Below are 111018 nucleotides of genomic sequence, written 5' to 3' on the forward strand. Positions count from 1 at the left end.
GCGTTTGGGAGAAGACGGGGCGGAGCAGTTCCTGCGCGATTGCGCCCGCGCGCCCGAGGCGATGGAGCAGCTGCCGAGCGGTATCGCCGCCTGGGTGCGGAGCGCACTCGACCTGCCTCTCGAAGACATCGAGGCGCATATCGCAGATCAGTGCGGCGACGCGCTGTTCGATCTGGCGAGCCTCGAACAGGTCGCCGCGCATAATCGCGACTGGGGCACGGCAAAGGGGCTGGACCGCGCGGGGGTCATCGGCCGTTGGCGCGGCTTGTCGCCCGGCGAACGTGCGCTTGCACTTGAGGAGCTGCACTTTGTCTGGGCCACGGCCAAGGGCGATCCGCGCTCCTTCGGCAAGGGGCAGGCGCCGCCGGTCAGCGACTATGCGGCGCTCGCCTCCCGACTGCACGGACGATGCAAGGAGCTGATCGAACTGCGCGTGCGGGCGCGGCTCGCCGACCTGTTCGCCGCCGCGCTGGAGGCCGGACGCGCCTATGCCCGCGCCTATTCCGACGCCAAGCGCGCTGCGGGGGTGGTCGATTTCGACGACCTGATTCGCGCCACCCTCCGCCTCCTAACCACGCCGGGCATGGGCGACTGGATCCGCTACAAGCTCGACCAGGCGACCGATCACGTGCTGATCGACGAAGCGCAGGACACAAACCCCGAACAATGGGCGATCGTACGAGCTTTGGCCGATGAGTTCTTCAGTGGCGAAGGCGCCAAGGGCTCCAGGGTCCGCACGATCTTCTCGGTCGGCGACTACAAGCAGGCGATCTTCGGCTTTCAGGGCACGGACCCGCTCAACTTCGAAGCGGCCAAGCTGCATTTCGGCCGTCAGGCAGAGGCGCTCGGAACCAGTCTGCGCGACCTGTCACTCAGCCGATCCTTCCGTTCCACACCGCCGGTGCTTGAAGCCGTGGATGCGACCGTCGCAGCCCTGCCAGAAAGCGCATTGGGGCAGGGCGTCAGGATCGAGCCGCATGTGAGCGCAGTGCCGGGGCCCGGTCTCGTTGCGCTCTGGAAGCCGGTCAGCGGTGACAGTGCCGAGGACGACGAAGGGGAGGAAAGCTGGATCGGCGATGCGCCGCGCCGCTTCGCCACCGATCTCGCACGGACGATCAAGGGCTGGCTTGCCCAGCCGCTGATGCTGAAGGACGGACCGATCCGCCCGCAGGACATCATGATCCTGGTGCGCAAGCGGGGCGAACTCGCCTCGCTCATCGTTGCGCGCCTCTATGCGGAGGGGGTGCCCGTCGCTGGCCTAGACCGCTTGCGGCTGAACGCGCCGCTCGCCGTGCGCGACCTGCTCGCCGCGGCGCGCTTCGCGCTCCAGCCTGAGGATGATCTGTCGCTCGCCAGCCTGCTCGTCTCGCCGCTGCTCGGCTGGACGCAGGAGGAACTACTCGCCCATGCCATCCCGCGGAAGGGAAGCTTGTGGCGGCATCTGCGGGAGCAGGCGAAAGAAGCTCCGTTCGTTTCGAGCGAAGTCGAGAAACGTTCACGCACGGAGCCTGGGCTTCTCGACTCCGCTCGAAGCGAACGGTTGGAGGGTGCTGTCCTGGCCCTCACCACCCTCCTCAACACCGCCGACTTCACCACCCCCTACCAGTTCTTCGAATCCATCCTCTCCGGCCCGCTCGACGGCCGGCGCAAGTTGCTCGGCCGGCTGGGCGAGGAAGCACGCGATCCGGTCGAGGAACTGCTCTCCGCGGCACTCGCCTTCGAACGTCAGGCGACGCCATCGCTGCAGCGCTTTCTGGACTGGTTCGACCGCGGCGATGTCGACATCGTCCGCGACCCGTCGCAGCCGCTGGACGCCGTGCGGGTGATGACTGCGCACGCGGCCAAGGGGCTGCAAGCGCCGGTGGTGATCCTCGCCGACGCGACCACCGACCCCGGGGCCAATCGTCGTAATCGCCTGGATTGGCGCGCGCCCGGGCTGGACCGGCCCCTACCGCTGTTCCGCCCGCGCAAGGACGAGCTCGCCGGCTCGCTCGCGGACGATCTCGCCGAGGCGGAGCGCAAGGATCGCGAGGAGCATTGGCGGCTCCTGTATGTCGCGATGACGAGGGCGGAGGAGCAGCTTTATCTCGGCGGCGCGCTAGGTCCGCGGGCGAAGGGTGTGGCGCCGGAGGACAGCTGGTATGCCGCCGTGGCGCGGGGTCTTGCTGAGCTCGGGGCGGAGCCGGAGGAGGATGGCCGACTTGAGTGGGCCGGGCGCCAGCCTCAGCTTGCCACCGCCGCCAAGGCTCGTGTCGCCAAAGCGCCAGAGCGGCCCGTGGAACTGCCAAACTGGGGCCGCTCTCCGGCACCCGCCGAAGCGCGCCCACCACGCCCGCTCGCGCCCTCGGCCATCGGGGCGGACGAGGCCGCCGACCCGCCGCCCGGCCCAGCCATGCGCGCCGCTGCCGAGCGTGGACGCCTGCTCCATGCGCTGTTCGAGCGATTGCCAGCGATCGCGCCTGAACGTCGCCGGGCCGCAGCCGACCATTGGCTCGCCGGCAGTGGCGGGATGGCCGATGCGGCGGTCCGGCAGGAGCTCGTGGATCAGGTCTGCGCCGTCATCGCCGAGCCCAGCTTCGCAGAAATCTTCTCGTCGGAAGCGCTGGCCGAGGTGCCGATCGCGGCTGTGGTGGAGGGGCAGGTGATCGCCGGCAAGGTCGACCGGCTGCACGTCAGCGAGGAACGGGTGTTGGTGGTCGACTTCAAGACCAACCGCCGTGCGCCCACCGACCTCGCACAGGCACCCGAGTCGCACCTCCGTCAGATGGGCGCCTATTCGGCCGCGCTGAGAGCGATCTTTCCGGGGCGCAGAATCGAGGCGGCGCTGCTCTATTCGTCCGGCCCGATGCTGCTGCCCCTGAACCCGGCAACCCTGGAGCGGTTCAAGCCCGGCTTTGCGGTCACGTAACAAAGTTTGGGCGCCTTGTCGGTTGAGCCGGCCAGCGCACCTTCCTAGATAATGAGCCAAAGGAGTTAAGCAGCATGGCCACCAAGCAGATCACCGACGCGAGCTTCGATCAGGACGTCATTCAGGCGGACAAGCCCGTCCTGGTCGATTTCTGGGCGGAATGGTGCGGCCCCTGCAAGCAGATCGGCCCGGCGCTTGAGGAAATCTCCGATGAACTCGGCGAGCGGGTGACGATCGCAAAGCTGAACATCGACGATCATCCTGACGCGCCGGTCCGCTACGGCGTGCGTGGCATTCCGACCATGATTCTGTTCAAGGGCGGCGTGCCCGCCGCGACCAAGGTCGGTGCGGCGCCCAAGAGCCACATCAAGGGCTGGCTTGAAAACGAGCTCTGATCGGCCTTTCATTCAAGAACGAGAGAGCGCTGGCCAGCTGGCCGGCGCTCTTTTCGTTTAAGGGAGCCGTTCCGGCACCATATTTTCGTCGGCGATCAGCGCTTCCATCTGTGCGCTGGAGTCGGTGCCGTCGGTCTGGTGCGCCGCCAAGCCGAGGTCCTGAACGGCCTCGCCTGAGGTCCGGCGACGCTTGGCAAGGGTGAACAACGTGGCGGCCACGCCGCCCAGGATGGCGGCAGCCGCCCAAGGCCGCATCTGCGCTTCCAGCGCAAGGCTCTGCTTTCTCACATACATCTCCCGGTTCGAGTGGGTTTCGCCGTCGCGGCGCGGCTTGAAGAGATTGTCGTTGGTGCCGGATCGGGGCGGCCTGGCCGTGGTCTGCGAGCCAAAGCCGATCATCTCCATCACCTTGTCGGTCATGCCGGGCGCCAGATTGCCCATCTTGCTGACCAGATAACCGCCGCCGCCGACCGTCAGCTCGCGCTTACGGTTCTCAGCCGCGAACAGGATCGCGCGCGCGACCAGCTCCGGATCATAGGCGATCGGCGGAATGCGCGCCGGCTCGCCAAGCTTGTTGCGCGCGTGTTCGGGATAGGGCGTGTCGATGCCGTTCGGCTTGATCAGCGTGACCGAAACCGGCGCGCCCTCTGCTTCCAGCTCCATCCTGAGCGCATCGGTGAAGCCGCGCACCGCATGCTTCATCGCCGAATAGACGCCCTGGTAGATCATCGCCCGTTCCGCCAGCACCGAGCCGATGTTGATCAGCGCACCGCCATGCTGTCTCAGCTGCTGGGCCGCGTAGATGGAGGCGGCGGCCAGACCGAAATAGCCGACGTCGAACACGCGGCGATGCTCTTCCATGCTCGTCTCGTCGACGCGGCCGTAGAGCGCGACCGCGGCATCGTTCACCCAGGTGTCGAACATGCCGAAGCTATCGATGCAGAACGCGCCGATTTTCGCGGCTGCGCCCGGCTCGGCGACGTCGATCGCCAGCGCAGCGGCCTTGCCGCCGCGCAGCCGGATCTGCTCGGCGGCTTCGTCCAGCGCCTGCTTGTTGCGCGCGACAAGGACCACTCGCGCGCCTGCCTCCGCGGCACGGCGCGCCGTCGCGAGCCCGATCCCGCTCGAGGCGCCGGTGATGACGATGGTCTGTTCGGCTACCGGCTTCAATCGGCCAGGCATAGACTCTCCTCCGGCTGTATGGCCGGGGGAACGCCCGAAGCCCCGTTCTTTTCCCGTCAGCGGAACGGCGGTTCGTTGAACGCGCGCAGCTTGCGGCTGTGGAGCTTGGGCCCTTCGCGGCGAAGTTCGGCGCAGGCTTCGATGCCGATCCGCATATGTTCGTTGATCGCGCGCTCGTAGAAGCGGTTGGCTTGGCCCGGCAGCTTCAGTTCGCCGTGAAGTGGTTTGTCGGACACGCAGAGCAAGGTGCCGTAGGGCACACGGAAGCGATAGCCCTGCGCGGCGATCGTCGCCGATTCCATGTCCACCCCCACGGCGCGGGAGAGGGAAAAGCGGAGGGCGGACTGGCTGTAGCGCAGCTCCCAATTGCGGTCGTCGGTGGTAACGATCGTGCCGGTGCGCAGGCGGCGCTTGAGCACGTCACCGCTCTCGCCGGAGACCGTCTCGGCCGCCCGCTGGAGCGCCTGCTGCACCTCGGCGATTGCCGGTACCGGGATCTCCGGCGGCAGCACGTCGTCGAGCACATGGTCGTCGCGCAGATAGGCATGGGCGAGCACATAATCGCCGATGCGCTGGCTCGGACGGAGGCCGCCGCAATGGCCGATCATCAGCCAGGCTTCGGGCCGCAGCACTGCGAGATGGTCGGTGATCGTCTTCGCGTTGGACGGGCCCACGCCGATATTGACCAGGCTGATGCCGGTGCGATCCGGCGCCATCAGGTGCCAGGCCGGCATCTGGTGCCGGCGCCAGGCAAAGTCGGCGACAGCCTTTTCCGGATCGACCGTGTCCGGCGTCATGAACAGCCCGCCCGGCCCAGACAGCGCCGTGAAGCGGTCGTCCTCGGCCAAAGTCGCGGCGGCCCACTGCACGAACTCGTCCACATAGCGGTGGTAGTTGGTGAACAGCACGTAGCGCTGCACATGCTCCGGCGGCGTGCCGGTATAGTGGCGCAGGCGTGCCAGCGAAAAATCGGTCCTGAGACCATCGAACAACGCCAAGGGCCGTGGCAGGTCGCCATCCGCGGCGGGAATGCCGTCGGCGATCTCGTCGCCGATATGGGCGAGTTCGGTGGCCGGGAACCAGCGCGCCAGTTCGGCCGGCGAAACGCCTTCCAGCGTCAGGTCGTGACCCGGATCGAGCACATAGGGGAAAGGGATTTCCTGCCGGCTGCGCGTGACCTCGACAGTGACGCCATAGCCCTGAATCAACAGGTCGAGCTGCTCCGCCAGATATTCGGCAAAGATGCGCGGCCGGGTGACCGTCGTTGCGTAGGTGCCGGGCGCCACCAGGCGGCCGAACGAGCGCAGCGGAGCAGGAGTGGGGCCGCCGCCGCGATAGCGGACGCGCAGCTCCGGATAGCAGAACAGGCCTTCCCGGCGGTCCTTGCGATCGGGCTTGATGCCGTCGACCACGAAGGCCGAGATGGCGGACTGGAGAGCCTCGACGGCCTCGTCATAGTGGCGGGCGAGTTCGTCGATCAGCGCGCCCGATGTTTGTTCGATCTTCTTGTCTGTCATGGCAGGCCGTTAACGGCCCGCCATGACATCGACAAGTCAGGCGTTCTCTTCGGTCTTGGCCGAGCCGGTCACCTTGTCGCGCAGATTGCCGGCGGTTTCGATCACCTTGTCGCGGTTCACATAGGCAGCGGCGGCTGCGGCGACGCTGCCCAGCACGGCAGCGGCAGTGCCGGGATTGTTCTTCACCGCATCGATGCCGCCTTGGAACAGGGCCGTGGCCCGCTCAGCCAGCGACTCGTTGCTCTCATTCGATTTGCCGTCCTGATTGTTCGCCATCTTAACCTCCATCAGAGAGTGCGGGCGTAACAACCTTCAGGAGCGGTCTCGCGTTCCGTTCAGGCGAGCTGGGAGAGCATATGCTCGGCCGAGCTGACGTTGAACTCGCCCGGCTGTTCGACGTTCAACTCCTTGACCACACCATCCTCTACGATCATCGAGAAGCGCTGGCCGCGGGTGCCCATGCCGAAGCGGCTGGAGTCCATGTCGAGGCCGATCGCCTTCACGAACGCGCCATTGCCATCTGAGAGCATCGTCACCTTGCCCTCGGCGCCGGAATGCTTGGCCCAAGCCGCCATCACGAACGCGTCGTTGACGGCCGTGCAGGCGACTTCGTCGACGCCCTTCGCTTTGAACTCGTCGATCTTGTCGACGAAGCCCGGCAGGTGGCGGGCTGAGCAGGTCGGCGTGAACGCACCCGGCACGGAAAAGAGCGCCACCTTGCGGCCGCGGAAGAAGTCGTCGGACTGGACCGCGTCCGGGCCGTTTTCGGTCGCCTTGATGAAGGTTACGCTGGGCAGCCGGTCGCCAACCTGGATCGTCATCGTCCTGTCTCCTGCAAAGTCCCTGAGTCGGGCGTCGGCATGCCTCGTGTCCGCGCCGGGCGTGGGCGTCAAGGCATTGGGCTTTGCCGTGCCCGCGCCTATAGGTTTGAAATGGATGCACCATTCCTCACCGGCCAGCTGCTGCTTGCGATGCCGGGTATCGGCGATCCGCGGTTCGAACGCGCCGTCATCGCGGTCTGCATGCATGACGAACGCGGTGCGCTGGGGATCGGCATCGGCCGCCTGGCTCCGCGCCTCGGGCTCCACACCCTGCTGGAGCAATTCGAGATCCCGACGGGCGACGCACCCGACACGCCCGTGCATCTCGGCGGGCCGGTCGAACCGCAGCGCGGCTTCGTCCTCCACTCGCTCGATTGGGGTGGGCAGGACACGATGGAAGTGGATGGCCGCTTCGCCCTGACCAACACCGTCGACGTGCTGCGCGCCATCGCGGAAGGGAAGGGGCCAAGAAAATGGCTCGCCGCGCTCGGCTATGCCGGCTGGGGTGAAGGACAGCTCGACGAGGAGATGACTCGCCATGGCTGGTTCAGCACGCAGGCGACCGAGGCGCTCCTGTTCGACACGCCGGTCGAGGAACGCTGGGCGCAAGCGTTCAAAAGCGCGGGCGTCGATCCGCGCCTGCTGAGCGCGAGTGCCGGCCAGGCTTAACGAAACAGGAACAGCAACGCGACGCCTACGCCGATAGCGACCACGAGGGTGCGGAGCGCCTTCGGGCTTATGATGCTCGCCAGCCGTCCGCCCGCCGCACCGCCTAGAAGGGCGGCGACGGCCATCACTGCGGCAGCGCTCCACACCAGCCTGTCGGACGCAAGAAACAGGCTTGCGGCGGAGAGGTTGGCGCCTAGGGCGAGCGCCTGCTTCAGCCCGTTCAGGCGCGTCAGGCTGTCGTCGATGGTGAGCCCGAGCACCGCCAGGAAGATGACGCTGAGGCCGGCGCCGAAATAGCCCCCGTAAACGGCGGCGAGCAGGACCGGTACCAGCGCCCAGCCGAGCCCCAGCGCTCCGGACCGGCGCTGCAGCATCGCACGCAGCCGATCCTGAACCGCGAGGAGAGCGCAGCCGCCGAGCAGCAGCCAAGGGACAAGCGCTTCGAACAGCTTTTCGCTGCTCGCGAGGATCAGCAAGCCTCCAGCCAGGCCGCCGACGAGGGCCGCCGGGATCAGGACGACCAGGCGCCGGGCCTGGCCCTTCAGGTCGCGCCTCTGCCCGATCACACCACCGACATAGCCGGGGAACAGCGCGACGGTGTTGGTCACATTGGCGGAGAGCGGCGGAAGGCCCGCCGCGATCAGGGCGGGAAAGGTCAGAATCGAGCCGCCTCCGGCCAGCGCGTTGATCGCACCGGCGCCGGCTGCGGCGAGGAACAGGAGCGCAAGTTGGCCTGCGCTCACCGGCGCAATGGCGGTCAGGCGGCCCGTTTCAGTTCGAGCCGCCCGAAGATCTCGACCAGTGCGTCGGTGAGTTCCTGCATCATCGCGGCCGTGTGGCTCGGGCCGGGCGTGAAGCGGAGCCGTTCGGTGCCGCGCGGCACGGTCGGGTAATTGATCGGCTGCACATAGACGCCGTACTCGGCGAGCAGGATGTCGCTGATCCGCTTGGCCTTGACCGGATCGCCGATCATCAGCGGCACGATGTGGGTGGTCGACGGCATCACCGGCAGGCCGGCGTCTGCGAACATGCGCTTGAGGCTCGCGGCCGCCGCCTGCTGACCGTCACGCTCGGTGCTCGATGCCTTCAGGTGCCGCACGCTTGCGAGCACGCCCGCGACCAGCACCGGCGACAGGCTGGTCGTGAAGATGAAGCCGGGTGCATAGGAGCGGATCACGTCCACGATCACCTGGTCGGCCGCGATATAGCCGCCCATCACGCCGAATGCCTTGCCGAGCGTCCCTTCGATGATGGTCAGCCGGTGCGCGACCTCGTCCCGCTCGGAGATGCCGCCGCCGCGCGCGCCGTACATGCCGACCGCATGCACTTCGTCGAGATAGGTGAGCGCGCCGTATTTGTCGGCCAGGTCGCAGATCTGGGCGATCGGCGCCACGTCGCCGTCCATCGAATAGACGCTCTCGAACGCGATCAGCTTGGGCGTATCCGGGTCTTCGGCGGCGAGCAGCTCTTCCAGATGCGCGACATCATTGTGCCGCCACACCCGCTTCTCGCACCCTGAGTTGCGGATGCCGGCGATCATCGAGGCGTGGTTGAGTTCGTCGGAAAAGATCACGCAGCCGGGCAGGATCTTGGCGAGCGTCGACAGCGTCGCCTCGTTCGAGACATAGCCCGAGGTGAACAGCAAGGCCGCCTCCTTGCCGTGCAGGTCGGCAAGCTCGGCCTCCAGATCGACATGATAATGGGTGTTGCCGCCGATGTTGCGCGTGCCGCCGGAGCCCGCGCCGACATCGTGCAGCGCCTCCTCCATCGCCGCGATCACCTTCGGATGCTGGCCCATCGCCAGATAGTCGTTCGAGCACCAGACCGTGATCGGCTTCGGACCATTATGCCCGGCAAAGCAGCGCGCGTTGGGGAACATCCCCTTGTTGCGCAAAATGTCGATGAACACCCGGTACCGACCCTCGGCATGCAACCGGTCGATCGCCTGGGTGAAGATGCGATTATAGTCCAAAGTCCGAACTCGAAGCTGCCCGTCCGCTTCGGCGCATTTACCGTCCTGTGAACGGGCAAGCCAGTGAGAACCGCTCGCAATAAGCGCCGCTTACAAGGTGACGATCCGGCTCAGGCCGAATTTGGAGAGCGCCGGAGCGAGGTGCTGCACCTGTTCGTCGACCCGCGTGAACACCGCCAGGCCGTCGACAGCTTCGCTTGGCCATTCCTGTCCCTCGGTCAGAAAGGCGATGCGCCGCGCAATGCCGTCGGCGCCGTCGACATAGGCGATCGGTAAAGCGGCGCGCAGTTCCGGTTCGACAAGGCGGAAATGAGTGCAGGCGAGGACGACCGTGTCGAGCCGATCACCGCCCGGCTGATCGGTCAGCCCCCGCAGGATGTCGGCATAAGCGGCAGGATCGGTCGCTTCGCCGCGCAGCTTCGCCTCGGCCAGGTCGACCAGCGCCGCCGATCCGTGCCGCAGCACCAGGCAGTCGCTGGCGAACTCGGCCGCGAGTCGATCGACATAGGGTTGGCGGATCGTCGCCTCGGTGCCGAGCACGCCGATGACCCGCGACTTGGACTGGAGCGCCGCCGGCTTGATCGCCGGCACTGTGCCGACGACCGGCAGGTCGAGCGCGCTGCGGACATGGGCGAGGGCGATCGTCGAAGCGGTGTTGCAGGCGATCACCACGAGCCGCGGATGATAGCGCTCTACGAGGCGCCCGAGCAGCGCCGGCACGCGCGACGCGATCTCGGCTTCCGATTTGGTGCCATAAGGATAGCCGGCGCTGTCGGCGGCATAGACGATCGGCGCCTGCGGCAGCAGCGCGCAGGTGGCGGCAAGCACCGACAGCCCGCCGACGCCGGAATCGAAGAAGAGGAGCGGGCGGCTGTCCATGCCGTTCCTTAGGCGCGGCGATTGCCCTTTGTCAGCAGCCGCCGCGCCGCTATGCTGCAGCCACGATGGGGGCGCAAACCACCGACATCCTCTGGGAAATGCCGGCGCTGGCACTGGCGCTCGGATACCTGCTTGGCTCCATCCCGTTCGGCTTGCTGCTCACGCGATTGGGTGGCGCCGGGGACCTCCGCATGATCGGCTCGGGCAATATCGGCGCGACGAACGTGCTGCGGACCGGGCGCAAGGGCCTTGCCGCAGCGACCCTGTTGCTAGACGCGCTGAAGGGGGCCGCCGCCGTGTGGATCGGCGAACGGCTGGTGCCAGGCGGTGCACTGCTCGGCGGAGCGGGTGCCTTTTTCGGCCATTGCTATCCCGTGTGGCTGCGCTTTCGCGGCGGCAAGGGGGTGGCGACGCTGGGCGGCATTGCCTTCGGCATCGCCTGGGCGATCGGCCTCATCTATCTGATCGTTTGGATCGGTGTGCTGGCGGCAACCCGCTACTCGTCGGTCGGTGGGCTGGCCGCCGCCGTTGCGGCCCCGGTCGCCGCCTTTGCTACAGGGCGCGCGGAAGCCGGCATCCTGCTGCTCGCTCTCGGCCTGATCGTGTTCTGGAAGCATCGAGAGAATGTCGCCCGCCTTCGCGCGGGCACGGAGCCGAAGCTCGGCCACGCGCATGGCTGATGTGGAGCCGAACCGGGATCTCGCCCGACTCCGCCTGCTGCGCACACCGAACATCGGCCCAGTCAGCTATCGCCAGCTGATCGCTCGTTTCGGCAGCGCGGAAGCGGCGCTCGACGCCTTGCCGATGCTCGCGGCTCGCGGTGGCCGGCGCGACTTTCGCGTGGCCGATTCGCGACGTGTCGAGCAGGAACTGCAGGCCATCCGCCGGCTGGGCGCCCGGGCGCTGTTCGCCGACGATAGTGACTATCCGGCGCTGCTGCGAGCGACCGAGACCGCGCCGCCGCTGCTGATCGTCCGGGGCGACCTGGCGCTGCTGGCGCGGCCGGCGATCGCGATCGTCGGCGCCCGCAACGCCTCCGCTGCGGCCTGCCGCTTTGCCCGCGGACTGGCGCGCGAACTGGCGCTGGAGGGCGCGGTGATCGTGTCGGGGCTGGCGCGCGGCATCGACACGGCGGCGCATGTCGGCGCGCTCGGCAACGGCACGGTCGGCGTGATCGCGAGCGGTATCGACATCAGCTATCCGCCGGAAAATGCGGAGCTTCAGGAACGGATCGCCACCGACGAGCTGCTGATCGCCGAGCAGCCGCCGGGCACCGAGCCGCTCGCGCGCCACTTCCCTTCGCGCAACCGGATCATCGCCGGCTTGGCGCTCGGCACTGTGGTGATCGAGGCGGCGCCAAAGTCCGGGTCGCTGATCACCGCGCGCATCGCCGCGGAACTCGGCCGCGAAGTGATGGCCGTGCCCGGCTCCCCGCTCGACCCGCGCGCGCAGGGCTGCAACCTGCTGATCCGTGACGGTGCGACGCTGATCCAGAACGCCGCCGATGTGCTGGAGCAAGTGCGCCCCATCGACCCGCGCGCCGTCGCTCAGCCGCGCGACCGCTTCGATGCGACGCCGACCGCAGACGCGTCCGATCCGGAGCGCAACACAGTCATCGGCCTGCTCGGCCACACGCCGGTTGCGGTCGACGAAGTGATCCGCCTTTCGGGCCTGCCCAGCGCGATCGTGCAGACGGCGCTTCTCGAACTCGAACTCGCCGGCCGCCTCGAGCGCCACGCCGGCGGCAAGGTGAGCCTCGGCGGCTGAAGCCTTGCAGACGAAGCGCCGTCTCAGCCCAGTTTACCATTCTCGATAAGGTTAAGCTCATCCGCAGCCAGCATCTGTCCTGAGCAAGCGACGCCGGTCGCACGGTTCATCTCAGGAGACGCAAATTGGCGATTTACGATGTCAAAACTGCCGCCGAGCTCACAACCGCTCTGGGCCGGACCGTAGGGGGCGACACGATCCGGTTGGCCTCGGGCAATTATGGCCTCGTGAACCTGGCGAACCGGGTTTACGCGTCGACCGTGACCATCACGTCGGCATCGGCGACCGCGCCGGCCCATTTCGACGGGCTGACCGTCTCCGGCTCCAAGAATCTCGCGTTCAGCGCGCTGGACCTGGGTCGCGGCCTCGGCGCGACGGAGCCGGAATATACCAAGCTGAACACCGTTCAGATGAGCGAGAATGTCAGCTTCAGCAACGTCTCGATCCACGGGTCACTCGATGGTGACGTGACCAATGACGGCATCGGCCTCTACGTCACGGACTCGAAGAATGTCGCCGTCACCGGCGCCACCTTCACGGAGAATTTCCGGGGGCTGTTGGTCCAGCGAGCGGACGGCTTCACGATCGGAGAGAGCCGCTTTGACAAGATCAGGAGCGATGGCGCGAACTTCGCTGCCAGTGATCGTGTGACGGTGCGCGCCAACACTTTCACCGACTTCAATCGCTACGGCACCGATCATGCAGATGCCATTCAGTTCTGGAATACCGGGCAAACCAAGGGGGCGACCGACATTCTCATTCAGAACAACGTGTTTATCCAGACGGCGGCCGGAAAGGGCGCGCAGGGCATCTTCATGTATGACCTGACCGACTATAAGTTCACCAATGTGGTGATCGAAAACAACCTCATGTACGGTAATGACGATTGGAATGGCATCGTCGTCAACAACGGTCAGAATGTCCGCATCGCTAACAATACGGTGCTGTCATCGCTGCTCGATCCGAAGCAGTTCTGGATCAGCGTGGAGAAAAGCGATTCGGTAATCGTGGAGAAGAATGTCACCGACAACTTCCAGATCTCCGCCGACGTCACGAACCTGAGCTTCGCGGACAATATCAGCCTTGCCGCTACGCCGCTCTTCAGGTCCCAGTTCACCAATCTTGAGACTCCGTCTGCTCCGAGTGACCTGATGGTGTCGGACTGGGGCTTCCAGGGTTTGTCGGCGATCCTGCCCGCGCCTGCGCCGGCACCTGCGCCGACCGGTCCCACCCTCATCCAGGGAACCGCAGGCAGCGACACGCTCCAGGGCACGACGTTCTCCGACAAAATGATTGGCGTCGCCGCGACGGAAATGGACCTCGGCAAGGGCACCGCCGACAAGATGTGGGGCAAGTCCGGCACCGACATCTTCGTGTTGGGCGATCAGCGCGGCACCTTTTACAATGACGGCGCCAACCGGAGCGCGGGCAAGTCCGATTATGCCCAGATCATGGATTTCGGCACCGGCGACAAGATCCAGCTGCACGGCTCGCTCGACCAATATCTCTTCGTCAACGGCCAGGTGAACAAGCAGGCCGGTGTCCAGATATTTCTGGATACGAACGGCAATCACCTGTTCGACAGCCGCGACGAACTGATCGGCCATGTCGTCGGGGTTCAAAGCCTGGGACCGGATTCGTTCACGTTTGGATGAGGAGAATAGTGGCGGAGGTGACGTCACTGCGCCCTAGCGGAGGCGTTTGCTCGAGAGTGGCGGAGCGGGAGGGATTCGAACCCTCGATACGGTTTTGCCGTATACTCACTTTCCAGGCGAGCGCCTTCGACCACTCGGCCACCGCTCCGCATGCACTGGAAGCGCTGCCCCCTATCCTGTGCGCCCGGCGCGTGCAATGCTTTGTGCCATGCTGACTTTTGCCCTGTTGCTCCAGGCTGCCGCGCCCGCGCCGGCTACCGCACCCAAGTCTCCCGGCGAGATCGTGGCGGCCGCACCCGCCTCCGATTGGATCGATATCGCGCCCGACGACCTGCTGGTGATGCAGCTTGCGCCGGACGGGCAGGGGCGGGCGCGCCGGGTGGTCATCCAGCTGATGCCGCCGCCTTTCTCGCAAAGCTGGATCGCCAACATCCGCACCCTGGCCAAAGCGCAGTGGTGGGACGGCACCAGCGTCAACCGCGTGCAGGACAATTACGTCGTGCAATGGGGGGACGCGACGGAGAAGAAGCCGCTGCCCGCTGGATTGGTGAAAACTGAGGAGCGGGAGTATTCGGTCAAGTTGCCTGAGAAGCTTGTTCGCCAGTTGTATGCGGAAACAGTCCAGCAGGCTAATTCGGCAGTTCGAGGTGCAGGTGCCATGCCCTATGGAACGGACAAGGACAGTTACGCCAAGTTCGTGATGTTCTTGAAGGGAGTGCCGGTTGGGCTCACAGAAGATGGAGAGGCTTGGCCCCTCCACTGCTATGGCATGGTGGGCGTCGGGCGGAACTTGTCGCCGGACGCGGGCAACGGCGCAGAGCTTTACACCGTGATCGGCCATGCGCCGCGCCACCTGGACCGCAACATCGCGTTAGTCGGGCGCGTCGTAGAGGGGGTCGAGAATCTCTCCAGTCTGCCGCGCGGCACTGGTCAGTTGGGCTTCTACGAAAAGCCGGAGGAGCGGGTCGGGATCGTGTCGGTTCGGCTCGCTTCGGAACTGCCGGCCGCCGAGCGCCCGCGCATGCAGTACCTCTCGACGGAAAGCGCGACCTTCGCCGCCTACGCCGAGGCGCGCGCGAACCGGAAGGACGCGTTCTTCAACGTGCCGGCAGGCGGCGCCGACATCTGCAACGTCCCCGTGCCGATCCGCCGCAAACCCTAGGGTCCGTACCCAATCACCAGATCGAGCGTGATCGCCTCTCCGGGCGACCCCTCCGGGGCGGGGCGCCTTTTGGCCTGTGGAGGGCGTCGCTCGATCGGTCACGATGTGGAACATCGCTCCCTCCTCGCTCCTACCCACAGGCCAAAACTCGCCCCGTCACGCCGACCTGGCGATTGAGTACGGACCCTAGACGTTGAAGCGGAACAGCATCACGTCGCCGTCCTGGACGACATAGTCCTTGCCTTCCTGGCGCAGCTTGCCGGCTTCGCGCGCGCCGCTTTCGCCGCCGAACGTCACATAATCGTCGAAGGCGATCGTCTCGGCGCGGATGAACCCGCGTTCGAAGTCGGAGTGGATTTCGCCGGCGGCTTGCGGGGCCTTGGCGCCCTTGTGCGTCGTCCAGGCGCGCGCTTCCTTGGGACCGGCGGTGAAGAAGGTGATCAGGTCGAGCAGCGCGTAGCCGGCGCGGATCACGCGGGCGAGGCCGGTTTCCGACAGGCCGAGATCGGCGAGGAATGCGGTGCGCTCTTCCGGGTCGAGCGTGGCGATTTCCGCCTCGATCGCGGCGGAGACGACCACGGCCTCCGCGCCCTCGGCTTTCGCCTTCTCGAACACCCGAGCCGAGAGTGCATTGCCCTCGGCCGCATCGCCTTCATCGACGTTGCAGACATAGAGCACGGGTTTGGAGGTCAGCAGCTGCGCCTGCTCGAAATGGCGGCGCTCTTCCTCGTCCTTGGGCTGGGTGAGTCGGGCAGGCTTGCCGTCGCGCAGCAGCTCCAGCGCCTGGCCGAGCACGGAAGCGGCGACCTTCGCTTCCTTGTCGCCCTGCTGCCCCTTTTTGATCAGGTTCGGCACGCGCTTCTCGAGGCTTTCGAGGTCAGCGAGCATCAGCTCGGTTTCGACCGTCTCCGCATCGGCGATCGGATCGACCTTGCCTTCGACATGGGTCACGTCACCATTTTCGAAACAGCGCAGCACATGCACCACCGCATCGACTTCGCGGATATTGCCAAGGAACTGGTTGCCCAAGCCCTCACCCTTGGACGCGCCGCGCACCAGGCCCGCAATGTCGACGAATGCCAACTGCGTCTCGATCTTCTTGGCCGAGCCGGCAATCTCCGCCAGCTTGTCGAGCCGCGGATCGGGTACCGCAACCTGGCCGACATTGGGCTCGATCGTGCAGAACGGATAATTGGCCGCCTGTGCCGCCGCCGTCTCGGTCAGCGCATTGAATAATGTGGACTTGCCGACATTCGGCAGCCCGACGATCCCGCAACGAAAACCCATTTCTTCTCCGGAGAATCTTAGCTGTTCTCCGACAAAAGCCGGAGTCATCGAGCGGCGGAGCTGGGCTCCGGCCTTCGCCGGAGCACATAGAGTTGGCGGCGGCTTGAGTCACCACCTGTAGTTGAAGCTGATGCTCACCCGCTCTGTCCTGGCGCTGCTGGGGAGCACTTCGTGGCGGAGCCAGCTTTCCCAGAGCAGGATGGTGCCGGGCTCCGGTGCGATGGTGACGAAAGTGCGGCGCTCCTCAGGTGCGTCTTCATTGCGCGGTGGTGCGGCCATCAGCAGGGGGAGGCGCGGATCCTCGAACCGAATGGCGCCGGCGCCCGGCGGCGTCTCGACATAGAGCGTGCCGGAGACGACGCTGTGCGGGTGGATATGGCCGCTGTGCGCGCCGCCGGGTTTCAGCACATTGACCCAGAGGCTGTCGAGCTTGAGCCTGCGCCCGGCGAGGTCGAACGCGCAGGCCCTGGCAAAGGCGGCGACATGCTTGTCGAGCAGGCGGGCGAGGTCGGCAAAGCGTGGGTCGCGGCGCGGCAGGTCGTTCAGCGAAGCGTAGGACGTGTAGCCGCGATAACCCTTCTCTTTCGACCACATGCGGCCGGCGCGGTCCTCGCTTGCCAGGTCGCGAACGGCGTCGCGGAGTTGCGTAAGCAGGGCGGGGTTGCCGAGGTCTGCCTGATATAGGGGAGTGGTGAAGAGCGAGCGGATGGTCACACTCCTCCTTATCCGTTCGCTTCGAGCGAAGTCGAGAAGCGGTGTCTCGACTTCGCTCGACACGAACGGCTTCTAAGGGAATTGCTGCAGCCTCAGCGCCACGTCGTTCATGAAGCGCGCGTCGTCGCCCTTGGCGAGCCATTCGGCCTCGGCCGCGATTGCGCCCAGCAGGTCGGAGAGCGGCTCGATCTCCGCCTTGGCGAAGTTGCCGAGAACATGGCCGGTGACCCGGTCCTTGTGGCCCGGATGGCCGATGCCGATCCGTACCCGCCGGAATTCATTGCCGAGATGCGCGTCCAACGAGCGGATGCCGTTATGGCCGGCCGTGCCGCCGCCGACCCGCACTTTCACCTTGAATGGAGCAAGGTCGAGCTCGTCGTAAAAGGCGGTTACGTCGCCCGGTGCCAGCTTGTAGAAGCGCATCGCCTCGCCGGCGGCGCGGCCGCTTTCGTTCATGAAGGTCGCGGGCTTCAGGAGAAGGATCTTCTCGGATCCGATCCGCCCTTCCTGCGCCCAGCCCTGAAAGGCGCGTTTGGGCGGTGAAAAGCCGTGAACCTCGGCGATGGCGTCGACGGCCATGAAGCCGACATTGTGCCGGTGCATCGCATATTGCGCGCCCGGATTGCCGAGACCAACCCAAATTTGCATCGAAGAGCGGGTAAACAAAACCGCTCATCCTGAGGAGCCGTTGAGCTTGGCGAAACGGCGTCTCGAAGGATCCTTCGAGATGGGCCTTCGCCAGGCTCAGTCCCTCCTCAGGATGAGCGGGATTGTCAGCCTTCGACCGCCGGCGTTTCGTTGTCGCCTTCCGAGCTCTTCAGGCCCGAGGGCGCGACGATCGTCGCGATGGTGAAGTCGCGATCGGTGATCGCCGACTGGGCACCCTGCGGCAGCGTTACATGGCTAAGGTGGATCGAGTCGCCGACATCGAAGCCCTTCAGGTCGATGACGATTTCGTCCGGGATCTCGGCCGCGTCGCAGACCAGTTCCAGCTCGTGGCGGACGATGTTGAGCACGCCGCCGCGCTTCAGGCCAGGCGAGGCTTCTTCATTCTCGAAGCGCACCGGCACTTCGACATGGACGCTCGAATGTTCGCCGATGCGCAGGAAGTCGACATGGAGCGGGCGATCGGTGACGGGGTGGAACTGCACGTCCTTGGGCAGGGTACGGGTGCCGTTGATCATCACGACCGAGTTCATGAAGTGGCCGGTCATCAGCGCCTTCATCAGCTCGCGTTCTTCGAGGTGAATGCCCTGTGGGGCTTCGTTGTTTCCGTAAATGACGGCGGGTACGCGGCCTTGACGGCGGATAGCACGGGAGGCTCCCTTGCCAGCCCGTTCGCGCACCTCGGCCGACAGCGTCAGCGTCTCGCTCATCGCATGTCTCCAAGTAGCATGTCAGGTTCAGTTGCTCCGCCACGCCTCCAGGGATGACCATGACGGAAGCGCGGGCGCATAGCGGGGGAGGGCGCCGATTGCAACTATTGCACGCGCCGCACCTTGAAACCTTGCCGCTGGAGCAGGTCGATCACCGAGCCCTTGCCCGCAAGATGCCCGGCACCGACCGCGACCAGCACGGTGCCCGGTGTGTCGAGGCGGTGCTTCAGCCACTGCACCCAGTTTGCATTGCGCTCGTCGATCAGCAGCTTGGCGATTTCGGGCGCCTTCTTCAGCTCGTCGTCGAAAGTGCGGGCGATCTGGCCGGTGTCGCCGCTGCTCCACGCCGCGACCATCTTCTGGAAATCGGCCTTGGCGGTCGTCGCATCGTCCAACATGCTGACCAGCAGCTTGCGCTGGGTCTCCTCCGGCATCTGGTCGAAATAGCCGAGTTGCTGCGGCGTCGTCTCCAAGCCCAGGATCGGCTTGCCTGCAAAGCTCGAGCGCAGCGTGTTCTCGACCCCGGTTTCGACCTTGGCATCCATGTCGGCGTACATCGATGCGCCCAGGGTGATTGCCACTGCCCAGGTTTCCATCGCATTGAGCGCTACCAAAGGCAGGCCGCGCTTCTTGATCAGCGCTTCGAGCCGCTCCCGTCTATCCGCGGGCACCCGATCCAGCACCGGCGGAAGATTGGGCGATTGCGCCAGTCGCCGGTAGGTTTCGGCGGTGGCGGTCTTGTCGTCCTGGTCGTTGATTTCCAGCACCAGCTCGTCAGCGCTTGCCAGCGTCTGGTCGAAGCGCTTGGTGCGCCATTTCAGGTCCGACGGCAGGACGTGCACCGTGCCAAACAGATAGATGGTCGTGTCCGGGTCCGACACTTTCCACATCGCCGGCTTCGCAGGCCGGGCCGGCGCGGCGCTGCCGCAGGCGGTGAGGGCAAAGGTTAGGGCGAGAGTGAGAAGCTTACGCATGGCGGCGGCTTATCGCCGCAACCATGAACGAAGGGCAACCGTCAGCGGCTGATTGCGCCCTTACAGCCCTCGACGTCGCGGCGCGCCACATAGGCTGGGGCGACGTGGAGGTGCAAACGCGACGCACAGCTTTCGGCGAGCTTGATGAGTTCGGGGCGAAGGCCGGCCGGAAGCCCTGGCTGCCGCGCCAACTGCCGGTACAGAGCCTCGCGCCACTCGGTCTCGTTCATGCCCACCCTCCAGTGGCACTCAGAACGAACGGTCGACGAAAGGGATGCCATCGTTTCGGCCGCGGTCGAAAAAATCCTTTGTGCCGCGGCTAGTTGGTGCGGCGCGCGGTCACGATAACGACTGGCTGGGCGAGATATTGGCCCTTCATCACACCCTCGCCCTTGTTCGGATCGGTTGGCGCGGCAAGGATCGTCTTCACCAGATCCATGCCTTCGACGACATGGCCGAATGCCGCGAAGCCGGGATCGCCGCCGGGCTGGGCGTCCAGCGAAGGCGTGTCGCCGACCAGGATGAAGAAATCTCCGGCGCCGGTGCCGGGTGCGCCCCGCGCGAGCGAGATGGTGCCGCTCCTGTGGCTGAGCCCCGTCTGGCTGGTCGGCTCGTGCGCGACGGGCGGCAGCGTGCGCTTCGGATCGTTGCGCGTGCCGAACTGGACCAGGCCATAGTCCGGCACGTTGGGCGCCTTTGCCGCACGATAGAAGGCGGCGCCATCCAGCCGCTTCTGGTCGACATAGCGCAGGAAGTTGGCCGTGGTGAGCGGCGCCCGCCCTTTCTCCAGCTCCAGTACCACCGGTCCCTGGCTGGTCGTGAGCGTCACCTTGACCGTCTCGGGCGCAGGAGCCTCTGGCGGCGGCGGAGCCCCTTGCGCAAGAGCAACGGCGGCGAGGAGAGCGAAGATCTTCATATCACGGGCATATAGCGCGCCGGTGGCCGCGGCGCGACCTTCTTGAACCCGGCCATCGCGCCCTCATATTCGCCGTGTCCGGCAATGGCCGTCCACAGCTTCGATGGTTAAGCCGGGAACAGCCCGGCACATTCGGCATTGTGGTTTCAGGAGCGGTGGCTAACATGGCCGCCGCTAGCATGTGCCCGCCGTTGCGGGCCAAAGGATGATGGAATGACGAAATTGAGCGGCGGGGACTCCAAGAGCACGCTCTACTGCTCCTTCTGCGGCAAGTCGCAGCATGAGGTGCGCAAGCTTATCGCCGGCCCGACCGTGTTCATCTGCGATGAATGCGTCGAGCTGTGCAACGACATCATCCGTGAAGAGACCAAGTCTGCACTCGTCTCCAAGAAGGACGGGGGCGTGCCGACGCCCCAGGAGATTTGCGACGTTCTCGACGACTATGTGATCGGGCAGAAGCAGGCGAAGCGCGTGCTCTCGGTTGCCGTCCACAATCACTATAAGCGCCTGGCGCACGGACAGAAGGGCGCGGACGTCGAGCTCGCCAAGTCGAACATCCTGCTGGTCGGCCCGACCGGCTGCGGCAAGACGCTGCTGGCGCAGACGCTGGCGCGCATCCTCGACGTTCCCTTCACCATGGCCGACGCGACGACGCTCACCGAAGCCGGCTATGTCGGCGAGGATGTCGAGAACATCATTCTGAAGCTGCTTCAGGCCTCCGACTACAACGTCGAGCGGGCGCAGCGCGGCATCGTCTATATCGACGAGATTGACAAGATCAGCCGCAAGGCCGAAAACCCTTCCATCACGCGCGATGTGTCGGGCGAAGGCGTGCAGCAGGCGCTGCTGAAGCTGATGGAAGGCACCACCGCCTCCGTGCCGCCGCAGGGCGGGCGCAAGCATCCGCAGCAGGAGTTCCTGCAGGTCGACACGACGAACATCCTGTTCATCTGCGGCGGCGCCTTTTCGGGTCTCGAAAAGATCATCGGCGACCGCCTGCAGGGCAAGTCGATCGGCTTCGGCGCCTATGTCGCGGCGCCCGAGGAGCGGCGCACCGGCGAAGTGCTGCGCCAGTGCGAACCGGAGGATCTGCTGAAGTTCGGCCTGATCCCGGAGTTCGTCGGCCGTCTGCCGGTGATCGCGACGCTCGAGGACCTCGATGTCGAGGCGCTGGTCAAGATCCTCGCCGAGCCGAAGAACGCGCTCGTCAAACAATATCAGAAGCTGTTCGACATGGAGGATGTGCGCCTGTCCTTCCAGGAAGACGCGCTGACCACCATCGCGAAGAAGGCGATTGCCCGGAAGACCGGCGCGCGCGGCCTGCGCTCCATCCTCGAGGCGATCCTGCTCGACACCATGTTCGACCTGCCGTCGATGGACGGCGTCGACGAAGTGATGATCGACAAGGATGTGGTCGAGGGCCGCAAGGACCCGGTACGCGTCTACGCGAAGAAGAAGGAAAGCGGCGCCGCCTAGGCGCCCGCCCCTTCGAAATAGGCGTCGATAAAGGGCTGGAGGTGGCGGCGATAAGGCTCGGCCACGTTCAGCCCTTTCCTGTTGATCGGCTCGCGCACCTGCAGAGAGCTGGCGGTCGCGACGGCGCGCTCGGTCCGGTGCGGGGCAAAGGCTCCGGCTTCTTCGGCAAGCCCGCAATGTTTGAGGATGCGTGACGTCCAGTCGGTCGGCTCGTCCACCAGCTGCGCATAGGGCACGACCAGCAGCCGCTCGCCGAGCCGATCCTGCCAAAAATCGACCAGCCGGTCCTCGAGTCGGAAATGGTGGGCGATGTCGGTCAGGTCGTAGCTCCAGGCGACGCCATGAATGAAGAAAGTGCGGAAGCACGACCAGGCGGAGTCGAGCGGATCGCGGCGCATCCAGATCAGCGGCGCGTCCGGCAGCAAAGATGCGGCCAGTCCGAGGAAGCGGCTGGCGTCCACCGTCTTGTCGACGACCCTTCCCGCCGGCCCGAATCGCTCCGCCATCAGATGGAGATAGAGGCCGCCGAGCTTCTCGACCGACGCTCCGGACGCCAGGGACTGGCCCAGCGCCTCGCCCGATGCGCCACCGGCAGCCACCGCCACGTGCTGGAGGATGTTCAACTCGGCGCCGTCCGCCACGTCCGAATGGCTGGCCAGGATATGCTCGACGAGGGTGGTGCCGGACCGCGGCAGCCCCGTGACGAAGATCGGGCGCCTAGTGTCGATCGTCTGCCTGGCGTTCAGCTGTTCGATGAAGCCGGGCGGAAATCCGGTCATCGCCGCTTGAGCCGCCTTCTCGTTGCCGGCGCGGCTGTAGGGCGTGAGCTTGCGCAGCAGCGCCGCACCTTTTGCAAAGGCGGCAAAGGCCGCATCATGGTCGCCGCGATCGGCGTGAAGCTTGCCGACCGCATACCAATAGCGCGCGAAATCGCCTTCCTGCTGGCGCTCCGCCGCTCCCCGCTCGGCCAGCATCTGCTCGCCGATCGGATCGTCGCGCAGAGAGCGGCTGGAAGAGAGCGTCAGCCAGGCCGGCCCCCAACCGGGTCGGTGCTTGACCGCGGTCAGCAGATAGGATCGCGCCTCCTCGACGCGGCCAAGGGTGAGCGCTGTATTGCCAAGCAGATAGGCGCGGCCGGCCGGGTCGGGGATGTGCGCCGGCAGGGTGAGCGCAAGCTCATGCGCCTCCTTCAACTTTCCGGCCTGGGTCAGCAGCACGACCTTTGAATAGCGCGCCTGTGGTGTGTCGCCGGCGGCCGCGACGAAGGCGTCCACCGCGCGCAGGGCAAGCGTCAGCTCCCCGCTGACCCGCATCAACTCGGCAATCTGCCGCCATTGCTGGCCCAGCGGCGCTTTCGCGTCGAGCAAGGCTGCCACCGAATGATTGGCTCGGTCGCGATCGTGGGCGGCAAGTCCCTGCTTCAGCGCCTCGATATGGTTCGACCAGGCAGGTGCGTTCATAGCGTCCTCTTCGCACTCGCAAAGCGCTTCGCCAAGCCGCGGGCCCTGTGCAGCTTTGGGACATTTGCGATGTGCAAGCACCTAAAAAGTCTTAATAAACTGTTGACCATATCGGGCCCGGCCGTCACACGAGTTACTTCTCCCGGGCGTTTTCGGGAGAATGGGGAAGGGGTTCTCTATGTCTGTAAAGAGCTTGCTGTGCTGCGGCATTGCCGCAGCCTCGATGGTTGCTTCCAACGCGGAGGCCGGCACCAAGATCAACCTAATCGACCTGGAAGGCGTCACTGGGTCGCCAGCCGAGCAGGGCTTCAAAATCGCTGCCTCGTTTTGGGAATCGGTGTTCACCAATGATGTGACGATCAACCTAGGCGTGCGCTTCGCGCCCCTCGCGCAGAACGTGATCGGTTCGACCGGCAGCACCCGTCGCGACACCAACGTGAGTGCCTGGAAGACGGGCGTGCTTAACACCCGTTCGAACTCGACGCTCGACCAGACGGCCGTGCTGCCGACGCTGAACGCGGCCGGCGGCTTTAGCTTCATCGGCAACGGCACCCGCCCGTCGCCGACCCAGGCCGACCCGAACGCCGTATGGCAGGACACGACCAGCAAGGTGTTCATCGACGGTGATTCGGTCAGCAGCAAGGTGCTCTATCTGAACACCTCGGTGCAGAAGGCGGTCGGCATCTATAGCGGCTCGGCCACTGCTCGCGATGGCAACGTGACGTTCAGCACGAACTTCACCTTCGACTTCGATCCGACCGACGGCATCGCTGCCGACAAGATGGATTTCATCGGCGTCGCCATTCACGAAATCGGCCACGCGCTGGGCTTCGTTTCGGGCGTCGATATCTACGACGCCAATGGTTATCCGAACGGCGGCAACCTCGGTTACGACCTGAACTCGACTTCGCTCTTCTCGGCGCTGGACATGTTCCGCTACAGCAGCGATCCGACGGACGTTGCTCCGGGTGCGGGGCCCTCGCGTGATCTGACGGTCGGCGGTGCGACCTATTTCTCGATCGACGGCGGCTTGACCCAGGTGGGCGGCAACTCGCTCTTCTCGACCGGTCGCTTCAACGGCGATGGCCGTCAGGCTTCGCACTTCAAGGACACGCCGAGCAACCAGGGCGGCTGCAACGGCTATAACCAGCTGGGCATCCTCGACCCCACTTTCTGCCTCGGCGAAATGGGTGTCGTGAAGGGTCTGGACCTCGCCGCCTACGACGCGATGGGCTGGAACATCAACTTCGATGTGCTCAACAACCTCGCCTACAACCGCAACACTGCGCAGATCTATGTGCAGGCGCTGGGTGTGCCTGAGCCGGCGAGCTGGGCGCTGATGATCGGCGGCTTCGGCCTGATGGGCGCAGCGATGCGCCGCCGGGTCCGCACCTCGGTCAGCTTCGCCTAACCGGGCGAACGCGCAAGATCAGGCCCCGTCCGGTTCGTCCGGGCGGGGCCTTTTCTTTGTCAGCCGGCGCTGAACGCCTCCATGCGCAGCTCGAAATAGGGCTTGCCGTTCTGCTCGATGAAAATGGTGCGCGGCCAGAGGATGCCGTTAGCCATGCGATGACCCGAGAAGCGGAAAACTTGGCGGATCGGCTTGCCGTTCTCCGCCCCCGGCACTTCATTCTCGGCGCCGATCAGCGTGGCTCGACGGTCGAAGCGCAGCAGCGTCGTGGGCGCCGCCGGATGGCGGACGCGGAGCATGTCACCGTCCTGCGTGACGATAACCCCGGGCCGATCCAGATCGACCAGGCGCATCAGCCCGTAAATGGCATATTGCTGTCGCTCATGCTCCCGCATGCCATCGGGCATCGGCAGGCGCGCGCCTTTCCGCTCCAGCCAGGCGTCGCCGGACTCGAACACGATCGAGCGGGTGGCGCTCGGCCCCTGTTCCAGCAGCCAGGAATTCGAGCGCACGCGGACGAAGGGCTCCACCCGCGTGTCGACGCCGATGCGAATGGTCCTGTCGCCGTCGTAGATCGCCGCCGTTCCGGTCCAGTGCAGCGTGCGCGCTTGCTTCAGGGCAGCGCGTCCGCCCGCTCGCGCAATGGCTCGCGCCAGCAGCGGTGGAGTGCCTGGCGCCCTCAAAGCCAGCATCAGCGGCAGGCCGAGCACCAGCGTCCGGCGATCGACCAATTCCAGGCGCGAGGATTTGGAAAGATGCATAAGCTAGGCTCCGCCTGAGTCGAGGGCGATTGATGCGTGTGCCGACGGCCCCATATAGAAGGAAAGCGCGCGTCCTCGCGCAACCGGAGTTTGCATGAGCCAGAGTTTCCCCGTTCTCCCGCTGCGGGACATCGTCGTTTTCCCGCACATGATCGTGCCGTTGTTCGTCGGCCGCGACAAATCGGTCGCCGCGCTCGAACAGGCGATGGCCGGCGATAAGCAGATATTCCTCGTCGCTCAGCTCGATCCCGCCAATGACGATCCCGATCGCGACGACCTTTACGATCTTGGCGTGATCGCGACCGTGCTGCAGCTGCTGAAGCTGCCGGACGGCACCGTGCGCGTGCTGGTCGAAGGCAAGCAGCGCGCGGCGCTCGACTCGCTCGAGCGTGATGGCGAGCATTTGGCCGCGACCGTCACCCTGATCGAGGAAGACACGAGCGAGAGCGTCGAATCGAAGGCGCTGATGCGCTCGGTGGTCGAGCAGTTCGAGAATTATGCGAAGCTCAATCGCAAGCTGCCGGCCGAGACCGCCGTGCAACTCGCGGAGATCGAGGAGCCGTCGCGGCTCGCCGACGCGGTTGCCGCCAACATTTCGGTCAAGGTTGCGGATAAGCAGTCGCTGCTGGTGGAGCTCGATCCCGCGCGCCGGCTGGAGATGGTCTTCGCCTTCATGGAGGGCGAACTGGGCGTCCTCCAGGTCGAGAAGAAGATCCGCAGCCGCGTGAAGCGGCAGATGGAGAAGACCCAGCGCGAATATTATCTGAACGAGCAGCTGAAGGCGATCCAGCGCGAGCTGGGCAATGAAGCGGAAGAGGATGGCGATGAGATCGCCGAACTCACCGCCAAGATCGCCAAGCTGAAGCTGTCGAAGGAAGCCCGCGCCAAGGCGACTGCCGAGCTGAAGAAGCTCAAGACGATGGCGCCGATGTCCGCCGAAGCGACGGTCGTGCGCAACTATCTGGACGTGTTGCTGGGCCTGCCTTGGGGCAAGAAGTCGAAGCTGAAGCGCGACATTCCCGAGGCCGAGCGGATCCTCGACGAGGACCATTATGGCCTTGAGAAGGTCAAGGACCGCATCGTCGAATATCTCGCCGTGCAGGCGCGCACGAACAAGCTGAAGGGTCCGATCCTCTGCCTCGTCGGGCCGCCCGGCGTCGGCAAGACGTCGCTCGGCAAGTCGATCGCGCGGGCGACGGGCCGCGAGTTCGTGCGCCAGTCGCTGGGCGGCGTCCGCGACGAGGCCGAAATTCGTGGCCATCGGCGGACCTATATCGGCTCACTGCCAGGCAAGATCGTCACCAACTTGCGCAAGGCGGGCACGGCCAATCCGCTCTTCCTCCTCGACGAGATCGACAAGCTTGGCCAGGATTTCCGGGGCGATCCGGCTTCGGCCCTGCTCGAAGTCCTCGACCCGGAGCAGAACAACAAGTTCAACGACCATTATCTGGAGATCGACGTCGATCTATCGGACGTGATGTTCGTCACCACGGCCAACTCGCTGAACCTGCCGCAACCCTTGCTCGACCGTATGGAGATCATCCGGCTCGAAGGCTATACCGAGGACGAGAAGGTCGAGATCGCCAAGCGGCACCTGATCGACAAGCAGATCGAGGCGCACGGGCTGAAAGCGGGCGAGTTCGTGCTGACCGAAGACGGCCTGCGCGACCTGATCCGCTATTACACGCGTGAAGCCGGCGTGCGTACGCTGGAGCGCGAGATCGCCAAGCTCGCCCGCAAGGCGCTGCGCCGCATTCTCGAAGGCAAGATCGAGAAGGCGGAAATCACGCCCGAGAACCTTTCCGACTATGCCGGCGTGCGGAAATTCCGCCACGGCGTCGGCGAGGAAGAGCATGGCATCGGCGCGGTCACGGGGCTCGCCTGGACCGAAGTCGGCGGCGAGCTGCTGACGATCGAAAGCGTGACGGTGCCGGGCAAGGGCAATGTGAAGACCACCGGAAAGCTCGGCGAAGTGATGCAGGAGTCGGTGCAGGCCGCCTTCAGCTTCGTGCGGGCGCGGGCGCCTGCCTATGGCATCAAGCCCAGCCTGTTCGGGCGCAAGGACATCCATATCCACTTGCCTGAAGGCGCCGTGCCGAAGGATGGGCCATCGGCCGGCATCGGCATGGTTACCTCGATCGTCTCGACGCTGACCGGCGTGCCGGTGCGCAAGGATGTAGCGATGACCGGTGAGGTCACGCTGCGTGGGCGCGTCTTGCCGATCGGGGGTCTCAAGGAGAAGCTGCTCGCGGCGCTGCGCGGCGGGATCAAGACGGTCTTCATTCCGCAGGAGAATGAAAAGGACTTGGCCGAGATCCCGGCGAACATCCGCGAAGGGCTCGAGATCATCCCGGTGTCGCATGTGGACCAGGTGCTCGCGGGCGCTTTGACCCAGCCGCTGACGGCGATCGAGTGGACGGAAGCGGACGAACTCGCCGCGCAGCCGCCGGCAGCCCTGCCGCCAGTACGGCCGGAGGGCGAGGCGGCGGTCCGCCACTGATCCGAAACGGAACGAAGGCGCGCCGGCTAGGGTTCGTACTCAATCACCAGATCGAGCGTGATCGCCCGGAGTGGCGCGCTGGCGAGGAGCGCAGCGCAGTCGCGTAGCTGACGCTACGCGCAAGCAAGCGACGTGGCCAGCGCGCCCCTCCGGGCGACCCCTCCGGGGCGGGGCGTCTTTTGGCCTGTGGAGGGCGTCGCTCGATCGGTCACGATGTGGAACATCGCTCCCTCCTCACTCCTACCCACAGGCCAAAACTCGCCCCGTCACGCCGACCTGGTGATTGAGTACGAACCCTTAGGCATTGACGGCGCGCCGACGCTCCGCCTTACTGCGCCGCAGATTCACAAACCGAGTCCGTAGGGGAAGGGGTCGGCAAAAGGGGCCAGGTGAAGATGAACAAGCAGGAACTGATCGGGGTCGTCGCGGACAATGCCGGCCTCAGCCGCGGCGACGCGGCCAAGGCGGTTGAAGCGGTGTTCGATACGATCTCCTCGGCGCTTAAGCGGGGCGACGAGGTGCGGCTGGTTGGGTTCGGCACCTTTGCCGTCAGCCGCCGCAAGGCCTCGACGGGGCGCAATCCGCGGACCGGCGAACCGATGTCGATCAAGGAGTCGAGTCAGCCCAAGTTCAAGGCTGGCAAGGGCCTGAAGGACGCCTGCAACGTCTGATCTGTTGATGCTGGACAGGCCCGCGCCGCTCCCTTAAGGGCGGCGCTTCCCGAGGTTCGGGCGCGTAGCTCAGTGGTAGAGCACACCCTTCACACGGGTGGGGTCGTAGGTTCAATCCCTACCGCGCCCACCATGGCTTCAGCCATGGCTTCACTCGCTTTCTTGTCCGGTCAGGCCTTTCACCAGCAGGCTGCGGTGCGCGAATGCAGTGCGGTCCAGCGGCAGCTTGTAGATTGCGCGAAGGAACTGCGTGTCGAGCGGCGTCAGCTGCTTGGGTCCCTCTGCCGCAAACAGGCTGAGGATCGAGTTGCCCGGCAGCGAGGGGCTCGGCTGAACCTCGGCGAGGCCGACCAGCGCGGCGAACTCGGTTACGCTGTCGAGTGTCTGCCCCTCCGCCCGGTCGACATCGATGATCACCGTCGCGACCTGCAGCGCGCGGACGACCTGCGTGCTGGCGAGACTCGATCGATACTGAAGGTGGATGTCGCCGCCGAGCGGTACGCCGCCCGGAGCGGCGCTCTGCACGAAGGCGGGAACGTCATTGCCCATGTCGCGCATGCCGTCCCCGGTGCGGGTGCGGATCGCGTGCCACCAGCGTATGGGGGCGGTGCCGCCATAGAGAGTGGCGCGGTGCTGCGCGTCGACATCCTTGAACTGGTGCGGGGCCTTGGCGGCGATGCGGCGCACCACGGCGTCACCACCTTTCACGAAGGCGATCAGAAGATTGCTCCGGCACTTCGGCTTGGCAACCTTCGCACCCACGCGCTCGGCGACGGCGCGGACCTGGCGCTCCACGCGCTCGGTAAGCTTGGGGGCGATGCCGAGGACTTTGGGACAGACCGGGTCGATCCAACGCGCGACCGGCTGCTGCGCGACGCCGGTCGCCTTCACATAGAGCTGCGCTTCGCGCCGAACCTCCTCGGCCGGGCGTGCGGTGACCGTGATCGTGTCCGAACCCTGCGGCGGTGGGGCGCCTGCGGCCAACAGAATGGAGAATGAGAGCATCGGTGCCGACTCTAGGCGCAAGCAGCCGGCTGTGAAGCCTTAGTCCATCCAGTCGCGCATGTCGGGCGTGTCCACGACCTTGTACGGAATGCCGCGCGGACCCAAGAAAAGCTTCTCCATTTCGGCGCGGGTGAAGGGACGGGCGCCCAGCCGACCGAAGACCGCGATCTGCCCGCCTTGCTCGTCGACCGCGCGGTCGCGATCCAGACCCTTGCTGAGCGCCATTGCGGGGGAGGGGGTGCGTGCCCAGGCGATCAGCTCCGGCATCGGCGCCGGGCTGAAGCCGTAGAAATTCGGCTGACTGCCCGGGCTGGTAAGCTGCACGACCTTGAGGCCGTTGCGGCCATCGGCGACGTAGCCGATCAGCGACGCGTTGGTGGTGCCGACGATCACGTCCTCGGCATCGTTCAGCTGCCCGCCGAACGTCTCCTTGCGGTAGACGACCGGCGCCGCCGGCTTGGTGACGTTGACGATCGCGAGACCATCGCCCTTTGCCGCGACGTAGAGATAGGTGCGCGCGATATACATCTTGCGTGCGTTGGCGAGCGGGATGGTGCCCGCGGGGACGGGCGTGGGCGCGCGCATGTTGGTTACGTCGAACAGCTTCACGCCGTCACGGTCACTGACCCACAGATAACGGAACTGGATCGTGGAGGCGCGCGCGTCCTGCAGCGGCACTTCGGCCGCAAGCTTCGGATGCCTGGGATCGTCGAGATCGACGACCGCGAGGCCGCGAGCCGTGGTCACATAGGCGATATGACCGGCCAAAGTGATGTGCCGCGCGCCGTTGAGCGCCCCGCCCGGGTTCCAGGTGACGCTCCGCTTCAGGAAGTTGTTGCGGAACTCGCCATCGGCCATCGTGGTCACGTCGACCAGGATCAGACCCTCTTCGGCATCGGTGATCACCGCATAGTTGTAGATGGGGTGGAACGCCTGCTCCTCGTTCATCTTCCGCATGTCGGCCGTGTTGCGCAGCGGATTGATCGCCTGCATCGTCGGCAGTGCCATGCAGGTAGCGTTGCGGGTCGCGACATGCGTGTCGTGGCCGAGGCCGGAGAAGGGACCGGTCACGATCGGCTCGGAGAAGCCCTTGTTGCCAATCGACGCCACGTCATAGACGCGGAAGCCGCCACGGCCTTCGGCGACATACATATATTCGCCGCGCAGCTGCAGGCAGCCGACCGCACCGCCGGTGTTCTGCACGACGTTGCGGAAGATCTCAGGGGCGTTGGTCTCGCCGGACAGGTCGCCGTCGAACCGGGCACCGCGCGTCCACTCCTTCAGCTCGCGGCCATTCTGCTCGACATGGAGCTTGTAGAAATCGGGATAGGCATAGCGGTGCAGATAGGATCCGATCACCGCCTGCGGCTCGTCCCATTCGGTGACGCGGACTGCTTCGAACCCGCCTTCGAGACCGGTCCACGCATTCATGCCCACGAAGTTCACGAAGTTGGTGCCGAGCAGCAGCAGCTGCGACATGATCGCATTGTTGTCGTCATTCGCCGACAGGTGGCAATCCGAACAGGTCTTGGTCTCCGCCTTCCGCACCGTATGCGGGAAGTGCGGCGCGAATGCCTGTGACGAGAAGCCCGCGGCCGAAACCGGCGGCTGCTGCACATAGATGCGTTCGCGATTGAGGTTCGTCGAACTCAGCACCAGCGCCGATGATGACCGCACCGGCGCGATGATCGCCCCCTTGGTGGTCTGGTGACGGCCCAGCTGGAACATGTCATCGCGCGCCACCTGCGGGTTGTAGGTCGCGAAGTTGCGCGTCTCTTCGCCCTCATATTTGTGGCTGTTGGTCTTCCAGTTCGCCTCGATCGGCAGGTGGCAGCCGCCGCATGAAGTGGTCCAGGACAGATGGCAGGTGTAGCAGGCCATCTTGTCGTCGCCATGGGCGCGGTCGCCCATCTTCACGCCCGCGCCGAAGCTGAACTTGCCGTCTTCCGCCCCGCGCCGCGACATCAGCTTGGCGCGCGCCGCCTTGGCATTGAAATGGGTCGACGAGCGATCGACCGAATCCTTGACCAGGCTGACTCGCCATTCGAGCTTCGGATCGACGATCGAGCGTTGGATCAGCACGCGCTGACCGTGGTCGTCGGTGCCCCATTCGAAGCGGCGCTGGCCATCGGCATTGCGCAGCAGGGCAAGGTTGTTGCCGCTCGGCGGCGCCGCCGGGCCGGAGGTCAGCAAAGTCGGATAGGCGTCGGCGGTGCCGTGGCAATCCTTGCAGCCGATCTCGATCGCGTTGGCGACTTCGCCATAGATCAGGCCATTGCCGTGATTGTCCTGCGCGAAGTGGCAGTCGGCGCACTGCATCCCCTTTTCCGCATGGATGTCCATCATGTGGACGGTCTTGCCGGGATTGGTGCCGGGCTCGACGAACTTGCCTTCGCCCTGCTTGCGCCATTTCTCGGGGTCGTTCGGATCGACCTTGTTGTTGTCGGCGTCGAGCAGATTGCCTTCGCGGTCACGCTTCAGGATCGCGCGGAAGTTCCAGCCATGGCCGTGATAATCGGCGAACTGCGTGTCCTTCAGTAGCGGGTTGATGTCGTAGACGTTGCGCAGGATCTCGAGATCGCCCCACAGGCCCCGCGCGGCGGCTGCTTCGGGGTTGCGGTCGTTGATTGTGCGCACCTCGGCCGCCGTCGGCCGGCGCTGCGTCTTGAACTTCTTCGCATAGTCGGCGTCCGACATGCCGGCCGGACGCGGGAATTTGTTCTCGGGTCCAGGCCACAGGAAAGGCGCGTCGGACTCGTAATCCCACATGGTGTAGCCGAGATACGAGTTCAGGAAGATGTTCGGCTGGTGCATGTGGCAGTTCATGCACTGGGCGGTCGGGATCGCGCGCGTGAAGGCGTGCTGGATCGGGTGGCCCTTCTCCTTCGTCGCTTCCGCAGGCGCCGCACCATGGGAGTCGCCGCCCTTCAAGGCGCCGTGCTTGGCAGCCCAGCCATGGCTCGCCGACTGCATCTTGCCCGAAATGGTGGGATCGACGGTCGCGGTCTGCCCGTCGCGCCCGAACTTCGCATAGGTCAGGCTGTGCCGCGGCTCGCGGTCGTTCGCGTAGACGACATGGCAGCCCGCACAGCCGGACTGGCGATAATCGCCCGGCTGGTCGTTCGTGCCCATGAACCACATGAACGGGTCGTTCAGGCGCGTCTTATGGATGTTGAGCGCGGGGATGGCGACGCGCAGACCGGTGCCGGGGCCGCGGTTCGACTGTTTCAGGTCCGGCCGACCCGGTTCGTCCAGGCGCTGGATCGAGCCGGTCGAGTTGGGCAGGCCAATTTCGGCGAAGTTCGAGTTGATCGTGCGGCCGCCGCGTTCGAACACGCGGAAGATGTCGGCCGGCGGAATAACCGTCCAGGCAGGGAGGGGATAGAGGACGGGCAGGGCGCCGCGCCTTTTCTGCGCATCGCTCACCGTACCGTGCGGGCTGCCGGGCGACATGATCTTCGCCGGCTCGCCGGTGCGGGTATAAGCCTCGCCCAGCACGTAATTCTTGAAGGGCACGATGCCGTTATTATAGGCCGCGCCACCCCACAGCATCGCACCGGACGCCATGATCGAACGCTCGGCTGCCTCGATCACTTCCATGTGGCAGGCGCCGCAGGACTCGCGGGCGACCCGATAGTCCGATGGGTTCACGAAGCGGATATATTCCGGCGCTTCCTTGTTGAGCAGCGTATAGCCGCGCTCCGGATTGGCGGATGACGGCCAGTGCCAGCTCTCAGGATATTTTGGCAGCACATGCGCCTTGTTGCGCAGCGCGACATAGCGCGGATCGTCATGTTTCCAGGCCGGATCGACGGCTTCCTTGAGCGGCGTGCCGCCATGGCAGTCGACGCAGGAGATCGCGACCGCGGGCGACACGTGCATCGTGGGCGCGTCGGACGCGGTGTGGCAGCCCAGACAGCCTTCATTCTGCGCCGTCATGTCCTCGGGCGTTCGGTCGCGCGGCGCCGGCGGGAAGAAGGGATAGCTGCGCGCCACCGGCTTCTCGGCGGAGGAGGCGACCAACTGCGGGCCGATCAGCGCCGCGATCAGCAGAACGAGAGAGCCGAGCAGGGCGTGAATGGCGCGCATCAGTAGGTCAGGATCGCGTTGAAGAGGACGGAATAGAAGCGGTGGTCGCGCGGGCGGCTGCCGAACAGGTCCTTGAAGCCGTCGCCCGGCTGCAGCAGCGCGCCTGACAAACGGAAGACGATGTTCTGGTTGGCCTTGGGCCGCCAGATCGCCGCCGCCGACAGGTCGAAGCCGATGTCCTTCGGAATGGAGCCTTCGACCCGCAGCGCCTTCAGCGTCGCGGTGTTCGCAAACCAGAGATGGTTCGCGTTCAAGGTGAAGCGCGTGGTCGGCGTCAGGTCGAAATCGGCGCCTGCTCCGACCAGCACCGTGCCCGGATTGTTGAAGTTCGACTGGCCCTGCTCCTTGGAGGAGCGGAGCGTGTTCAGGATCCCGTTGCGGCCATTGAGCGCGACCGCGCGGCCGCCGCCGGCGAACGGGATCGTCTGGCGGATCCAGTAGCTGGTATCGGCGCCGGCGAAGATTGGATTCTCAAAGATCGCGTCGAACCCGGTTTCCTTGTTGTCGTACGGGTTCTTGTCGCCGCTGGCATAGAGTGCGGCGCCGCGCAGCCGGATCCAGTCGAAGTCGATCGAGGGCTCGGCTGCGAAGAAATAGCTTTGGATCTTGGCGGATTTGGACGTGAAGAAGCTGTTCCGGTCTTCACCGAACGCACCATAGGCGGAGACGGTCAGGTTGATCCGGCCGAAATGCCCGTCGCCATTAAAACCGACATAAACGACGTCATATTCGCGGCCGCGCAGGTCGCCCAGCAGGGCGGGCCGGGCGGGGAAGCCATTGTCGTCGATCTCGATCCGGTTCTGCTCCCGGTTCATATTGTAGACGACGGTTGCCTGGCTGGTGAAGCTCGGGACGGGGAAGTCCTGCAGATAAGCATTGGCGACGAACACCCAGTCGCGCCGCGGCGCCTGCACCACCGAGTTCAGGCCCGAATTGGTGTCCTTTTCCAGCCGCCAGAAGGCCGCGAGATTATATTGGAAGCGGTTGTTGTCGCGATTGCCGAACAGGCGGATGCCGAGCTGCAGGTCGTTGAACAGGAAGCCCCGGAAATCGCTCTGGAACGGCTGGATGCCGACCCGGATGGAGTCGAAGTCATAGCGGTCCGACGTGTTGCGGATGTGATAGTCGATGAAGGCTTCCTGCACGCCGAGGAAGTGGTCGAGCCGCTTGGTGCCCTTGGACGGCTCGACGAAGAGCACGCGCCGCTCCGGCACGGTCACATAGTTGATGTTGTAGGCGAGGCTGACCCGATACTCGATCTCGGGCGGCTTGAACGCGGTATAGCCCTTCACCAGCGACGCGCCGAAGATGAAGGTCTGCGAGAACACGTTCGAATAGGGCTTGCCGAATACGTCGTTGCTGTCCGGCCGCGTCGTGGTCTGGTTGCCGACGGGGATCGGGAAGCTGCGCGGCTCGACGACCGTGTCGGACGCGGCATTGATCGAGAAGAACCAGTCGTCGCCGTCCAGTCCCAGGAATTTGGGCGTGCGGCATTTGGGCAGGCCTTCGCGACGCCGGCGCTCCTGCTCCTCATCGGTCGGGATGCAGAGCGGACGGTCGCCCTTGTAGGTGTTCTGGTGATAGGGATCGAGGAACCGCTCCTTCGCCAGACCGAGCGACTGGATCAGGCGCCAGCGGTCGGGCACCGGGAATTCGCTGGTCGGGAAGGCTTCGGGCGGCGGCGCACGGACCGCGCCCGGATTGTCCTGCTCCACCTTGTCCGGCAGCTCGCGCTGGGTGACGCCCGGGCGGCGGCGACCGTCGATCAGCCCCGAATCCGGTGCCTCCAGGTCCTGCGGCTCCGGATTGGCTCCCGGCATCGCCACGGGTGGCGGCACGGCCTCAGGCGCAGCAGCGCCTTCCTGTCCGGCAAACGCGAGCGCGAGGAGAGAGGCGGACCAGAGCATCAGATCCCCTGGCAAACATTCTGGTCGTTGGAATCGAGGAACGGCGCGAAGGGGCAGTTGACGTAGCGCAGCCGCACCTCCCGGCTGTCGGGCAGGCGCACGACCACGCGATCGGCGCGCATCTCCGGCGGCGCATGGCCGATCGTGCCGACGCGCTTGCCGCCATTGGCCAGTCCCAGGAAGCTGATCATGTCGTCCTGGTCGATACCGTCGCCCGAAATGCCGATGCCGCCGACCAAAGTGGTGCCGCGATAGATCGGGACCGAACCGGGGAAGATCTGGATGCCGTTCGCCAGCCGGTTGTGCATCGGCGTGATGTCGAGCAGCTTGGTGCAGCGCGGCGGCGTGTCGATCGGCACGTCGAGCTTCAGATAGGCGACATGCTCATCCACATTCGGCTTGATCAGCGCCGTCTGCAGGCCGGTCGAGAAGGGGTTGAACTGACTGATCGGGCGGCTGAGCGGACCGTTCGGCCGGCCGACTTCGCCGTCCGGAAAATACGGGCGCGACAGGTTGCCGTTCGCCCTGTCGCTGAACGCGACCTTGCCGGTCAGCGCGGTCGGGTCGCCGAGAAAGTCGCGCAGCCGCTGCACGAACTGGCCGACTTCCGGCTGAATCGCCGCGCCCAGTTCCTGTGCCGCGAGCGGATTGGAGAAGAAGGTCGCGGTCCGCGCCTTTTGCAGGCTCACGTCGATGCCAAAGATCGGCGCGTCGGGCGCCCGCACGATGCCCAGCACATTGCCATAGGTGTCGACAACGGAGATCGAGACCTGGGCGCGGCTGTCGAGCGGCTGGCGGATTTGTCCACGCGCCCGGCTCATGATCTTGAACGCTTCCTCGAGCACGGCGCGGACTTCGGCCTCGGTCAGCGGCTGCGCTACCGCGCCGCCATCGGTGCCGCCGCGAATCGGATAGCGGTTCCGCCCAAGGCCGTCGGTCAGGATGAAGGCGTCGGGATTGTTGAACTCGGCACTGGTGGCGCGGCGGATGCCGGACTGCTCCGTCCCATAGGCGACGCCTGCCCGCAGCGAGAGATCGACATAATCGCGCACCGGCGCCAGCGAGCCTTCGACACCGATGATCGTCGAATAGGCCGGAGCGTTGGCGGGATTGCTCTTCAGCTGGGCGGGGACGGCATCGCTATAGCGGAGCGAGGTGCCATCGACCGTGATCCGGTTGGCGCGGATCGACTCCGGCGCCTCGAAGCCGAACGTCGCGGCGAGCGCGATATATTCTTCGTCCAGCCCTTCGAAGTCGGTGATGTCGGGATCGAAGTCGTAGACGCCGTCAGCCATCACGCCGACGCCCCCGACCAGGACACCATTTTTATAGAGCGGAAAGCCACCGGCATCCGCCGACAGTCCGAGCGGCGAGCGCTTCGGCCCGATCAACGCGGTCGGCCCACCATTGGCGAGGAACCGCGCGGCAAGGTCGGAGCAGGGCAGCTGGCTGAACTGCACGCCGAACAATGGACCGCTCTCCAGCCCGGCCGCATTCGGCGCCGGCGGGAAATGCTGCTGGACGATCTGGCTGGCGGTGCGGCTCGAAAAGGCGTTGCCGCCCGATGACAAATAGGCGCCGGTGATGGCCTTGGCGATCGCGCCGCCTTCGGCCGGAATGACCATGCCCTGGATATCGCGCTTGCTGCCGTCGGGGGCGGACGCGACCGTCAAATTCTGCGGCGACCCGGTCATGCGGAAGATTCCGAGCACGTTGCCGACCCGGTCGACCACGGCGATCACCGCCGGCCGCTGACTCGCCTTCGCTTCGGCTACGCCTTGCGCCATGATCCGCTGGACATCGGCGAGGGTCAGGGCTTCCTGCGCCGGCGCCGTGTAGACCGTGGTAGGCGTGGGGGAAGGCGGAGGCGTGGCAGCGGGGGAAGGCGAACTGCCGCCGCCCCCACACGACGCGAGCAGCAGCGAGGCTACGGCAATCGCCGCGGCCGTTCGATGCGCGGCCGTGCCGCAACTGGAATACAGAACGCCTTTACGCATTACCTGAGGGTCCGGATCGTTCGGGCGGCGCCGCCAAGGGCGCGGCGGAATTCGAGGGGCTTGTAGCTGTTAGGCTCACGCACGGCGGCATAGGCGCGGTTGATCTCGGCCCGGATCGCCGTCGCTGCGTTGCCATTGACGCCGCCGCCGTTGACGAGCGCGTTGAGCAGGGTGTCTAGCGCCATCACCGCCTGCACGCTGCCTTCATAATCGGTGAAGCGCGGGCTGATCGCCTCGCTCGCGATTGCGTCGATGATGGCGAAGGTTTCGGGGCGGCCGAAGCTTCGGCGCGAGAATGCGTCGGCCATCGCGCCAGCCGTCTCGCGCAACCGTGCCGCCGCCGCCACCGCACTGGCGCGATCCCGGGCCAGCGCCGCGTGAAAGGCGCGCGCATCGGCGTCGAAGCGGCGTGCGAGATCGGGCGCCACGACGCGCGCCGCGGCCGCCAGCATGATCATGTTCTCGTCGTTGAACGCCGGCATGCCGTCGGGGATCGGACGCCCCGGATTGGCGATGTTGGTCGGCCGCGCGCCCGGCTCGTCGGAGATCCGACGGTGGCAGGTGTGGCAGTCGAAGAAGTAGAATTCCGGGAATACGCCTTCCTGGCCCAGTCGCGGCGTCGAGTAGAGGGATAGCGCCCGTTCCAGCGCCATCGCCTGACCGGTCGCCCACATGCGCACATTGTCGGTGCGGCCCTTGCGCGCGGCATAGTCCGCATCCTCGTTGTGATGCTGCTGCAGCGTCGAGAACAGGTCCATCTCGAACGAGATGCGCGGATGCCCGGCGGCCATGATCCGGTGGTTGACGAACTGCCCCGGATCGGCGCTGCCGAAATGGCAATCCAGGCACACGCCGGCGCGCACTTTCGGGTTTTCCAGCGGGACCATGCCCTGGGCGACATTGCGGGCATGGCTGGCGCCGACAGTGTAGTGGGACTGTAGCCAGTTCTGCGCCCCGCCATGGCAGGCTTCGCAGCCGATCGCGTCGCTCTTCTGGAACCGCGCACCGCGCGCCGGGGCGGGATCGGCATGGCAGCCGAGGCACATCTGCGCGGACGTCGGGTCGCCGATGCCCAGCCGAGCCGCTATGGCCTGGCCGCGCGCGCCGGAAATCAGTCGCAGCGACCGGCTGTGCGTGCCGCCCGCGGTCGATTCTTCCTGCCAGAGCTTGATCTCATCCTGGCGAACGATCTTGCCGTCGCCTTCCTGGCGACCATGGCAGGTCGATCCTGAGCAGCTCGCCACGCCCAGATGCGCGGCAGCGGGACGCGCGGATTGCGCAGTCGACGGTGAAGCGGCGAATGCGATCACGAGAGCGATCGCGACTAGGCCCAGGCACAAGCAAATCGCCAGGCTGGCCGCGGCGCGCGCCCGCAGGCTCGCTAATACCCCACTCATACTCGCGCTGGCCCCCCAAGTTTGACCTGATCCGGCGTACGCGACCCGCCGCTTATCCTTTGTCGCCGTTATGCTGGCATGCGCGGCGGCTGGCAAGCGGGGCCGCGCGAAAAGCTGGTGGATATTGCTGGCAAATCCATCATGATCGATCAAGGCGCGGAGCTGGGGAGGCGAATATGGAAGGGGATACGAGCTCGGGCCTCGCCTGGGCGATGGGCCATCTGCAATATCTGCTGCTCGTCGCGGCGATGCTGCCGGCGCGGCTGGTCCGGGTGCGGATCGGCGTGGTAGCCTCGGCCATTGCCGGTATCCTGGCGAGCGGACTGTTCAGCTTCCAGCCCGCGCTGCTGTTCTGGAACGTCGCGCTGCTGCTCGTGAACCTCGTCCTGCTGCTGCAGTTCATGCGGAGCAATGCAGCGGTTCGCTTCACGTCAGAAGAGGAGCCGATGCTGCAGGCGCTGCTCGCCGGCCTGCCGCGGGCGCGCGCCCGGCACTTCCTGGATCAGGGGCTGTGGCTGACCGGCAAGGCCGGTGAAACTTTGATCCGCGAAGGTGAAGCCGTGACGCACCTCTTCTATATCGCCGAGGGCGACGCCGAAGTGAGCAGCGGCGGCAAGGCGGTCGGCCGCGTCGGCGCGGGCGATCTCGTTGGCGAAGTCACGGTTCTGTCGGGAGAGACGGCGAGCGCTACGGTGACGCTACAATCGGCCGCCCGCCTGTGGTGCGCGCCGGCCAAGAGCCTCCGGCTCTACCTCGACGCCCATCATGACGTACGGCACGCGGTCGAGGTCAGCTTCGCCGCCGCGCTCCGTCACAAACTGCAGGAAATGAACAAGGCCGTCGCACAAGCCGGGGGAATCCGTTAGCCCCGGCGCTGCTGGTTCAGCACTTCATAGGCCATGACGGCGGTCGCGACGGCGGCGTTCAGGCTGTCGGCCTTGCCCCGCATCGGCATCTTCACCAGCAGGTCGCATTCCTGCTCATAGGCCTGTGGCAGGCCCTGCGCCTCGTTCCCGACCAGGATGAAGGTCGGCGCCGCATAGCTCGGCGCCTGATAGTCGATGTCGGTGCGCAGGCTGGTGCCGACCAACTGGCCCGGACCGTCTCGCAGCCAGGCAACGAACTCGGCCCAACGCGCGGTCGTGATGGCCTGGGTGAAGAGTGCGCCCATGCTGGCGCGCACCGCCTCGACCGAGAAGGGGTCGACGCAATCGTCGACCAGGATCAACCCGCCGCCACCGACCGCATCGGAGGTGCGCAGGATGGTGCCGAGGTTGCCGGGGTCGCGAAGGGCCTGCGCGACGATCCAGATATCCGCGCTGCCCCGGTCCAGTTCGCTGAGCGGCGTGAGGCGGTCCCGATAGGCAGCCACCAGGGTCTGCGCATTCTCCTTGCCCGAAAGCTTGGACAGGATGTCGGGTGTCGTCTCGATGACCTCGCCGCCCGCGGCCTCGGTCTCGGCGATCAGCCTTTGAGCGAGCGGGTGATCGCCGCCTTGGGGCGCGAAGAACAGTATATCCGGCAAGGCGCCCGCATCCCGCGCCTCAGTGAGGATGCGCAGGCCCTCGGCTAGGAACAGCCCCTCGCGCTTGCGGTGCTTCTTGTCGCGCAAGCTGCGCACGCGCTTGACGAGTTCATTGGAAAAGCCGGTAATCTGGCGCAGGGCGCTATTCCTCGCCGAACTTGCTTTCGACCAGCACCGCCAGTTGCTTGACGGCCTCTTCGGCGCCGTCGCCCGAGGCGCTGATCTCGATCGTATCACCCATCGCCGCGCCCAGCATCATCAGCCCCATGATCGAGGTGCCGGTCACGCTCGCCCCATCCTTGCGCACCGCCACCTTGGCGGGAAGGCCGCTCGCCAGAGTGACAAATTTAGCGCTGGCGCGGGCGTGGAGGCCACGCTTGTTGGTGATCTGGACGATGCGCGAAATCTGGCTCATGCGGCCTCGCCGAGCACTTCCGAAGCGACCGAGATATATTTGCGGCCGGCTTCACGCGCCGCCGCGACCGCGTCCTTGACGTTCATCGTCCGGCGTGCCCCTTCCAGCCGGATCAGCATGGGCAGGTTGATGCCGGCGATCACTTCGACCTTGCCCGGCTGCATCAGCGAGATGGCGAGGTTGGACGGGGTGCCGCCGAACAGGTCGGTCAGCACGATCACGCCGCGTCCGCCTTCGACCGCGCGGATCGCGTTGGCGATGTCGGCCCGGCGCAGCTCCATATCGTCATCCGGGCCGATGCAGATCGACTCGACCGCGGATTGCGGGCCCACGACATGCTCCATCGCCACGACGAATTCCGCGGCGAGCCGTCCATGGGTCACCAGCACAAGTCCGATCATTTCGTCTCAAAATCCTTCAGCGAGCCCCTGGGCTCTTCCACCGCATCCCTGGGCAGGGAGGCGAGGTCGCGATGCGCGACCGTGGGCGAAAATCCCGCGTCGCGCAACCGGCGAGCAACCCGTTCCGCGACGTGGACGGAGCGGTGTCTCCCTCCGGTACAGCCGAACGCGACGGTGACATAGGCTTTGCCTTCCGCCTGATAGCGGGGGAGGAGGGTGAGCAGCAGCTCCTCCATCTGCCCGACGGCCGCCTCATAAGCGGGATCCTGGGCGATATAGTCGCCCACCGCCGGGTCGAGGCCGGTCATCGGCTTCAGCACCCGGTCCCAATGCGGATTGCGCAAGAAACGCAGATCGAACACCAGATCTGCATTGCGCGGCAGCCCACGCGAAAAGCCGAACGAGATGACCGAGAGAACCATTTCGGGCCCATGTTCGTGGCCGAACCGCGCCCGGACTTCCTGCTGCAGGCCGGATCGGCTGAGGTCGGTCGTGTCGACGAGGTGATCCGCGGCCTGGCGGAGCGGGGCCAGCAGCTCCCGCTCCCGTGCGATGCCGTCGCTTGCGGGCCGATCGAGTGCCAGCGGGTGGGGGCGACGGGTCTCGTCATAGCGGCGCTCGAGCTCGGCGCCTGCGCAGTCGAGAAACAGCGTCGAGACGTCGAACATCGCCTTCTGACGCAGCCGCGACAGGCGGCGAACCATCGCTTCAGCGTCGAAGCCCCGCGTCCGCGAATCGACGCCGATCGCGAGCGGCCTGCTGTCCTTCGGCCCGGTGCCCGAGGGCGGCGTGTCGAGCAGCCGGTCGAGCAGCGTCAGCGGCAGATTGTCGACGACCTCCCAGCCGAGATCCTCCAGCGTGTCGAGCGCGGTCGACTTGCCGGCGCCCGACATGCCGGTGACGAGCAGCAGGCGCTCCGGATCGCTCATGGCCGCAGCCCCCAATGTTCCAGTGCCAGTTCTACCTTGATCGGCGCGCTTTGCTCGAACGGGTCGATCAGCGCCTTTGGTATGGCGACTTCCAGCAATGCTTCGCGCGCCGGCTCCGGCATGCGCTGGGTCCGGCCGAGCTCGACCAGCAGCGCCACCGGCACGCCGGCGCGATGATCGAAGGAGAGGATGCCGAGCCCGCGCACCTCCATCTTGCCGGCGATCCGCTCGGGCGGAGAGGCCTCCAGCGTGCCGTCCTTCACCGTCAGGAGCACCTGATCATCGCTGATCAGCGTGGCGCCCCGGTCGATCAGACGCAGCGCCAGGTCCGACTTGCCGGCCCCGGATGCGCCGGTGATCAGCACGGCGCGGTCGCCGATCGCAACGGCGGTAGCGTGGATCAGGTCGCTCATTGCTCGTCGAGCGCCGGCAGGCGCAGGATGAAGGCGGCCCCGGACGGCCGCTGGTCGCGGGTCTCGACCTCGAGCTTGCCGTCATGGCCATCGGCGATCGCGCGGGCGATAGCGAGGCCAAGGCCCGAATGGCTCTCCGCCCGATCGCCTTCGGGCCGCACGCTGGTGAAGCGGCGGAAGATCGAGTCGCGCAGCTCGGGCGGAACGCCGGGCCCCTGATCCTCCACCTTGACGATCACTTCGTCGCCGGTCCGGGTGGTGGTGAGCTGCACCAGGCCGTTATCGGGTGAAAACGAGATCGCATTGTCGAGTAGGTTTTCGATGATCCGCACCAGCCGGAACTCGTCGCCGCGCACCACCGCCGTGCCGATCCGCGGCCGCGCAAAGGCGATCTCGACGCCACGCGGATTAGGGCCGCGGAGCTCGCGCGCCTTCAGCATCGACTCGATCACATGGCCGAGGTCGATCCGCTGCAGCCGAGCGCGGGACAGCTCGGCATCGAGGCGCGACGCCTCGGCAATGTCGGTGATCAGCCGGTCGAGCCGCCGCACGTCATCCTGAACGATCGCCAGCAATTGCTCGCGTTGGGTCTCGTCCTGAACCTTGGGCAGCGCGTCGATTGCGGAGCGGAGCGAGGCCAGCGGGTTCTTCAGCTCGTGCGTCACGTCGGCCGCGAAGGCGTCGGTCGCGTCGATCCGCTGCCGGAGCGCCTGCGACATGTCGGCCAGGGCCTGGGCGAGTGAGCCGATTTCGTCGCGGCGGCCGTGCAGCCGCGGCACGGTGACTTCGCGCGCCCGGCCCAGCCGCACCCGCACTGCGGCGCGCGCCAGCTTGCGAAGCGGCTTCACGATGGTGCGTGCCAGGAACATCGACAGCCATACCGACAGGATCGACACGCCCAGGAGCATCAGCCCCAGCCGCCACCGCTCACGGCGGACGATGCGGGTTACGTCGCGGGCGTTGGTGGTCATCAGCAGCGCGCCGTCCCGGTAGGGCGCGGCCGCCGTGATCATGAAGGTGCGGTCGGGCGCGAAGCTCTCCTCGGCGAAGCCCATCTGTTCGGCCCGCGCCTTGCGGATTTCCGGCCAGGCCTCGGCGCGGTCGGGGCGCGGTTCTTCGTAACTGTGCGGCCGCCTCGCCCGCGTCACGAAGTCGATCGCCCGGTCGAGAAAGCGCGCGACATGGCGCTGCCAGGCTTCCTCGGCGGGGTCACGCAGCGCGTAATTCGGCTTGGCGATCGCCCAAGTATCGTAGCGGACCGCACCCGAGGCGTCATAGACGCGCAACCGGCTCTTGGTCCGCTGCGCCATCCGCACCAGCAGAGGCGGCACCTGCGCTGGCGGCGTCGTCTGCAGCGCGTCGTGGATCAGGCCGAGTTCGCGGACTGCCCGATCCGCGCGAAAGTCGATCAGCCGCGAGCGGTAGCTCTGCAGGTAGAAGAACGCTCCAGCGAGCAGCGCCAGCGCGAACACGTTGACCGCCAGGATGCGCGTCGTGAGCGAGACCCGCCCCGACCAGCGCAGCGGCGGCTCGCTCGCCTCAGGACTCGGCGAACCGATATCCGGCGCCATAAAGGGTCTCGATGCCGTCGAACTCAGGGTCGGCCTGGCGGAATTTGCGGCGCAGGCGCTTGATATGGCTGTCGATCGTGCGATCGTCGACATAGACATCGTCCTGATAGGCGGCGTCCATCAACTGGTTGCGGGATTTGACGACGCCGGGCCGCTGCGCGAGCGACTCAAGGATCAGGAATTCGGTGACGGTCAGGGTCACGTCCTTGCCTTTCCAGGTGACGCGATGGCGGGCGGGGTCCATCTGCAGCTCGCCACGCACCAGCGGTTCGGCAGCGGGTTCGGCATTCTCCGCCTGCGGCTTGCTCAGTTCGACCCGCCGCAGGATCGCGCGGATTCGGGCGATCAGCAGCCGCTGCGAGAAAGGCTTGGCGATATAGTCGTCGGCGCCGAGCGCCAGGCCGAGCGCCTCGTCCAGCTCGTCGGTCTTCGACGTCAGGAAGATGACGGGCAGGGTGCTTTTCTCGCGCAGCCGACGCAGCAGCTCCAGCCCGTCCATGCGCGGCATCTTGATGTCACAGACCGCAATGTCGGGCGGATTGTCGAGCAGCGCCTTCAGCGCCGCCTCGCCGTCCGAATAGAGGCGTGTCGCAAAGCCCTCCGACTGCAGCGCGATGGACAGCGATGTCAGGATGTTCCGGTCGTCGTCGACCAGGGCGATCGTGGCGGCCATCAGGACTCGCTAATCGAACCCGCCCGGTCCGGCAATGTCGAGGGTTGGCGCACCACCAGCGCGCCGTCCTCGACGCCGATCACGCGCAGGCAGCTGCCGGCCGGCGCGTCCGGGCCGCGCACATTCCATTCGCTGTCGCCCACCCGCGCACGGCCGCGGCCATTGACGATCGCACTGGTGATCTCGACCGTCTCGCCCACCAGTCGCGCCGCGCGGTCGTTGAGCAGCGGGTCGGCGGACGGTACCGGATGGCGGACATACCATCTCTTGCCGCCCCAGGTGGCGATCAGCGCCAGCCCGGCGAAGATCGTGAATTGCAGCGCGACCGGCGGCCCGGCGATGAGAGTCACCAGCGCAGTGATTGCCGCGGCGGCCGCGACCCAGATCAGGAACACGCCCGGCACGATGATCTCGGCGACGCCGAGCACCACCGCGACGATCATCCAGTACCAATAGGCGTCGAAGTCGAGGGTCACTGAGGCTGACCTTCAAAGGGCCCGGGCCGGCGCGGGCGTTCTGCGGAGGCGGCCGGTGCCTTGTCGCCGCTCAAGGCGTCGCGCGCGAGTTCCCCGATTCCCCCCAGCGTGCTGATCAGCTGGGTGGCCTCGACCGGGAAGAGGATGGTCTTGGCGTTCGGCGAGGTGGCGAACTGGCTGACCGCCTCGACATATTTCTGCGCGACGAAATAGTTGATCGCCTGGGCGCTGCCGGACTCGATCGCCTGGCTGACGGCGCGCGTGGCGTTCGCTTCCGCTTCGGCCGAACGTTCACGCGCTTCCGCATCGCGGAACGCGGCTTCCTTGCGGCCCTCGGCCTGCAGGATCTGCGCCTGCTTCTCGCCTTCGGCGCGCAGGATCTCGGAGGCGCGCAGGCCTTCGGACTCCAGGATCGCGGCGCGCTTCTCGCGCTCGGCCTTCATCTGCCGCGCCATAGCGTTGGAGATGTCGGCGGGCGGGCGGATATCCTTGATCTCGACGCGCGTGATTTTGACCCCCCAGGGGCTGGTCGCGTGATCGACGACGGACAGGAGCCGCGCGTTGATCTCGTCGCGCTTCGACAGCAGCTCGTCCAGGTCCATCGAGCCCATGACGGTGCGCAGGTTGGTCGTCGTCAGCTGCATGATCGCGATGTAGAGATCGGAGACCTCGTAGGCGGCCTTGGCGGGGTCGAGCACCTGGAAGAAGACGACGCCGTCGACCGCGACCATCGCATTGTCCTTGGTGATGATCTCCTGCCCGGGGATGTCGAGCACCTGCTCCATCATGTTCACCTTGCGGCCGACACGGTAGAAGAATGCGGGATAGAAATTGAAGCCGGGCTTCGCGACCGTTACGAATCGCCCGAAATATTCGATCGTATATTCAAAGCCCTGGCGGACAACCTTCACGCTCGCTGCCAGGTAGATGATGACGAGGACCAGGATGAAGAAAGTGGCTGTCTCTGCCATGTGGCGCTCCCCCCAGAGGTGATCCGGTTATGCGGCTAGCGCGGCGGCCAAGCAATGGTTACATGGCCCGCCAATCTTCGACTCAAGGGCATTGGCGCGCATGGACATCGAACTCGGTCTCACTTTCGACGATGTCCTGCTGAAACCCGCCGAATCCGAAGTCCTGCCCAGCCAAGCCGATACCCGCACCCGCCTGACGCGCGACATTTCGCTCAACATCCCGATCCTTTCTTCGGCGATGGACACGGTGACCGAGGCCGAAATGGCGATCGTCATGGCGCAGCTGGGGGGCATCGGCGTCCTTCATCGCAATCTGACGGTCGAGGAACAGGCGGCGGCGGTGCGCCAGGTGAAGCGGTTCGAAAGCGGCATGGTTGTCAACCCGATCACCATCGCGCCGACGGCGACGCTCGCCCAGGCGCAGGCGCTGATGGCCGAGAACCGGATTTCAGGCATCCCGGTGGTCGAGGCGTCGGGGCGGCTGTGCGGCATCCTCACCAACCGCGACGTGCGCTTTGCCGGCAACCCGAACCAGCCTGTATCCGAGTTGATGACCCGTGACGATCTGGCGACCGTCAGCACTGATGTCAGCCAAGACGAAGCGCGGCGCATCTTACACCATCGCCGCATCGAGAAGCTGCTGGTCGTTGACCAGGAGTATCGCTGCGTCGGCCTGATCACGGTCAAGGACATCGAAAAGGCCGTGCTGCATCCGAACGCGACCAAGGATGCGAGCGGACGCCTGCGTGTTGCCGCCGCTACGACGGTGGGTGACAAGGGTTTCGAGCGGACCGAAGCGCTGCTCGATGCCGAATGCGACCTGATCGTGATCGACACCGCCCATGGCCATTCGAAAATGGTGGCGGAATCGGTGGCGCGCGTACGCAAGATCTCCAACTCGGTGCAGATCGTGGCCGGCAATGTGGCGACGGGTGAAGCGACGCGCGCGCTGATCGATGCGGGGGCCGACGCGGTGAAGGTCGGCATCGGTCCGGGGTCGATCTGCACGACAAGGGTGGTCGCCGGTGTCGGCGTGCCGCAGCTGACTGCGATCATGGATTCGGCGCGCGAGGCGGCGAAGTCCGGCACGCCGGTGATCGCCGATGGCGGCCTGCGCACTTCGGGCGACATCGCCAAGGCGCTGGCGGCGGGCGCGTCCTGCGTGATGGTCGGCTCGCTGCTCGCCGGCACCGAGGAAGCGCCGGGCGAGACGTTCCTGTACCAGGGCCGCGCCTATAAATCCTATCGCGGCATGGGATCGGTCGGGGCGATGGCCCGCGGCTCGGCCGACCGCTATTTCCAGCAGGACATCAAGGACCAGCTGAAGCTCGTTCCCGAAGGGATCGAAGGCCAGGTGCCGTATAAGGGTCCGGCCAAGGACGTGATCCACCAGCTGGTCGGCGGTGTGAAGGCGGCGATGGGCTATACCGGGGCGCGCACGATCGACGAGCTCCAGAGCCGGGCGCGCTTTGTCCGCATCACCAATGCCGGCCTGCGCGAAAGCCATGTCCACGACGTGTCGATCACGCGCGAGGCACCGAATTATCCGACCCGCTAGCTCAGTGCCGCGCAGCGTTGCTCTTGGCGCGGGTCGCGGCGAAGTCCGTATCGGGGTTCCAGTTCGGCCAGCGCGCGCTGTCGGCAATCTCGCGGCCCAGTGCATAGGCGACATTCGCTTCCTGCGCAGCGCCGTTCAGCGTCCAGCGAGAGTCGAACTCGTCGCAGGTCTGGTGGTAGCAGCGGGTGTTGTAGACGTTCGTGATTGCCTCGCCGCGCTTCAGTCCGCCCTCGGCCAGGTCCTTGCCGGCGCGGAAATACACGGTCGGCACGCCCTTTTCGGCGAACGGATAGTGATCGGAGCGGAAATACCAGCCGGCCTCGCTGTTCTTTTCGGGATCGAGCCTCAGCCCCTGCGACTTGGCGACGCGCGCCAGATCGCCTTCGAGCGGCGTCCGGCCCGGCCCGATCAGATCGATATTGAGGGCTCGATCGAGCGCGAGATGGGGGTCGAGGTTCAGCGCGACCGCCGTGGTCTCGAGTGGCCGCAGCGGATGCCCCGCGTACCAGGTCGCACCCAGCAGGCCCTTTTCTTCCGCCGTCCAGGCAGCGAACAGGACCGAGCGGAGGGGCCGCGGAGCCCTGCCATAGGCCTTGGCGACCTCGATCAGTTCGGACGTGCCGATGCCGTTGTCTATCGCGCCGTTACGGATGCGGTCGGCGGGCGGGTCGGACGCGTTCTCACCATTGGCATCCCAATGTGCGCCATAGAGGACCGTTTCCTGCTCCCGATCGGTGCCCTTGAACAGCCCGACGACGTTGTGACTGACGACGCGCGTCGCGGTGGCACTGACGGACGCGGTCAGGCGCGCATTGCCGATCGGGACCGAGCGGAAGCCCTTGTCCTGCGCCCGCCGCTTCAGCGCGTCGAAGTCGAGGCCGGCGCGGCGGAACAGATCGCGGGCGACATCGCCGCGCATGTTGATCCGCGCTTCGCCGGCTTGAGGGACGGCGCCACCCTGATCGAGCACGAAGCTGGGCAGGCGGTCGCCATTGGCGATCTGCGACCAGGGATAACTCGCCGGGAAGTCCTCGTGCACGGTGACGATGCCGGCGGCACCTCGCGCGCGCAACGGTGCGAATTTGGAGCCCGTTCGTCCCGCCAGCGTCGCCGCGCGCCCGCCGAAGCCGAGGTCGCGCCCGGCCTCCACGTCCGGATCGCCCCACAACACGACGACGACCTTGCCGCGCACATCGACGCCGTCGAACGGATCGAAGCCTTGGCCGATCACGCCATAGCCGCCGAACACCATTGGCACGTCGGCAAGGGCGGCGGTGCCTTCGCCCGACGGGGCTGCGGTGATCTCCTGGCCCGGCGTAAGGGCAATGCTGCGACCGGCGACGGTCATGCTCGCGCTGGCCGAGCTGCGGTCGAAGCGGATCAGCGGCACGTCCTGCAGCCAGGAACCGTTGGGGCCAGCCGGCTCCAGTCCCGCCGCCGCGAATTGCTTCGAAATATAGTCGAGCGTCGGCTGCTCGCCGGCCTGGGTCGGCCCCCGGCCGTGGAAAGCATCGGCCGACAGGATCCGCACATGTGCCTTGATCGCTTCCCCGCGGATCGGGCCCCCCGTCTGGGCGGAGGCCGTGCCGGAGAGCAGAAGAGCAAGCAGGATCGCGCGCATTCTCAAATCCTTGTGCAGAGTCCTGCCATGCCGTGGCAGATCGCTACGGCTGCGCCAAGCGGCTTGCGGTCATGACGCCAGCCGCCCGCGTCCAGTCCGCGATCGAGCTGCTCGACCTCGTCATTGCCGCGGCGCGCGACGCTGGAGCCGCCGCCGACACGCTGATCGCCAGTTACTTCAAGACCCGCCGCTATGCCGGCTCGAAGGACCGGCGCGCAGTCCGTGAACTGGTCTATCAGGCGATCCGACGTGCCGGAGAGCGACCGGTGAGCGGACGCGCCGCCATGCTCGGCCTGGCACAGGACCGGCCCGAGTTGCGCGACCTGTTCGACGGCTCGGCACATGGTCCGGCGCCACTGACGGCAGACGAACCGGTCGCTCCAGCGTCGCCCCTGCCGCTGTGGCTCGCGCCTCGGCTCGGCCATGTCGATGCCGCGGCGCTGCTCGAGCGTGCACCGCTCGATCTGCGGGTGAACCGTTTCAAGACAAATCGCGAGCAGGTGCTGACTGAACTCCCCGGTGCCCAGCCCACGCGCCTCGCGCCCGAAGGCGTCCGGCTCGCGGAGCCGATCATCGTGGAGCAGCATCCGCTCTGGCTAAACGGCAGCATCGAAGTGCAGGACGAGGGCAGCCAGCTCATCGCGATCGCATGCCGCGTTCAGCCGGGTGAAACGGTCGTCGATCTCTGCGCCGGCGCGGGCGGCAAGACCCTGGCGCTCGCCGCCGAGATGGGGGGCGAGGGGAAACTGATCGCCTCCGACGCCGACCGCGCGCGCCTGTCCCGCCTCCCACCGCGGGCCATGAGGGCGGGCGCCGCCAACATTGAGACTCGCTTGCTCGATCCGGGGCGGGAGCTGGAGGCGCTGGGCGATCTCGTCGGCGTAGCGGACGCCGTGCTGATCGACGCGCCCTGTTCCGGCACCGGCACGTGGCGGCGCAATCCCGAAGCGCGCTGGCGGCTCACGCCAGAGCGCCTGGCGCGGCTGACCGGTCTGCAGGCGCGGCTGTTGGAGCTTGGCGCCCGCTTGGTTCGTCCGCGCGGGCGGCTTATCTATGCGGTCTGCTCGCTGCTCGACGAGGAAGGGGCGGATCAGGCCGCGCGCTTCCTTGAGGCGCAGCCCGACTGGTGCCCGGTCCGACCGTTCGCGGATGCGGGAACCGGACGCGGCGCCGGGGTCTTGCTGTCTCCGGGTGCAGACGGCACCGACGGGTTTTTCGTCGCGCGGTTGGAGCGACCATGCTAGGAAGCCGCCGGACGAAGTTGGAGAGGTCTATGCGTTTGGTTCCTGTTGCACTTGCGGCCATGCTCGGCGTCGCTGCCATCACGACGGCGGTGCAGGGGCAAAAGCCGGATGCGCAGGTGGACCCGCGCTCCCTCGCTCTGTCGGATCAGGCACGCGCAGCCCGCGCGTCCGGCAATCTCGAACAGGCCAATGATTTGCTCGAAAGCGCGCTGGTCGTCGATCCGAAGAACCGCCGCGCCTTCGTCGACCTGGCCGAGATCGCCAAGGCGCAGGGTCTGCCTGGCAAGGCGATCCGCTTCTACCGCGAGGCGCTGGAGCTCGAGCCGAACGACGTGGCGGCGCTCGCGGGACAGGGCGATGCGCTCGTCCAGAAGGGCGCGGTAATCAAGGCGCGCGAGAATCTCGCCAAGGTCAAGCGCCTGTGCGGCGGCAACTGCCCCGAGGAGTCGCGGCTCGCCGCGCTGATCGAGAAGGGGCCGCCGCCCGCCGTGCTCTCGGCCCAGGCCTCGGCCAAAGTGCCCGCGCCGGGCGCCGAAGAGCAGACCCGCAAACCGCAATAAGGTCCCTCGAACAGTCATGGCGACGCGTGCTGCCCCGGCCTTGCTGAGCAACGGCCGCTCGGGAACGGGCGGCACCGCGATGCTGTCGGCGGCGATCGCGGTCGCGGCGCTTGGCACGGGACTGCTCGTCTTCCTGCTTCTCGGCGACTGGCGCGTCGCAACGGGCTTTCTGGTGACGGCTGCCGCCCTGGTCGCTGCGGCCATGGCGACGCGGGAGCGCGCCGTGCCGCAGGCCGCCATCGTCGCGGCCGGCCATGACTGGACCCTGATCCGCGCGGCCATCGAAAATGATGCGGTGGCGATGGCGGTCACCGACCGCGAAGGACGCCTCGTCTGCGCTAATGGCAGCTATGCCGCCTGGTTCGAGGGCTATTCGCCGCCGACCGCGCTCCCGCTCGCCGATACCGGAGCGGGACGGTTGCGCGAGGCCGAGCATGTCGCGTGGCGCGAGGGCCGGGCCTCGGCCGATGGGCTGCGTCGCGATGGCGACACGCTCGCGGTCGAGCTGACGCGCGTCGGCTCTGCCGAAGATCATCTGCTCTGGCGCTTCAGGCCGGTCGCCAGCATGGACCTGCTCAACGAAGCGCGCCGCATGATCGGCTCGGAAGCCGGCGAGCGGCTGGGCGAAGCCGGGATCATGGGTGTGCTGATCGGCAGCGACGCGCGCATCCGCGCCGCCAACCGCGTCTTCGCGCTGCGGGCGACGGGCTCGGCCGACGCCGCGATCGGCGGACGCGATCTCGGCACCTTGCTCACCATCGACAAGCGCGGGCTGATCCGGTTCGAGCGCGAGGGCCCGACCGGCGGCCCCGTGCGGCTGCTGCAGGTGCCGCTCGACCCCAATGACCGCAACGGCGCCACCTTGATCTTCCTGATCGACGACGATGGCGCGCCGCGGCTGGGCGAGGGCAGCGCCTCCAGCCATATTCAGACGTTGCTGGCGATGCTGCCGCTCGGCTTCGCGCTCGCCGACCGCGACGGGCGCTTCCTCTTCCTCAACGAGGCCTTTGCGCGGGTGGCCGGCATCGATGCCGATGCCAAGCCGGTCTACCCCAGCGACCTGGTCGTGCGCGAGGACAAGGCGGCGGTGGCCGATACGGTACGCCGCTTCGCCTCCGGTCCGCCCATGTCCGGCGACATCGCCATTCGGCTCCAGTCGCGCCCGGACGACCCGGTGGCACTGTCGATCGCCGGCGCGCGCGGGCTGGGGGAGGCGACGGTGCTCCTATCCTTGAAGGACAATGCCGAGGAATCGCGGCTGAAGCGGCAGGTCGCCCAGGCGACCAAGATGCAGGCGGTCGGTCAGCTCGCCGGTGGCGTCGCGCACGATTTCAACAACATTCTGACCGCGATCATCGGCCATTGCGACCTTATGCTGATGCGCCACACGCCGGGCGACAGCGATTATGACGATATCCAGCAGATCAGGGCGAACTCGAACCGCGCCGCCAGCCTGACTCGCCAGCTGCTCGCCTTTTCCCGGCAGCAGACGCTTCGTCCCCAGGTCCTGCAGCTGCCGGACGTCGTCTCCGACGTGTTCAACCTGCTGAAGCGGCTGCTCGGCGAGACGGTGACGCTGAACGTCAAGCATGGCCGTAATCTGGGTTCGGTCCGTGCCGATCCGGGCCAGCTGGAGCAGGTGATCGTCAATCTGGCCGTCAACGCCCGCGACGCCATGCCGGAAGGCGGCACGCTCACCCTGCAGACCTTCGCCGTCTCCGCCGCCGATGTGCGCCGGATGAAGAGCGACATCATGCCGACCGTGGACTATACCGCGATCAGCATAACCGACACCGGCACTGGCATCCCGCCCGACATCCTGCCCAAGATCTTCGAGCCCTTCTTCACGACCAAGGAAGTCGGCAAGGGCACGGGCCTTGGCCTGTCCACCGTCTACGGCATCGTCAAACAGTCGAACGGCTTCATCTTCGCCGACTCCGCGCTGGGGCAGGGGACGAGCTTCGTCATCTATCTGCCGGTCCACAAGGCTGAGGCACTGCCCGAGCCGGCCGCGCCGCAGCCCAAGGAACGGCCGGCCGAGCTCTGGGGCACCGGCACGATCCTGCTGGTCGAGGACGAGGCGATGGTCCGCGCGGTCGCGGAGCGCGCACTCACCCGCCAGGGTTATAAGGTGGTCACCGCCGGCAATGGCGAGGAAGCGCTCGAATGCCTCGAAGCCGGCGAAAGCTTCGACCTGCTCATCTCCGACGTAGTCATGCCGACGATGGACGGACCCACCCTGGTACGCCACGCGCGGGCCAAATATCCCGAGCTGCCGATCCTCTTCATGTCCGGCTATGCCGAGGAGCAATTGCGCAAGTCGATCGACATCGAGAATGTCGCGTTCCTGCCCAAACCCTTTTCGGTCCAGCAACTTGCCGAGGCCGCGCGGGCGGCGCTGCCGGCCAAGTAACTTTCCTTTGCGTTGAACCTTTTGGTTCAGTATCGCCCGCGCAATGACCGACGCGCCCGCGATCCTGATCGTCGAAGACGAACCATTGATTTCGATGATGCTGGAGGATTTCCTGGACGCGCTGGGCTACCGCCTTGCCGGCTGCGTCGACCGCGTCGACGATGCGCTCGCCCATGTCGAGCGCGGCGGTTTTTCCGCGGCGCTGCTCGACGTCAATCTGCGCGATGGCGAGACCTCATGGCCCGTGGCCGATGCGCTGAGCGATCGTGGCCAGCCGTTCGTACTGGCGACGGGCGGCGGCAATGACGCGGTGCCGGCGCGCCACGCCCGGGTGCCGGTGCTGAGCAAGCCTTATACGCTGGACGGCGTTCGGGACGCGTTCACCGCATTGTTGAAGCAATAGTCGTTCCCCTCTTGTTCTGATGGAACGGATGCGGTACATCGCCGTCCATCGAACGCTTTGGAGGGCTTGGACATGGCAGCGCAGCTGAAGGTCGTGGATTCCGACAAGTTGGGGAATATGGACAGGCAAAAGGCTCTCGAAGCGGCGCTGGCGCAGATCGATCGTGCGTTCGGCAAGGGCTCGGCGATGAAGTTGGGCTCGAAGGAGGCGATGCAGGTCGAAGCGATCTCGACCGGGTCGCTGGGGCTCGACATCGCGCTCGGCGTCGGCGGCCTGCCGCGCGGCCGCGTGATCGAGGTCTATGGGCCTGAATCCTCAGGCAAGACCACGCTCGCGCTGCACGTCATCGCCGAGGCGCAGCGCAACGGCGGCACCGCGGCGTTCGTGGACGCCGAACATGCGCTCGATCCCGTTTATGCCAAGAAGCTTGGCGTCGACATCGACGAGCTGATCGTCTCGCAGCCGGATACGGGCGAGCAGGCGCTGGAGATCACGGACACGCTGGTGCGCTCCAATGCAATCGATGTGCTGGTGGTCGATTCGGTCGCCGCACTGGTGCCGCGCGCCGAGATCGAGGGCGAGATGGGCGACAGCCATGTCGGTTTGCAGGCCCGGCTGATGTCGCAATCGCTCCGCAAGCTGACCGGCTCGATCAGCCGCTCGCGCTGCATGGTCATCTTCATCAACCAGCTGCGCATGAAGATCGGCGTGATGTACGGCAATCCGGAGACGACGACCGGCGGCAACGCGCTCAAATTCTACGCGTCCGTCCGCCTCGACATCCGCCGCACCGGGCAGATCAAGGATCGCGACGATATCGTCGGCAACACGACGCGCGTGAAGGTGGTGAAGAACAAGGTCGCGCCGCCGTTCAAGCAGGTCGAGTTCGACATCATGTATGGCGAGGGCATCTCCAAGATCGGGGAGATCCTCGATCTTGGCGTCAAGGCCGGCCTCGTCGAAAAGTCCGGCGCCTGGTTCAGCTACGACTCGATCCGCATCGGCCAGGGCCGCGAGAACGCCAAGAATTATCTCCGCGAGAACCCGGAGCTGGCGGCGCGCCTCGAAAAGGCGATCCGCGGCAAGACCGACGACGTCGCCGAAGCGCTGATGGTCGACCCGGGCGCCGAAGACCTGGACGAGATGTAAGTGACGAGCCCTCTCCGTAGTGGGAGAGGGTGTCCGCCCGCATTTTGCGGCAGATATATACGTCGAAGAGCGCTTGTGCTTCGTTCGCGAGAATGCAACCCGGTTCGCCAGCGGGATATCGGCTAACGACCCTTCTCAGACCTTCGCTGACCTACTCAGCTGGCGACATCAACGTGGGCAGCGGTTCCGGGCGTTCGCCCCTGTGATCGCGGAGTCGATACCGACTTGCGTATTCGCGACGTTGCTTCGTGACTTCGTAGAGAACGATGCCGGAGCTGGTCGCCAAGTTCAGACTCTCGATCATACCGAACATTGGAATGCTGATGCAGGCTTCGCTTCGATCAACCGCCAGATCAGATAGTCCTCTCGCCTCGTTACCGAACCAGATGGCCAGTTTGGCGTGTTCTGTGAAGTCTACTTCATGAAGATACTTGTTGGTCTTACCCTTCACGTGTGGTGACGTGGCGACGGACACAAAATGGTTCTTCCGGAGATGAGAAGTACACTCTTCTGTGCTGTCGAACCTCTTCACGAACGTCCACTTGATCGCCGACACCGACAGCTTCGATAGCTTTGGCTCGGCGCGGAGTTCCTGCCAGTCATCCGCTAAGACCCCGCGCGGGTCCACGACATAGACCTTTTCCGCACCGAGGGCATTCACGTTTCGGATGACAGTGCCGATGTTGCGAGGGTTCTCCGGCTCCTCAAGGACGACGATTAGGTTCTTGCAGCGGAACGCCTTGATCTCATTCGCCCGTTTCCTAGCGGACCTTTTCGCCTCAGTTTTCTCCTCGTCAGCCAACTCAGACTCTCCTCTGAGCAGGTCGGATAGCGAAAGATTGCGGCTTGAGTCACGCGGCATCGGACGTCCGCGATCACCCTTAGCAGACATTTAGCCACGGCGCCGCGGAGGGGTGGAAACAGCCCACTGCTGCCACTAGTTCAATGCATCTGCTGCTTTATGAACTTGCGCCATCGACGTTCCAGACCATCTGCCGTGATTGGTGACTCCCGCTTTCCTTGGTCGAATGATTGCATCCACCTGTCGATGGCGAGAGACTTATCGAACGCTTTGCCGTGTTCTGTGAGTTGAGAATGCCAAATTACGAGGCCGGGGCGGCGGGAAACGTCCTGACTTTCTACGATCAATGACTTGGCCGCGAGAAACTCTGCAAGAACGTAATGCATCTCGGACACGATACGGTGCCACTCGCCATCGTCCGAGGTTTCCATTCCGTTCGCGTTGTAGCTTCGAACGACGCGTTCGGACACAGACGGTAAATCGACCACTTTCCAATCAGGCATTCGGAAAGAGTGCCACAAAGGTGCCTGTTCGCCAATGACCGCAAACGACCCATTACTGACGTTCAGTCTCACTCCGGCGCTAGCCGACCAAAGCGCCTCATTACTGAGTGCGGGGGGCGTGTCTTGAACTGACGCAGCTCCGCAGCGGCATCGGGGTCAAGCCTTGCAGCTGACGCCAGGGCAGTGCGATAGTCGAACAGGTTGCCACGGTTTCGGTGTGTGATCGCGAGGTTATAGGCTGATGTTGCGTCACCTCGTCTCGCTTGACGCTGCAAGAGCCGGATAGCCTCAGCGTCCGACACAAAGTCGCTAAGGACATTCACCGCCGGTGCAAAGCCGCGCCGTGCAAGTCTGCGGATAATCGGCAGAGCGTGACCATTTGCCTGGCCGTCAAGGATATCCAGCGCACGAGCGTAAAGCTTTTCGTCGGAATCGGCGTGCCTCTCCATGGCCAGCGAATAGTCCTGAGCGCCGCAACAAAGGAAGCCGTCTTCTCCTCACAGGCGCGCTAGGCTAGCGTCACGCGATGGACAGTTTGGAATGGTCGGGCCGGGTCGGCGATCTTTGGGCCGAGGAATGGCGCCGTACGGATCGCAGCTTCGTGCCGGTCGATGCCGTCCTCGTCGAAACCGCGGCCGCTCGCGTCACCGGGCTGCCGAGCCCCCGCATCCTCGATGTCGGCTGCGGCGCCGGTACGACCAGCTTCTCGCTCGCCGCACGACTGCGGAACGCCCGGATCACTGGCGTCGATCTCTCCTCGGGGCTGATCGACGTCGCCCGGTCACGCGCGAACGCCGTCGCGAGTTGCCGCTTCGAGCAGGGCGACGCGACCCGCTGGGCCGGCGCCCGGGACTTCGACCTGCTTGTTTCGCGCCACGGCGTCATGTTCTTCGACGATCCCGTCAGCGCCTTCACTCACTTGCGCAGCCTCGCTCGCCCCGGCGCGGGCCTCGTCTTTTCCTGCTTCCAGTCGCCCGCTGCCAATCGCTGGGTCTCCGGCCTGGCGCATCTGCTGCCGCCCTTGGCCGATCCACACGCGCCCGGTCCGTTCGCCTTTGCCGATGAGACGCACGTCTCCACCATTCTCAAGCGCGCCGGCTGGTCTGGAGCGGAGGCGCAGCCGCTACCCTTCGAATATGTCGCGGGCAGCGGTGAGGACCCGGTTGCCGACGCGATCGACTATTTCCGCCGCATCGGCCCCGCCGCGCGGGCGATCCGCGACGCCGAGGGCGCGCAGCGCGAGCGCCTGATTGCCGGGCTGGAAGCGCTGGTCCGCGAGCATCTTAACGGTGACCGCGTCGTCTTTCCCGCCGCTGCCTGGATATGGAGCGCCACCGCATGACGATCATCGTCCACCATCTCGAAAACAGCCGCTCCCAGCGCATTCTCTGGATGCTCGAGGAGCTGGGCCTTCCCTATGAGGTCAAGCGCTACGAGCGGAACAAGAAGACGATGCTCGCCCCGCCCGAGCTCAGGCAAGTGCACCCGCTGGGCAAGTCGCCCGTGATCCAGGACGGCGACACCGTCGTGGCGGAAACCGGCGCGATCATCGAATATCTGGTCGAGAAGGCGGACGGCAGGCTCGGTCCGCCCGCGCACCGCGACGCCATCCTTCGCTATCGCTTCTTCCTTCACTATGCCGAAGGCTCGCTGATGCCGCCGCTGCTGGTGCTGCTGGTGCTCGGCCGCGTCCCCATTTTCGGCAAGCGCGCCCAGGCCCGCATCATGCCGATGATCACCAACCATCTCGATTATCTCGAGCGCGAGCTAGCTGGCCGCGAGTGGTTCGTCGGCTCCGAGCTGAGCGCGGCCGACATCATGATGAGCTTCCCGCTCGAAGCCGCCCGGCAGCGGGTCGGGCTGGACGGCGCCTATCCGAACATCACCGCCTGGCTCGACCGCATCCACGCCCGGCCGAGCTATCGACGTGCGCTGGAGCGAGGCGGTCCCTACGCCTACGCCTGACCTGTCGGACCTGCTCGGCCGCTGGCTGCACGCCCGGTCGATCGCGCGCGGCGTGCCGGCGCCGGTCGCGGACGCAGGCGGCTGGCGGGTCGACACCGGCACGCCCGAGGAGCGCCGCCGCTATGTCTTCGCGACGCCTTCCCCTGCCATCACCGCACTCGCGGCCGCGGTCACCGACCCGCTGGTCCCGATCAAGCTGTGCGGCACCGAAGCCATGTTCCGCTCGCTCCTGCCGGCGCACTGGGAGCTTGAGGCGCCGGCCTATCTGATGGTCGCCGACGGCACGATGACGGGCCAGAGACCGCTCGCCTCAGGCTACCGGCTGGAGATTTCGCGGGAAGCCAGGGTTCATCTCTGCCAGCTCCTCGCGGGCGACGGCAGCTGCGCCGCCATCGCACGCGGCGTCGAGGCAAATGGCGCCTTTATCTTCGACCGCGTCCGCACCGAACCGGCTCACCAGCGCCGGGGACTGGGGCGAGCGATGATGCACGCGCTGGCGGCCCTCCGGCGCGATGAGCGCAGCCGCTTCGTGCTGGCCGCCACCGAGGCGGGCAGGGGGCTGTACGAGCAGATCGGCTGGCGCGTCGTCAGTCCTTATTTGACCGCGCGCTTCACCGGCTAACCCGTCGGGCCTGCCGCCTCGCGCGCCTCCAGTTCGCCGACACCGGCCGCCCGCAGCTCGCCCTCCCAGCGCGCGACGACGGTGCTCGCCACCGCATTACCGAGCACGTTGGTCGCCGATCGCCCCATGTCGAGGAAGTGATCGACCGCCAGGATCAGCAGTAGCCCGGCTTCGGGGATGTTGAACTGGGCGAGCGTCGCCGCAACCACCACCAGGCTCGCGCGCGGCACGCCGGCAATGCCCTTCGACGTGATCATCAGCGTCAGCAGCATCGCGACCTGCGTGCCGATGCTCAGGTCCATGCCATAGGCCTGGGCGATGAACAGCGACGCAAAGGTCATGTACATCATCGAGCCGTCGAGATTGAACGAATAGCCGAGCGGCAGCACGAAGCTCGCGATGCGGTTGGGCACGCCCGCTCGCTCCAGCCCCTCCAGCGTGCGCGGGAAAGCCGCTTCCGAGGAGGCGGTCGAAAAGGCCAGGATGATCGGCTCGCGGATATGGCGGAGGAGCTGGCCCATGCGCCCGCCCACGATCAGGAAGCCGAGGCCGATCAGCAGCAGCCACAGCAACGCCAGGCCGATATAGACGCACAGCATGAAATAGCCGAGCTGCCCGATCACGCGCGGTCCTTGTTCCGCCAGCGCCCGTGCGACTGCGGCGAACACTGCGATCGGGGCGAAGCGCATGACGAAGTCGGTGACCTTGAGCGTCACGGTGGCGAGTGCTTCGGCCGCCCGCACCAGCGGCTGGGCCGGTGCGCCGATCTTGGCGATGGCGACGCCGAAGAAGATGGCGAAGACGACGATCGGCAAGATCTCGTTCGTCGCGAGCGCCTCGAAGATCGATTGCGGCACGATATGGGTGATGAGCTTGGCCAGGTCGAAGCCGGTTCGGTCGACGCCGCTCTCCGCCGTCGCCGGCGGCGGCACCAGCCCCAGATTGAGGCCCGGTTCCAGCAGGTTGACCAGCACCATGCCGAGCGTCAGCGACAACAGGCTGGCGGTCACGAACCAGCCGAGCGCCTTCAGCCCCACACGGCCCAGCGCGCTGCCGTCCCCCATATGCGCGATGCCGACGATCAGCGTCGAGAGCACCAGCGGCGCGATGATCATCTTGATCAACCGCAGGAAGATGGTGGTGACGATTCCCAGATAGTCGGCGATCGTCTTGAGCCGCGCCGTCGCTTCCGGACTGCCGTCGTCGATGCTCGCATTGAGCACCCAGCCCACGATCAGGCCGAGCACCAGCCCGGCAAGGATGTAATAGGTTAGGCGTTTGGCCACGTGCGAGCTCTCCCTTTGCCCCGCAACAAGGCGATATCGGCGCACCCGTCAAGCGGTGGGGAGGAGTGTTCAGCGCCCTCGACTTCCTTCTTCGTGCGACTAAGCTTTGCACATGAACCGTCGTCAGCTCATTCAATCGGCCGGCCTGATCGGCGTGTCGGCCCTGCTCCCCAACCTGGCTTTCGCCGCCGAGATCGACACCTCCGACCTGCAGTCGATCACCGGCGCTGTCGTGCCGATCGGGCGGGAAGAGCGGGCGGGGCGGCTGGCGAAAGCGCAGGAGCTGATGCGGCGGCACGGGATCGCGGCGGTGCTGATCGAGCCGGGATCGTCGCTCATCTATTTCACCGGCGTGCGCTGGAGCCGCAGCGAGCGACTGACCGCCGCCGTGCTGCCGGTCAAGGGCGAGCCGCTGGTCGTCACGCCGTTCTTCGAAAAGCCTTCCGTGGAGGAGTCGCTCGGCATCCCGGCCGAACTGCGCGTCTGGCAGGAGGATGAGAGCCCGATCGCGCTGATCGCCGCTTGGCTCAAGGAACGGCGGCTCGATCGCGGCACGATCGGCATCGAGGAAACCGTGCGCTTCTTCGCGAGCGACGGGCTGGCGCGTGCGCTCCCCGGCGCCCGCATCGTCTCGGCCAATCCGGTCGTGCGCGGCTGCCGGATGGTCAAGACGCCCACCGAAATCGCGCTGATGCAGAAGGCGGCGGACGTGACCGTGGCCGCCTATCGCTGGACGGTGCCGCGCATCCGTGAAGGCATGACGCCGCAGGAGATCGGCGCGATGATGAATGCCGCGACGACGAAACTCGGCGGCCGTCCGGAGTTCGCACTGGTCCTGCTCGGCGAGGCCGCTGCCTATCCCCACGGGACGGGCAAGCCGCAGCGGGTCCGCGAAGGCGAGGTCGTGCTGATGGACTGCGGCTGCACCGTCGAAGGCTATCAGTCGGATATCAGCCGCACCTTCGTGCCCGGCCGCGCCAGCCCCGACGTATGGCGCATCTGGAGCCTCGTCGCCGAAGGGCAGCGGATCGCGCTGCGTACCGCGCGGATCGGCACGCCCGCCGGCGCCGTCGATGATGCCGTCCGCGCCTTTTACGAGCGAGAAGGCCTCGGCCCGCGCTACAAGCTCCCGGGCCTCTCCCACCGCACCGGTCATGGCATCGGCATGGACGGGCACGAGCCGGTCAACCTCGTCCATGGCGAGACGACACCGCTCGCTCCCGGCATGTGCTTCTCGAACGAACCCGGCATCTATCTGCCCGGCCGCTTCGGCGTGCGGCTGGAGGACTGCTTCCACATGACGGCCGAGGGACCGCGCTGGTTCTCCGAACCGCCGGCCAGCCTCGATCGGCCGGTCTGATCGCTGCATCTGCAAGGGAGTGGAGGCCCGAGCCGGAATCGAACCGGCGTGCAAGGATTTGCAGTCCTCTGCGTAACCACTCCGCCATCGGGCCATCCGATTGAGATCACGAAACAATTCTGGAAAATCTCCAAAAAAGTTCGCAGTCCAAAGCAAGAACAAACCGGGAAAGTTCGCAATCGCCGCGGAAGCGCATCTCCTTAGCGCCTGAACCGGGCTTGGCAAGGGTGTAGGTGGAAGTCTTCACGCGCGGCTGGACACGAGCCTGATGCGAGGACGCGTGGTTGCCTCCACCTTTGAGATCGCCGCCCGGGCCCGTACACGCTGCGACGCATATTTCATTGCCATTCGCGAACCTGCAGCGTAACGCAGTCCGTGAAACGAGCGGTTCTTCGGCATATCGGGAATAGCCTGGATCGCGCGGTAGATGGCGGTTGCAAGATTGTTCGCGTTGAATGGCCGACCGCGCGCCGTCAGGCAGATTGTTCCCTTAAGGTTGGCCCCGGCTTCTCGAAGCGCTTCAAGATGGGTGCGCAATAGGCGGTGACAGGCGATGTCGAGCAATGCGCCCGTCTTGCCCTGGCGCACTCGGATGACCTCACCCTGCCATTGTGACCAGCGCATGCTCGCGACATCGCTGGCGCGTTGCCCCGTATAGAGCGCGATCATTGCGGCAGTGCAGACATGTGCCGGCGCGCTTGTCAAAAACAGCTCAATCTCGTGGGTCGACCAGACGACATATTCCTTTTCGCCGCCCTTGCGTTTCAGCCTCTTGATGCGGGCGGCGGGATTGAAGCCTTCAGGAACAAGGTCATTCTCCTCGGCCCAACTGTACAGGCGACTGACCATTTGCTTGATCTTGTGCGCCTTGCGCGGATGATGGGCGTGACTGTCGCGCACGGCCTTGATCATGGAGCGAGTGGCCAGGCCGAAGGGCTCATCGCCGAGCTCTGCCTCGATCACGTCGAGGGTTCGGTTATAGTCGATCTGGGTTGCGTCGGTGAGCGCGCGAAATTCTTCGCTTGGACGCTGGCCATCACCGCCACGGTATTGCCGTATGAGCCAGCGAAAGCTCGTCCTGTCAGGGCTCCTCAGGACGACCTCGCTCCTTTCGACACGGGCGAGAAGTTCAGCGTATTTCTGGATGAATTCAGCCCGTTTTGGCTGATCTTCCACCGGCAAGCTCTTCATACGCGGCAACGCGATGTCGCCGGTCGCTGGATGTCTGAACCGCCAATATTTTCCCTTAGCGAGATAGGTATATAGAAGCTCAATGTCGGCCACGGCGTCTCTCCAGAAAGCGACGTTCGATTTCTTTCGCTTCCTCTTCTCTCTGAGTGGGAGAGAGCGGCTGCCCCCCTAATCTGTCGGCCCATCGATCGAGATCGACTCGGTCATAAAGCACGCTGCGGCCGTCCCTTTTGGGAGAAGGTCCGCGTTCTCGGATCGTCGAAACGCTGCGCGACAGATAGGCTGCCGCCATCTCGATCGTCATGAGCCGCGGCCAATCTGGCAGCGATGCACGCTCGCCACGGGCTTTGCGGACAATGGGGCTTTCGGGCGCTGCTTCTTCTAACTCATTGGGCACGGCGAAAGCCTCGGTTCGCTCAGGTTGCCCTCCTCCTCGCTTTGCTCCGCTACCTCAGGGGGTGATCACGAAGCCGCAGCGCGAGCACGCGGTTCGAACTCGCCCAGTTTGGCCTCTCGCTCGATCAGCTCATCGATGTGATGAGCGATACGCTGGGCGACAAAGCGGGCGGCGTGTTGTCCCCACCTCGGATTTACCCGGTCGAGTTCTTCACCGAGTTCCTGCGTAAGCGCTTCGGGCAGTGCCTCGATCAATAGTTCGAGAAACCGCGACATGCCGGATTGAGACCAGTCGATTGCCAACTCATGTCGATCAAACAGCGCTAACGTGATCGCTCCGCGTGCGGGCATGTCAGCAGCTCTGAGGAGCGTCATCGCTTCTTCCACTTTAAGTGGGCGTGTCCCGAGGCAGGTTCGGCTCACCTGGTCCTTGCTCAGGCCGGTCCGGGAGACCAGCTCGCGCTGGGGCAAACCCGAGCGCTGGATGAGCTGCGACACCAAAGCGCCCAGTGCGAGCCGTTGAGCGGCGCTCGCTTCCAAACCGTTCACCATCCTTGCGACTCCTGATGTTCGCGACTCGTGCGTAGGAAAACAAAACAGGAACATCCTATGCGGCGCATGCCGGTCGGACGAGCCGAATCATTTCCAAAATGGGGAGAATGCCCGAGCTGCGAGGGTTTTCGCGGGCTGCGCGACGTCCGGCCTGAACTTGGCCAGGGCAGTCGCAATCGAAAGGAAAGTTCCTCGCCCAACCGCGACATCACGCGCGCGGCAGCGGCAAACGAGGCGATTGCGTTCTGCGTTCGTTCTTTTTGATTGAGCGCAGCCGGAGCGGCACTCCAAGTCTGTCTGGCGGCCGGTTGATCGGTCGCGATGACAAGCTCGGAGACGACCCCAATGAAGCGACTGAACAAGCTCCGCGGCGCGCTCAATAGCCGCGCGGCCGATTATGTGATTGCCGGTGCCGCGGCGCTGGTGCTGGCCTCCGCCGCCCATGCCGGCGCCGACGCCACTTTCGCCCCGGCGCTCGCGAAGTTCACCGACTTCCTCGAAGGCTCGGGCGGCAAGATCATCGCCGTGCTGAGCCTCGCCGGCGGCATCATCGGCATGGCATCCGGGCGCTTCAGCCTCGGCCAAGTCGCGCTCCCGGTTGGCGTCGGGATCGGCGTTGGCACCGGTGTGCCGATCGTCACCTCGACCGTCACCGCGCTCATCTGAGCGCGGGTGAGGGCGGAGCGGCGCTAATGTCGGACAAGTATTTCGTGCCCCGGCGGCTCGACGATCCCGAGCTCATCGGCCTTTGGACCCTGGATGAATTCCTGGGGCTGGCGATCCCGTTCGCCTGGGGCATTCTTTCCCAGCATATCCTCCTGGGCGTCCCTCTCTCCTTCGGGGCGTGGTGGGTCCTGCGCAAGGCAAAGGCAGGTCGTGCCAGCTCGTGGGTGGTGCATGCCGCCTATTGGTATCTGGGTGAGAGCTTTGTCCGGCTGAAAGCCACTCCGCCCTCCCATTGCCGGCTGCTGGCCGGCTGAGGGGAGGGACCATGCTCGCCGATATCGCGCATCAGCGCACGCAAGGCCTGCTTCGGCAGCGTAAAGTTCTGCTGGTCAGTCTGGCCGCGTCCTTTCTGGTCAATGTCGGGCTCGGACAAGCGCTGTCCTCGAAAGATCGGGAAGTGGTCCTGCAGCCGGTCTCGCCGCGGCCGCTTTCGATCAGCTCGTCGGGCGTCACCGCCGATTACCTTGAGTTCGTGACGCGCGACGTCGCGCTGATGCTGCTCAATCGGTCGCCCGCCGGGCTCGATTACTGGATGGAGCAAATCCTGAAGCTTGCCCATCCGGCCGCGTATGGCCGGCTGAAGGCCGAGCTTGTGAAGATCGTCACCGAGCAGCGCGGCTCCGACCTTGCCCAGGCTTTCGTGATCACCGGCATGACCGTCGATCCCAAGGGGCTCACATCCGAGGTGGAGGGCGAGCTGAAGACCTTTGTCGGCGGGCAGGTGATCGCCAGCGAGAAGAAGCGGTTCCGCTTTGGCTGGGACTACACCGGGCTGCGCCTGAGCCTGACCAGTTTCGCGCTCGTGAGCGCGCCCAAGGAGTATTTACAATGATCACGCCCGCCTGCCTGGTGGGGCTCGGCGCGACCTCGATCGCAGCCGGCAGCACCCGCACGCACGACATCGTGCTGAAACCTCTTGGCTTCGCGCTGATCGCGGCCGCCATCGCGATGGCGGCCGGTCCGGCCTTGGCCGACGAGTTCGTCCAGGCCGTCGATAACGGCCAGGTCGCCTGCACGCTCTCATCGCGGGAGCTGACTCGCATTTCGCTCATCGGCGATGCTTTTGCCAACGTCAGCAAGATTACGTCCGGTTCGCCGCTCGAGGACTTCACCGTCACCAACGAGCCGATCCGGGGCGACATCTATCTCTCGGTGCCGCTCGGGTTCGCCGGAACACGCGTAAGCTTCTTCGCGACGTCCAAGAAGGGCTTCGTCTATAAGTTCGCCTGCGGGCTTGGCGGCGCCGAGGCCACGCAGGTGTTCGTCACCAACCCGGCGGTCGCGACCGAAAAGTCGAGCGACGCTCAGACGAAGCTCAGCCGACGCGACCAAGCGGTGCGGCTGATCCAGGCAATGGCGTCGTCGGCGACGCCTGACGGATACCAAGTCCGGCAGCCGGCTGCAGCGTCCGTGCGCATCGGCGAGCTGACGCTCCGGCTCGTCTCCGAATATCGGGGCGCCGGCCTCGTCGGCAAAACCTTCCGGATCGACAATCGCGGCACCAAGCCGGTCACCGTCGCGGCTGAGCAGATCGCACCCTCGGGCACGCTCGCCGCCAGCATTACCGTTCCGGAGCTGAAAACCGGTGAAGCCACGACGGCCTATGTCGTCGGCCAGGTGGGAGAGGGGGCATGGTGAGCTTCCTCGGCCGCAAGAGCGAGGCGGCAAGGCGGGCGGAGGCTGCCGCGGCAGCACCGGACAGCGCCCTCGGCGCGCTCAACGCAAAGACCGCGAAACGGCAGCGCATGGTGCTGCTGGGCGGCGGCGGCAGCCTCGCGGTCGCGGCGCTCTGGCTGGTCTTTGGCGGGAGCTCGGGCTCCGAGCACGCCGACCCTGACGCGCCACAGCGGATCGAGACCGACGGCCTCGTCAACCGCGACCTCAGCCAGCGCGAGTTCGTCGCGATCTACGGCAATCGTCTCGACGCACAAGCCCGCCAGCTGAAGTCGCTTGAGGAGGGCCAGGCCAAAGCCCAAGATCTGCAGGCCAAGGTCGACGCGCTCGCAGCCGAGAACCAGGCGCTGAAAGCCGATGGCACCAAAACCATCGATGCGCTTGCCCAAGAGAACCAGGCGCTGCGCGCACAGGCGAGCCAGGCGGCACAGGTTCAGAACGCGCTGCCGCCACCCGCCTATGGTCCGGCAGGGAGTTATGGCCAGCAGTCGCCGTCCACACCGTCGGGCGACACCGCGGAGCTGGCGGTGCCCGCGCGCGGCGTCAAGACACTGAGTTTCGTCACGTCGGACAGCGGCGCGGGCAAAGGCGGGCTGAAGACGACGCGGCCACAAGCGCCTGCGATCGAGATCGAGGACAGCCCCGACTATCTGCCGCCCAATTCCTATGCGCCGGCCCGAGTTATTGTCGGTGTGGACGCATCGGCAGGGGTGTCCAGCCAGACCGACCCGCTGCCGGTAGTGCTCCGGATCACCGGGCCGGCGCGCTCGGTCATCCAGAACGGCAAGCTCTTGGAGACCAACATCAGGGGCTGTGTCGTCAACGGCGCCGCGCGCGGCGATCTCTCGGCCGAGAAGGTTTACGTAAAGCTGCAGAAGATGACCTGTGACCAGCCCGGCGGGCGCGTCGCGGTCAGCGAAGTGAAGGGCTTTATCAGCTTCGCCGGCAAGACCGGCGTGCGCGGCCGCGTCGTCAGCCGCGAAGGAAGCCTCATCGGCCAGGCTTTGCTCGCCGGCGTTGTCGGCGGGTTCGGGCGCGGCTTCTCCGCCAACGCTAACAGCGTCTTTCAGGGGCTGACTGCCGGCGCCGACGGCAAGCGCAAATCCCTCTCCCCGCAGGAGGTCGTCGAGGGCGGGTTCGGGCAGGGGGTCGGCGAGGCCGCCGACACCGTCTCCAAATATCTGATTGAACGAGCCGAACAGTACCAGCCCGTCATCGAGATGCCGACCGGCATCGATGTCGAGATCGTGTTCCTGGACGGCGTTTTTGTGAGGAACTCCCAATGAACGAGACCAGCTTCTTCGCGCGTCAGCGCGCACTCTTCGCGCGCGCTCACGGCCCGCTCTTCTGGGCGACCTTGGCGCTCGGCTCGCTAGGCGTCGGCATGGGCGCAGGTGCGATCAGCAACAGATTTTCGTCGCATCAAGTCATCGCCAAGACGGCTCAGCCCGAGCTGGTGCTGGCGGCGCTCAAGGCGCGGCTGCCGCGTACGACGATCAGCAGCATCGGCTGTGCAGGGCTTGGCGGGCTCTGCGAAGTCGTCGCCGGAACCACGCTTTTCTATGTCGACCGGACCGCGCGCTTCCTCGTCATCGGGCGCGTCTATGACATGGAGACGCGGTCCGACCTGACGGCGGCCAAACTCCTCGCAATGAACCCCGATATGCTCGCGGCGGGCGGCGCTCGCCGGCAGGCAGCCTCGGCCGACCAGGCGAGCGAGAGTGCTCGGCCGGTCCGCACGATGCGCGTCAATCTGAGCGAGTTGCCCGAAGGCGGGGCAATCCGCTGGGGGCCGGGAACGGGCCCCAAGCTCATCGTGCTCAGCGACTTTTCGTGCGGTTATTGCCGGCGCCTGTCGACGGAGCTGAAGGCCATTGGCGCGCGCGTCGAGGAGCGGCCGATCTCGATCTTCGGGCCAGCCAGCCGTGCTGCTGCCGAGCGGGTGCTCTGCGCACCCGATCCGGAAAAGGCGCTGCACGCGGCATACGAGCAAAACGAGATCGCGGCGCCCCGCAAATGCGACACGTCCGGGCTGGACGCGAACGAGGCGTTCGCAAAGCGGCATGGTTTCGGCGGCACGCCGGTGATCATCCGCCCCGATGGTGCCGTGCTCGAAGGCTATCGCCCCGCCTCCGTGCTGAAAGCGTTCGCGCTCGGCGGTGCGGCATGATCGCGCGCCTGAGCCTTCTCAGCGCGACGGCGCTGGTCGCTGGTTGCACGACACTGGGCGGCAACATCAAAGGGGCGTTCACGTGCCGGGCGCCGGCTGGGACTTGCGCGCCGACCTCGACGATCGACGCCAAGGCAGTCGATCATGACGCCGCCGACGATGTTCCTGCCAGCGCCACCGGCCGATCCCATCCGCTCGTCGCCGGCACGATCGCGGGTACAGCGGTGCGCAGCGCCGAGCGCACCATCGCGATCGTGTTCCCTCCCTACGTCGACGAGGCTGGCGTGCTGCATGACCAGGCCGTCGCCCATGCAGTGGTCGAGCCGCCGCACTGGGCTGCTTCGCCCGCCGACCCGCATTCCTTCTCGCGCAGTCCCGCCCCTTCCTCCCTGCGCGAGGTTGTCGCCGGAGCTTCGGCTTCGGCGGCAGAGGGGCTTGAGCCGTCCCCCTCTCAAGCCCCTCACCAAATCGACAGCTTCTCCTCGCGCAGTCTCGCTCCTCTGCTGCGCGGGACCGTCACCGGCGCTTCGGCTCCGGTGGCAGAGGGGCTTGAGCCGCTCCCCACACAAGCCCCTCACTCCATTGCTGACGGCACCGGCGCGCCGACCGTGGAGGCGATTGCAGCCGCCCGCGCTGGGCATCGGATCGAACGGCCAGATCCATCCGTGGCTAGGCCTCCGCGGGCCGTGGTCGCGCCGGGGCTGAAACGGGCTCTAGAACAAACTCGGGCCCCGGCGGCCGCCGAGGAGAAGGTGCGCAAAGCGCTCGCGCCCTTAATGACGAAGGCAAACCCGGAGCCGGTGTTGGACGATCCGTTCCGGCCCGCCCAGACGCCGGGAGGCGGGAAATGACCCTGTCGCTCCGCACCCTCTATCAGACGATCGCGAACGGCCTGCTCGGCGACGCGGAAGCCGCGGAGCAGGCGCGTCCGGTGCTCGGTCTCGATATGCTGTCGCGGTTCCTGCCGTACCGGATCTACGAGCCGGCGGCGCGGCTCTATCTGAACGCGCGCTCGACCGGGTTCATCCTGAACGTGGCGCCGCTGGTTGGCGCCGACGAGAAGACGGGCGAGCTGATCGGCCAATTCTTCTCGGAAGGCCTGCCGTCCGGCGCGTGCGTGCAGATCGTGCATTGGGCGAGCCCCAGGATCGGCCGCAACATCGCGCCCTGGTTCGCGCCACGCTATGCCCGCGGTGGCGTCTATGAAGCAATCGCGCGCAAGCGCACCGACGCCTTCTACGACCTGGTCTGGTCGAGCGGCTCGGCGACGGCGCCGTTCCACGCCCGCCATCATCAACTGCTTGTCTCCGTCGGCGTGCCCGCCTCGGGCGGCGTTTCTCGCGAGGAATTGATCGCGGTCCGCGAGAACCTGACCGGCGTGCTCCGCTCGCTCGATGTGCCGACCGCCGATGTGGACCCGGTCGAGCTGATCGCGTTCCTGGACGACCTGACCGCCCCGACCACGGCGAGCGGCGACGACCGCATCGACTATAACCCGCTCGACCCGATCGCCGACCAGGCGATCCGCCGCGACATCGAGCTACATGTCGAAGAGAATCGGCTCTCGTTGCGCACCGAGCGTTTCCGGCCGACCGGCCGGATCGAGGACGGCGCACCCGAGATCGGCGAGATCTACCCGGACAGGTTCGACATCCGCCATTTCGGCGTGCGCAACATGCCGCAGCGCTGGGCGCCCTGGGACACAGCGCGGCTGATCGGCGACCTGTTCACCGACAAACTGCGCTTCCCGTGCCCGGCCGCGACCTATCTGTGCCTGGTCTATCCGGATCAGGAATCGGCGTCGGCGCGTGCCGGCATGAAGTTCCTGCGCTCGACCTCTCTCAGCGAGGGTCGCTCGGCCCGCTACGTGCCGCGGCTCGCCGAGCAGGCCGCCGAATGGCGCGAAGTGCAGGCGCAGATGCAGGAAGGCAGGCGCCTAGTCCGCGCGTTCCTCGGCGTCACCTCCTTTTCTCCGGAGGGGAAAGGCGATGCGCACGAACGCACGATCAAGTCGCTCTACAAGGCGGCCGGCTGGGATCTCGCGTCCGAGCGCTTCCTGCAGGTCCAGGGGCTGCTCGCGCCGATGCCGTTGATGCTCGCCGACGGATTGGCCGCTGATCTCGAGCGCTGCCGCCGGATGCGGACGATGCTGTCGACGACAGCGGCCAACATCGCGCCGATCCAGGGCGAGTATCTCGGCGGGAGCGTGCCGCATCTGCTGCTGATCGGACGGCGGGGCCAGCCCTTCTTCTGGTCGCCGTTCGAGAACGCCGCTGGCAATCACAATGTGGCGATCCTCGGCAAGTCGGGCTCGGGCAAATCGGTGCTCTTGCAGGAGATGTGCGCGGCGCTCTGCGGCGCGGGCGCCAAGGTCGTCGTGATCGACGATGGGCGCAGCTTCATGAACAGCTGCCGACTGCAGGGCGGGCATTTCATCGAGTTCACCTTGGCGTCGGGCTTCTGCCTCAACCCGTTCTCGATGGTCGATGCCGAGCGGGCGAGGACCGACGAGGACTATCGGCTCGACTGCATGGCGATGCTCAAAAGCATCGTCGGCCAGATGGCCCGCTTCGTCGACAAGCTCAACGATACCGAGCGCGGGCTGATCGATCAGGCGGTCAATCGGGTCTGGTCAGACGTGGAGCGCGCCGGCTCGATCGATGCCGTCGCGGCGGCGCTCGACGAGACGGGCAATGACGATGCACGCAACTTGGCGATCGCGCTCGGACCGTTCCGGCTGGGGGGGACCTATGGTGCCTTCTTCAATGGCGAGGCGACGTTGAGCCTCGATGCCGATTTCACAGTGTTCGAAATGTCCGATCTCGCGACCCGCGAGGAACTGCGCTCGGTCGTGCTGACCGCGATCATGTTCATGACCAGTCAGGCGATGACGCGGACGCCGCGGTCGGTCAAAAAGCTGCTGCTGATCGATGAGGCCTGGTCGATGCTCCGCGGCGGCTCGATGTCGGAGTTCGTCGAGACCTATGCGCGGACCGCGCGCAAATATGGCGGCGCGATTGCGACCGCGACCCAGTCCTTGAACGACTTCTACAAGTCGGACGGGGCGACGGCGGCGCTCGAGAACAGCGACTGGATGCTGATCCTGCAGCAGAAGCCGGAGACGATCGCCGACCTGCGCAAATCCGACCGCCTGCAGATGGACGACCGCACCGAAAGCCTGATCCGCTCTTTGAAGCGCTCGGGATCGGAATATTCGGAGGTCTTCATTCGCGGACCCGACGTGCAAGCGCTTGGGCGGCTGGTGCTCGATCCCTATTCGGCGACGCTCTTCTCGTCATCGCCCGATACCTATGCCGCGATCGAAGCCGAGGTTGCCGAGGGCGCCACAATCTCGGACGCGATCGACCGGGTTGCCGCGCGTGAGCGATCCGGAGGTGCGGCATGAGCGCCCGCCTGGCTCGCCTGCGATCGGTTGCCGCCGACGCCTGCTTTGTGGCGCTCACTCTCGCTGCGTGGACGGGTCAGACCGTGCTCACGGCGCTCGGCATCGTCCCCGCGGGCTTCCTGCTCGCAACCGGGGGCGACGGCGAGGTGCTCTTCAGCCAGCTCGAAAATCTAAGTCATCATTACCTCTCAGCTGCGGCAGACGCGCGCGCGGCATTCGACTCTGGCGCGGTCGGCATCTTCGCCGGGCTTCTCACCCTCCTGGCTTTAGTTCGACTGCCGGCGCTCGTAGCGCGGCTGCGGGCAGAGCTCGTCCAGGGACATGATCATGAGTGAGCGTCCAAGCGCCAGTCCCACGCGGACGATTGCCGGCTGGCCCGCGGGCCGGGTGATCGGCGCCGCTTTCCTCGCTGCCAACACGCTCTGGGGGGCGTGGGCGACCAAGACATTGATCGAGCTCGAACAGCGCCAGATCATGACGGTCGGCCTGAACGGCCTGGTCAGCGACTTCATCACCGCCGAGAGCCGGCGCGCCACGACACCCGAGCAGGCAGCACTTCGGACGCGCTCCTATCTTGCCGCGCTCGACCAGGCCGTGGGCGAGCTCGAGCGCGACGGCTCGGTGGTGCTGGTGCGGGAGTCGGTGCTCGGTCATGGCGTCACCGACCGCACCGGCCAGGTTCGCGCGCGTGTCGAAAGGCTGATGGAGGCAGGCCATGATCCCCGCTGACAGCCTCAGTCCGCGCGGGGCGCGTTATGCGCTGCTGCTCGGCGTCGCTTCGCTTGCTGCCGGCCTGAGCGCGCTTTCGAGTTGGCGCGATCATCATGCCCTGCTGATCAACGCGAGCGGTAGCCTGCCGAACTGGGCCTTCTTCATCGATCGCGCGAAGGTCCCCGGCCGTGGCGATCTGATTTTCTTCGACCCGCCGGCGAGCACATTGCTGACCCGGCATTTCGGCGCGCATCTGGGGCCGTTTGGGAAGCGCGTCTATGGCATCGCCGGCGACAGTGTCACCACCCAACGCCGCTTCTTCCTTGTGAACGGCCATATCGTCGCCAAGGCGAAGGTGACGACCCGGCGCGGCGAACCGCTGGCGCTGGGTCCGACCGGGGTTATTCCGCGGGGCTGCTATTTCGTCGCGACGCCGCATCCCGACAGCTTCGACAGCCGCTACGCCGCGATTGGCTGGATTTGCCGGCCGCGCATCCTGGGCGTGGGGACGGCGATCCTGTGAGGCGCTTCGTACCCATCATCGCGAGCCTGCTGCTCACTGGCCTCTCCGCCCCAACTGCGGCGAAAGACTATGGCCAGCACGGCGCTGTCTTCCCCGTCATCGAAGACGATCTGCTGGCGACCATCCAGTCGAAGCTGATCGCCATGCAGGCTTCGGGCGCGCTCGACCGCGCCAATCGCCAGCTCGCCGCCCGCACCGAAGCGCATGTCCGCCGCCCGCCGCGCGTGACCGGCATTGCGGCGGCGACGGAGACCCGGCGCTGGACCTACGATCCGACGATCACGGTCGAGAAGGATCTGAGGGACGGGCAGGGCCGTGTGGTCGTGCACGCGGGCACCCGCGTGAACCCGCTCGACACGGTGCCGCTTCGCCAGAAACTCGTCTTTCTCGACGGCGACGATGCCGCGCAGGTGGCCTGGGCGCGGGCGCACACAACAGCGCTCGACGCCAAGTTGATCCTGGTCGCAGGTTCGCCGTTCGACCTGATGAAGGCGGAGCAGCGCCGCTTCTATTTCGACCAGTCGGGCACGCTCACGCGCCATTTCGGCATTCACGCGGTTCCTGCTCTGGTCGAGCAGACTGGGCGGACCCTCCGCATCACCGAGCTCCTCATTCCAAGAGCAAAAGGGGATCAGCGATGATCCGTGCGGGCGTGTCAAATCGCGAGTGGCTGCGTCGCGCGGCCTGCGCGCGGGGTCGGGCCCTGCGACGTCTCCGCGTTGCCGTACTTGCTGGCGTGCTTCTCTTTAGCGCGCTGTTCGCAGTCGCGCCGGCCTTTGCTGCGGGCACGCCGGGCAAATGCACCGGGCGCTTCGTCAACCCGCTGACTGACATATGCTGGTCATGCCTGTTTCCCATGTCGGTCGGCGGCCTCAACATTTGGCCATCGCTTGCCGGCCGGCCCGATACCGACAATCCGGATCTTCCGGTCTGCGCCTGCGGGCTGAGGCTCGGCATCGCGATGGGTTTCTGGGAGCCGGTGCGGTTGGCTGACGTCAGCATGAAGCCGTGGTGTTTCGTCAATCTGGGCGGGATGAAGCTCGATCCGGGCTTCGACATCGGCTTCAAGACGATCGCGGGGCCAAGTGCTGTCGGCGGCAAGGCCCAGAACACCAGCGGCTGGCACATCCACTGGTACGCCTATCCGCTGATCTACTGGATGGAGATCGTCACCGACTTTCTCTGCCTCGAGCAGGGATCGATGGGCATCCTCTACCTGACGGAGATCGATCCGCTCTGGCAGGATTCCGAGTTGACCGCCTTGATCAACCCGGAAGCGGTGCTGTTCGCGAACCCGCTGGCGCTTGCCGCCTGCGCCGCCGACTGTGTCGCGGCGACCAGCAGGCTGCCGACCGACCCGCTCTTCTGGTGCGCTGGCTGCCAGGGCGTGATGTACCCGATGAACGGCAACATCGCCGCCTCGATCGGTCATGTGCAGGCGTCGCGGCTCGCGCTCGCGCGCTTCGCCTACAAGCTCCACCGCGAGCTCGTCGCCTGGGGCACGATGGGGTCGAAGGGCCTGTGCGGGAAATATCTGATGCCGGTGATGCGCAAGCAGCAATACCGCTTCCAGGCGACCAACCCCAACCCCCAGACCGGCGGCCGCTATGCCTGTGCGCCGATCGGCGCCTCCACGACCTTCATGTCGGCGGGTCAGGTCTATCCGGCGATCGGAGAGGATATGGGCTATCTAGTCTGGCGCAAACGCAATTGCTGCGTGCTGTGATGCGCGGGCTTCTTCTTCTCGCCGCGGGCGCCATCGCGTCGGTAGGGGCCGCGCTCGCCATTAGCGTTGGTGTCGGCGCGCAGACGGTCGATGGCCTCGACCTCGGCGCAGTGCGCGCCCGCGCCAAACTGGACCCGGACGCGGCGGCCGCGTTCGAACAATCGGTGCTGCATCGCGGCGACCGGTTTCGGGCGGACGCCGACCTTCTCTCCGCGGAGGTAAGGGCGAACCAGGCGCGCCAAGGCGGCGCGGTGCGCACCACTGTCGGTGCCTCTGGTTCGTTCGACTTCGACGCGATGGTCGCCGCCGCCTCCCAAGGCGCCGGCCCCGACGACATGCCGCGGCTGATCGCCTTTGCGAGCCTGTCGATGCCCAAGGCGTCGCTCCGCCACATGATCGCCGACGTGACCAAAGCAGGCGGCGTCGTCGTCTTCCGTGGCTTTCCCGCCAACAGCGCCAGGCGTTTCACCGCGAGCCTCGCGCATGTCCTGCCTGAAGGCCGAGTCCGGGCCAATGTCGGCATCGATCCGCGGCTGTTCCGGGCGTTCGGCGTGACCGCGATCCCCGTCTACGTCGTGACCGCCACCGGCTTCGATTTGTGCGACGGCTTCGACTGCCGCACCGCGCTCCCGCCGCACGACCGCATCGCCGGCAATGTCACCCTCGATTATGCGCTGGCGACCATCGGCGGCGGAAAGGGTCCAGCCGCCCATGTCGCAACGGTGTACGCCACACGCCTGACGGGAGGGGTCCGATGATCCCGCGGCACCTCCTCATCCTGCTGAGCATCTCGATTGCATTTACGGCTGGGCTCGATAGCATGGCCAAAGGACAGGGGACGTCCCCAGCCAAGCAGGACGGCAAGAGTTTCGGTGCCGCCATCGCCGGCAAAGCCCAGAACGCTGCCCGCACGGCGCCAACGGCGGACACCGTGCCGAACTTCGGGGGCACGCCGTCGCAATCGGCGCTGTTCGACAATCCCGATGCGATTGCCGCCCAAGCGGGCGCCGCCGCCAGCAGCAACCCGGGTTACCGAGCCGTCCGCTCGTCGATCGACACGCGCCCGCGGATCGCGCCGGTCGACATCGAGGCAACGATCGCGCGGTCGAAGGCGATCTCGACCGACCCCTCGACCTTCGTGTCCGGCATGGGTCTGAGTGGCGGCCAGGGGAGCTGCCGCGAACTACCGCCTTCGGTTCAAGGCAGCGGCTTCTATGAAGCGACCTGCAACAGCGGGGTGGCGCTGCAGCAGTCGGACGAGAGCTGCACGATTCCGCTCCAGGTCAGCGTCAACCGAACCACGCGCTATCGCTATTGGTGCAGCGATTATGATTGGCAACGCAACGGCGTCGACGATTGCGCCTTGTTCGCTCAAGGATCATGCGAGCGCACCGGCATGCACCCGGGGCGCTGCCTGCAAGGGACGCCAAAAAACTGCGTCGAGCCGGGCGAGCCAGTGTTCGAGCTGCTTTGCAACGCGCAGGTTTCCGGCACGCATATGCTCGGCACCGAGGACCAAACCCAACTCAGCGAGCAGCGTGACGAAAGCACCTGTGCGGGTTTGGCAGGGGATGGCGCATGCACCGCCGTGCCTGAATCCTGCACATCTAGCGATCCGGTTACTCGGATCATCGATGGCGTGCCGGTCACCAGGCCATGCTGGGCGTGGACGCGAAGCTATCACTGTGACCGCAAGTCCCAGGCGCAGGACTGTACCGATCTCGACAGCAAGCCCGAATGCAGCTTCGTCCGCCAGGATTGCCTGACCGAGGATGATCCGTGCACGACCTGGGAGCGGGTCTATCGCTGCCCGGTGCCGGATCAGATGGCTGGCCCGAAGCAGTTCATCTGCGACGGCGACGTCTACTGCATTGGCGGCGACTGCGAGACGATCGATCGCCAGCCGAACACCGAGTTCCAGGATGCTGCGGTTGCGCTGAACGCCGCCGCGCAGGCCGGCCGCGAGTTCGATCCCGATAGCCTGACCCTGTTCAAGGGCGAGCGGGAGACCTGCCACAAGACGGTGTTCGGGCTCCTCAATTGCTGTGCGGGCAAGGCCTTCCCGCTGATCCCCTACGGTCAGCTACTGGTCGCGCTTGGGTGCGACCGCGAAGAGATTCTGCTCCACCAGCGCGATGCCCAGGGGCTCTGCGCCTATGTCGGCAGCTATTGCTCGTCGAGCGTGCTTGGCGTCTGCGTCACCAAGAAGAAGGTCTATTGCTGCTTTGAATCGAAGCTGAGCCGGATTCTCCAGGAGCAGGGTCGGCCGCAACTCGGCCTAAGCTGGGACAAACCCAAGCGCGAGGCCTGCCGCGGTTTCACCATCGACGAGTTCGCCCGGCTCGACTTGAGCAAAATGGACTTCTCCGAAGTCTATGCCGAGTTCGCCGACGCCGCGAAGCTGCCCGAGGAACTCGGTACCGTCACGGCGATGCAGCAGAAGATCGCTGATTTCTACGCCATCAACGGAACCAAGAAATGACCATGCTCGCTCTCGCGCTGGCAGTGCCGGCGCTCGCCCCGACACCAGCCTCGCCGTCGCCGAATTCGCCCGCGGAGGTGCGTACCGGCGACGCGTTCTACTGCGGCGCCCGAAAGCTCGGCACCTGGTTCTATTGCGACCGCCCGAAGGCGCAGCCGTCGCAAAGCGCGCCCGCTGTTCCAGCGCAGTCGGCGACCGAGCAGCTCGACGGGATCACGGCCGAGCTGCGCGAACTGAAGGCGAGGGCGATCCTCGACCCCAGTCCCGACAATGTGACCGCCTATATCCGCTTCCAACGCGCCCAACTCGACCGCGCCAGCCTATTCGGCGACGTCTGGCAGCGGGCGGTCTGGCAAACGCCCGAGCTCGACTACACGCTCGAGCGTCCCGTCGGCACCGTCGCCAAGCAGCAATGGCTCGATGCGCGCAAGTCTGAACGCGACCACGCGCTCGACCAGCTGGGCACGCGCTACGGGCTGTTCTACTTCTTCGCCCAGAGCTGCGGGGCTTGCCGGGTGATGTCGCCGATCGTCAAGGCGGTCGCGGACAGCCATCACATCACGGTACGCGCAATCTCGACCGATGGCGGTCCGTCCGAGACGTTCCCGCGCTACACCGTCGAGACGGACCAGCGGGCAGCGATGGGCCTCACGACCAAGGTGACGCCCGCAGTCGTGCTGTTCGACAGCGTGACGAGACAGCCCGTGCCCGTCGGCTACGGCATCATCGCCGCCGACGAGCTGATGAACCGCATCTTCCTCCTCACCCAGCGAAAGGCCGGCAGTGATTACTGATCTCCTGCGCCCACCCCCTCGTCGCACTCGCTTGCCGACAGTCTCCGCTGCGAGCCACCGCCCTTCCTTCCGCGGAAGGAAGCTTGAGGCAGCGCTCGCGCTCGCCAGTCTTGTGCCGAGTGCAATCCCGCTCGCGCCGGCTCAGGCCGATGTTGGGCGCGCGATGGACGACTTCATGCGCGATGCAGGAGGCGCCGCGAACGTGACGGGTCCGAGCGCTTATCAGGGCCAGTCGGCGGGCTATTACAGCCTGGGCAATGTCTGGACGCGCTTCCCGCAAAAGACGACCAACCTGGTCAATCTGCAGCTCCCCTCGGCGCGCGCCGGGTGCGGCGGCATCGACCTGTTCGCGGGCTCCTTCTCCTTCATCAATGCGAGCGAGATCGTCGCGATGCTCAAAGCCGTCGCCAACAACGCGGTTGGTTTTGCGTTCAAGCTCGCGATCGACACCGTTTGCCCGGAATGTTCGAAGGTGATGGATGAGTTCGCGCAGAAGGCGCAGCTGATGAACAACCTGAACATTTCGAGCTGCGAGGCGGCGCAGGCGCTGGTCGGCTCGGTTTGGCCGAAGGGCGATCTGGCCGACAAGGCGATCTGCGAAGCGATCGGCAACTCCGAAGGCATTTTTTCCGACTACGCCGCGGCGAAACACGGCTGCGGCAACAAGGGCGAGCGCACCTCGACCATGAATGGCGCCAATCCCGACAAATGGGATGCGGTGAACACCGGCGTGCCCCGCAATTACACATGGTCGGTGCTAAAAGCGTCCAAGTTCTTCAACGCCGGCGGCAGCTTCGACCGCGAGCTTGCCGAATATGTGATGACGATGGTCGGCACGATTATCTACGTGCCGCCGACCGACAAGGACCCGGGCCGCTTTCAGCCGCTCACCGGCGACACCTCGTCGACCTTGGTCACGGCGCTGCTCGACGGCACCAGCGGCGGCCAGGTGCAGATCTATCATTGCGACACAGATGACAAATGCCTGTCGCCGGCGCTCAGCTCCCTGTCAGTCCCGCAGGTGAAGGCGATCCGGCCGCGGGTGACGGCGCTGATCGACGGCATGGTCGACGCAATTCGGACCGACAGCGCGATCAGCCCGGAGCAGAAGGAGCTGCTCCAGCTCGCGTCGGTGCCGCTCTACAAGATCCTGACCGTGCAGGCCGCCTATGCGCGCGGGCTCTCCACCGACGATCGCGCGACCCTCTCCGAGATCGCCTCGATCGACCTGCTCTATGCGATCCTCGACCAGCTGGTGAGCGAGGTTGGCAAGTCGAAGGCGAGCTTCATCGCGGCCGACGAAGCCAAGCTCTCGCAATGGACAGCACAGATCAACGCCGCGCGCAGCGCACTCGCCGACCGCCAGCAGACGACCCAGGCGCGGGTGACCGCAATCATGCAGATCATCCAGAAGACGCAATTTCTGGAGAATGTGCTCGCCAACTCCTTGAGTCCCAGCATGGCGGCGTCGCTCGACTGGTCGCGGGCCGTCAACAATCGCGCGTTGAACTAATGGCTTCGCCCGGCCGGCGCGGCCTCAGGCCGCGTCCGACTGGCGAGCCTAAACCGGACAAGCGTCATGAGCACGGTTGAGCTCTTCACGGTCGGCGGCGGCGAATATGTCGTCAATGTCCTGAACGCGGTCGCTGCCTGGACCGGCTCGGGCGGGTACAAGAGCCTGCTCCAGGTCGTGATGGTGATGGGCCTTGCCTATGCGGTGCTGATCGTCGCCTTCAATGCCGACTGGCGCGCCTGGCTGAACTGGTTCCTGCAGGCGACCCTCATGTACATGGTGCTGATGGTGCCGCGTATGGACGTTCACGTCACCGATCGCATCAATCCGAGCCTGGCGCCGGCGGAGGTCGCGAACGTGCCGATGGGCCTGGCGCTGATGGCGAGCTTCACCAGCCAGATCGGTGACTATCTCGCCAGGTCGTCGGAGCTGGTCTTCGGCCTTCCGGGCGACCTCGACTATAGCCGCAACGGCATGATCTATGGGTCGCGGCTATTCGAAGCGACACAGAACCTCAGGATCAGGGACCCCGAGTTCGCTGCCAACATCGACGAGCATTTCCGGCAATGCGTGTTTTACGACGTGCTCCTCGGCCGCCTGTCGATGCAGACGCTCGCCAATGCGAACGACATCTGGGCTACGATAGGGCCAGGCAGTCAGGCCCGGGCGCAGCGCTTCCTGACCCGCGACAGCGCCGGACAGGTCAGCGCGACCATCAAAACCTGCCGAGACGCTTATGCGCAGCTTAGCGGCCAATGGACGTCAATGACCGACGAGCTCGGACAGGTGTTCGGGCGGCAGCTTTACCCTCACCAGAGCGCCAATCTCGCCAAGGCGAAGCTCTTCGCTGACTTGCCGATTGCCTATCGCTATCTGACCGGCGTCTCCGCGTCCGCGAGCGATATCCTGAAGCAGAGCCTGACCGTGAACGCTCTGGGACAGGCGATGCACGGTATGGCCGGTGCATCGGGCACCGGCAGCGTCGACGTTTATGCCCAGACTCGCGCCGAAATTCAGACCCGCAACACCTATGGTTCGATCGCGCATTCGGCGATGAAGTGGGTCCCGATACTGAACGTCGTGCTGACGGTGGTCTTCTACGCGCTATTTCCGGTGCTTTTCCCGCTGTTCCTGATGCCCAGGAGCGGCCCGGTTGCCCTCCGCGGCTATGTGACCGGCTTCTTCTATTTAGCGGCGTGGGGACCGCTCTACGTGGTGCTCCACATGATGCTCATGTTCAAAGGGGCAGGGGAACTGGCTGCCGCCAGCGGCGGCAGTGGCCTCACGCTCGCGAGCTTCACGGCTATGAGCGAGGTCAATGATGATCTGGGTCTGCTCGCGGGCTATCTAGTCGCGTCCATTCCGTTTCTCGCGGGCGGCATCGCCAAAGGCGCAATGGCGATCTCGAGCCAGGCGACCAGTTACCTGAACCCTTCTCAGAACGCCGCTGAGGAAGCCGCTCGCGAGGCATCGACTGGCAACATCGCGGTCGGGAACTCGAGCTTCGACAATCAGACGATCCAGACACGGCAGCACGATCAATGGAACCAGGCGCCGAGCTTTGCACTCGGTGCCGGGCAGGTTCGTGCCTTTGGCGACACGGGCACGGTCACCACGAGCTTCCCGTCCAACCAGCTGCTGGACGTACCGGTCTCGAAGCTGCCATTCACGCCGCAGGTGACGCAGTCTGTCGCAGCAGAAGCGGCAAAGTTCGCCAGCGAAACGCGCGTTCGCGGAGACACAATTGCTAACCAGGCCGTGGAGAGCCTTAGCAAGGCGGTCACGCGGTTCCAGGAGTTCCGGCATGCCTTCAGCACCGATCAGTCGGTGTCGAACAGCTACGGTGACGAGGATAGGGCTGTGATCACAAGCAGCTTCAACGAGGTCAGCCAAGCTTCGCAGATGCTGCAGAATAGGTTCGGCCTGCGCGCTGAGGTTGCCGACTCGATTGCAGTCGAGAAATTCGTCAGCGGCTCAGTTGGCTTCAACGCTGGAGTGGGAGGGAATCACGGCATTGCGTCCGCCAGTGTGGCAGGGAATTTATCAGGCGGCGCTTCCAAGCGCTGGACCGGCAACGATCTCGCAGCAGTCTCGCGCGACGGCAACCGTATCGAGGATGCGCTACGTCAATGGTCGGCAACCCGGGGGTGGACTGAAAATCGCGACGCGTTCGATCGCTCCGTTGTGACCAGTGGCCGCTCTGACGTGGCGAGCAACGCCTCCGGAATCAGCTCAAGTATTTTGAGCGCCGAAACCTGGAGCCGCGAGGCCAGACAGTTCTATGAGACCGCGCAAAGGCTGGAGGAGAGCTGGGCCGCTCGGGAGGGTGCATCCGTTGCCGGAGCGTTGAACACCAGCGACGCTTTCCTTAAATTCGCTCGTGCGGAAATCGCCGCTACTCCCTTTGTTTATCACAGCTTCGATCCCGCAAACGCGATACATTGGTCGAGCGATGATCCCCAACTGGTCGCTGAACGTAGCTCTCTGATAGCGCGTTACATTTCTAACGCCTCCGCCCGCATGCGAGCCGACGTCGAGAAGCAGCTTGTCGAGCCACCTGCGACGGGATTGGAAGCGCTCTCAGTTGATGTGACTGGCCGCCGGTTGCCGGCTTTTGGCGAACCTATAGCCGCCTCTTCCCGAACAGCACCGCCAAGCTCAGAGGAAATCGCAGCGCAGACTGGCAAGCTCCGTCAGGACGTCCGCGATCATACTCAAAATGGTACGGAGCGGATTGCCCAGCAGCGTACCGCATTGGACCGCGAAATCCGGCCCGGCGCTCCAACGCCAGAAGGAGCAAATGCGGCACGAGATTGGGGACGTGAGCTGCCGCAACGTCGAAAGTAGTTATTGATACAGAAGTACTGCAATACCGAGAACGATCACAGTCGCGACTATGATGAAGAAGGCTCGGCTTACAGGATCCGCGAAGCTCTTGCGTAGCAAATAAGCCGTAACCCGATTCTCGTGCCAGGCGCGGCTGTATTCGCGGAATCCGTCGAATCCGTCATCAGGCCTGTAGCCATATCGTGAGCTGAATTGGTCTTCCAGCGCCCTCAGGCGATCGGCATGCGACTTGAACTCTGCGTCAACGCTCGGGTCAGTCACCGAAACCATCCTTTTGCCTAAAAGCATAGCTGACGGGCCTCCCTGTTGCGAGCACAATTCGCCATCACTCGCAGCCTCAGCTCTGAGCCAACAGGGGGCAACGGCCAATGCGCGCCCTTTGAAGTCTGCGGCGGATTCGAATCTGCTCCAACTCAGTCGTTCGCCAGAAGGGACTTGGGCGGGCGCAATCACGCGCAATCATCGCCTCTTGACGCACTATCGGTCGAAACCGGATTCTCTTGAAAACGGTTTCTCTGCTGCTTCGCTCGCGCCGGAAGCCCCGATCGTCCAAGTCTTGCCCAAGCGGCTGTCCGCGCGAACGTGCCGAACAAGCTGCTTTGCTTCGAAGCGGCGCTTCGGTAATGAGGTCGCGATGGGGATGGAGTCCCCCGAGAACCGCCGAAAAGGCTGATGGCTCCTACCGATCGTCGGTTTACGGCGTAGGTAGGATGTGTCCTGTTCCTTCCTGCGCGCAGGTAAGGAGCTTAAGAAATCATGCCGATCGTCAGCTATATCTGGGTTGCGCTGGGCAGCGCGATCGGCGGCGTGTTCCGCTTCGGCCTAAGCGGGTTCGTCGGACGCCTCGTCGGCGAGGCGATGCCTTGGGGCACGCTCGTCGTGAACGTGCTCGGCTCATTCGCGATCGGAGCTTTTGCGGGCTTGACCGTTGTTGAGGGGCGCCTTCCGGCGAGCCCCGAATTCCGCACCTTCATCATGGTGGGCCTGTGCGGCGGCTTCACGACCTTCTCGTCCTTCAGCCTGCAGACGCTGGCCCTGCTTGAGGAAGGTGCCTGGGCGCGCGCGGGCGCAAACGTTTTGTTCTCGGTGCTGTTGTGCCTCGCCTCTGTCGCGCTTGGTGCCATGCTCGCCAACTGGTTCAACTCGGCCGGGAGGATCGGATGACTAAAATTCTTGCGCTCATACCCGAAGCGAGTTGCACCCGAGGGTGCCTCGAAGCGGCGGCCGCCGCAGCCCTTGTCGATCCTGGGGCGGAGATCGTCGCGTTCCACGTCAGGGTCGATCCGATGCACATCTATAGCAGCGATGAGGAAGTTGCCTTTCAGCGCCTGCGGGAGTCGCAGGAAGGGACCGCCGAAGCTCGGGCGCGGGACGCCAGGCGCGAGTTCGAGGCATGGCTCGCATCGGCGTCGCCGCAGATCGCGGAGCGCACCCACTTCAAGGAGGCGGTCGGCGCCGAGGAGGAGACGGTGCAGCACGAGAGCGCGGCGGCTCGCCTACTGGTCATGGCGCGGCCCCGCAATCTGGATGGACATGACGCCTTCCATGCCGCCGTTTTCCTCTCCCACAAGCCGCTGCTGTTGGCTCCGGCGCACTGGAAGAACGAGGCCGGAGGGCGGATCGAACGGCACATATTGATCGCCTGGAAGCAAACCGAGCAGGCGCGGCGCGCGGTCGCCGGTGCACTGCCGTGGCTCCGCAAGGCAGACAAGGTCTCGATCCTGACGGTGACGAAGGAAGGCCAGCAGCTCGACACGGCAAAGCTGATTGAGACGCTTGCGGCCGAGCGGGTCGCAGCCGACCTGCTCAGGGCCGAGTCGATCGAAGGTCGCACGAGCAGACGACTGCTGGCCACTGCCGAAGAGCTCGGCGCGAGCAGCCTCGTCATGGGAGCCTATCGCTATGGCTCAATGGTCGAATGGGCGCTCGGCGCGACCACTCGCCGCACGATTGCAGAGACGACAATCCCCTTGTTTCTCGCTCACTGAAAGGAGGAAGCGATGACGGCCATCTGGACCCTCGCGGCGCTCTGGCTGGGACTCGCGCTCATCGCGACGTTGCTTTCGATCTGGCTGCGCATTTCGGCCGCGCTGTCGGAGATCGTCGTCGGCACGATCGCGCAGCTGATCATTGGGGCGTCGCTCGGATCGGCGGTGCTCGGCGCCGGCGAAACATGGGTGCAGTTTCTGGCTGGAGCGGGTGCGATCGTGTTGACCTTCCTGGCCGGCGCCGAGCTCGATCCCGCCGTGTTCCGGTTGAGGTGGAAGGAGGCGGCGGCGGTCGGCCTGATCAGCTTCGCGCTTCCTTTCCTCGGCTGCGCGGCGGCTGCCCATTATCTACTCGGCTGGGGTCTCATGCAGAGCTGGCTGGCCGGCGTCGCCTTATCCACGACATCGGTCGCGGTCGTCTATGCAGTGATGCTCGAGTTCGGCTTCAACGCGACGAGCTACGGCAAGACCGTGCTGGCGGCCTGCTTCGTGACAGACCTTGGGACGGTGCTTGCGCTGGGGCTGATCTTTGCGCCGTTCACGATCAAGACCATCATATTCCTCGTTGTCAGCCTTATCGCCTTCCTGATCATGCCGTGGCTCACTCCGCGCTTCTTCAGGCGCTATGGCGGGCGGCCGTCCGAGCTTGAGACCAAATATCTGCTGCTGGCATTGTTCGGGCTGGGCGCTCTCGCGACCTGGGCGGGGAGCGAAGCTGTGTTGCCCGCTTATTTGATCGGGATGGTTTTGGCCGGCACGGTCGGCAAGGATCACGAGCTGATCAGGCGGCTGCGAACGGTCACATTTGGGCTGCTGACACCCTTCTATTTCATTCGCGCCGGATCCTTCGTGTCCATCCCGGCGCTGGTAGGAGCGCCGTTTGCGTTCATGCTCTTCCTGGCGATCAAGGTGGCGACCAAGATTGTGGGCGTGTATCCGGTCGCGCGCGGCTTCGGCGCGCCGCCGAAGGAAGGCATGTACACGACCCTGCTGATGTCCACCGGCCTCACCTTCGGCACGATTGCCTCGCTCTATGGGCTGTCGCACAAGATCATCGACCAGGCGCAGTATTCGCTGTTGGTCGCGACGGTGATCGGATCGGCGATCCTGCCGACGATCGTCGCGAACGCCTTTTTCCTGCCGCGCCATCTCATACCGAAGACTGAGCCGGCGCGGCCGCCCGCCGCCCCCGCTGTCGTGGAAGCACGCTGACGAATGGCAACCAGCGCCAGAAAAGCGGCTATCCCAAAAACGGTCTGGGCGCTCGGATTCGTCAGCCTGTTTATGGATATTTCCTCCGAAATCATCCACGCGCTGTTGCCGCTGTTTCTGACGGTCACGCTGGGTGCAAGCGTTGCGATGGTCGGGTTGATCGATGGCGTGGCGGAGGCGACTGCCTCGATCTCCAAGGTTTTCTCCGGCTACTTCTCTGACCGCATCGGTCGCCGTAAGCCGCTCATCCTGCTGGGCTACGCCCTCGGCATGATATCGAAGCCGCTATTCCCGCTCGCGAGCAGCGCCGGCCTTGTATTCGGCGCTCGCTTCGCGGACCGGGTCGGCAAAGGCCTGCGGGGCGCGCCGCGCGATGCGCTCGTGGCCGACATCACGCCGCCTGAAATTCGCGGTCGCGCATTTGGCCTGCGACAGGCGCTCGACACTACAGGTGCGTTTATTGGGCCGCTCGTCGCGATCGGGCTCATGGCGCTGTTTGCGGACAATATGCGCCTGGTCTTCGCGCTCGCGATCATTCCAGCCGTCGTCTCGGTGCTGCTAGTTATCGCCGGGGTCGAGGACCGAAAGGTCGGCGGGATGGCTGCTGCAGAAGCTCGCCCGCCGGTCCGGATGACCGACATCCGCCAGCTCGGGCGCGGATTCTGGGCCGTCGTCCTCATCGGATCGGTGTTCACGCTTGCCCGCTTCAGTGAAGCCTTTCTCGTGCTGCGGGCCAGCGGCGCCGGCTTGCCGCTGGCTCTTGCTCCGCTGGTGCTGGTCGTCATGAACATCGCCTATTCGATCAACTCCTATCCGGCGGGTTCATGGGCCGACCGGACAAGCGCACGACGGCCGCTGCTCGCCGGGATTGCGTGCCTTATCCTTGCGGACCTGCTGCTTGCCGCCCCACTTGGCCTTGTCGGGGCGTTCGGCGGCATTGTGCTGTGGGGAGGCCATATGGCGCTCACCCAGGGGCTGCTCGCGAAACTTATTGCGGAAACTGCGCCGAGTCACCTGCGCGGATCGGCCTTCGGTCTGTTCAATCTCATGACCGGCGTGGCGCTTCTCGCCGCGAGCATTCTGGCTGGGATCCTCTGGGATTGGTTCGGCGCGTCCGCCACGTTCTTGGCCGGCGGCGGCTTTGCAGCCGTGAGCGGCTTGGTCCTGGCCGTTGGTTACCGCGATCATTTCAATCTTTCTCGAGACGAGCATTGACAGCCACGCGTGATTCTATATTTCTAATAATATCGAAATCGAGGATTGCGCAATGTTTCAACGCATCAGCCGACTTATCCAGCAGCTGCTGACCGTCAGCGGGCCGCAGTTCTCGCTCTGCTGCCATCGGGACGTAGGGAACCTTCCGCTGGAGATGCTGCGGCGCAACGGTATCCATGCGGGGCGGCTGCGCTGATGGACGCCGCTGCCGTCGTGGGCGCCCTGGGCGCCCTCGCGCAGGAGCATCGCCTTGCGGTGTTCCGCCTGCTGGTTCAGGCCGGTGACGAAGGAATGCCCGCCGGCGCGATCGCCGAGGCGCTCGGCATTCCCAACTCGTCGCTGTCCTTCCATCTCGCCCAGCTCTCGCGCGCAGGGCTGATCCGGCAGGAGCGGCAGAGCCGGTCGCTCATCTACACCGCCGACTATGCCGCGATGAACGCGCTGCTTGGCTACCTCACCGAAAATTGCTGCGCCGGCGCCGCCTGCGCGCCGGATACGACCTGCGGCTCGGAAGCCGCGCACGCTCACGAAAGGAAAACGGCATGAAGCGCCTGCACGTCCACGTTGGAGTCAACGACCTCGACCAGTCGATCGGCTTCTATTCGACCCTGTTCGACGCCGAGCCGACGATCGTGAAGGCGGACTACGCCAAGTGGATGCTGGACGATCCGAGGGTCAATTTCGCGATCTCTTCCGGGCAGCACGCCACCAAGGGCATCGAGCATCTCGGCATGCAGGTAGAGAGCCAGGACGAGCTGGCGGAGATCTATGGGCGCCTCAAGGCCGCCGACCGCCCGATCCTCGAGGAAGGCGCGACGACCTGCTGCTATGCGAAGTCCGAAAAGAGTTGGATCGCCGATCCCCAGGGCGTGGTCTGGGAAGCCTTCTTCACCAGCGGCGAGGCGACCGTCTATGGCGACAGCCCGGCGCTGTCCGCGATTTCCGACAATGCGGGCGAGGCGAGCTGCTGCGTGCCTGTCCTTCCAGCTGCGAAGGTCGGATGCTGTGGATGAGCGTCACCATCTATCACAATCCGGCTTGCGGCACGTCGCGCAATACGCTCGGCCTGATCCGCAACGCCGGCATCGAGCCGGACGTGATCGAATATCTCAAGGACCCGCCGACGCGCGCCGAGCTGGTGTCGCTGATCGAGCGAATGGGCATCGGCCCACGCGACTTGCTGCGCCAGAAAGGCACGCCCTATGCCGAGCTCGGCCTGGAAGATCCGAATCTCACGAATGACCAGCTGATCGACGCGATGATCGAGCATCCCATCCTGATCAACCGGCCAGTCGTCGTGACCCCGCTCGGCGTGAAGCTGTGCCGGCCGTCCGAAGAAGTGCTCGATATCCTGCCGCAGCCGCAACGCGGCGCGTTTCGCAAGGAAGACGGCGAGCTGGTCGTCAACGACACCGGGCGCCGTGTCAGCGGAACGGGAAGCTAGCAGTGGCGACCAAGGCAATCGCGCCCAGCCGCCCCGCGATGTCGACGTTCGAGCGCTACCTCTCCGTCTGGGTGGCGCTCTGCATCGTCGCCGGCATCGCTTTGGGCGGGGCGATCCCTGACGTGTTTGCAGCCATCGCGTCGGCCGAGGTCGCGCGCGTCAACCTGCCCGTCGCGGTGCTGGTCTGGCTGATGATCATCCCGATGCTGTTGAAGATCGACTTCGGCGCGCTCGGGCAGGTACGGCAGCACCTGAAGGGCGTCGGCGTGACGTTGTTCATCAACTGGGCGGTGAAGCCGTTCTCGATGGCGCTGCTCGGCACCGTCTTTATCGGCTGGCTCTTCCGGTCGCTGCTCCCGGCGGATCAGATCGACAGCTATATCGCCGGCCTGATCCTGCTCGCCGCCGCGCCCTGTACGGCAATGGTGTTCGTGTGGTCGAACCTGTGCGACGGCGAGCCGCACTACACGCTGAGTCAGGTCGCGCTCAACGACGTGATCATGGTGTTCGCGTTCGCGCCCCTGGTGGGGCTGCTGCTCGGGGTCGCATCGATCACCGTGCCGTGGGACACGCTGCTGCTGTCGGTGGTGCTCTACATCGTCGTGCCGGTCATCATCGCGCAAGCCGTTCGGCGCATGCAGCTCCGCAGCGGCGGACAGCCCGCTCTGGATCGGCTCCTGAAAGCCCTTGGCCCGGTGTCGCTGACCGCGTTGTTGGCGACGCTGGTGATGCTCTTCGGGTTCCAGGGCGAGGCCATTCTCGGCGAGCCGCTGATCATCCTGCTTCTGGCCGTGCCGATTCTCATCCAAGTCTACTTCAATGCCGGCCTGGCCTATTGGTTGAGCCGCCGCTTCGGAGTTGCCTGGTGCGTGGCCGCCCCGGCCGCGCTGATCGGCGCATCCAACTTCTTTGAGCTCGCCGTTGCCGCTGCGATCAGCCTGTTCGGTCTCAATTCTGGTGCGGCCCTGGCCACCGTTGTTGGCGTACTGGTCGAAGTGCCAGTTATGCTGTCGGTCGTCGCGATCGTGAAGCGGACGCGGCCTTGGTATGAGACTGGCCAGGCCAGTTGATCGTGAGGACCCCCCGATGGAACGCCGAGCAGCCGGTGAAGCGCTTGTTTCGGTCCGGCGACAGCATCGCATCGTAGCAGTGGCTACCATTGAAGTCCGCGGGACCTCCGTCGGCGTCCGGTCTGAAAAGCCTAGTGCCCGCATGTCGAGCGAGTTATTTGTGAAGCGCTGTTGCTGAAGGCGCGGGCGGTTGCTATCCGGTCACATTGTTGGGGAGTAGCTTCCGGCCGGATGCCGGGGCGGCGTCAACATACTCGCGCTTCGGCGCGTGGCGCCCAGCGGGTTTACCCGCCTAGCAAGACCAGCGCGATCCGGGGCCGAGCCGGCCGGACCGGACGCGTTGCGGCTTGCCCGGCGGAGTGTCTCATGACGCCAGCCTCCATTGCCATCCTCGCATTCAGCATGTCCGCAGATGCGTGTGCGGCCGCGGTAGGACGAGGTGCGGTTCATCGGCCACGTGTGAGTCAGTCCGTGCGCGCGGGCGCTGTCTTCGGGGCGATCGAGGCAGTGACGCCGCTGGTCGGCTGGATGCTCGGGCTCACCGCGGCGCGGTTCGTCAGCGCGATCGATCATTGGATTGCGTTCGTGCTGCTGACCGGTATCGGCGGCAAGATGATCGTGGAGGCGCTCGGGCGTAAAGATGCGAATTCCGATCAGGAGACCGTTCGACCATCGTTGGCGGGCCTGATTGCAACCGCCATCGGAACGAGCATCGATGCAGCCGCCGTCGGGGTCACGCTCGCATTCCTCAATGCGAACATTTTCGCCATTGCGCTGGCGATCGGCCTCGCAACCTTCGGCATGTCGACAATCGGGATGCTGATCGGGCGAGCGGTCGGCGCTCGCTTCGGATCGGTCGTCGAGCTGCTTGGAGGCGCAGGACTGATAGCGATCGGCACCAAGATCCTGCTCGAGCACACCGGCGTGATCGGCTGACTAGGCGAGACATTATGCTGTATATGATCCTGAAGGCCGCGATTTCCGGAATCCTGATCGCGATCGTCTCGGCGGTGGCCAAGAAGTATCCTGGCTTCGGTGCCCTAATCGCCTCGCTGCCGCTGGTTTCGGTCCTCGGAATGATCTGGCTCTGGCGAGACAAGCCGGACGTGCCGAACGTGGCGGCACATGCGGAGGCGACGTTCTGGTACGTATTGCCGTCGCTCCCGATGTTCCTGCTGATCCCGGCACTCCTGCGTGCAGGCACTGATTTCTGGATCGCGCTGACGGCCGGGTGTGTGCTTACGGTCATCCTTTACACCATCCTGGCGTGGATCGGCCCGCGCTTTGGGCTGCCGATCTGAGGCGCGATCGGCAGGCTCTTGCGCAGAGTCGCTAAACTGCCCGAAACCTGCGAGAACCTGCGCATGAGAGTGGGCAGATCGTCGGTTGGGCGCAGGAGAGCTTTGCTAGGCTGGGTCGCGACCCTGCTGCCGATCGCCGCAGCGGCTTGTTCGGCCAGTCCGAAGCATCAGGCGAAGACCGAGCAGGAGCTGCACGCCGAAGAACTTTCCGCGGGCGGGCACGATGCCGCGACGCACGAATATCGTTGTCGCGATGGTTCGGTCCTGTTTGTCGACTTCGGTCATGAGGGTTTGTCGATCGAGATCCGAACGGCGCCAGGCTCGTCGCCACTGGTTCTGACTGCACCAAGCCAGGGAACGGACTTTGTCGGCGCCGGCACGCGTGCGACCATGAAGGAACGCGAGCTGCTGCTGGTCGGCCCTGGAGAACGACAGCGCCTCTGCACTCGCACGACGATCGGCTAGCCACCGATTACCAGCCGAGATTGCGACCGGTGCCGGCTGCGCCTTGGTTGTTACCCGGCAATCGGAGATCCGAGCCCGATCACTTCCGGTCGGCCGGTTTTCAGTTCGATCTCAAACGAGACGTTATCGCCGGCGGCGGTCCCGCCAGGAAGATCGTCGCGATACGGAAACAGGGTCTCGCCCGCCGGGATGTTCAGCCGTGGAATGCCCGCATGCCTGATGATGATCGTGCGGCGCACCTCGTCGATGGCAACGATCGTGCCGCTTCCCTTTACACGCGGTAAGCCCCGGTCGTGACCTGATTGCGTGTGACCGAACGGATCCTCGCCCTTGGGGCGTTTGGGTGCGTTGCATCCGCCAACCAGCAGAGCGGCGAGAACGACCGCAGTGCCTGTTCGACCTAAGCACCGCATCGCCCGCAAGGCTGCTCCTTCATTCCGCACCGGCCATTGCTCCGGAGGACGTTTCACGAACCCCGGCTCCCGGAGACTAGGTTCTTTCGCCATGGCCGCAAAGTCGACGGCAGCGTCAGGCGCAGCTGCCAGGCGCGGCCGCGTATGGCGTCCTGCGTGCGTCCGAGCTTTCGGGCGATCTCCACGACAGCTGTGCGGGCCCGGATCAGCCGCACGAGCTCAGCATCCGTGTCCGCATCCCACCGGGTGCCTTGGTTGCGCGGCTGCACCATTTCAGACGATGGCCTCCTCGACCAGCAGCAGGCCCAGAAATCCGACGAAGAACATCGCTGAAATTAGCGGCGTATCGGGCTTCGCATGCGCCTCAACGAGCAGCTCTTCGGTCACGAGGTAGAGCAGCGCCATCAACCCGAACGTCAGGAATGCGGCGACGACGGCGGGCGGTAGCAGGGCGACGGGCGTCGCTACGAGCGTTCCGAGAGGAAGCAGCAGAGCGAGCGCCACCGAGATGACAATCACTCTGGTTTTGGAAGCGAAGGACTCGCCCAACTCATCTGTCACCGTCAGGCCGAGGAACAGCACTTCAAGCGTCAGCGCGATCGTGAGGAGCAAACCGGCCTTCTCGCCGGCGATAAAGGCAAGACCGAGGACTAGCCCATCGACGAAGATGTCGATCCCGATCGCGGCCAGCAGCCCCACCGGGCCGCGCCACCGGCCCTCGAGCGCCTTGATGCCAAGCATCACGATCACGCCAAGCGAACCGCCCACGAATGTCGCGGGAAGCGAAGCCGTGTGCACGATCTGCGGCAGGATCTCGACGGCCGCCGCTGAAAAGACCACGCCGGCGGCAAGGTGCTGGACACCGCTCGTGACCGATGGTCCCGGCTTCCATTGAAGGGTCGCCAGCGCGCCAAGAATGACGGCAGCGACCGGGATCAACGTGTAGAGGAGGCCCGTCATGTCCCGCCTCTTTTCCTGGCCGTCCTAGACAAGGTGGTCGGGCTCCAGCGCGCAGTCGACCGTCAGATCGGTTTCGATCTGGATCGTCGGATGATCGATCCCGAATTTCTGCTTGAGCTCCCGAGCGATGCGGGCGGCGAAGGCGTCTCCAGGATAGGGGCCCGGAACATGAAGGTGCACGGTCAGTGCCGTCTCGGTCGTGCTCATCGGCCAGATATGCAGGTCGTGAATGCCTGCGACGCGCGGCTGTGCGCGCAGATACTCGCCGACCTCGCCGGGCTCGATATCTTCAGGCGCCGCCTGCAGGCTCATATTCACTGAATCTCGAAGCAGGCCCCATGTTCCCACCGCGATCACCGCGACGATGACGAGGCTGACGACGGGATCGACCCAGGTCCAGCCGGTCGCAACGATCAGGAAGCCGGCGACGACGACGCCAGCCGACACGGCAGCGTCCGCCGCCATGTGCAGATAGGCGCCCCGAATGTTGAGGTCGCCCTTGCTGCCGCTCATGAACATGAACGCCGTAGCGCCGTTGATCAGAATGCCGATCGCAGCAACGATCATCACCGTGGTGCCTGCCACGGGTGAAGGCTCGAAGAAGCGCCGCACCGCCTCGACGGCGATGATGCCGATCGCGACCAGCAGGAACAGGGCGTTGAGAAAGGCCGCCAGGATCGACGAGCCACGCAGCCCGTAGGTGTAGCGTCCTTTCGGCCTGCGCCGCGACAGGATCGCGGCAGTCCAGGCGATCAGCAGCCCCAGAACGTCGCTGAGGTTGTGACCGGCATCGGCGAGCAGCGCCATCGAGCCCGAGAGCAGTCCGAATGCCGCCTCGACGACGACGAAGCCGAGATTGAGCGCGGTCCCGATCGCGAAGGCTTTCCCGAAGTGCTTCGGCGCGTGGGAGTGGCCGTGTGCACCGTGGTCGTGGCCGCCATCGTCATGTCCGTGAGCGTGTCCGGCATGATCGTGCGCCGCCATCAGTCGCTCTCCCCGGTCTGACCCAGTTGCCGCGCCGCAGTCCCGCCGATCACCTCGACCGCTTCCAACGTGACCAGCCCGACATCCGGGATGTCGGACAGTTCCGATGCGAACGCCCGCAGCTTTGTTTCCGCGTCTACAATCTCGATGACGACGGCGCGATCGCTTTCGAGAACATGCCGGCGGTGGACGTGCGCCGCCCGGCCGAAGCCGAGCAGCGCCTCCAGGATGGTGACGCCCGCCAGCCCGGCCTCACGGGCACGGCTCGCGATCAGTTCGAAGACCTTGCGGTCGCCGAAATAGGCGGCCTCGTCGGTATAGATCCGAAGCAGCTTGATGGGTTCGGTCATCAGTCTCTCCTCAACTCGCGAGCACCGGTTCCGGGGACGGGTGCAGACCTTCGCCAGGCTTCCGCGGTCCCCAGCGTTCGCCGAGGCCGAGCACCACCATCGAGATGGCCGGCAACACCAGGAGCGTCAGGATCGTTGCCGCCACCAGCCCGCCGATCACGACTGTCGCGAGCGGCTTCTGGACCTCTGCGCCGGTGCCGTGCGCAAGCGCCATCGGAATGAAGCCGATCGCCGGCACGAAGCCGGTCATGATGACCGCGCGCATCTTCTCGGCCATGCCCTCGACGATCGCTTGCGACAGTGCGATCCCGGCATCGATCCGGTCGCGGATCGCGCTCATCACGACCAAGCCGTTCAACACCGCGACGCCGGCGAGGCAGATGAAGCCGACCGCCGCCGACACCGAGAAGGCAATGCCGGTCAGCGCCAGCGTATAGACGCCGCCGGCAAGCCCGAGCGGCACCGCCAGGAACACGGCAACCGCGCGAGCGAATCCGCCCAGTGCCATATAGAGCAGGCCGAAGATTGCAGCGAAGCAGAGTGGCACCACGACCGACAGGCGTTTCGACGCCGCCTGCAGACTCTCGAACTGCCCGCCCCATTCGAGGTAGGAGCCCGGCGGAAGCTGGACCTGGCCGACCTTGCGCTGCGCTTCCTCGACGAAAGAGCCGACATCGCGACCGCGCACGTTCGTCTGGATGACAACGCGCCGCTTGCCGTTTTCCCGGCTAATCTGATTCAGTCCTTCGCTGAACCTGAACTGCGCCACCTGCGCAAGCGGTATCGAGCCGCGCCGCTCTCCGGCTTCTTCGGGCAGCATGACGGGTAGTGCTGCGACCGCGTCGAGGTTCTCGCGCGTCGCCTCGGGCACCCGGATCGTGATCTCGAAGCGCCGGTCGCCCTCGAACAGCATGCCGGCCTCGCGACCGCCCATGGCGGCCGCGACGGTGTCGGCAACGTCTTCGACCGTCAGGCCGTAACGGGCGATGGCGGCACGGTCGAAGCGGACGTCGAGCGTCGGCGAGCCCGCCGTCTGCTCGGCTTTGACGTCAGCGGCCCCAGGAATGGACTGGAGAACCCGGACGATCTGCTGGGCGGTCGCACCCATCTTGTCGAGATCGTCCCCGTAGAGCTTGATCGCGACGTCGCCGCGAACGCCGGCGATCAGTTCGTTGAAGCGAAGCTGGATCGGCTGGCTCATCTCGTAAGTCTGTCCGATCCTCGAATTGGCCTTCGCCTCGATTCGCTCGAGGACGTCGGCCTTCGTATCAACGCCGGCGGGCCAGTCCTCCTTGGGCTTCAGGATGACGAAGCCGTCCGAGATATTCTGCGGCATCGGGTCGGTCGCGACCTCGGCGGTGCCCGTCTTCGAGAACATCAGCGCGACCTCGGGAAGCGACGTGACCGCACGCTCGACGCCCCGCTGCATGGTCAGCGACTGTTCAAGCGAAACCGACGGCACCCGCGTCGAGGCGAGCGCCATGTTCTTCTCGTCCAGCTGCGGAATGAACTCCTGTCCGAGCAGGCCGAAGAGCAGCATGGAAGACAGGAAGAAGCCGAAGCCGGCGGCGATGAAAGGCCATGGCCGATCGACCGCCCTCCGAAGCCAGGGCGCATAGCGGTCCTTGGCCCAGGCGATGAACCGGACCTCCTTTTCGGCGACGCGGCCCCGGATCAGCAAGGCAACCATTGCCGGGACCAGGGTCAGGGCCAGGATGAAGGCCGCGCCGAGTGCCAGCATGATCGTGATCGCCATTGGTGAGAAGGTCTTGCCCTCGACGCCGGTGAACATCAGCAGCGGTGCGAACGCGAGCAGGATGATCGCCTGGCCGAAAACGGTTGGCCGGATCATCTCCTGCGAGGCGCGCAGGGTCTCCTCCAGCCGTTCGCGAAGGGTCAGAAGCCTGCCTTCATGCTCCTGACGGTGAGCCAGTCGGGCAAGGCAGTTTTCGATGATGATCACGGCCCCGTCCACGATCAGGCCGAAGTCGAGCGCGCCAAGGCTCATCAGGTTCCCGGGCACGCCAAACGCGTTCATGCCGATCGCCATCATCAGGAACGAAAACGGGATGATCAGCACGGCGATGATCGCGGCCCGTGCGTTGCCGAGCAGCAGGAATAGCGACGCGGCCACCAGAATGGCGCCTTCGGTCAGGTTGCGCTGGACCGTCTCGACCGTCGCATTGACCAGCTTCGAGCGGTCGAGCACCGGCGTCACCGTGACGCCGGCCGGGAGCGATTTTGCGATCTGGTCGAGCTTGTCGCCGGCCGATTGCGCGACGACGCGGCTGTTTTCACCGATCAGCATCAGCACGGTGCCGATCACGGCCTCGTGGCCGTTGAGGCTTGCCGCGCCGGTGCGAAGCTCGCCGCCGACCTTCACGGTGGCGACGTCCTTGACGGCGACCGGCAGGCCGCCGCGCGTGGCGACGATTGCGTCGGCGATTTCGTCGATGTCGCGGACCCGCGCGTCCGCGCGCACCAGAAACGCTTCGCCGCCCCGGCTGAAGTAGTTGGCGCCGACCGCGAGGTTTGCCGCCTCGAGCGCCTTGGCGAGCTCCGCATAAGAGATTTCGTATGAGGTGAGCTTAACCGGATCGGGCTCGACGACATATTGCTTGGCGTAGCCCCCGATCGAGTCGACGCCCGCGACGCCGGTGACGGTTCGAAGTTGCGGCCGGATGATCCAGTCCTGGACCGTGCGCAGATAGGCCGCGCGCGCGACTTCGTCGATCAGGCGGTCGCCTTCGGGCGTCAGAAAACTGCCGTCCGATTGCCAACCGGGCCGTCCGTTCCGGATCCTCGCTCCCTTTCCGGCGGGGTTTGCGAAATCGACCGAATACATCAGCACTTCGCCTAGGCCGGTCGTAACCGGCCCGATCTGCGGCTGGACGCCGTCAGGCAGCGTGTCGCGCGCCTGGGTCAGCCGCTCACTCACCTGCTGGCGGGCGAAATAGAGGTCGGTCGAATCCTTGAAGATCGCCGTCACCTGGCTGAAGCCGTTGCGCGATAGCGAACGGGTCGTCTCCAGCCCGGGAATGCCGGCCAGCGCGGTCTCGATCGGGAAGGTCACGCGCTTTTCCATCTCGACCGGCGACAGGCCTCGGTCGATGGTGTTGATCTGGACCTGCTTGTTGGTGATGTCGGGGACGGCATCGATCGGCAGCTTGGTCAACTGCCATGCGCCGATGCCGGCGACGATCAGGAAGAGGAAGAGCACCGCCCAGCGCGCGCGGACGGAGAGCGCCATCAGATTCGCGATCATGGCCTATTCCTCCTCGCCCGCGCCCTTGCCGAGCTCGGCCTTGAGCAGGAATGCGTTGATGGTCGCGATCGTCTGACCCGGCGCGAGACCGGAGACGATCTCGATTCGTCCGGCGCTGCGCTCGCCCGTGCGAACCGGCGCGGCCTTGAAGCCCTGGGCGGTCCGCACGAATACCACATCCTGACCGTTGAGAGATTGCACGGCTTCTTCCGGCACAACGATCGCGCCCGAGCGCTCACCCTGCGTCGGCACGATCCTGGCACGGACGGCGAGGCCGGGCGTAAGACTGCCGCCCTCGACATCGAGGACGGCGGTCGCAGTGCGCGTTTCGCCACGCAGGGACGGCGTCACTGCGCGCACGCGTGCATTCACCGTCCGCCCGTCGGGAAGCTCGACAATGGCGCGGTCGCCCGGCTGCACTCGCTGGGCATTAGCCGGGCTGATCGCCGCCTCGACCTGGATCAGGCGCGGGTTCGCGACGCGAAAGAGCTCGGCTTCAGGCTGGACGAAGGCGCCGAGCGTCACGTTTTCCGACGTGACCCGGCCGGCGATCTGGCTGGCAACGACGACGCCACGTCCGTCACGCGTCACATTTGCGGCGCCGGCCGCGACCTGAGCACGTCGGGCTTCCGCCGCCGCTGCTGCGGCTTCCGCCTGCGCACGCTCCAGATCGACGCGAGCGGAGACCTTCTGATCATAGAGGTAGCGTTCGCGGGCAAGCGACTTCTGCGCCAGGTTCGCGCGCGCGGCAGCGGCTGTCCGATCCGCCGCGATCTGCGCTGCATCACGGCTTTCGACGATCGCGAGCGCTTCGCCGGCCGCGACCGGATCGCCGAGCCGCTTGAACACGCGCGTGACTGCGCCTGCCGCGCGGGCGGTGATGACCGCTTCGCCTTGGGGCGAGGCAGTGACGGTCGCTTGCGAAATGATCTCCGCGCCGAGACCGCCAGGGTTGATGGCCTCGGTTGCGATCCCGGCATCCTGGATCGCGGCGGGGCTCATCGTCACAGCGTTAGGCGCCGCTTCGGCCTTCTCCTCCGGCGCATCCGTCTGCGCCGTTTCGGCGGTAGTCGGTGCATCCATGGTCCAGCGCGCGACCGTGAAGCCGCCGGCAGCGGCGACCAGCACCGCTGCCGCGACGCCACCGAGCAGCCGCTTGTCGTCAAAATTCATCGATTATCTCCGGAGAGTTGGGGCGCCGGGACAGTCAGCCGTTCAAGGCGAGCGGTGGCGTCGTGATAGGTTTGGAGCGCCTGGGTTGCGGCGGCGCGTGTCTCGGCGAGCGTGCGTTCGGCTTCGAGCAGCTGGAGCTGATCGAACTTGCCTTGGCCGTAGCCGATCCGCGCGATCCGAGCGGCTTCGAGCGCCGCAGAGAGACCGGGGCCAGTCGTCGCGCGAGCGGTCGCCGCTGCGTTGGCGAGGTCCGTCTCGGCCTGCGCGATCTCTCGTTCGGCCTCTAGCCGCGCAAGCCGGCGGCGCGCTTCGGCCTGGTTCTGCTCGGCGCGCGCCTGCCCGACTGCCGCTTGGCCATTGTTGAACAGCGGGATCGGAATGGAGACGCCAACAACCGCTGCGGTGTCGTTGCTCGCGCTGAGACGCCGGGCCCCTGCGCTCACAGTCAGGTCAGGCACCCGCTGGGCACGGGCAAGCCGCACCTGTGCGTTCGCAGTCGCGAGGTCGGCGCTGGCCGCCGCGAGCGCTAGGGTTCTGTCGGCGCTGATCGCCGGCTGCGGTCCTGTCGCCGGCAGACGTTCGAACCAGGTGAGGTCGAGGCCGCCGGGAAACGGCCGCCCAGTCAGCCTGGCCAGATTGACCCTGGACAGCTCGACCGTGCGCCGGGCGCTCTCGAGTGCGGCTGCCGCGTTTACCTGGGCGACGGTTGCCCGCTGTTGATCGATCGGCGACGCGGCTCCGACATCCACGCGGTCGGTCGCGTTCTTGAGGTTCTGCGCGGCGATTCGGGCCTGGTCTTCGGCGATGGCGAGCCGCCGCTCGGCCGCCGCCGCTTCGGTGAATGCCTGGGTGACGCGCAGGCGAAGGTCGGCGAGCGCGATCGCCGCCTCGATCCGGGCACGGTCGGTTCTGGCGTCCGCAACCGCGACCCGGGCCGAGCGCTTGCCGCCAAGTTCGAGCGGCAGGGCGACGCCGACCGTGGTTTCCGCGCTGGACAGGCCGCGAAAGTCGCCGGTCCCGGCGATATTCTCGGACTGGACTTCCAAGGTCGGATTCGGGCGAAGCCCGGCGACGGTTCTGGCGGCCTCGGCGGCGCGCACGCCGGCCGTGGCCACTTCGGTCGAGGGCGAGGTTGCGCCGGCCTGAGCCAGCGCGTCCTCAAGCGTGAGGACGGCCCCAGCTTCCGCCGGTGGCGGTGTTTGCGCCTGCGCGATGGCTGCACAGGACGCCGCAGCCAAAGCGGCCGCGAACAATCGATACATTCGATAGACTCCTGACGTGACGACGGAGCCCGCGCGGGCGCGCGGGATCAGGCGTGGACGTCAGGCGATTGGTGGTCTGAGCGCGGCTTGCTTCAGCGCGGATGGATGTTCCGCTTCCTTGACCGCGATGAAGCGGCTTGGAGGCCGCACGGCCTCGATCGAGGCGCCGCCGGTATCCGGCACCGCCACGTGATGACCGTGGCATCCGCCATGGTGGTGCGGCACGGCTCTGTCGGCGTCAGCCGGCACCTGATCGCCATCCCCTTCGTAGTGGGAAATGCTTTCGCCCGTTGTCGTATCGGCGCAGAGGACTGGCTCCGCTGCGTGCGCGATCGTGCTCATCCCCAGGGTGAGGACCAGCATCATCGCGACGATCGAGGCCAGCAGGCGACGCATGGCGGCGGGGCTTAGCAGCTAAATCCGGGAAAGGGGAGCATCTGTCCGCTCTCCTTCCGATTCGGGGCTTCGGAGCTCGCCCACCGCCTGGACGATGATCTGAACGCCTCCGGTGAGGCCGAGCATCGCCATGATCCCGGCAACGATCAGGTCTGGCCAGGCGGTTCCGGTCCCGAACACACCGGCTGCCGCGAGCACGACCGCGATGTTGCCGATGGCGTCGTTGCGCGAGCAGATCCAGACCGAGCGCATGTTCGCGTCGCCCGTGCGGAAGCGATAGAGCATCATGGCGACGACGCCATTGGCTACGAGCGCGAGCAGGCCAACGATGCCCATCACCTCGGCTTCGGGCGTGCGGCCGTTCCAGATCGCCCAGACGGTGGACAGGAAGACGTAGAGGCCCAGCAGGGCCAGCGAACCGCCTTTCAGCAGCGCAGCCCTGGCTCGCCAGCCGATCGCCATTCCGGCCACGCCGAGGCTGATGGCGTAGTTCGCTGAGTCGCCGAGGAAGTCGAGCGCGTCGGCCTGCAGTGCCTTGGATCCCGCAGCGGCGCCCGCCACGATCTCGCCCGCGAACATCACGGCGTTGATGATAAGCGCAATCCAGAGCGCACGCCGCCACCGCGGATCATTGAGCCCGCCCTTCGATTCAGATGCACAACTGCTGCAGGCCATTTGGCTACCTCGAATTCGCGACCCGGGCTGCCCATATGCACCTTGTAGTCGCTACAGGGTCAAGAGCCGAGCAGGAGAGAAATCGTTGCAGCTGAAAATTGGGGAGCTGGCGCGGCGGACCGGCATCAAGGCGGAGACAGTCCGGTGGTACGAAAAGATCGGACTGATTGACCCGCCTATGCGGACCGGCTCGAATTATCGCGCCTATGACCGGGACGCGCTCGCGCGCTTGTCTTCGTGCGGCGAGCACGCGATTTGGGTTTCTCGCTGGACCAGATCCGTGCCCTGCTCGACCTTGCGAGCAACCGTGAGCGCGATTGCGCAGCAATCGACCAGATTGCGCGCGTGCATCTCGACGAGGTCGAGCGGAAGCTAAACGACCTGGCCATTCTCCATCGCGAACTGAGTTCATTGATTGCGTCGTGCAGCGGCGGATCGGTCGCGGAGTGCCGCATCGTCGAAGGATTGGGTGCGTAAGCACCCGGTCGGCCCTTTGGTTAGCCTCCGAACAGCCTTCGGACCGCTTCGTCAGCGCCTGACTCGAAACATTTCCCGTGACTGAGCAGGAGCCGTTGCGGGTTCCATTGCCGAAGCGTCGCCCGCACAGCGGCCGCCTTGCGGCGGTGAAGGAGCCACGGCAGGCGCATACCGAAAAACAGTCCTCCGCGAGGAGCATGCATGCGGCTGATTTTGGTGGCGGTCCGCCACGGCTCCGGCATCTTCTGAAGCTCGATGTTGATGATCGCGTCGGTCACGATCAGCGTACTCGATGCCCGATGAAAGAAGAGGAATTCTTTGAAATAGCCGCCCGGGAAGAGCGTCTGGTCCAAGTCGGGCTCCCATTCCTCGGGCGGCTTGTCGCCGAGGTCTCGCACAAACATCACATTGGCGCGTCGGGCACACGCCCGCCGGCGGACCCCCGGTGAAGCCCATGTGATGGCGTCGGGAAAGGCGCGGGCCCATTCGGCGATATGGGCATAATGAAACTGATTTGGGGAGACGAGATGCCGGATCTTACCCAGGCCCCGCAATTCATCCGCCAAAGCCCTGTCGAACCTGATCGGCGAATGAAGGAGGAGTTCGCCATTGGAGAGGAGAACGACCGTCATCCGCGTGGTGAAGGGCAACGGCAATATCACGCCTGCAATGACCAGATGCTCGATGGGCCCGTCTACGATGCCGATGCCCGAGGCGATCGGCTTGTAGACATTGATAGGCTCGTAGAGCGCCGTAGGCACAGCCAACCTCCCCGGAACTCCCCGCGGTCGCTTGTTTATGTCCCGTCGGCGACTTCATCAAATCCTTGCCGTCATGGTCGCGTGGATTCCGCCGAACCAGTTGGTGAGGCTGATCGAGAGGTTTCGGCTCGGCACGACATGCATAGCGTCGTCCCGGGACGGTCTTTAGGTCGATTCTGGAGTAGCTGTACCAGGCCCGCTTCATCGCCACCTGAGGATTGGCCAACCGCGCGACTGCGCCAGCCGGCGAAGGCGCTTGGAAGGATTGATTGCGATTGCCTCATCCGCCCATTCGAAGGTCGGCTGATCTGAAATATGGTCGGAAAAGAAGCGGATATGAACGGCTTGGCGTTCTATCGAGCACGTCCTCAGGTGATCCGCCAACATGTCACGTTTTGCGGGGCCATAGCAGTTCTCGCCATCAATGGCGGCGATCAGCACGTCCTTGTCCCACATCGAACGGGTGGCGATCACGTCGTGCACTCCAAGCGCGGCGACGAGTGCGTTTGCGTAGACGGAGTTGGCAGCCGTGGCGACGATCACTCGCCGGCCTTCGAAGCGCTCGCGCCGAATCCTCGCGCGAGCATCGGCATGGAATCCGCCTTTCTCCGCGCGAGCGGCAAAATCGCGCGCAACTTGGCGAATGGCATCCGCCTGAACATGGCGGCCCAGCAGAAGGCGGTGTTCGATCTCTTTTAGACGTTTGCGCGAAAGCAGACCTGTCGCATAGGCGAGCATCGAACCGAGCACTGCCGGCACCAGCAGCGTGCGCCAAGGCGCGAGCCGACAAGCCGCGAAGAGCAAAAAGCCGGTATAGGTCGGCCTGCGGGTGAGCGTTCGGTCCAGATCGAAGACGGACCAGTGGTGCTGAGGGGAAAGCACTGTGCTGGGTGTTTGTGATCTCACGTGACTTCGGCCCCGAAGCACAAGGGGATCGAACGATCCATCAACCCGACCAGATGCGGAGGGCGTTCTCCACGGCCCGTCAGCGGCACGAACATCGCCCAGCCAAGCGAGCAGCGCTCGATTCCGCCATCCAGCTTCTTGGTATAGACGAGCACTTGCTCCTGCGCGAAACTGGGCCCGATGGGCATAACGAGACGCCCTCCGGGCTTCAGTTGCTGGAGCAGCGGCGCCGGAACCTCCGCCGCGCCGGCCGCTACGACGATGCCGTCGAACGGGGCATGTTCGGGCCAGCCCTGGAAACCATCGCCTGCCCGCACATTGATGTTGCGATAGCGCAGTCGGCGCAAGCGCCGCGCTGCATCGCGCGCGAGCGGCGCGACGATTTCAATCGACGATACGCGTCGCGCGAGCGGCGACAGGATGGCGGCCTGGTAGCCGGACCCGGTTCCGACATCGAGCACTTCGGCGTTGGGCGGAAGGCGGAGCGCCGCGGTCATCACTGCGACGATGTAGGCGTCGGAAATCGTCTGTTCGTAGCCGATCGGCAGGGGCGTCAACTGATAGGCACGTTGGCGGAGCGCGTGTGGCACGAACGCCTCACGCGGGACCTGAGCAACCACCGCAAGCACGCGCCGCAGTTCGTCATTGTCGGCTGCCGGAGCGTCGTCGCGCACGATCGCTTCGATTCTTGCGACCATGGCCAGGCGCAACGGCTTGAACCGGCCCGATGCCATCGCGCCAGTCATGCTGACAAGCGTTACCGCGGCGAGGGATATCACTCGAATCGACACCGGCAGCAGCGCTCGGATGCGCCGGCATCTCGCTCCGCCGCGCGCTGCTGTGCCTGTCGAGCGGGTGGCGCAAATCGCTGCGCCGGTCGGGGAGCAAGTCACAAGCGGTACAGCTCTTCTTTCGACCTAAGCGGTCGGTTTCATTCTCGCGGCCGCATAGTCGATGACATAGCCGACATGGTCCGACAGCATCGCTCCGGTCGGATCGCGCCCGAACGGGACTGTCATCCCGATGGCGGTGATTGCTGCGAGACGGCCGGGGACGATGAACTGCCAGTCGCGCGCACGGCGCATTGCGAACGTCGCGTCTGCAAACGCCCGACTGTTATGCGAGAGACGAGCCAGGCAGGTTCGCAAGCCATCGCGCGGCACGCGCTCCTCGGTGCCCGGCCACCAGCGCCCGATCTGTTCGAACAAGGCGGTCCGGCGCGCCAGTTCCGAGATGTTGAAATCACCGGCGAAGACCAGCGGGATCGCGGGATCGCGGCGCGCGATGAAAAAGGATCGCAGGAAATCGAGCTGTCGCCGATAAGCGTAGAGCGATCGACCGTCGCTTACGCCGGATGAGTGCCGTGAATTGAGGTGAGCGGTCGCGATTGCGAAGGGAGTGGGCTCGCCCGGAATCTTGAGGGTGACGAGGAGCACGCCCTTGTTCGCGAGACAATCAAAGCCGGCGCAGGCGAAGCCTGGGAATGCCGCTCGCTGGACGTTCAGGACGGGATAATCGGACGCGATCTCGAGGCCGCTGTCGGCCCATTTCCCTTCGGTTTCTCCTTTCAGCCAACTGGCTTCCTCCGCGAATCGCTGATCCTCCGCAGTCATCCTGGCCTGAGTGAGCTGCGCCTTGGACGGGCCGTAGACGATGTAGCGGTATCCAGCGTCCTGGCCGATCCGCTTTGCAGCGTCCGTAAAGGCCTCCTGCAGGACGATCACGTGTGGCTGGCGCCCTTCGCGCCGCATCGTTAGCAGGCGAGCTGCGATCTGCCGGAAAGCATCGGTGCGGCCGCGCGCGACCGGCCAGGGCAGGCCCTTCACATTGTAGGTCAGCACCGAAAGCGGCGCCGGGGCGGCAGGGGCCGGGTTGCTGGCCAATGCGGGATTGACCGAGGTGAAGGCCAGCGCCGTGGCTGCCAGAATATTCAAGCCGCGTTGCATCCGTGCCTCATCCATCAGGGTCGCTCTGTTTTGGAGACGGCGTCCTGGAGGATTTCCGCAGCACGACGGAGGCAACAGTGCGTGCAAGCTTCGGCAGCAGAGCCGCGGTAACCCGAGCAAGGGCGGGCCGGCCGGCGATTTGCTGCCATGCCGACTCCTCACCTGTGGCTTTTTCCGATCCTCGCCGTCCACGATTCGAAGCGCGTTCGATTGGCGGCGCGCAAGCGATGGGGCAGGTGATGCGCGAAAGATGGATCGCATTCTGGCCGGTTTGCGTCGCGGTGATCCCGATCTGTTTGAGCGGCAATGCCGCACCGGCGGCGATGATCGGGCCGCCTCAAGTCGCGAGCGGGGCGCTGGCGACGGCCGCGGCCCGGCCGTTCGGTCTCGGCGAGCGGCGGGTAAGGGAGTGGTCGAGCGATACCGAATTCGGCCTCGGCACACTGACGTTCTCGGCGCGGCGCGAAAAGTTCGGAAAGAGCTCCGATCTCTATCCGGTCCTGCCGGTGGATCGCCTTTCCGCAGCGAGCGCAGGCGCACGCTTCACACTTCCGATAAGATCCTCAGAGGACATAGGCCTCGCTGTTGCCGGATCATGGGACCGGCGTCACCCGTCAGGTCTGATGTCTCATGCGCGCGCGCTGACGACGCGCGGATGGGCGGCAATGGCCGAGTGGGTGCATGACGATCGCTGGGCATTGTCCGCCGGCTGGTTCAACCTGAGCTCGGGCCGCAACCGTCTGCCTACGGATCGCATTTCGGAACTCGGAAGCGGAGCGCCGCTGGAAGCGCGGGGCGTTCGCGTCGGATTCGATCTTTTCGACAGCGAAGATGACCAAGGCCGCCATTTTTCGTTCGGGCTCGACGGACGGCTGCAGCGCATCTCGCTTCGCGACGCCACACTCTTCGGCGCGAGCGATCCTGCGCGGGATATGCGCGTCATGATGGCGCTCGGCTTCACCTTCTGAGCGATTTCCACGCCTTGGCGAGGCGTGGGCGCCATCCACAGTCGGCAGGATCAGCAACACGTCCGCACAGGTGACCCGATGTGCGCCCGCTTCTATGTTCCGAGCCGACGCGCCTGAAGCGCAGGGAGGGAGCGGGATGACGAACATGAGCTCGATCAGCTATCTGGCCCAACGTTACCTGAAGAAGAGCGGGACAGCGTTGGAGCCTCAGGAACTGCGGGTATTGAACAGCATTGCTGATCGCGAGCCGCTCAGCAGGCGGGCCTATCTCGCCGCAGCGATGGAGACACGCTTCTGGGACAGATTGGCGGATCGGGTGGTGGCGATCGGTGGGTCCTGGGCCTTCATTTTCGGGTTCCTGGCCGTTCTGATCGGATGGATGCTGGTCAACACCGAAATTCTCTCGGTCTGGAAGCTTGCGTTCGATCCATACCCCTACATCTTTCTGAATCTGATGCTGTCGATGATCGCCGCACTTCAGGCGCCGATCATCATGATGAGCCAGAACCGCCAGGCGCAGCGGGACCGCCTCGCCGCGCAGCATGACTATGAAGTCAACCTTCGCGCCGAACTTGAAATCATGGCCCTGCACGAAAAATGGGATTTCGCATCCTTGAGCGATCTCGGCGCCAAGCTCGATCGCCAGTTGCAGCTCATCGAAACGCTGCTCGCCCGCGTGCCGGAGACGGGACGCTAAATAAGGCAGGCGACGTTCGCCGCACTGCGGGTGGGTTGATCAAATCGGAGCGGTCGTTGTCGTCTGGCCGCCGACCGGCTAAGCCCTAGGCGGCTGGTCGCAAGCATGGGCGAAAGAGCGGGGCGGGTGACGGATCAGGGGCTGAAGCAGCTTTTACTGTCGTCGAGGACCGCGGTGATCAGGTTCCTGATGCTGCGCGGGTCGAAGGCAGACGAAGCGGAGGACCTTGTTCAGGAACTCTTCCTCAAGCTTGAGGGGCTGCGGATCGGGCCGATCGCGGAACCTCGCGCCTATTTGTACCGCATGGCCGACAATCTTTTGCTCGACCGGCGGCGTTCCGTCGCGCGTCGCAGCCGGCGGGAGGAAGAATGGACTGATGCGCGCAGCGGCGTTGACGCCGAAGCGGACGACACGCCGTCGGTTGAAGATGCGATGATCGCGCGCGAACAGCTGGACATTCTGACCAAAGCCTTGTCGACGCTGCCGCCGCGCACCGCTGAGATATTCCGCCGCTTTCGTGTAGATGGTGAACGGCAGAAGGTTATCGCCGCTGACTTTGGGGTCAGTGTCAGCGCGATCGAGAAGCAATTGCAGCACGCCTATGAGGTCGTGCTGGCCGCAAAGAAGGAGCTTGATGAGGAATTTGAAGACGCGCGACGTCTAACGGGTGAGAGAGACGATCATGGCGCCTGAACCCGAACACGCTGTCCGCGCCGCGGCAATCGCCTGGCACATCCGTCTCAAGAGCGAGCGCACGGACGATTGGGACGCCTTCATGGACTGGCTGAGCCAGGACCCGGCGCATTCGGACGCCTATGACGCCGTCGCGCTCGCCGACGCCGAACTGGACCCTGTGCTGGCGGAATGGACGCCGCCACCGATCGCGGCGAACGATGAAGGCGAGGAGCGCAGCTGGTATCGCAGACGAACCGTGCTGGGAGGGCTCGGCGCGGTCGCGGCAACGGTTCTGGTCGGCCTGGTCGCTGGCCCAGCCCTGCTCCGGACCGACCGGTTTGAGATTGCGACGAGGCCGGGCGAGCACCGGCTCGTCGAGCTTAACGGTCGCGACCGGATTGCCCTCAATGGTTCGACCCGGCTCATTCTCGACAAGTCGAACCCACGTTTTGCGTCGCTCAGGCAAGGCGAGGCGACCTTCACTATCGTGCACGACCCGAAACGGCCGTTCACACTCGAGCTCGGCGACGACCGCGTGCAGGATGTCGGCACGATCTTCAATGTGGTTCGAACAGCCGATGGGCAGACCGTCGAGGTTGCGGAGGGCGCTGTCGTCTACAACCCTCAGCGCGAGGCGATCGCGGTTGCCGCGGGGCAGAGCCTGACGGATCGCGCCGGGGAGCCTCGGGTCGTTATGACGCGCAAGGATCCATCGTCGATCGGATCGTGGCGCCGGGGGCGTCTGGTCTATGACGGCACGCCGCTGTCCGACGTTGGTTCTGACCTGTCGCGCAATCTTGGCGTCTCGGTGACGGTGGCACCCTCGATCGCCGGCCAGCCGTTCAGCGGCACGATCCAGATCGGGCCCGATCAGGCAGGGACATTGAACCGGCTGGGCGAGGTTCTCGGCCTGACCGTCAGTCGCCGGGACAAGGGATGGACGATCGGCCCGCGGGACCGTGCGGTCCGCTAGCCATTTTGTCGCAACGGTGATGGCGTGCCTCATCGCGAGCGCCGCCGATGCCGCCGATATCCGCGCCTTTGCCATTCCCGCCGGACCGCTTGGCGGCGCGCTGGCGCGCTTCGGGGAGCAGGCCGGAATGACCATCGGCGTCAGCGATCCTTCGCTTGCGGCGCGCCGCTCGGCGGGCGTGCGCGGCCGGATGTCTGCGCAAGCGGCGCTGCAGCGGTTGCTGCGCGGGACAGGCGCGCAGGCGGTATTCGTTGACGCCGTGACGGTCAGGATTATCCGCAGCGCCGGATCGCGCCGTCCGTCGCCGGTGCGCTCCGCGGCTCCGCAGCCCCGCCCAAGTGCCCTGGTGGTCGGTCCCCAGCAGGACATCATCGTGACCGCCAGCAAGCAAGGCACGCCACTCGATCGCTATGCGGGAAGCGTTTCCGTTCTCGCGCTTGATCCGGGCAAGAACGCCCGCGAGGCGTCCAGCGGAACGGCGGCCGTGGTTGCGCGACTGCCGATGGTCGCCTCGACCAGCCTTGGCCCCGGGCGTGACAAATTGTTCGTTCGAGGAATCGCGGACAGCAGCTTCAATGGTCCCAGCCAGGCGACCGTCGGCCAGTATCTGGGCGATGTGCGGTTGACCTACAATGCCCCCGATCCGGACCTCAACCTTTACGATATTGGCCGGGTGGAGGTGCTGGAGGGGCCGCAAGGCACGCTCTACGGCACCGGTTCGCTCGGCGGCATCATTCGGCTGGTGCCGAATGCGCCGTTGATGGGCCGGGCCGATGGCTCGGCCTCCGCCGGCCTGGTCGCAACCCACAAGGGCGGGGAGGGCGGCGATGCGGCGGCAATGCTGAACCTGCCGTTGATCGGCGACCGGGTGGCGATCAGGGGCGTCGGCTATTGGTCGCTCGACCCCGGCTATATCGACGACCCGAGCCGCGGCTTGTCCGACATCAACGAGACCAGAAGCTATGGCGGACGTGCGGCGATCCGGTACGAGCCAGGAGCCGGCTGGTCGCTCACCCTTGGCGGCGTCATTCAGAACATCTCGAGCCGCGACGGACAATATGTGCTTCGCGGTTCGCCCCCGCTCACCAGGTCTTCCGCGATCGCGCAGCCGTTCGACAATGATTTTCGGCTTGGCTATCTGACGATCCAGCGGGACGGATCGGCGGTCTCTCTATCTTCCACGACCGCATTGGTCCGGCATGACGTCGATTCGGTCTTCGACGCGACTCCGGCGGGTGGGGCGGCACGGCGTTTCGAGGAAGACATCGGCATCACGCTCCTCTCGCATGAGACCCGGCTATCGGGTGGGACGGGTCGCCGGTCGTGGGTCGCGGGTGTGAGCGGCGTCTACGACATCAGCCGGATCGAGCGCCGGCTGGGTGATCCCCAGGATCCACCGTCGATTCTGGGCGTGCGCAACGAGAACAGCGAAGTCGCGCTGTTCGGGCAATATACTCAGCCTCTGCTGGGTCCGGTTTCGATTACTCTGGGCGGCCGGCTGACCTATGCGCGCGCCGTCGGCATGCTGATCGAGCAGACGGACGGCGATTCCGGCGAAGCCAAGCGCAAGAAGGTCCGGCTCTCGCCGACGGTCGCGGTTTCGTGGCGGATGGGCCGCGGATTGCTTGCCTTTGCCCATTATCAGCAGGGATTTCGAGCTGGAGGCCTTGCTGTTGCGCCATCCGGCTCGCCGGCGGACAGCAAGCGCTTCGAAGGCGACAGCCTGACGGTGGGCGAGGTGGGGCTGCGTCTCGGCCGGCCGGGCCGCGATCGCTTTTCCGCAAGCACGACGCTCGCTTATGCGCGGTGGAGCGATATCCAGTCGGACCTGGTCGATCTGACGGGGCTGCCCTACACGACGAACATCGGCGACGGGCGAGTCTACAGCTTCGAAGCGCAGACGATGTGGGAGGTCGTCTCGGGTCTCAATCTCGAAGCCTCGGTCTTCCTGAACGATTCGGCGCTGTCACGGCCCGTCGAGGCCTTTGCCGCCGCAGAAGAGCGCGAACTCCCGAACATCGCGCGCGCCGGCGCTCGCGGCGCACTGCGCTACAGCATCGATCTGGGCGCCGGGACTAGCCTGGTTCTGGACGGCGCGGTCCGTTATGTCGGCACGTCGCAGCTTGGAATCGGTGCGCCGTTCGACGTGACGCAAGGCGATTTCGTTGAAACGTCGCTCGGAGGCAGGCTGGCGCTGGGTCGCCTGGGCGTCTCGCTCGACGTCAGCAACCTGGCCGATGTCCGCGGCAATCGATTTTCCTATGGCAATCCGTTCGGCGTGGCGCAGCGTGATCAGATCACGCCGCTGAGGCCGCGAACCGTCAGGGTCGGACTCGATGCCCGCTTCTGATCGCCGCTTGCTCGCCTCGATCCACGATGTCGGGCCGAGGTTCGAGGCAGAGGTGGACCGGCTGGTCGAACTCCTGTCCGAACATCTGGGCGGGTTCCGCTTCGCGATGCTGGTCGTACCCGACCACTGGAACCGCGCGCCGCTGGCGGAAAATCCAGGCTACCAGAGCAAGCTCAGGGCGTGGTCGGACGGCGGGGTCGAGATGTTCGTGCACGGCTGGTCGCATCGCGACGAGTCGACGCACAGGCGCCCGTCCGCGGCGTTCCGTGCCAAGCACATGACTGCGGGTGAGGGTGAGTTCCTTGGCCTCGACCGTGTCGAGGCGCTTGCCCGGATGAAGCGCGGGCGCGCGCTCCTCGAGGATGTGATCGGTCGAGAGGTAACCGGCTTCATCGCGCCGGCCTGGCTGTACGGGGCCGGCGCTGTCGCGGCGCTCGGTGAGGCGGGGTTTGCGATCGCGGAAGATCATTTTCGGGTCTGGAGCCCGATCGACGGAGGCACGCTCGCGCGCGGTCCGGTGATTACCTGGGCCAGCCGCAGCCCCATGCGGATCAAGAGCTCGATCGGATTCGCTGCGCTTGCCCGCCGCGGCCTGGGGTTTCTGGATACCTTACGTGTCGCGGTTCATCCGGGCGACACGAAGGTGCCGGAAC

Annotated in this window: 109 protein-coding genes, 3 tRNA genes, 1 pseudogene and 1 riboswitch (2 of these 114 running past the window's edge); of the genes and pseudogenes, 61 read left to right on the plus strand and 52 right to left on the minus strand. The window is 65.6% G+C overall.

Annotated features, from left to right (window positions below):
* Positions 1-2908, plus strand: the 3' portion of a protein-coding gene (addA, locus tag HJG53_RS11885) for a double-strand break repair helicase AddA (RefSeq protein WP_254447723.1). Its footprint begins 554 nt before the window's first position; 2908 of the gene's 3462 nt are visible here — the last part of the coding sequence; its start codon lies off the left edge, out of view; the stop codon is at positions 2906-2908.
* Between the two features lie 74 nt (positions 2909-2982).
* Positions 2983-3303, plus strand: coding sequence for a thioredoxin (trxA, locus tag HJG53_RS11890; protein ID WP_171130856.1), 321 nt, complete (start codon positions 2983-2985; stop codon positions 3301-3303).
* Between the two features lie 57 nt (positions 3304-3360).
* On the opposite strand, the gene HJG53_RS11895 is transcribed toward trxA, so the two are convergent.
* Genes HJG53_RS11895 through HJG53_RS11910 form a run of 4 tightly spaced genes read right to left on the minus strand, consistent with a single transcriptional unit; the run spans position 3361 to position 6823 of the window.
* Positions 3361-4485: an SDR family oxidoreductase gene (locus HJG53_RS11895; protein ID WP_171130858.1), complete on the minus strand. Its 1125-nt coding sequence runs from the start codon at positions 4483-4485 to the stop codon at positions 3361-3363.
* Between the two features lie 56 nt (positions 4486-4541).
* Positions 4542-6002: an AMP nucleosidase gene (locus HJG53_RS11900; protein WP_171130860.1), complete on the minus strand. Its 1461-nt coding sequence runs from the start codon at positions 6000-6002 to the stop codon at positions 4542-4544.
* A gap of 36 nt (positions 6003-6038) precedes the next feature.
* Entirely contained in the window at positions 6039-6278 is a 240-nt protein-coding gene (locus tag HJG53_RS11905) for a hypothetical protein (protein ID WP_171130862.1), read from the minus strand.
* 59 nt (positions 6279-6337) lie between these two features.
* Positions 6338-6823 (minus strand): peroxiredoxin, encoded by a 486-nt coding sequence (locus HJG53_RS11910; RefSeq protein WP_171130864.1) that lies wholly within the window; start codon positions 6821-6823, stop codon positions 6338-6340.
* A 111-nt stretch (positions 6824-6934) separates the two neighbouring features.
* On the opposite strand from HJG53_RS11910, the gene HJG53_RS11915 reads away from it, so the two are divergent.
* A complete protein-coding gene (locus HJG53_RS11915) occupies positions 6935-7492 on the plus strand; it encodes a YqgE/AlgH family protein (RefSeq protein ID WP_171130866.1) in 558 nt (185 codons plus the stop codon).
* Here HJG53_RS11915 and HJG53_RS11920 read toward each other — a convergent pair.
* The 3 genes from HJG53_RS11920 to murI all read right to left on the minus strand — a co-directional run bounded on the left by HJG53_RS11920 (position 7489) and on the right by murI (position 10343).
* Positions 7489-8235, minus strand: coding sequence for a sulfite exporter TauE/SafE family protein (locus HJG53_RS11920; RefSeq protein WP_217352809.1), 747 nt, complete (start codon positions 8233-8235; stop codon positions 7489-7491). The two genes, HJG53_RS11915 and HJG53_RS11920, sit on opposite strands and share 4 nt — an antisense overlap.
* 14 nt (positions 8236-8249) lie before the next feature.
* On the minus strand, positions 8250-9464 hold the full coding sequence (gene hemA / locus HJG53_RS11925) for a 5-aminolevulinate synthase (protein WP_171130868.1): 1215 nt from the start codon (positions 9462-9464) through the stop codon (positions 8250-8252).
* Positions 9465-9554: 90 nt separating this feature from the next.
* On the minus strand, positions 9555-10343 hold the full coding sequence (gene murI, locus HJG53_RS11930; RefSeq protein WP_171130869.1) for a glutamate racemase: 789 nt from the start codon (positions 10341-10343) through the stop codon (positions 9555-9557).
* 65 nt (positions 10344-10408) lie between these two features.
* Between murI and plsY the strand changes: the two genes are divergently transcribed.
* From plsY to HJG53_RS11945, 3 genes are all read left to right on the plus strand, one after another.
* Entirely contained in the window at positions 10409-11023 is a 615-nt protein-coding gene (gene plsY, locus HJG53_RS11935) for a glycerol-3-phosphate 1-O-acyltransferase PlsY (RefSeq protein ID WP_171130871.1), read from the plus strand.
* Positions 11016-12110, plus strand: a complete 1095-nt coding sequence (gene dprA, locus HJG53_RS11940) for a DNA-processing protein DprA (RefSeq protein WP_171130873.1) — start codon at positions 11016-11018, stop codon at positions 12108-12110. The genes plsY and dprA overlap by 8 nt, the downstream gene beginning before the upstream one ends.
* Before the next feature lie 125 nt (positions 12111-12235).
* A complete protein-coding gene (locus tag HJG53_RS11945; RefSeq protein WP_171130875.1) occupies positions 12236-13765 on the plus strand; it encodes a right-handed parallel beta-helix repeat-containing protein in 1530 nt (509 codons plus the stop codon).
* Positions 13766-13822: 57 nt separating this feature from the next.
* Here HJG53_RS11945 and HJG53_RS11950 read toward each other — a convergent pair.
* A tRNA-Ser gene (locus tag HJG53_RS11950) sits at positions 13823-13913 on the minus strand.
* Positions 13914-13973: 60 nt separating this feature from the next.
* On the opposite strand from HJG53_RS11950, the gene HJG53_RS11955 reads away from it, so the two are divergent.
* Complete coding sequence (locus tag HJG53_RS11955) at positions 13974-14927, plus strand: peptidylprolyl isomerase (RefSeq protein WP_171130877.1); 954 nt, start codon at positions 13974-13976, stop codon at positions 14925-14927.
* Between the two features lie 186 nt (positions 14928-15113).
* Here the strand turns inward: HJG53_RS11955 and ychF are convergent, their stop codons facing one another.
* From ychF to HJG53_RS11990, 7 genes are all read right to left on the minus strand, one after another.
* On the minus strand, positions 15114-16214 hold the full coding sequence (ychF, locus tag HJG53_RS11960) for a redox-regulated ATPase YchF (protein WP_171130879.1): 1101 nt from the start codon (positions 16212-16214) through the stop codon (positions 15114-15116).
* A gap of 108 nt (positions 16215-16322) precedes the next feature.
* The gene (locus HJG53_RS11965; protein ID WP_171130881.1) at positions 16323-16928 is read right to left on the minus strand and encodes a TIGR02466 family protein; all 606 of its coding nucleotides are present in this window, start codon (positions 16926-16928) and stop codon (positions 16323-16325) included.
* 72 nt (positions 16929-17000) lie between these two features.
* Complete coding sequence (pth, locus tag HJG53_RS11970) at positions 17001-17576, minus strand: aminoacyl-tRNA hydrolase (RefSeq protein WP_171130883.1); 576 nt, start codon at positions 17574-17576, stop codon at positions 17001-17003.
* Between the two features lie 125 nt (positions 17577-17701).
* Positions 17702-18304, minus strand: a complete 603-nt coding sequence (locus HJG53_RS11975) for a 50S ribosomal protein L25/general stress protein Ctc (protein WP_171130885.1) — start codon at positions 18302-18304, stop codon at positions 17702-17704.
* 104 nt (positions 18305-18408) lie between these two features.
* The gene (locus HJG53_RS11980) at positions 18409-19278 is read right to left on the minus strand and encodes a TraB/GumN family protein (RefSeq protein ID WP_171130887.1); all 870 of its coding nucleotides are present in this window, start codon (positions 19276-19278) and stop codon (positions 18409-18411) included.
* Positions 19279-19319: 41 nt separating this feature from the next.
* Positions 19320-19508 (minus strand): hypothetical protein, encoded by a 189-nt coding sequence (locus HJG53_RS11985; protein WP_171130888.1) that lies wholly within the window; start codon positions 19506-19508, stop codon positions 19320-19322.
* Positions 19509-19597: 89 nt separating this feature from the next.
* The gene (locus HJG53_RS11990; protein WP_171130890.1) at positions 19598-20194 is read right to left on the minus strand and encodes a peptidylprolyl isomerase; all 597 of its coding nucleotides are present in this window, start codon (positions 20192-20194) and stop codon (positions 19598-19600) included.
* Positions 20195-20407: 213 nt separating this feature from the next.
* Here HJG53_RS11990 and clpX point away from each other — a divergent pair, with 213 nt between their 5' ends.
* The gene (gene clpX / locus HJG53_RS11995) at positions 20408-21670 is read left to right on the plus strand and encodes an ATP-dependent Clp protease ATP-binding subunit ClpX (protein ID WP_171130892.1); all 1263 of its coding nucleotides are present in this window, start codon (positions 20408-20410) and stop codon (positions 21668-21670) included.
* Here the strand turns inward: clpX and HJG53_RS12000 are convergent.
* Positions 21667-23130, minus strand: a complete 1464-nt coding sequence (locus HJG53_RS12000; RefSeq protein ID WP_171130894.1) for a sulfotransferase — start codon at positions 23128-23130, stop codon at positions 21667-21669. The two genes, clpX and HJG53_RS12000, sit on opposite strands and share 4 nt — an antisense overlap.
* Before the next feature lie 178 nt (positions 23131-23308).
* Here HJG53_RS12000 and HJG53_RS12005 point away from each other — a divergent pair, with 178 nt between their 5' ends.
* Positions 23309-24541 carry an NF038122 family metalloprotease gene (locus HJG53_RS12005; protein WP_254447724.1) on the plus strand — a complete coding sequence of 411 codons (1233 nt, stop codon included), beginning with the start codon at positions 23309-23311 and terminating at the stop codon, positions 24539-24541.
* Positions 24542-24600: 59 nt separating this feature from the next.
* Here the strand turns inward: HJG53_RS12005 and HJG53_RS12010 are convergent, their stop codons facing one another.
* Complete coding sequence (locus HJG53_RS12010) at positions 24601-25302, minus strand: hypothetical protein (RefSeq protein ID WP_171130896.1); 702 nt, start codon at positions 25300-25302, stop codon at positions 24601-24603.
* Positions 25303-25396: 94 nt separating this feature from the next.
* Between HJG53_RS12010 and lon the strand changes: the two genes are divergently transcribed.
* The 3 genes from lon (at position 25397) to HJG53_RS12025 (ending at position 28606) form a co-directional block, all read left to right on the plus strand.
* Positions 25397-27802, plus strand: a complete 2406-nt coding sequence (gene lon / locus HJG53_RS12015) for an endopeptidase La (protein WP_171130899.1) — start codon at positions 25397-25399, stop codon at positions 27800-27802.
* A 395-nt stretch (positions 27803-28197) separates the two neighbouring features.
* Positions 28198-28473 carry an HU family DNA-binding protein gene (locus HJG53_RS12020; protein WP_171131205.1) on the plus strand — a complete coding sequence of 92 codons (276 nt, stop codon included), beginning with the start codon at positions 28198-28200 and terminating at the stop codon, positions 28471-28473.
* Positions 28474-28531: 58 nt separating this feature from the next.
* Positions 28532-28606, plus strand: a tRNA-Val gene (locus HJG53_RS12025).
* A 17-nt stretch (positions 28607-28623) separates the two neighbouring features.
* Here HJG53_RS12025 and HJG53_RS12030 read toward each other — a convergent pair.
* The 5 genes from HJG53_RS12030 to HJG53_RS12050 all read right to left on the minus strand — a co-directional run bounded on the left by HJG53_RS12030 (position 28624) and on the right by HJG53_RS12050 (position 38868).
* Positions 28624-29478 (minus strand): hypothetical protein, encoded by an 855-nt coding sequence (locus HJG53_RS12030; RefSeq protein ID WP_171130901.1) that lies wholly within the window; start codon positions 29476-29478, stop codon positions 28624-28626.
* Between the two features lie 39 nt (positions 29479-29517).
* A complete protein-coding gene (locus HJG53_RS12035; RefSeq protein ID WP_171130903.1) occupies positions 29518-33567 on the minus strand; it encodes a multiheme c-type cytochrome in 4050 nt (1349 codons plus the stop codon).
* On the minus strand, positions 33567-35387 hold the full coding sequence (locus HJG53_RS12040; RefSeq protein WP_254447747.1) for a hypothetical protein: 1821 nt from the start codon (positions 35385-35387) through the stop codon (positions 33567-33569). Before HJG53_RS12040 ends, HJG53_RS12035 begins: the two co-directional genes overlap by 1 nt.
* An 86-nt stretch (positions 35388-35473) precedes the next feature.
* The gene (locus HJG53_RS12045; RefSeq protein ID WP_171130907.1) at positions 35474-37471 is read right to left on the minus strand and encodes a heme-binding protein; all 1998 of its coding nucleotides are present in this window, start codon (positions 37469-37471) and stop codon (positions 35474-35476) included.
* Positions 37471-38868, minus strand: a complete 1398-nt coding sequence (locus HJG53_RS12050) for a multiheme c-type cytochrome (RefSeq protein WP_171130909.1) — start codon at positions 38866-38868, stop codon at positions 37471-37473. Before HJG53_RS12050 ends, HJG53_RS12045 begins: the two co-directional genes overlap by 1 nt.
* A 176-nt stretch (positions 38869-39044) precedes the next feature.
* Here HJG53_RS12050 and HJG53_RS12055 point away from each other — a divergent pair, with 176 nt between their 5' ends.
* The gene (locus HJG53_RS12055; RefSeq protein ID WP_171130911.1) at positions 39045-39734 is read left to right on the plus strand and encodes a Crp/Fnr family transcriptional regulator; all 690 of its coding nucleotides are present in this window, start codon (positions 39045-39047) and stop codon (positions 39732-39734) included.
* Here HJG53_RS12055 and HJG53_RS12060 read toward each other — a convergent pair.
* From HJG53_RS12060 to HJG53_RS12100, 9 genes are read right to left on the minus strand one after another with little or no spacing between them, the layout of a single operon-like run.
* On the minus strand, positions 39731-40531 hold the full coding sequence (locus HJG53_RS12060) for an RNA methyltransferase (RefSeq protein WP_171131206.1): 801 nt from the start codon (positions 40529-40531) through the stop codon (positions 39731-39733). The two genes, HJG53_RS12055 and HJG53_RS12060, sit on opposite strands and share 4 nt — an antisense overlap.
* 4 nt (positions 40532-40535) lie before the next feature.
* Positions 40536-40808, minus strand: coding sequence for an HPr family phosphocarrier protein (locus HJG53_RS12065; protein ID WP_171130913.1), 273 nt, complete (start codon positions 40806-40808; stop codon positions 40536-40538).
* Positions 40805-41209 (minus strand): PTS sugar transporter subunit IIA, encoded by a 405-nt coding sequence (locus tag HJG53_RS12070; protein WP_171130914.1) that lies wholly within the window; start codon positions 41207-41209, stop codon positions 40805-40807. The genes HJG53_RS12065 and HJG53_RS12070 overlap by 4 nt, the downstream gene beginning before the upstream one ends.
* A complete protein-coding gene (gene rapZ, locus HJG53_RS12075) occupies positions 41206-42138 on the minus strand; it encodes an RNase adapter RapZ (RefSeq protein WP_171130916.1) in 933 nt (310 codons plus the stop codon). The genes HJG53_RS12070 and rapZ overlap by 4 nt, the downstream gene beginning before the upstream one ends.
* Entirely contained in the window at positions 42135-42551 is a 417-nt protein-coding gene (locus HJG53_RS12080; RefSeq protein WP_171130918.1) for an HPr kinase/phosphorylase, read from the minus strand. Before HJG53_RS12080 ends, rapZ begins: the two co-directional genes overlap by 4 nt.
* The gene (locus tag HJG53_RS12085) at positions 42548-44122 is read right to left on the minus strand and encodes a stimulus-sensing domain-containing protein (protein ID WP_171130920.1); all 1575 of its coding nucleotides are present in this window, start codon (positions 44120-44122) and stop codon (positions 42548-42550) included. The genes HJG53_RS12080 and HJG53_RS12085 overlap by 4 nt, the downstream gene beginning before the upstream one ends.
* Positions 44091-44795, minus strand: a complete 705-nt coding sequence (locus HJG53_RS12090) for a response regulator transcription factor (RefSeq protein WP_171130922.1) — start codon at positions 44793-44795, stop codon at positions 44091-44093. The genes HJG53_RS12085 and HJG53_RS12090 overlap by 32 nt, the downstream gene beginning before the upstream one ends.
* Complete coding sequence (locus HJG53_RS12095; RefSeq protein ID WP_368039571.1) at positions 44795-45271, minus strand: NfeD family protein; 477 nt, start codon at positions 45269-45271, stop codon at positions 44795-44797. The genes HJG53_RS12090 and HJG53_RS12095 overlap by 1 nt, the downstream gene beginning before the upstream one ends.
* Positions 45268-46242 carry an SPFH domain-containing protein gene (locus HJG53_RS12100; RefSeq protein WP_171130924.1) on the minus strand — a complete coding sequence of 325 codons (975 nt, stop codon included), beginning with the start codon at positions 46240-46242 and terminating at the stop codon, positions 45268-45270. The genes HJG53_RS12095 and HJG53_RS12100 overlap by 4 nt, the downstream gene beginning before the upstream one ends.
* Before the next feature lie 100 nt (positions 46243-46342).
* Between HJG53_RS12100 and guaB the strand changes: the two genes are divergently transcribed.
* Entirely contained in the window at positions 46343-47800 is a 1458-nt protein-coding gene (gene guaB, locus HJG53_RS12105) for an IMP dehydrogenase (protein WP_171130926.1), read from the plus strand.
* Between the two features lies 1 nt (position 47801).
* On the opposite strand, the gene HJG53_RS12110 is transcribed toward guaB, so the two are convergent.
* Positions 47802-49421, minus strand: a complete 1620-nt coding sequence (locus tag HJG53_RS12110) for a M28 family peptidase (protein ID WP_171130928.1) — start codon at positions 49419-49421, stop codon at positions 47802-47804.
* Positions 49422-49492: 71 nt separating this feature from the next.
* Here HJG53_RS12110 and HJG53_RS12115 point away from each other — a divergent pair, with 71 nt between their 5' ends.
* The 5 genes from HJG53_RS12115 to recA all read left to right on the plus strand — a co-directional run bounded on the left by HJG53_RS12115 (position 49493) and on the right by recA (position 55190).
* Complete coding sequence (locus HJG53_RS12115; protein WP_171131210.1) at positions 49493-50665, plus strand: RsmB/NOP family class I SAM-dependent RNA methyltransferase; 1173 nt, start codon at positions 49493-49495, stop codon at positions 50663-50665.
* 29 nt (positions 50666-50694) lie between these two features.
* Positions 50695-51225 carry a tetratricopeptide repeat protein gene (locus tag HJG53_RS12120; protein WP_171130930.1) on the plus strand — a complete coding sequence of 177 codons (531 nt, stop codon included), beginning with the start codon at positions 50695-50697 and terminating at the stop codon, positions 51223-51225.
* A gap of 79 nt (positions 51226-51304) precedes the next feature.
* On the plus strand, positions 51305-53638 hold the full coding sequence (locus tag HJG53_RS12125; RefSeq protein ID WP_254447748.1) for a response regulator: 2334 nt from the start codon (positions 51305-51307) through the stop codon (positions 53636-53638).
* A gap of 43 nt (positions 53639-53681) precedes the next feature.
* The gene (locus tag HJG53_RS12130; RefSeq protein ID WP_171130934.1) at positions 53682-54041 is read left to right on the plus strand and encodes a response regulator; all 360 of its coding nucleotides are present in this window, start codon (positions 53682-53684) and stop codon (positions 54039-54041) included.
* A 72-nt stretch (positions 54042-54113) separates the two neighbouring features.
* On the plus strand, positions 54114-55190 hold the full coding sequence (gene recA, locus HJG53_RS12135; protein ID WP_171130935.1) for a recombinase RecA: 1077 nt from the start codon (positions 54114-54116) through the stop codon (positions 55188-55190).
* Between the two features lie 151 nt (positions 55191-55341).
* Here recA and HJG53_RS12140 read toward each other — a convergent pair whose 3' ends face one another.
* Entirely contained in the window at positions 55342-55992 is a 651-nt protein-coding gene (locus tag HJG53_RS12140; protein ID WP_254447725.1) for an RNA methyltransferase, read from the minus strand.
* Positions 55993-56132: 140 nt separating this feature from the next.
* Positions 56133-56462: a hypothetical protein gene (locus HJG53_RS12145; RefSeq protein ID WP_217352810.1), complete on the minus strand. Its 330-nt coding sequence runs from the start codon at positions 56460-56462 to the stop codon at positions 56133-56135.
* A 559-nt stretch (positions 56463-57021) separates the two neighbouring features.
* Between HJG53_RS12145 and HJG53_RS12150 the strand changes: the two genes are divergently transcribed.
* Genes HJG53_RS12150 through HJG53_RS19155 form a run of 3 tightly spaced genes read left to right on the plus strand, consistent with a single transcriptional unit; the run spans position 57022 to position 59082 of the window.
* Positions 57022-57837: a class I SAM-dependent methyltransferase gene (locus tag HJG53_RS12150; protein WP_171130941.1), complete on the plus strand. Its 816-nt coding sequence runs from the start codon at positions 57022-57024 to the stop codon at positions 57835-57837.
* The gene (locus HJG53_RS12155; RefSeq protein WP_171130943.1) at positions 57834-58460 is read left to right on the plus strand and encodes a glutathione S-transferase family protein; all 627 of its coding nucleotides are present in this window, start codon (positions 57834-57836) and stop codon (positions 58458-58460) included. Before HJG53_RS12150 ends, HJG53_RS12155 begins: the two co-directional genes overlap by 4 nt.
* Complete coding sequence (locus HJG53_RS19155; RefSeq protein WP_171130945.1) at positions 58423-59082, plus strand: GNAT family N-acetyltransferase; 660 nt, start codon at positions 58423-58425, stop codon at positions 59080-59082. Before HJG53_RS12155 ends, HJG53_RS19155 begins: the two co-directional genes overlap by 38 nt.
* Here HJG53_RS19155 and HJG53_RS12165 read toward each other — a convergent pair.
* Positions 59079-60368 (minus strand): dicarboxylate/amino acid:cation symporter, encoded by a 1290-nt coding sequence (locus HJG53_RS12165; RefSeq protein ID WP_171130947.1) that lies wholly within the window; start codon positions 60366-60368, stop codon positions 59079-59081. The genes HJG53_RS19155 and HJG53_RS12165 overlap by 4 nt on opposite strands.
* Positions 60369-60480: 112 nt before the next feature.
* Between HJG53_RS12165 and HJG53_RS12170 the strand changes: the two genes are divergently transcribed.
* Complete coding sequence (locus tag HJG53_RS12170) at positions 60481-61728, plus strand: Xaa-Pro peptidase family protein (protein WP_171130949.1); 1248 nt, start codon at positions 60481-60483, stop codon at positions 61726-61728.
* 20 nt (positions 61729-61748) lie between these two features.
* Here HJG53_RS12170 and HJG53_RS12175 read toward each other — a convergent pair.
* From HJG53_RS12175 to HJG53_RS12185, 3 genes are all read right to left on the minus strand, one after another.
* Positions 61749-61822: transfer RNA gene (locus HJG53_RS12175), tRNA-Cys, on the minus strand.
* 149 nt (positions 61823-61971) lie between these two features.
* Complete coding sequence (locus tag HJG53_RS19160; RefSeq protein ID WP_171130951.1) at positions 61972-63012, minus strand: tyrosine-type recombinase/integrase; 1041 nt, start codon at positions 63010-63012, stop codon at positions 61972-61974.
* Between the two features lie 369 nt (positions 63013-63381).
* On the minus strand, positions 63382-63867 hold the full coding sequence (locus HJG53_RS12185; RefSeq protein ID WP_171130953.1) for a hypothetical protein: 486 nt from the start codon (positions 63865-63867) through the stop codon (positions 63382-63384).
* Between the two features lie 345 nt (positions 63868-64212).
* Here HJG53_RS12185 and HJG53_RS12190 point away from each other — a divergent pair, with 345 nt between their 5' ends.
* The 18 genes from HJG53_RS12190 (at position 64213) to HJG53_RS12275 (ending at position 82439) form a co-directional block, all read left to right on the plus strand.
* Positions 64213-64533 carry a hypothetical protein gene (locus HJG53_RS12190; RefSeq protein ID WP_171130954.1) on the plus strand — a complete coding sequence of 107 codons (321 nt, stop codon included), beginning with the start codon at positions 64213-64215 and terminating at the stop codon, positions 64531-64533.
* Positions 64534-64559: 26 nt separating this feature from the next.
* Positions 64560-64847 (plus strand): type IV conjugative transfer system protein TraL, encoded by a 288-nt coding sequence (traL, locus tag HJG53_RS12195; RefSeq protein ID WP_171130956.1) that lies wholly within the window; start codon positions 64560-64562, stop codon positions 64845-64847.
* Between the two features lie 11 nt (positions 64848-64858).
* On the plus strand, positions 64859-65425 hold the full coding sequence (locus HJG53_RS12200; RefSeq protein ID WP_171130958.1) for a type IV conjugative transfer system protein TraE: 567 nt from the start codon (positions 64859-64861) through the stop codon (positions 65423-65425).
* A complete protein-coding gene (locus HJG53_RS12205; RefSeq protein WP_171130959.1) occupies positions 65422-66231 on the plus strand; it encodes a type-F conjugative transfer system secretin TraK in 810 nt (269 codons plus the stop codon). Before HJG53_RS12200 ends, HJG53_RS12205 begins: the two co-directional genes overlap by 4 nt.
* Entirely contained in the window at positions 66225-67553 is a 1329-nt protein-coding gene (locus tag HJG53_RS12210) for a TrbI/VirB10 family protein (protein ID WP_171130961.1), read from the plus strand. Before HJG53_RS12205 ends, HJG53_RS12210 begins: the two co-directional genes overlap by 7 nt.
* Positions 67550-68437, plus strand: coding sequence for a DsbC family protein (locus HJG53_RS12215; protein WP_368039572.1), 888 nt, complete (start codon positions 67550-67552; stop codon positions 68435-68437). Before HJG53_RS12210 ends, HJG53_RS12215 begins: the two co-directional genes overlap by 4 nt.
* Positions 68434-69288 (plus strand): TraV family lipoprotein, encoded by an 855-nt coding sequence (locus HJG53_RS12220; protein ID WP_171130963.1) that lies wholly within the window; start codon positions 68434-68436, stop codon positions 69286-69288. Before HJG53_RS12215 ends, HJG53_RS12220 begins: the two co-directional genes overlap by 4 nt.
* Complete coding sequence (gene traC / locus HJG53_RS12225; RefSeq protein ID WP_171130964.1) at positions 69285-71843, plus strand: type IV secretion system protein TraC; 2559 nt, start codon at positions 69285-69287, stop codon at positions 71841-71843. Before HJG53_RS12220 ends, traC begins: the two co-directional genes overlap by 4 nt.
* Positions 71840-72178 carry a hypothetical protein gene (locus tag HJG53_RS12230; RefSeq protein ID WP_171130966.1) on the plus strand — a complete coding sequence of 113 codons (339 nt, stop codon included), beginning with the start codon at positions 71840-71842 and terminating at the stop codon, positions 72176-72178. The genes traC and HJG53_RS12230 overlap by 4 nt, the downstream gene beginning before the upstream one ends.
* The gene (locus HJG53_RS12235) at positions 72171-72572 is read left to right on the plus strand and encodes a TrbI F-type domain-containing protein (protein ID WP_171130968.1); all 402 of its coding nucleotides are present in this window, start codon (positions 72171-72173) and stop codon (positions 72570-72572) included. The genes HJG53_RS12230 and HJG53_RS12235 overlap by 8 nt, the downstream gene beginning before the upstream one ends.
* Entirely contained in the window at positions 72559-73077 is a 519-nt protein-coding gene (locus tag HJG53_RS12240; RefSeq protein ID WP_171130970.1) for a S26 family signal peptidase, read from the plus strand. Before HJG53_RS12235 ends, HJG53_RS12240 begins: the two co-directional genes overlap by 14 nt.
* Positions 73074-73718, plus strand: coding sequence for a type-F conjugative transfer system protein TraW (gene traW / locus HJG53_RS12245; protein ID WP_171130972.1), 645 nt, complete (start codon positions 73074-73076; stop codon positions 73716-73718). The genes HJG53_RS12240 and traW overlap by 4 nt, the downstream gene beginning before the upstream one ends.
* 62 nt (positions 73719-73780) lie before the next feature.
* Positions 73781-74803 (plus strand): conjugal transfer pilus assembly protein TraU, encoded by a 1023-nt coding sequence (traU, locus tag HJG53_RS12250; protein ID WP_254447752.1) that lies wholly within the window; start codon positions 73781-73783, stop codon positions 74801-74803.
* Complete coding sequence (trbC, locus tag HJG53_RS12255) at positions 74803-75561, plus strand: type-F conjugative transfer system pilin assembly protein TrbC (protein ID WP_171130976.1); 759 nt, start codon at positions 74803-74805, stop codon at positions 75559-75561. The genes traU and trbC overlap by 1 nt, the downstream gene beginning before the upstream one ends.
* On the plus strand, positions 75558-77285 hold the full coding sequence (locus HJG53_RS12260) for a conjugal transfer protein TraN (RefSeq protein WP_171130978.1): 1728 nt from the start codon (positions 75558-75560) through the stop codon (positions 77283-77285). Before trbC ends, HJG53_RS12260 begins: the two co-directional genes overlap by 4 nt.
* Positions 77282-78079, plus strand: a complete 798-nt coding sequence (locus tag HJG53_RS12265) for a conjugal transfer protein TraF (protein ID WP_171130979.1) — start codon at positions 77282-77284, stop codon at positions 78077-78079. The genes HJG53_RS12260 and HJG53_RS12265 overlap by 4 nt, the downstream gene beginning before the upstream one ends.
* Positions 78080-78242: 163 nt before the next feature.
* A complete protein-coding gene (locus tag HJG53_RS12270) occupies positions 78243-79592 on the plus strand; it encodes a conjugal transfer protein TraH (protein ID WP_171130981.1) in 1350 nt (449 codons plus the stop codon).
* Positions 79593-79658: 66 nt separating this feature from the next.
* Positions 79659-82439: a conjugal transfer protein TraG N-terminal domain-containing protein gene (locus HJG53_RS12275; protein WP_171130983.1), complete on the plus strand. Its 2781-nt coding sequence runs from the start codon at positions 79659-79661 to the stop codon at positions 82437-82439.
* Here the strand turns inward: HJG53_RS12275 and HJG53_RS12280 are convergent, their stop codons facing one another.
* Positions 82440-82700, minus strand: coding sequence for a hypothetical protein (locus HJG53_RS12280; protein WP_171130985.1), 261 nt, complete (start codon positions 82698-82700; stop codon positions 82440-82442).
* A 366-nt stretch (positions 82701-83066) separates the two neighbouring features.
* A riboswitch (Fluoride riboswitch) is annotated at positions 83067-83128 on the plus strand.
* A gap of 67 nt (positions 83129-83195) precedes the next feature.
* Here HJG53_RS12280 and crcB point away from each other — a divergent pair.
* The 12 genes from crcB to HJG53_RS12340 all read left to right on the plus strand — a co-directional run bounded on the left by crcB (position 83196) and on the right by HJG53_RS12340 (position 91134).
* Positions 83196-83603, plus strand: a complete 408-nt coding sequence (crcB, locus tag HJG53_RS12285) for a fluoride efflux transporter CrcB (protein WP_217352812.1) — start codon at positions 83196-83198, stop codon at positions 83601-83603.
* Positions 83600-84427 carry a universal stress protein gene (locus tag HJG53_RS12290; RefSeq protein WP_171130987.1) on the plus strand — a complete coding sequence of 276 codons (828 nt, stop codon included), beginning with the start codon at positions 83600-83602 and terminating at the stop codon, positions 84425-84427. The genes crcB and HJG53_RS12290 overlap by 4 nt, the downstream gene beginning before the upstream one ends.
* Before the next feature lie 12 nt (positions 84428-84439).
* Positions 84440-85639 (plus strand): cation:proton antiporter, encoded by a 1200-nt coding sequence (locus HJG53_RS12295; RefSeq protein WP_171130989.1) that lies wholly within the window; start codon positions 84440-84442, stop codon positions 85637-85639.
* Positions 85640-85642: 3 nt separating this feature from the next.
* Positions 85643-86854 (plus strand): MFS transporter, encoded by a 1212-nt coding sequence (locus HJG53_RS12300; protein WP_171130991.1) that lies wholly within the window; start codon positions 85643-85645, stop codon positions 86852-86854.
* 52 nt (positions 86855-86906) lie between these two features.
* Positions 86907-87050 carry a hypothetical protein gene (locus tag HJG53_RS12305; RefSeq protein WP_171130993.1) on the plus strand — a complete coding sequence of 48 codons (144 nt, stop codon included), beginning with the start codon at positions 86907-86909 and terminating at the stop codon, positions 87048-87050.
* On the plus strand, positions 87050-87400 hold the full coding sequence (locus HJG53_RS12310) for a helix-turn-helix transcriptional regulator (RefSeq protein ID WP_171130995.1): 351 nt from the start codon (positions 87050-87052) through the stop codon (positions 87398-87400). The genes HJG53_RS12305 and HJG53_RS12310 overlap by 1 nt, the downstream gene beginning before the upstream one ends.
* The gene (locus tag HJG53_RS12315; RefSeq protein ID WP_171130997.1) at positions 87397-87867 is read left to right on the plus strand and encodes an ArsI/CadI family heavy metal resistance metalloenzyme; all 471 of its coding nucleotides are present in this window, start codon (positions 87397-87399) and stop codon (positions 87865-87867) included. Before HJG53_RS12310 ends, HJG53_RS12315 begins: the two co-directional genes overlap by 4 nt.
* Entirely contained in the window at positions 87855-88298 is a 444-nt protein-coding gene (arsC, locus tag HJG53_RS12320; RefSeq protein ID WP_217352813.1) for an arsenate reductase (glutaredoxin), read from the plus strand. Before HJG53_RS12315 ends, arsC begins: the two co-directional genes overlap by 13 nt.
* Positions 88299-88336: 38 nt before the next feature.
* A complete protein-coding gene (gene arsB, locus HJG53_RS12325) occupies positions 88337-89368 on the plus strand; it encodes an ACR3 family arsenite efflux transporter (RefSeq protein ID WP_171131217.1) in 1032 nt (343 codons plus the stop codon).
* A 402-nt stretch (positions 89369-89770) separates the two neighbouring features.
* The gene (locus HJG53_RS12330) at positions 89771-90304 is read left to right on the plus strand and encodes a manganese efflux pump MntP family protein (RefSeq protein ID WP_254447726.1); all 534 of its coding nucleotides are present in this window, start codon (positions 89771-89773) and stop codon (positions 90302-90304) included.
* A 14-nt stretch (positions 90305-90318) separates the two neighbouring features.
* A complete protein-coding gene (locus HJG53_RS12335; RefSeq protein WP_171131003.1) occupies positions 90319-90669 on the plus strand; it encodes a DUF3147 family protein in 351 nt (116 codons plus the stop codon).
* Positions 90670-90771: 102 nt separating this feature from the next.
* Entirely contained in the window at positions 90772-91134 is a 363-nt protein-coding gene (locus HJG53_RS12340) for a hypothetical protein (RefSeq protein ID WP_171131005.1), read from the plus strand.
* Between the two features lie 50 nt (positions 91135-91184).
* On the opposite strand, the gene HJG53_RS12345 is transcribed toward HJG53_RS12340, so the two are convergent.
* From HJG53_RS12345 to HJG53_RS12385, 9 genes are all read right to left on the minus strand, one after another.
* Positions 91185-91547, minus strand: coding sequence for a copper-binding protein (locus HJG53_RS12345; RefSeq protein ID WP_254447753.1), 363 nt, complete (start codon positions 91545-91547; stop codon positions 91185-91187).
* A 273-nt stretch (positions 91548-91820) separates the two neighbouring features.
* On the minus strand, positions 91821-92507 hold the full coding sequence (locus HJG53_RS12350; RefSeq protein WP_171131009.1) for a ZIP family metal transporter: 687 nt from the start codon (positions 92505-92507) through the stop codon (positions 91821-91823).
* 24 nt (positions 92508-92531) lie between these two features.
* Positions 92532-93491: a cation diffusion facilitator family transporter gene (locus tag HJG53_RS12355; RefSeq protein ID WP_171131011.1), complete on the minus strand. Its 960-nt coding sequence runs from the start codon at positions 93489-93491 to the stop codon at positions 92532-92534.
* Entirely contained in the window at positions 93491-93841 is a 351-nt protein-coding gene (locus HJG53_RS12360; RefSeq protein ID WP_171131013.1) for a DUF190 domain-containing protein, read from the minus strand. Before HJG53_RS12360 ends, HJG53_RS12355 begins: the two co-directional genes overlap by 1 nt.
* A gap of 10 nt (positions 93842-93851) precedes the next feature.
* Positions 93852-97106: an efflux RND transporter permease subunit gene (locus tag HJG53_RS12365; protein ID WP_171131015.1), complete on the minus strand. Its 3255-nt coding sequence runs from the start codon at positions 97104-97106 to the stop codon at positions 93852-93854.
* A 3-nt stretch (positions 97107-97109) separates the two neighbouring features.
* A complete protein-coding gene (locus tag HJG53_RS12370) occupies positions 97110-98279 on the minus strand; it encodes an efflux RND transporter periplasmic adaptor subunit (RefSeq protein WP_171131017.1) in 1170 nt (389 codons plus the stop codon).
* Positions 98276-99541 (minus strand): TolC family protein, encoded by a 1266-nt coding sequence (locus HJG53_RS12375; protein ID WP_171131019.1) that lies wholly within the window; start codon positions 99539-99541, stop codon positions 98276-98278. The genes HJG53_RS12370 and HJG53_RS12375 overlap by 4 nt, the downstream gene beginning before the upstream one ends.
* Before the next feature lie 60 nt (positions 99542-99601).
* Positions 99602-99937 carry a hypothetical protein gene (locus tag HJG53_RS12380; protein WP_171131021.1) on the minus strand — a complete coding sequence of 112 codons (336 nt, stop codon included), beginning with the start codon at positions 99935-99937 and terminating at the stop codon, positions 99602-99604.
* An 18-nt stretch (positions 99938-99955) separates the two neighbouring features.
* Positions 99956-100612: a cation transporter gene (locus tag HJG53_RS12385; RefSeq protein ID WP_171131023.1), complete on the minus strand. Its 657-nt coding sequence runs from the start codon at positions 100610-100612 to the stop codon at positions 99956-99958.
* On the opposite strand from HJG53_RS12385, the pseudogene HJG53_RS19165 reads away from it, so the two are divergent.
* A pseudogene (locus tag HJG53_RS19165) lies at positions 100527-100787 on the plus strand (MerR family DNA-binding transcriptional regulator); the annotation flags it as partial. The gene HJG53_RS12385 and the pseudogene HJG53_RS19165 overlap by 86 nt on opposite strands.
* 80 nt (positions 100788-100867) lie before the next feature.
* Positions 100868-101089 carry a MerR family DNA-binding protein gene (locus HJG53_RS19170; protein ID WP_368039573.1) on the plus strand — a complete coding sequence of 74 codons (222 nt, stop codon included), beginning with the start codon at positions 100868-100870 and terminating at the stop codon, positions 101087-101089.
* A gap of 20 nt (positions 101090-101109) precedes the next feature.
* On the opposite strand, the gene HJG53_RS12395 is transcribed toward HJG53_RS19170, so the two are convergent.
* From HJG53_RS12395 to HJG53_RS12410, 4 genes are all read right to left on the minus strand, one after another.
* The gene (locus tag HJG53_RS12395; protein ID WP_171131025.1) at positions 101110-101850 is read right to left on the minus strand and encodes a DUF4336 domain-containing protein; all 741 of its coding nucleotides are present in this window, start codon (positions 101848-101850) and stop codon (positions 101110-101112) included.
* 201 nt (positions 101851-102051) lie between these two features.
* Complete coding sequence (locus HJG53_RS12400) at positions 102052-102756, minus strand: HAD family hydrolase (protein ID WP_368039579.1); 705 nt, start codon at positions 102754-102756, stop codon at positions 102052-102054.
* The gene (locus tag HJG53_RS12405) at positions 102753-103502 is read right to left on the minus strand and encodes a protein-L-isoaspartate(D-aspartate) O-methyltransferase (protein ID WP_171131027.1); all 750 of its coding nucleotides are present in this window, start codon (positions 103500-103502) and stop codon (positions 102753-102755) included. Before HJG53_RS12405 ends, HJG53_RS12400 begins: the two co-directional genes overlap by 4 nt.
* 171 nt (positions 103503-103673) lie before the next feature.
* Complete coding sequence (locus tag HJG53_RS12410) at positions 103674-104894, minus strand: endonuclease/exonuclease/phosphatase family protein (RefSeq protein ID WP_171131029.1); 1221 nt, start codon at positions 104892-104894, stop codon at positions 103674-103676.
* A gap of 47 nt (positions 104895-104941) precedes the next feature.
* Here HJG53_RS12410 and HJG53_RS12415 point away from each other — a divergent pair, with 47 nt between their 5' ends.
* From HJG53_RS12415 to HJG53_RS12440, 6 genes are all read left to right on the plus strand, one after another.
* The gene (locus HJG53_RS12415; protein ID WP_171131031.1) at positions 104942-105670 is read left to right on the plus strand and encodes a hypothetical protein; all 729 of its coding nucleotides are present in this window, start codon (positions 104942-104944) and stop codon (positions 105668-105670) included.
* 136 nt (positions 105671-105806) lie between these two features.
* A complete protein-coding gene (locus HJG53_RS12420) occupies positions 105807-106367 on the plus strand; it encodes a DUF1003 domain-containing protein (RefSeq protein ID WP_171131033.1) in 561 nt (186 codons plus the stop codon).
* Between the two features lie 126 nt (positions 106368-106493).
* A complete protein-coding gene (locus HJG53_RS12425) occupies positions 106494-107060 on the plus strand; it encodes a sigma-70 family RNA polymerase sigma factor (RefSeq protein WP_171131035.1) in 567 nt (188 codons plus the stop codon).
* A complete protein-coding gene (locus HJG53_RS12430; protein ID WP_171131037.1) occupies positions 107050-108015 on the plus strand; it encodes a FecR domain-containing protein in 966 nt (321 codons plus the stop codon). Before HJG53_RS12425 ends, HJG53_RS12430 begins: the two co-directional genes overlap by 11 nt.
* 19 nt (positions 108016-108034) lie before the next feature.
* Positions 108035-110365 (plus strand): TonB-dependent receptor, encoded by a 2331-nt coding sequence (locus HJG53_RS12435; RefSeq protein ID WP_171131039.1) that lies wholly within the window; start codon positions 108035-108037, stop codon positions 110363-110365.
* On the plus strand, positions 110352-111018 hold the 5' portion of the coding sequence (locus HJG53_RS12440; protein WP_171131041.1) for a DUF2334 domain-containing protein. The gene runs 86 nt beyond the window's last position; only the first 667 of its 753 coding nucleotides appear in the window; the start codon lies at positions 110352-110354; the stop codon falls past the right edge of the window. The genes HJG53_RS12435 and HJG53_RS12440 overlap by 14 nt, the downstream gene beginning before the upstream one ends.

This window comes from Sphingomonas sp. ID1715, from assembly GCF_013044515.1.
GTDB lineage: Bacteria > Pseudomonadota > Alphaproteobacteria > Sphingomonadales > Sphingomonadaceae > Sphingomonas_B.

What these genes read in the sequence shown, in the direction of transcription:
- HJG53_RS12290 (WP_171130987.1), top strand. Translation starts at nt 83,600, where the DNA reads ATGACTAAAATTCTTGCGCTCATACCCGAAGCGAGTTGCACCCGAGGG.
- HJG53_RS12350 (WP_171131009.1), bottom strand. Translation starts at nt 92,507, where the DNA reads ATGACGGGCCTCCTCTACACGTTGATCCCGGTCGCTGCCGTCATTCTT.
- HJG53_RS12120 (WP_171130930.1), top strand. Translation starts at nt 50,695, where the DNA reads ATGCGTTTGGTTCCTGTTGCACTTGCGGCCATGCTCGGCGTCGCTGCC.
- HJG53_RS12365 (WP_171131015.1), bottom strand. Translation starts at nt 97,106, where the DNA reads ATGATCGCGAATCTGATGGCGCTCTCCGTCCGCGCGCGCTGGGCGGTG.
- HJG53_RS12375 (WP_171131019.1), bottom strand. Translation starts at nt 99,541, where the DNA reads ATGTATCGATTGTTCGCGGCCGCTTTGGCTGCGGCGTCCTGTGCAGCC.
- HJG53_RS12315 (WP_171130997.1), top strand. Translation starts at nt 87,397, where the DNA reads ATGAAGCGCCTGCACGTCCACGTTGGAGTCAACGACCTCGACCAGTCG.
- trbC (WP_171130976.1), top strand. Translation starts at nt 74,803, where the DNA reads ATGCGCGGGCTTCTTCTTCTCGCCGCGGGCGCCATCGCGTCGGTAGGG.
- clpX (WP_171130892.1), top strand. Translation starts at nt 20,408, where the DNA reads ATGACGAAATTGAGCGGCGGGGACTCCAAGAGCACGCTCTACTGCTCC.
- HJG53_RS12240 (WP_171130970.1), top strand. Translation starts at nt 72,559, where the DNA reads ATGATCCCCGCTGACAGCCTCAGTCCGCGCGGGGCGCGTTATGCGCTG.
- HJG53_RS12215 (WP_368039572.1), top strand. Translation starts at nt 67,550, where the DNA reads ATGAACGAGACCAGCTTCTTCGCGCGTCAGCGCGCACTCTTCGCGCGC.
- HJG53_RS12005 (WP_254447724.1), top strand. Translation starts at nt 23,309, where the DNA reads ATGTCTGTAAAGAGCTTGCTGTGCTGCGGCATTGCCGCAGCCTCGATG.
- HJG53_RS12170 (WP_171130949.1), top strand. Translation starts at nt 60,481, where the DNA reads ATGAACCGTCGTCAGCTCATTCAATCGGCCGGCCTGATCGGCGTGTCG.
- pth (WP_171130883.1), bottom strand. Translation starts at nt 17,576, where the DNA reads ATGCAAATTTGGGTTGGTCTCGGCAATCCGGGCGCGCAATATGCGATG.
- ychF (WP_171130879.1), bottom strand. Translation starts at nt 16,214, where the DNA reads ATGGGTTTTCGTTGCGGGATCGTCGGGCTGCCGAATGTCGGCAAGTCC.
- HJG53_RS12415 (WP_171131031.1), top strand. Translation starts at nt 104,942, where the DNA reads ATGCGCGAAAGATGGATCGCATTCTGGCCGGTTTGCGTCGCGGTGATC.
- HJG53_RS11980 (WP_171130887.1), bottom strand. Translation starts at nt 19,278, where the DNA reads ATGCGTAAGCTTCTCACTCTCGCCCTAACCTTTGCCCTCACCGCCTGC.
- plsY (WP_171130871.1), top strand. Translation starts at nt 10,409, where the DNA reads ATGGGGGCGCAAACCACCGACATCCTCTGGGAAATGCCGGCGCTGGCA.
- HJG53_RS12430 (WP_171131037.1), top strand. Translation starts at nt 107,050, where the DNA reads ATGGCGCCTGAACCCGAACACGCTGTCCGCGCCGCGGCAATCGCCTGG.
- HJG53_RS12080 (WP_171130918.1), bottom strand. Translation starts at nt 42,551, where the DNA reads ATGAGCGACCTGATCCACGCTACCGCCGTTGCGATCGGCGACCGCGCC.
- arsB (WP_171131217.1), top strand. Translation starts at nt 88,337, where the DNA reads ATGTCGACGTTCGAGCGCTACCTCTCCGTCTGGGTGGCGCTCTGCATC.
- HJG53_RS12115 (WP_171131210.1), top strand. Translation starts at nt 49,493, where the DNA reads ATGACGCCAGCCGCCCGCGTCCAGTCCGCGATCGAGCTGCTCGACCTC.
- HJG53_RS12100 (WP_171130924.1), bottom strand. Translation starts at nt 46,242, where the DNA reads ATGGCAGAGACAGCCACTTTCTTCATCCTGGTCCTCGTCATCATCTAC.
- HJG53_RS12345 (WP_254447753.1), bottom strand. Translation starts at nt 91,547, where the DNA reads ATGCGGTGCTTAGGTCGAACAGGCACTGCGGTCGTTCTCGCCGCTCTG.
- HJG53_RS11905 (WP_171130862.1), bottom strand. Translation starts at nt 6,278, where the DNA reads ATGGCGAACAATCAGGACGGCAAATCGAATGAGAGCAACGAGTCGCTG.
- HJG53_RS12275 (WP_171130983.1), top strand. Translation starts at nt 79,659, where the DNA reads ATGAGCACGGTTGAGCTCTTCACGGTCGGCGGCGGCGAATATGTCGTC.
- HJG53_RS12125 (WP_254447748.1), top strand. Translation starts at nt 51,305, where the DNA reads ATGCTGTCGGCGGCGATCGCGGTCGCGGCGCTTGGCACGGGACTGCTC.
- HJG53_RS11975 (WP_171130885.1), bottom strand. Translation starts at nt 18,304, where the DNA reads ATGAGCGAGACGCTGACGCTGTCGGCCGAGGTGCGCGAACGGGCTGGC.
- HJG53_RS12030 (WP_171130901.1), bottom strand. Translation starts at nt 29,478, where the DNA reads ATGCTCTCATTCTCCATTCTGTTGGCCGCAGGCGCCCCACCGCCGCAG.
- HJG53_RS12090 (WP_171130922.1), bottom strand. Translation starts at nt 44,795, where the DNA reads ATGGCCGCCACGATCGCCCTGGTCGACGACGACCGGAACATCCTGACA.
- HJG53_RS12130 (WP_171130934.1), top strand. Translation starts at nt 53,682, where the DNA reads ATGACCGACGCGCCCGCGATCCTGATCGTCGAAGACGAACCATTGATT.
- HJG53_RS12330 (WP_254447726.1), top strand. Translation starts at nt 89,771, where the DNA reads ATGTCCGCAGATGCGTGTGCGGCCGCGGTAGGACGAGGTGCGGTTCAT.
- HJG53_RS12385 (WP_171131023.1), bottom strand. Translation starts at nt 100,612, where the DNA reads ATGGCCTGCAGCAGTTGTGCATCTGAATCGAAGGGCGGGCTCAATGAT.
- HJG53_RS12235 (WP_171130968.1), top strand. Translation starts at nt 72,171, where the DNA reads ATGAGTGAGCGTCCAAGCGCCAGTCCCACGCGGACGATTGCCGGCTGG.
- HJG53_RS11915 (WP_171130866.1), top strand. Translation starts at nt 6,935, where the DNA reads ATGGATGCACCATTCCTCACCGGCCAGCTGCTGCTTGCGATGCCGGGT.
- HJG53_RS12305 (WP_171130993.1), top strand. Translation starts at nt 86,907, where the DNA reads ATGTTTCAACGCATCAGCCGACTTATCCAGCAGCTGCTGACCGTCAGC.
- lon (WP_171130899.1), top strand. Translation starts at nt 25,397, where the DNA reads ATGAGCCAGAGTTTCCCCGTTCTCCCGCTGCGGGACATCGTCGTTTTC.
- HJG53_RS12300 (WP_171130991.1), top strand. Translation starts at nt 85,643, where the DNA reads ATGGCAACCAGCGCCAGAAAAGCGGCTATCCCAAAAACGGTCTGGGCG.
- HJG53_RS12210 (WP_171130961.1), top strand. Translation starts at nt 66,225, where the DNA reads ATGGTGAGCTTCCTCGGCCGCAAGAGCGAGGCGGCAAGGCGGGCGGAG.
- HJG53_RS12085 (WP_171130920.1), bottom strand. Translation starts at nt 44,122, where the DNA reads ATGGCGCCGGATATCGGTTCGCCGAGTCCTGAGGCGAGCGAGCCGCCG.
- HJG53_RS12050 (WP_171130909.1), bottom strand. Translation starts at nt 38,868, where the DNA reads ATGAGTGGGGTATTAGCGAGCCTGCGGGCGCGCGCCGCGGCCAGCCTG.
- HJG53_RS12000 (WP_171130894.1), bottom strand. Translation starts at nt 23,130, where the DNA reads ATGAACGCACCTGCCTGGTCGAACCATATCGAGGCGCTGAAGCAGGGA.
- HJG53_RS12265 (WP_171130979.1), top strand. Translation starts at nt 77,282, where the DNA reads ATGACCATGCTCGCTCTCGCGCTGGCAGTGCCGGCGCTCGCCCCGACA.
- HJG53_RS12035 (WP_171130903.1), bottom strand. Translation starts at nt 33,567, where the DNA reads ATGCGCGCCATTCACGCCCTGCTCGGCTCTCTCGTTCTGCTGATCGCG.
- crcB (WP_217352812.1), top strand. Translation starts at nt 83,196, where the DNA reads ATGCCGATCGTCAGCTATATCTGGGTTGCGCTGGGCAGCGCGATCGGC.
- HJG53_RS12420 (WP_171131033.1), top strand. Translation starts at nt 105,807, where the DNA reads ATGACGAACATGAGCTCGATCAGCTATCTGGCCCAACGTTACCTGAAG.
- HJG53_RS12040 (WP_254447747.1), bottom strand. Translation starts at nt 35,387, where the DNA reads ATGCCGGGAGCCAATCCGGAGCCGCAGGACCTGGAGGCACCGGATTCG.
- HJG53_RS12230 (WP_171130966.1), top strand. Translation starts at nt 71,840, where the DNA reads ATGAGCGCCCGCCTGGCTCGCCTGCGATCGGTTGCCGCCGACGCCTGC.
- HJG53_RS12380 (WP_171131021.1), bottom strand. Translation starts at nt 99,937, where the DNA reads ATGCGTCGCCTGCTGGCCTCGATCGTCGCGATGATGCTGGTCCTCACC.
- HJG53_RS12220 (WP_171130963.1), top strand. Translation starts at nt 68,434, where the DNA reads ATGATCGCGCGCCTGAGCCTTCTCAGCGCGACGGCGCTGGTCGCTGGT.
- HJG53_RS11955 (WP_171130877.1), top strand. Translation starts at nt 13,974, where the DNA reads ATGCTGACTTTTGCCCTGTTGCTCCAGGCTGCCGCGCCCGCGCCGGCT.
- HJG53_RS12150 (WP_171130941.1), top strand. Translation starts at nt 57,022, where the DNA reads ATGGACAGTTTGGAATGGTCGGGCCGGGTCGGCGATCTTTGGGCCGAG.
- HJG53_RS11985 (WP_171130888.1), bottom strand. Translation starts at nt 19,508, where the DNA reads ATGAACGAGACCGAGTGGCGCGAGGCTCTGTACCGGCAGTTGGCGCGG.
- dprA (WP_171130873.1), top strand. Translation starts at nt 11,016, where the DNA reads ATGGCTGATGTGGAGCCGAACCGGGATCTCGCCCGACTCCGCCTGCTG.
- HJG53_RS12185 (WP_171130953.1), bottom strand. Translation starts at nt 63,867, where the DNA reads ATGGTGAACGGTTTGGAAGCGAGCGCCGCTCAACGGCTCGCACTGGGC.
- rapZ (WP_171130916.1), bottom strand. Translation starts at nt 42,138, where the DNA reads ATGAGCGATCCGGAGCGCCTGCTGCTCGTCACCGGCATGTCGGGCGCC.
- HJG53_RS12190 (WP_171130954.1), top strand. Translation starts at nt 64,213, where the DNA reads ATGAAGCGACTGAACAAGCTCCGCGGCGCGCTCAATAGCCGCGCGGCC.
- murI (WP_171130869.1), bottom strand. Translation starts at nt 10,343, where the DNA reads ATGGACAGCCGCCCGCTCCTCTTCTTCGATTCCGGCGTCGGCGGGCTG.
- traC (WP_171130964.1), top strand. Translation starts at nt 69,285, where the DNA reads ATGACCCTGTCGCTCCGCACCCTCTATCAGACGATCGCGAACGGCCTG.
- guaB (WP_171130926.1), top strand. Translation starts at nt 46,343, where the DNA reads ATGGACATCGAACTCGGTCTCACTTTCGACGATGTCCTGCTGAAACCC.
- HJG53_RS12295 (WP_171130989.1), top strand. Translation starts at nt 84,440, where the DNA reads ATGACGGCCATCTGGACCCTCGCGGCGCTCTGGCTGGGACTCGCGCTC.
- HJG53_RS12370 (WP_171131017.1), bottom strand. Translation starts at nt 98,279, where the DNA reads ATGAATTTTGACGACAAGCGGCTGCTCGGTGGCGTCGCGGCAGCGGTG.
- HJG53_RS12110 (WP_171130928.1), bottom strand. Translation starts at nt 49,421, where the DNA reads ATGCGCGCGATCCTGCTTGCTCTTCTGCTCTCCGGCACGGCCTCCGCC.
- HJG53_RS12360 (WP_171131013.1), bottom strand. Translation starts at nt 93,841, where the DNA reads ATGACCGAACCCATCAAGCTGCTTCGGATCTATACCGACGAGGCCGCC.
- HJG53_RS11990 (WP_171130890.1), bottom strand. Translation starts at nt 20,194, where the DNA reads ATGAAGATCTTCGCTCTCCTCGCCGCCGTTGCTCTTGCGCAAGGGGCT.
- HJG53_RS12155 (WP_171130943.1), top strand. Translation starts at nt 57,834, where the DNA reads ATGACGATCATCGTCCACCATCTCGAAAACAGCCGCTCCCAGCGCATT.
- HJG53_RS12355 (WP_171131011.1), bottom strand. Translation starts at nt 93,491, where the DNA reads ATGGCGGCGCACGATCATGCCGGACACGCTCACGGACATGACGATGGC.
- HJG53_RS12020 (WP_171131205.1), top strand. Translation starts at nt 28,198, where the DNA reads ATGAACAAGCAGGAACTGATCGGGGTCGTCGCGGACAATGCCGGCCTC.
- HJG53_RS12065 (WP_171130913.1), bottom strand. Translation starts at nt 40,808, where the DNA reads ATGAGCCAGATTTCGCGCATCGTCCAGATCACCAACAAGCGTGGCCTC.
- HJG53_RS12270 (WP_171130981.1), top strand. Translation starts at nt 78,243, where the DNA reads ATGGACGACTTCATGCGCGATGCAGGAGGCGCCGCGAACGTGACGGGT.
- HJG53_RS11900 (WP_171130860.1), bottom strand. Translation starts at nt 6,002, where the DNA reads ATGACAGACAAGAAGATCGAACAAACATCGGGCGCGCTGATCGACGAA.
- trxA (WP_171130856.1), top strand. Translation starts at nt 2,983, where the DNA reads ATGGCCACCAAGCAGATCACCGACGCGAGCTTCGATCAGGACGTCATT.
- arsC (WP_217352813.1), top strand. Translation starts at nt 87,855, where the DNA reads ATGCTGTGGATGAGCGTCACCATCTATCACAATCCGGCTTGCGGCACG.
- HJG53_RS12335 (WP_171131003.1), top strand. Translation starts at nt 90,319, where the DNA reads ATGCTGTATATGATCCTGAAGGCCGCGATTTCCGGAATCCTGATCGCG.
- HJG53_RS11910 (WP_171130864.1), bottom strand. Translation starts at nt 6,823, where the DNA reads ATGACGATCCAGGTTGGCGACCGGCTGCCCAGCGTAACCTTCATCAAG.
- HJG53_RS12205 (WP_171130959.1), top strand. Translation starts at nt 65,422, where the DNA reads ATGATCACGCCCGCCTGCCTGGTGGGGCTCGGCGCGACCTCGATCGCA.
- HJG53_RS12045 (WP_171130907.1), bottom strand. Translation starts at nt 37,471, where the DNA reads ATGCGTAAAGGCGTTCTGTATTCCAGTTGCGGCACGGCCGCGCATCGA.
- recA (WP_171130935.1), top strand. Translation starts at nt 54,114, where the DNA reads ATGGCAGCGCAGCTGAAGGTCGTGGATTCCGACAAGTTGGGGAATATG.
- HJG53_RS12200 (WP_171130958.1), top strand. Translation starts at nt 64,859, where the DNA reads ATGCTCGCCGATATCGCGCATCAGCGCACGCAAGGCCTGCTTCGGCAG.
- HJG53_RS12010 (WP_171130896.1), bottom strand. Translation starts at nt 25,302, where the DNA reads ATGCATCTTTCCAAATCCTCGCGCCTGGAATTGGTCGATCGCCGGACG.
- HJG53_RS12405 (WP_171131027.1), bottom strand. Translation starts at nt 103,502, where the DNA reads ATGACTGGCGCGATGGCATCGGGCCGGTTCAAGCCGTTGCGCCTGGCC.
- HJG53_RS12260 (WP_171130978.1), top strand. Translation starts at nt 75,558, where the DNA reads ATGATCCCGCGGCACCTCCTCATCCTGCTGAGCATCTCGATTGCATTT.
- HJG53_RS11895 (WP_171130858.1), bottom strand. Translation starts at nt 4,485, where the DNA reads ATGCCTGGCCGATTGAAGCCGGTAGCCGAACAGACCATCGTCATCACC.
- HJG53_RS12070 (WP_171130914.1), bottom strand. Translation starts at nt 41,209, where the DNA reads ATGATCGGACTTGTGCTGGTGACCCATGGACGGCTCGCCGCGGAATTC.
- HJG53_RS12055 (WP_171130911.1), top strand. Translation starts at nt 39,045, where the DNA reads ATGGAAGGGGATACGAGCTCGGGCCTCGCCTGGGCGATGGGCCATCTG.
- HJG53_RS12435 (WP_171131039.1), top strand. Translation starts at nt 108,035, where the DNA reads ATGGCGTGCCTCATCGCGAGCGCCGCCGATGCCGCCGATATCCGCGCC.
- HJG53_RS12310 (WP_171130995.1), top strand. Translation starts at nt 87,050, where the DNA reads ATGGACGCCGCTGCCGTCGTGGGCGCCCTGGGCGCCCTCGCGCAGGAG.
- traL (WP_171130956.1), top strand. Translation starts at nt 64,560, where the DNA reads ATGTCGGACAAGTATTTCGTGCCCCGGCGGCTCGACGATCCCGAGCTC.